Genomic DNA, 115,343 nt, shown 5'->3' on the forward strand with positions numbered 1-115,343 from the left:
ACCGGGATGATCCGGCCGTTGACGTTCAGGTCGACGGGGGCGGCGGCCTGCGCCGGTTGGCTGAACAACAGGGGCACGAGGATCAGGTAGCGAGCAATCATGGGAGGCTCCGAGGGGCTTAGAAGTAGGTGATTTCCAGGGTCGCCGAACCGTCGAGCCGCACTTCGCTGCGCAGGTCCAGGCTGTCGAGCGGCGCGATGAAGGCTTTCAGGCTGAGTAATGCGCTGAGGTTTTGCAGGGCATTCGGGCCTTCGGTGCTGCCGGCCGTGGCGGTAAACCCGAGGAGGCTGCGCGCGCCCAAGGGGATCGCGCTGGCGCTGGCGCTGCTCCAGGCGGCGCCGCCTGTGGTCGAGTCGGTGCGATACAGCTGGGGCAGGTTGTCGGCGCTGGCCTGGGCGGGGTCGACCAGCAGGTAATAACGGCCGACTTTCTGCCCGCGTGCATCCAGGCCCAGGCCGTAGGCGGTTTCATCGATGCCGCCGGTGGCTGAGCCGGCGCGGTTGTCGTGCATGACCAGGGCAAACGGAGTCGGGCCGTCACAGCTGACCGTGAGGCTCAGCGCGCGGGCGGGCAGGGCGGTGTCTTTGTCGCGGTGCAAGTCGCTGACCGACAACTTGTCGAAGTCCACCGTGCCGTTGTTGGCCAGGGTGGGCGTGCAGGCCGTCGGTGCGAAGCGCGCTTGCAGCTGCAATTCCCGTGAACGCCCGGAGGTGAGCGCGTCCACCTGCGCCGAGGCTTCCCAGGTTTCGGCATCGCGCACGCGGATCGCTTCGTCCCGCGCCCACGCACTCACCTGCAGTTGCGCGGCAAAACTGCGCCCGGTGGCGGGCTGGCCGTCGTGCAGCGGGACGATGCCGTGGTCGGCGCGCCAGGCCAGGCTCGTGCCGATTTGCGCGGGCGCCTGGCCTGGGCCGGCGAGCAAGCCGAGTTGCACCGCGTGGCCATCGAGCACCGCGTCATGCACTTGCACGCGGTAACTGCCGCCGTCGCCCAAGCGCAAGCGCTCGGTGCCGGCAGCCAGGGCGCGGTAGAACAGGCTCATGTCAGCCGGTTGCGGGCAGTTCAAGGTCAAGGACAGGCGCCGTTCGCCGAGCAGGTGTTCCGCTGCCGGTGCTGACGCGACGGCGCGGTTCATCAGGCCAAAATCCAGGCGCGATTCGCTCAGGTCCAGGCGGCAGTCGTCCTCGGCCAGGGCCGTGCCGGCGAACAGCAGCAGGGCTGCCAGGCTGTGTTGAAGCTTCATATTGGGGTCCTCAAGGTCGCTGGCAGCGGGCCGGTGCGGTTTCGAAATACACGTGGGGGTCGGCCTTGGCCGGCAGTTCAAAGCGCAAGTGGCAGCGCGGCTGGTCAGGGGCCTTGATCCATAGCGGGCGGGTGTCGAGCACGTCGGGCAAGAACACTTGGTTGCCTTCCTGGACCAGGGTGATGAACTCGCCGTCCTCCGTGGTCACGGTCGAGCCGCGTGGCATCGGGGTGTCCAGGGTCAACAGCGCACGCCGGGTGAGCGACACGCCGAACTCGATGCGGTCCACCGCGCCGCGGCCTGCCGATACCACCGCAAGCCCGTTGTGGATGTCGGCATTGCGCGGCAGCGAACGGGTGTGGACTTCCAGCGGGCTGCGCCCATAAGCGCTGAGCTGAGGCGCCACGGCCTGGCCTTGCCAGTCGGTCCACACCGGGCCGCTGGGGGTGTTGACCTTGATCCCGGGCATGTCGCCCACCGCCAGCACGGCAAAGGTGTCGCGCACCGGGTAGGGCGAGAACGTCAACCCGTCGGCGTGCAGCACCATCCCGCCGCGTGCGCCGCCCTGGTAGCTGGAGCGTTCGGCGTCAGCGCGCGTGTAGTTGAAGTCCAACTGGCTGTAGAACGGCAGGGCCGACACGCCCAGGGACGATTCGACTTCGCGGTCGCGGGTGTCATGTTCGACGCCGACGCGATACGCCAAGTGGTCGTTGATCTGCTCGTTGAGCCCCATCCCGGTGCGGTGCTCGCCGCCGGAATTGCGCACCCAGGCGCGGCCACGACGGCTTTCGCCGAGGGGCAGGCTGACCGTCAGGTACAGGCTGTCGTCGTTGTAACGACGCCCGCCCATGTGCCATTCGGCGGTGGTGGAAATCGACATACCGGCGACCTGCGTACCCCAGGAGGCGAGGGCGCGGCTGCTGCTGTCGCCCTGGAACGAGGACGAACGGGAAACCCCCGCGCTGAAGGCGCCCAGCCATGGGTGCGACCACGAGCTGGTGGCGCTCTGCTGGTCGCGGTAACGCGCGCGTTGCTGCTCGCGGGTGTCGGCGATGTAGGTCGATTCGGTGAGGTCGCGGTAGCCCTGGGTGCGCCAGGAATTGGCTGCCGTGAAGGCCCAGCGCTCACTGAGTTTGTGCGACCACGACAGGTCAGTCTGCACCCCGCGTTCCTGGGTGCGCCGCGAGGCTTCGGAGGCGACCACGGCCACTTGCACCTGACTGTCCGGCAGCGGCAACAGGCCCAGGCTCAGGCCCGCCGAGCGATAATCCGCGGCCGCCAACAGCCCGCTGCCGAAGCTGAGCTGCGGATGCGGCGCGGCGCTCCAGCCGGCGCTCAGCACCCAGGGTTCGGCGCCCGGGCCGTCGCCGATATTGCGCACCCGCCCGGCCGCCACCGAGTAGCCGGGCGCGGGCAGCCCCAGGCCGAGCATGGCGGCGGGCACGGTAAAGCGCCGTTCCTCGCCGGTGCTTTCCTTGACGGTGACTTCGACGTCGGAGCGCCCGTTGAGGCGCGGTACATTGCTCAAGCTGAACGGGCCGGCGGGCACCACTGTGGAGTGAATCAACGCGCCGTTCTGGCGCACTTCCACCTGCGCCGGGCCGTTGGCGATGCCGTTGATGGTCGCGCCCTGGTTCTGATCCTGCAGGGCCTGTTCGGTGAGCACCTGCACGCCGGTGATTGGCGCACCCGCGAGCACCGGGTTGTAGAGGTTGATCTGCCCGGCCTGCAACACCGCCTGGTGGCTGGCGAAGGTGCGCTGGGCGTAGGCGTCCAGATGGGTGGTGCTTGAGCGGCTGTCCTGCCAGGTCTGTACCTGGCGGCTGCGCACGATCCAGTCGCCGGCATTGAAGCCGACCTCGGTATTGGCCGAGCCAAAGCGGCTGGAATCGTTGCGGTAATGGTTGTACAGGCCGGTCACGTCGTAGTTGAGCAGCGCCGCGAAACCGCCGGTCTGATAGCCGGAAATGTCCTGGGTGAGCGGGCGCAGCGCCTGGGTGGGCACCACCAGGTTCAGGCTCAGGTTGGCTGGGTCGTGCTCGACCACGGTCTGTGGGTATTGCTCGAGAAAGGCATAACAACTGCTTTCTTCTGCCGGGCCCGAAGACGGTGTCACCAACTGCGCGGCGTCCAGCAGCGGCGGGTCGAAGCATGTGGCGCCGTGCTGATCCACGCTGACATCGACGCGCCCGCGCCGCTGGCCGTTGACCGTCAGGTTGAGCGCATGGCGCCCCTGGGTAAAACGCGGGGTCTGCATCAGCAGGCTGGCGAGTTCGGGATCGATGCCGCGCTGGAGCAGGGTCTGTGGATCAAACGAACCTGTCGACGACTGCTCTGCCCATGCCAGGTTCGTCAGCAACCCCTGACTGAGCGTCAGCACCAGTAATGCCAGGCGCGGTGAAACGCCGGGCACGGCTTTGCCGTCACGGTAATGGATGACTGTGTTCACACAAATGCACTCGGATGATGGAAGTACCCGGCGTGATTCCCTATCGCGTCAGGTCTTCCCGGTGGCCTTCAGTGGGTGGCCACTTCGTGATAGTGGCGCCGTCGTGTCCCTGGGCGCCGTTGCATCACAGGCTTATGGGCGCGTCGTGGGGCGCGACCGCAAAGCCATACACCGTGGCCGGTTGCAGGCGCACGCTGGTGGCGCCGGCGCCGGCGCCGCTGGCGGTGACGGTCAGCGTTTCACCGGGCAGCACATAGGTGCGCGGCAGCATCGCCGAAGCATTGCCGGGCAGCAGTTGCAGCTCCTGGGCCAGGCGCACCACATACGGGGACGGGTTGTGGACGCTGAGCTGGTCGGCTTTCAAGGTCCATTGCAGGCCCAGCCACGGCGTGCGATTCGGCGCCAGCCCCTTGGGATGAATGATCACCGGCAGGTTCTGCCGCACGGTCACGCCCACTTGCGCGCGCCCGAGCTGGGCCGGGTCGCGCTGGGCGGGCATGCCCTCGAAAATCACCCGTTTGAGGCGCTGGGTTTGCAGCGGCGCCTGGGTTTGCAGGATGAAGCGCACCAACTGGCTCTTGGACGCCTCGACGCGGGTCAGGGGTGGAGTCACGAACAGCAGCGTGTCGCTGTCCTCGGGGATGTTTTCGAGGGTGACGTGCAGCAAGGCCATTTTGGTGTCGGTGTTGGTGACCGAGACCGTGGCCTCGCCATCGGCCTCGTTGACGATCACCACCGAGGTGTCCGGGACCATGCCGTCGGCACGCGCGACGGTTGCACCGAGTACGGCCAGTGCCACGTAGCAGAGACGCGGCAGCCAGCGCCAAACGGAAAAAAACGAGTTCATAACAGGGCTCTTCTATACAGGGCGCTTCAAATGGGCCGACATGCGCGCGGTGGGTGACCGGGGCGCCGACGGCACGGTGTCAGAGGTAACGCAGGTCCAGCGTGATCGAGCCATCGAGGGGCACCTCTTCGTGGAGCGTCAAGGTGTTGGCCGGGCTGATCGAGGTGTCGACCCGCAGGGACGCCACCAATTGCCGGATCGGCGCGGGCAGCGTATCGCCGGCCCGGGCAAAGCCCATCAACAGACGCGGGTACATGTTAGGTTCGGGTTTCCAGCTAGCCCCCTGGTCGGATGAGGTCAGGGTTTGCATCGGCTGCGAATCGCCTACCGGGCCGCGCAACGACAGGCTGACCGACCCGAGGCGTTCGTCGGGGGCATGGGGGTTCATGCCCAGCCCATAAAAATAATCCGGCGCCAGCGATGACTCACGCTTGTTGTCGATGCCCACCAGGGCGAACAACACCAGGCCTTCGCAACTGATGCTCAAGCCCATCTGCTGGTTCGGCAGCACGGTGAACTCACTCGGATGCAACGTCGTCGCCAGGATCTTGTCGTGGTCGACAAGGCCGTTGTCCGACAGCGATACGCTGCACGCGCTGGGGGTGATTCGCCCGTTGACGTCCAACTCCACGCTCGAGAGCGCGAAGGCCAAGGGCGCCGCCGCCAACAGAAGGGTGAGGGCCGGCAAGCGAGTAAGCAGGTTCATGGCTTGAGTTACCTGGTGTTGAACGGGTGGTACGGGCATCGGGCAAGGCGGTGGCGTTACAGGTAGAGGACTTCGACCGTGACCGAACCGTCGATCACCGTGTCTTCGGTAATCGTCAGGCCCTGGGCCGGCAGGATGAATGGCTTGACCGAGAGCGCCACCTGCGTGTTCTGGGCCGGCACAGGCACCCGCGCCGCGCCGATCTCTTGGATCGAGATCAATTGATTGGTTTGCCAGCCCATGTCTGGCCGCATAGAGTTCCAGGTGGTGCCGTTGTCCGACGACCGGATCATCCCGACGGGCGTGTTATCGGCGACGCCCTGGTCGAGGAACATGAGGTAGCCGCCAATACGCTGACCGGCACTGGTCTTACCGATGCCATATTCGATGATGCTGTTTGCCGAGTCGGTGCGGTTGTCGGTGGCCGTCAGGGCAAACAGGGTCGAGGCTTCGCAGTCGATGCCCATTTGCAGGGTGACCGGGGTGAGTTGGGTCCGGGTGTCCAGGTTAAGGTCCTTGACCGAGACTCGGCCGACGTCGATGGTCTCGGCCGACAGGCTCGGCATGCACGCCGAGGGCACAATCAGGCCCTTGACGGTCAGGTCAACGGTGGAGGCGGCGAGCACCGGGAAAGCGCAGCCGATCAGTACGCCGGTAACGCTGGTACGCAGTAGCTTTTTCATGACGGGTGAAGCTCCAGGGATGGATAGGAATACAGGGGGTCCAGGGGGACAGGGGGTTACGCTGTTACAGGTACTTCATCTCAAGGGTCGCGTGCCCGTCGACGAGGACTTCGTCGGTGAGGGTCAGGCCATCGGCACGGGCAATTCGGGTGTAGAGCACAATGTCTGCTTCGAAGATCGTCACGGCCATTGGCTGAGTAGGGTTGTCCATTGCGGCAATCGCGAGCAGGTTGAGGTGGCCCAACTGCGTACCGGGGGTCCACGTGGTGCCGCCATCCAGCGACACGATGGTTCGCACGGCCATGGTGTCCGCCATGGGGTTGCTCAAACTCAGCGAAACGCTGCCCAGTTTCTCGTCGTTGGGGGTCGTGCCCAGGCCGTGGTGGTTGGGGATCACCGATGTGCCGTGGCGGTTGTCGATGGTGGTCATGGCGAAGAGCGTCGAGCCTTCGCACCGCACGTTCAGGTGCAGGGTGTTGCGCGGCAGCAACGTGTCTCGGTCTTGGTTGAGGTCGCGCACGGTCACCTTTCCGTGGTCGATGGTGCCGCCTTCAGCCAAGCCCGGCGTGCAGGCTTTGGGCGTAATTACGCCGCTCACGCTCAGCTCGGCCTGGCTGCTGGCTAAAGCGCTGGGCACGTTCGCCAGCAGCAGACTCGCCAACAATGCGGGGAAATATTTATCCATGAAATGAACAACCTCTCTGGGCAATGCCCTGCGTGGATGATGAGTTACAGGTACTTGACCTCGATCGTGGCGGAGCCGTCGATCAGCACTTCGTTGCTCAAGTCCAGGCTGTTGGCGGCGGCGATCTGGGTGTCGATCACCAGCTCGCTGATCACGTTCTTGATCGGGATCGGCTTGGGATCCTGACCGTTCGACCTGTCGCCAAACGCCGCCATGTACGGGTTTTGCCAAACCACATCGTCAATGGCTTGCCAGCTCACGCCATCCAATGACTCGATGGGCTCGACGGCGACGTTGTCGGCCACCGGATTTCTCAGGGAGAGCCAGAACGTGCCGATTTTCTGCAGGTTGTTGATCAGGCCCAGGCCGTAGCCGAAGCCGTAGATTGACGACCCGGCGCGGTTGTCGGTGGTGCGCAACGCAAACAGGGTTGCGGCCTCGCAGTCCACATTGAGTTGCAGCCTGGCGGTGGGCAGGCTGGTCGGGCTGTCGAGGTTGAGGTCTTTTACCGAGACCTTACCGTGATCCACCACACCACTGGCGGACAACGTCGGTGTACAGGCGCTTGGGGTAATCACGCCTTTGACGGTCAATTCCACGGTACTGGCGGCGAAGGTCATACCGCTGCCGACAAGGGCGATGACGGCGGTGAATGCGGCTAAGGGCTTTTTCATGTGATCGAGCTTCCGATGCAAAACTGATTGCCGAGGGGCAAAGGGGGACCCGTCGGTAACTAGGTGGCGACCGCCTGGAGTGGCCGGTCGCGTCCCGCTCTGGGGATGCCGGGCAATCTATCGGGGGGAGGGCGTCGGGCAAATACAACAAATACGACAATGGGCGGATGTCGCACACGCCCAATCGACTTGTCGGAACTCGTTTTTTTGTGTGTAGGAAATATAAGGGTTTCGTAGTTGTTGTATCGCGCAGGCGGCCTAATTCAAATAGCGTTCCGGCCGATACATCTTCACAGCACATTCGAACAGCCAGGCGTGTTGCGTGCCGTACCCGGTACCTATGTCGGCGGATGTTCTGTCGGCCATTGAGGTTGCCGATCCCCGCGCCGTGCGCTTATTGAATTTGAGGTAGTCATGTCATCAGGCCCTATCCCAGGCGACCGAGCAGGGGATGACCTGGCCGCACAGCCGGCGTCAACCCGGCATTGGCGTGAGCTCAAGGTGTTGTTGGTAGACGATCATCCCGCGTATTGCCTGCTGATGGGCGCGATGCTGGAGCGGTTGGGGCTGGCATTTGCAGTGTGCGCGCACGGCCAGGCTGCCCTGGCGATTCTGGACGTCAGCCGCGCCGACCTGATTTTCAGCGACTGCCAAATGCCGGTGATGGATGGCTATGCCATGACCCGCGAGCTGCGCCGCCGCGAACTGCGCGACGGCACGGAGCGCGTGCCGGTCATCGCGTTCACCGGCAAGCTGGGCGCGCGCGAAATCCAGCAGTGCCAGGCTGCGGGCATGGATGCCTGGCTGGCCAAACCGGTGACCTTTCAACAACTGCGCCAAGTCCTCGGCGACTGGCTGCCCGGCCCGCGTATCAGCGAGACCGCGCAGCCGGTCACGGCGGTGGAGGGGCGCTGGCCGAGTCGTGGCCGGCTGGGGCAACTGTTCGGCTGCAGCGAGGCGCTGCCCGGCATTCTGGCGAGCCTGGTGTATGAGGCCGAGCTCGATCTGCATGCACTGGCCCAGGCCACCGACGGCCTGCAAGCGCAGGCCACGGTCGAGCATTTGCACCGCTTGATCGGCAGCGTGGCGTTCTTCGGCGCCACACCGCTGGAAATGCGCGGTCATCAGTTGATCGAGGCGATCAACCGCGACGGCGTGGCCATGCACCTTCAGCGCTTGCTCGCCTTGCGCAGCGACTTGATGGGGTATCTGAAATATTTGTCGCTATTAGGAAAAGGATGACAGCTAAGACCGATGGCTTCTGTAGGTCTTCAGAGTGGGCAATTTCCTTTTTTTCTGTGGGGTAAAATTCTGCTCCCAGGGATTGCTGGGCTATCTGCCATTACGGCGTTTGGGGGCGGTTGTTGCCGATCCGATCCGGGAGTATTTTGCGCGGATTCAAGTTGCCATCATGGTAGTGCTCATGCTTCGCGTAATTATTGCTGACGATCATCCCATCGTGCGTATCGGGCAGAAAGTGGTGATAGAAGCCAATGGCCGGTGCAAAGTTGTCGCCGAGGCCGACGGCCCGGATCAGTTGCTGGCGCTGGTGGACAGCACCCCGTGCGATATCCTGGTGACGGACTTCGCCATGCCGGGTAACCAGCAAGCCGACGGCTATGGCTTGCTCGGCCTGATGCGGCGCCGGCACCCGGACTTGCCGGTGATTCTGGTGACCATGTTTGCCAACGTCGCCACGTTGCGCGAATCGTTTGCCCAGGGCGCGCGGGCGATCCTGGCCAAAAGCGCGTCGGCCCGCGAACTGCCCCTGGCGATTGCCGCCGTCAGTGAAGGGCGCACCTTCGTCAGCGAGTGTCTGCGCGCACAACTGGCGGAGGCCGGGACGGGCAATCAGCAAGCCGTGCCGCAGTTGTCCGGCAAAGAGCGCGAAGTGGTGCGGATGCTCGCCAGCGGCATGACCGTCAGCCAGATCGCGGCGCGGGTCAACCGCAGCATCTCGACCATCAGCAAGCAGAAAAGCACCGCGATGACCCGGCTGTGCATCTCCACCGATGTGGATTTGTTCGCTTATGCGCGTGCGGCGGGCATGGTGCCGTAGAAAATTGCAGTTTCATGACGGTGCTAGAGTGAGTCAGGCAGTGGCTGAGTATCGTATTACTTGTATTAAGTTTGAATGAGTTATCCCTTAACTTGTGATGGCTGTCCTGGCATTGTTTGGTCGGGGCATACACTTCATTCTAATAGTTTTGTCTTGCTGGCGAGTTAAAGTAAGCGCGTCTGTGCGCTTGCCTGGCTCATCAAGTAATGACCGAAAGTGAGCCTGTTATGCAACCGTCCCGTGTACTTGTTGCCGCCGCGTTTTTACTGGCCGGTGTTTCTAATGTAATGGCCGCATCCAGTGTGGATATCAGCGTGGTCGGTACTATCATTCCGTCGGCCTGTACGCCAACTTTATCTGATGCCGGTACGGTGGATTATGGGAAGATCTCGATCAACGATTTTCCTAGACTGGGGGAGATGGTACTGCCAGCGGCGACGATAAACTTGGAGGTTACTTGTGACGCGCCGACTTTGATGGCAGTCAGGAGTCTGGACAATCGAGCCGGAACTGCGGCTGTTCAATCACCGTCACATGACCCGCTCACCGTGTATGGTTTGGGCTTGGCAAGTGGTGGGCAAAAGATCGGCAGGTACGAACTTAAGATGAACGATGTGACAGCCGACGAACAACCGAGAGTCGTGATTGAGTCCATCGATAAAGAGACGTGGTTTGCTGCCGATAACGCAACGTGGCAACCACGTTGGCTGCGCACCGTGAGTAACGGTAATATAATTCCCGTGGCAGTGACGACCCTTAAGACAGACCTGATGTTGAGTACAGTCCTCGCGCCCAAAGACTCTCTGCCGGGTGAGGAAGAAATCCAGATAGACGGCAGCGCCACTTTGGACGTTATCTACCTTTAACCCCGCCAGGCATCACTTATTCTCGTGACGAATAACCATGGCTTTCCCGTGTTACGAGGATTATCGTTCAGCACCCCTGACCATCGTGCGAATGTTGCCCATGAGTGATGCCCACAACGTCCTGATCACCGAGTTCTATACGGCCTTCCAACATCTGGATGCCGAAGCCATGGCCGCCTGCTACACCGACGACGTGGTGTTCAGCGACCCGGCGTTCGGCGAGCTGCGCGGGCGCGATGCCGGGGATATGTGGCGCATGCTCACCACGCGGGCCAAGGACTTTTCCCTGACCTTCGACCACGTGCGCAGTGACGACAGTACTGGCAGCGCCCATTGGGTGGCGACGTACCTGTTCAGCGCGACCGGCAACACGGTGGTCAACGACATCGGCGCACGCTTCGTGTTTCGCGACGGCAAGATCTGCGAACACCACGACCACTTCGACCTGTGGCGCTGGTCGCGCCAGGCCCTGGGCCTCAAGGGGCTGCTGCTGGGCTGGTCGCCCGCGCTGAAAAACGCCGTGCGCGCCCAGGCGCTCAAAGGCCTGAGGGCATTTCAGGCCAGTCGTTGATAAGATTGGCGCTCTTCTGGCAGGCCGAATCGACCCGTGACTGATCTTCCTGAACCCAAGCCCTGGTTCGTGTACCTGGTGCGTGCCGCCAACGGCTCGCTGTATTGCGGCATCAGCAATGACCCGCTGCGCCGGTTTGCCTCCCATCAAAGCGGCAAGGGCGCGCGGTTTTTCCTCTCCAGCCCCGCCGTCGCGCTGGTGTACACCGAGCAGTGTGCAAGCAAGGGCGAGGCGCTGCGCCAGGAACGCTTGATCAAGAAATTGAAGAAGAGCGCCAAGGAATGCCTGGCGGCGAGTGGCTCATTGACCTGATTGATGGGGGCCTATTTCACCCACGCGTGATTTTGCAGGCTAAGCTGAATGCTCATTTAATTGAGCGGAGCCTGGCATGTCTGAGTTGATCCTGCACCACTACCCGCAATCCCCTTTCGCGGAAAAAGCCCGCCTGCTCCTGGGCTTCAAGGGCTTGTCCTGGCGCTCGGTGCTGATCTCGCCGGTGATGCCCAAGCCTGACCTGATCGCCCTCACCGGCGGCTATCGCAAGACTCCGGTGCTGCAGATCGGCGCCGACATCTACTGTGACACAGCACTGATCGCGCACCGCCTGGAACAGGAAAAAGCCGGGCCGGCGCTGTTTCCCCAAGGCCTGGAACTGGTCGCCCAGGGGTTCGCCGCCTGGGCCGATTCGGTGGTGTTTGCCCATGCCGTGGCCTTGGTATTCCAGCCCGAATCCCTGGCGGCCAAGTTCGCCAAAGTGCCGCCCGAAATGCTCAAAGTGCTGGTGGCCGATCGTGCCAAGCTGTTCAGCGGCGGCACCGCAGCCCGTCTGCATCTGGAGCAGGCCAAGCATCAATGGCCGGCGATCATCAGCCGCATCGACCAGCAATTGCAGCACCAAGAGGGAGATTTTCTGTTCGGTGAGCCTTCGATTGCCGACTTTGCCCTGGCCCATCCGCTGTGGTTCCTCAAAGGCTCGGTGGTGACCGCGCCGTTGGTTGACGCACATCCCGCCGTTGCCACCTGGCTCGACCGGGTGCTGAGCTTTGGCCATGGCACCGCCACCGAGATGAGCACCGAGCAAGCCCTTGACGTAGCGCGTCACGCCACCCCGGCGGCGTTGCCCGCTGAAGTGTTCGAGGACTTGAATGGCTTCACGGCCGGCCAGCAGGTGAGCATTGCGGCCACCGACTACGGTACCGACCCGGTGCTCGGTGAGTTGTTGTTTGCCGGCCGCGAAGAACTGATCCTGCGCCGTACCGACGAACGCGGCGGCACCGTGCATGTTCACTTCCCGCGCCTGGGTTTTTGCATTCAGGCGCAATAAAACCGGATTATTTTCAACCGGAGGTGAGGTAAACCCGACGCCCATCCGTGTAGTGCTTGAAACTGCGATCTATTCGCATTAACAGCGTTTTCTACACGGGTGCTCACAAGCATGAAATCGACGGCGGGCGGTTGGGTTAAACAGTGGCTGGGAGCCTCGGTCTTGACGGTATCGGGGCTGGCACTGCTGCCCCTGAGTGTGGCGCAGGCGCAGGAACAACAAAGTGCCCAGTTCAACTTTGCCCTGGCGGCCAAGCCGCTGCCCCAGGCGCTCAGTGATTTCAGCCGGGTCACCGGGCTCAGTGTGATCTACACCGACGAAGCCCCCTACGGCCTCAATGCCCCGGCCGTCAGCGGCCCGATGAGCGCGACCCAGGCCCTGCAACGCCTGTTGGGCGGCTCCGGTTTTACCTTCCGCCAGATCGACGCCCGCACCCTGGCCCTGGAGCCGGTGCCCAGCGACGGCGCGCTGAACCTGGGCGCCACCACTATCAGCGCGGTCGCCGAACCCGCCGACAGCACCAGCTACCAGCCGCCACCCACCAGCTCGGTCATGCGTTCCCGTGGCCTGCTGCTGGAGACCCCGCAAACCGTCAACGTAGTGCCCGCCCAAGTGCTGCGTGATCAACAACCGCGCAACCTGGATGACGTCCTGGCCAATATCAGCGGCATCACCCAGGCCAACACCCTCGGCAGCACCCAGGATGCGGTGATGCTGCGCGGCTTTGGCGACAACCGTAACGGTTCGATCATGCAGGACGGCATGCCCGTGGTGCAGGGCCGGGCGCTGAACGCTACGGCCGAACGGGTTGAAGTGCTCAAGGGCCCGTCGTCGCTGCTGTATGGCATCCAGGACCCGGGCGGCGTGGTCAATATCGTCAGCAAAAAGCCGCAGTTGCTGCAGTCCACCTCCTTGACTGTCCGTGGCTCCACCTTCGGCAACGGCAAGAACGGCAGCGGCGGCAACCTCGACACCACGGGGCCCATCGGCGACAGCGGGCTGGCGTATCGCCTGATCGTCGACCATGAGGACGAAGATTACTGGCGCAACTACGGCACTCACCGCGAGAGCCTGATCGCGCCATCCCTGGCCTGGTATGGCGACACCACCCAGGTGGTGTTCGCATACGAACACCGCGAGTTTCTCTCGCCGTTCGACCGGGGCACCGCCATCGACCCCAAGACCAATCACCCGTTGGACATCCCCGCCACCCGGCGCCTGGATGAGCCGTTCAACAACATGGAAGGCCGCTCCGACCTGTATCGCTTGGAGGCCGATCACGACCTGAACGACGATTGGAAGGCGCACGTCGGCTACAGCTGGAACCGCGAAACCTATGACGCCAGCCAGGTGCGCGTCGCCTCGGTGAATGCCGACGGCACTTTGACCCGCAGCATGGACGGTACGCGTGGCGCACTGACCACCGACCGCTTCGCCACGGCCAGCCTGGAAGGCAAGGTCAAGCTGGGCGGCATGCAGCATGACCTGGTGTTCGGCCTCGACGATGAGTACCGCAAGATCTATCGCGCCGAACTGATCCGCCAGGCGCAGCGCAGTGCCTTCAGCTACGTCAATCCGGTGTATGGCAACGATGTGCAAGGCACCACGGTGAGCGCCAAGGACAGCGCGCAGACCGACTTGCTGCGCAGTGACTCACTGTTCTTCCAGGATGCGATTCACCTGACCGACCAGTGGATTCTGGTGGGCGGCGCGCGCTATCAGATGTACGACCAATACGCCGGCAAAGGCGTGCCGTTCAAGGCCAATACCGACGGCAATGGCCAGAAATGGGTGCCGCGTGCCGGCCTGGTGTACCGCTACACCGACGAACTGTCGTTTTACGGCAGCTACACCGAGTCGTTCAAACCCAACTCGACCATTGCCGCGCTGAACGATGGCAGCGTGCTTCAGGGCGACCTGCAGCCGGAGCAATCCAAGGCCTGGGAGCTGGGGACCAAGCTCGACATACCGGGGCGCATCACCGCCAGCGCGGCGCTGTTCGATATCACCAAGCGCAACGTGCTGGTGTCCGTCGGCTCCGGTGTCGACACGGTCTACAGCGTGGCCGGCGAAGTGCGCTCCCGTGGCCTGGAGCTGGACGCCAGCGGCCAGCTCAGCGAGCGCTGGAGCCTGATCGGCAGCTATGCCTATACCGATGCCGAAGTCACCAAAGACCCGGCGCTGCAAGGCAAGCGCCTGCAGAACGTGGCCAAGCACACCGGTTCGTTGTCGGCGGTGTACGACGTCGGCAGCCTGATCGGCGGGGATGATCTGCGCGTCGGTGCTGGCGCGCGTTACGTCGGCCAGCGCGAAGGCGATGCGAATAACAGCTTCAATCTGCCGGGTTATACCGTGGCCGATGTGTTCGCCTCCTACAACACCAAAATCGACGGGCAGAAGGTCAAGTTCCAGCTCAACGTGAAGAACCTGTTCGATCGCACCTACTACACCTCGGCGGCCAGCCGGGTGTTTGTGTCGATGGGGGATGCGCGGCAGGTGTCGGTGTCCAGCACGCTGGAGTTTTGAGCCGGCGGCGAGGGCGGTGGTCGAGCCTGTCAGGGGCGCTTCGCCCCCCAGCGCGAGCACGCTCTCTCGCCACAAACGGCATGAGCTGTTAGCGTTGCCGCCACTGACGGCTTTGCGGAAAACGGTACTGATGCGGTTTGCACGAGGGTTACACACCAGCGCGATGCTGGTCGGCTTGAGCGTTTTATTGGGGGGCTGCGCCAGCGTTGCGCCGACCGCCGGCCCTTCAACCCTGGACCGCCTGTTGGCCGACCCGGCCCTCAATGGCGCCACGGTTTCACTCGTGGTGCGCGACGCCCGCAGCGGCAACACGCTCTATCAACACAACCCGCGCACGCGGCTGGTGCCGGCCTCCAACCTCAAGCTGCTGACCACCGCGGCGGCGATGGACGTGCTGGGCCCGCAGTATCGGTTTTCCACCCAACTGCTGAGCAACGGCGCGCAGCAAGGCGAGCGCCTGAACGGCAACCTGTACCTGCGCGGCCTGGGCGACCCGACCACGCAGTTCGCCGATTACCAGGCACTCGCCGCGCAACTGGCGAGCCAAGGCGTGCGTCAGGTGCAGGGCGACCTGGTGTTCGACGACAGCTGGTTCGATGCGCAGCGCCTCGGCGTGGATTGGGCTCAGGACGATGAAAGCACCTACTACGGCGCGCAGATTTCGGCGCTGACCGTGTCACCCAATTCTGATTTTGATGCGGGCACCTTGATGGTCACCGCCACCGCGCCCATGAGCCCCGGCCAGCCGGTCAGTGTGGCGATCAGCCCGGCCACCGATTACGTGCAACTGAGCAACCGCGCGGTGAGCGGCCCCGGCAACAGCTATGGGATCACGCGCCAGCACGGCACCAACCTGCTGCAACTCACGGGCGCGCTGGCGCCGGGTAAGCACAGTCGGCAATGGGTGAGTGTGTGGGAACCGACGCAACTGGTGGCCAATCTGTTTGAACAGGCATTGGCGCAGCAGGGCATCCAGGTGCTGGGCCGGCGAGTGATCGGGGGCAGCAGTCCGGCGACGGCGCGGCTGCTGGCGGAGCATCAATCGGCCCCGTTGCAGGAACTGATCACGCCGCTGCTCAAACTTTCGAACAACAACATGTCCGAAGCCTTGCTCAAGGCCATGGGCCGCCAGACCACGAACGCCGGAACCGCGCAGGCGGGCGTGGCGGCGGTGGCGGCCTTCATGCGGCGCCAGGGGTTGGACCCGGCGAGCCTGAATCAGGTGGACGGTTCGGGGTTGTCGCGGCGCAATCTGGTGTCGGCGCAGACGCTCACCGACCTGCTGCTGGCGACGTCCAGGCAACCCTGGTTCGACGCGTGGTACAACGCCTTGCCGATTGCCGGCAACCCCGCGCGCATGAGCGGCGGCAGCCTGCGTTATCGCCTGCGCGGCACGCCGGCGCAAGACAACCTGCATGCCAAGACCGGCTCCATGGGCGGCGTGTCGTCATTGAGCGGTTACCTCACCGACGCCCACGGGCGGCGCCTGGTGTTTTCGATGATCAGCAACAACTACCTGAGCGACGCCGCACCGGTCCGCGCTCTGGAGAACCGCCTGGCGGTCGCCCTGACGCAATGGCGCGACTGACTCAGGGCTGGTAGCCCATCCGCCAACTCACCGCCCGGGTCGCCGCCAGCAGGCGCTGCGCCGCCGGGCCGTCTTCATCGGCATGGAACAGCGAGGTGGGGCCGACCACGGTCATCACCGCCGCCACCTGGCCGACCGCGTTGAACACCGGCGCCGACAACGCATCCACACCCGGCATCAGCAGGCCATGCACAAAGTGCAAGCCACGCGCGCGGATCTGTTCGCAGGCGCTGGCGTAGGCCTGGTCGTCCGCCAGGGCGTGGGCGATGCCCGCCCGGATCTCGCGCTCGCGCAATTCGATGGTTTCCCGCGCTGGCAAAAAGGCGCTGAACACCAGTCCGGTGGATGAACTGAGCAGCGGCAACACCGAACCCAACTGCGTCACCACGGTGACCGCGCGCACCGCCGGTTCGATCTGCACCACGGTCGCACCCTGGTTGCCCCACACCGCCAGGAAGCAGGTTTCATTCAACTCGTCGCGCAGCTCGGCCAGGGGCAGGGCGCCGACTTTGAGCACGTCCATGCTGCCCAGTGCGGCGAGGCCCACGCGCAACGCTTCGCGACCCAGGCCGTAATGGTTGGTGGCGCTGTTCTGCTCGGCGAAGCCCGACGCGATCAGGGCCTGGAGATAGCGGTGAACCTTGCTCGCCGGCATCTGCACATGCTCGGCCAGGCGCGACAGCGAGGTGGAGGGCGACAGTTCGGCCAGGGCCTTGAGGATGTCGGTGCCCACTTCGGCCGAGCGGACTTTCTGTTTACCGGTGTCGCGGGGCTTTTCCATGGGGCAACGGGAATCCGAGAGATGAGTGGGCGTCTTTATAGCTTGACGGTCGACAGCGATCAAATTACGTTATGCGTAACTGGATTACGATAAAAACAACTTCCGTCAGAGGATGATCCATGAACCTCGAATACCTCTCGGGCTTCGGCAATGAATTCGCCAGCGAAGCCCTGCCCGGCGCGCTGCCGGTCGGCCAGAACTCCCCGCAAAAAGCGCCTTACGGCCTGTACACCGAACTCTTCTCCGGCACGGCCTTCACCATGGTGCGCAGTGAAGCGCGCCGTACCTGGTTGTATCGCATCCAGCCGTCGGCCCATCATCCGGCGTTCGTCAAACTGGAGCGACAACTGGCTGGTGGGCCGCTGGGCGCGGTGACGCCGAATCGGCTGCGTTGGGACCCGTTGGCGATACCGAGCGAGCCGACCGACTTCATCGATGGCCTGGTCGGCATGGCGGCCAATGCCGGGGCGGAGCAACCGTCGGGCATCAGTATTTACCATTACGGCGCCAACCGTTCGATGCAGCGCGTGTTCTTCAACGCCGATGGCGAGCTGTTGATCGTGCCCGAGCAGGGTCGCTTGCGTATCGCCAGCGAACTCGGGGTGCTGGAGGTCGAGCCGTTGGAAATTGTCGTGCTGCCACGCGGCCTGAAATTCCGCGTCGAACTGCTGGATGCGCAGGCGCGCGGTTATGTCGCCGAAAACCACGGCGCCCCGCTGCGCCTGCCGGACCTCGGCCCGATCGGCAGCAACGGCCTGGCCAACCCGCGTGATTTTCTGACCCCGGTTGCCCACTACGAAGACCGCCAGCAGCCGACGACCCTGGTGCAGAAATTCCTCGGCGAACTGTGGGCCTGCGAACTCGACCATTCGCCCCTCGACGTCGTGGCCTGGCATGGCAACAACGTGCCGTACAAATACGACCTGCGTCGGTTCAATACGATCGGCACGGTGAGTTTCGATCATCCCGACCCGTCGATCTTCACCGTATTGACCTCGCCCACCAGCGTGCATGGCCTGGCCAACCTCGATTTCGTGATCTTCCCGCCGCGCTGGATGGTGGCCGAGAACACCTTCCGGCCGCCGTGGTTCCACCGCAACCTGATGAACGAATACATGGGCCTGATCCAGGGGGCCTACGACGCCAAGGCCGAAGGCTTCCTGCCCGGTGGCGCGTCGTTGCACAGCTGCATGAGCGCCCACGGCCCGGATGGCGAGACCTGCACCAAGGCGATCAATGTCGAGCTGGCCCCGCACAAGATCGATGACACCATGGCGTTCATGTTCGAGACCAGCCAAGTGCTGCGCCCGACGCGCTTCGCCCTGGACTGCCCGCAACTACAATCTGCTTATGATGCGTGCTGGGCCTCGCTGCCCGTCACCTTCGACCCGAACCGGAGATAACCCATGACGCAATCAACGCTCGCCCGCAGTTGGGTCACCAGCGCCAACGGTCATCGTGATTTTCCCCTGCAAAACCTGCCGCTGGGGGTGTTCAGCATCAACGGCGCGGCGCCGCGCAGTGGCGTGGCGATCGGCGACTGCATTCTCGACCTGCTGGCCGCCCGCGATGCGTTTGACGGTGAAGCGCTGCGCGCCGTCGATGCCACTGCCGGCGGGCAGTTGAACGCGTTCTTCGAGCTGGGCCGTGGCCCGCGCGTGGCCATGCGCGAGCGCCTGTTGGCATTGCTCGGGGAGGGCAGCCCGCTGCAAGCACGCGGGGCCGAAGTGCTGCACCGCGCCGCCGATTGCCAGATGCACCTGCCCGCCAAGATCAATGACTACACCGATTTCTACGTTGGCATCGAACACGCGCAGAACGTCGGCAAACTGTTCCGCCCCGACAACCCGCTGCTGCCCAACTACAAGTACGTGCCGATCGGTTATCACGGCCGTGCATCGACCATTCGCCCGTCCGGCACCGAGGTGCGCCGCCCCAAAGGCCAGACCCTGCCGGCCGGCCAGACCGAGCCGAGCTTCGGCCCCTGCGCGCGGCTGGACTACGAGTTGGAGCTGGGCATCTGGATCGGCCAGGGCAATGCCATGGGCGACTCGATTGCCATTGGCGAGGCGGCCGAGCACATTGCCGGTTTCTGCCTGCTCAACGACTGGTCGGCGCGGGATATCCAGGCCTGGGAGTACCAGCCGTTGGGGCCGTTCCTGTCGAAGAGTTTTATCACCAGTATCTCGCCGTGGGTGCTGACGGCCGAAGCGCTGGCGCCGTTCCGCCAGGCACAACCGGCTCGTCCCGCAGGCGATCCGCAGCCGCTGCCGTACCTGCTGGATCAACGCGATCAGGCGGCGGGCGCGTTCAATATCGAGCTGGAGGTGCTGCTGACCACGGCGTCGATGCGTGAACAGAACCTGCCGGCCCAGCGCCTGACCCTGAGCAACACCCAGTACATGTACTGGACCGTGGCGCAAATGGTTGCGCATCACAGCGTCAATGGCTGCCAGTTGCAGGCCGGCGATCTGTTCGGTTCGGGCACCTTGTCCGGGCCGCAGCCGGGGCAGTTCGGCAGCCTGCTGGAGATCACCGAGGGCGGCAAGAAGCCGATTGAACTGGCGTCGGGCGAGGTGCGTAAATTCCTCGAAGACGGTGATGAAATCATCCTGCGCGGCCGTTGCAGCCGTGACGGTTTTGCCTCCATCGGCTTCGGCGAATGCCGTGGCACGGTGGTCGCGGCGCGCTGAGGGGCAGGGCGATGGAGCTTTACACTTACTATCGGTCCACTGCCTCGTACCGGGTACGGATCGCGCTGGCGCTCAAGGGCCTGGATTTCACCGCCGTGCCGGTCAACCTAGTGGCGCCGGCGGGCGGCGCCCATCGCCAGCCGGAGTACCTGGCGATCAACCCACAAGGTCGCGTCCCGGCGCTGCGCACCGATGACGGCGAACTGTTGATCCAGTCGTCGGCGATCGTCGAATACCTGGAGGAATGTTATCCACAGGTGCCGCTGCTGTCCCAGGACCTGGCAGCCCGCGCCCATGCGCGCGCGGTGGCGTCGATCATCGCCTGCGACATTCACCCGCTGCACAACTCCAGCACCCAGAACCTGCTGCGCCAGTGGGGCCGCGATGAAACCCAGGTGCTGGCCTGGATCGGTCATTGGATCAGCCAGGGCTTGGACGCGGTCGAGCAGTTGATTGGCGATCACGGGTTTTGCTTTGGCGAGCAGCCGGGGCTGGCGGATGCGTTTCTGATTCCGCAGCTGTATGCCGCCGAGCGCTTCAAGGTGGCGTTGGCGGGGTATCCGCGTATCGGGCGGGTGGCGGCTTTGGCGGCGCAGCATCCGGCGTTTATCCAGGCGCACCCTGCCAACCAGCCTGATACACCCTAAACGCGCTCGTTGTGTTCAGTGAATCACTGAGTTGGGCGGCAAGTGGCCCAGCCGCTGGGTCAGGCGCAGGCGCTGGATCGGGTCTTCGCTGAGCAGCAGCGCGTGCTCCAGGTCGAAACGCTCGGCGCTTGGGCAGTCCAGGCGTTGATACAGGCTGGCCCGCGCCAGGTAATCGGCGGCGCTGGCATGGCCCAGTTCCAGCACGCGCTCGGCGTCGACCAGGGCGGCCAGCGGGTCGTCATTGGAGAGGTACAACTGGCGCAGGTTGCGCGACAGTCGTTGCAGGATCGAGCGTGGGCTGGCGGTGCGCAGGTGGTCGGCCTGCAGCTTGAGGTCAGGGCCGTATTGGCGTTGCAACAGTTCGCGGCAATCGTTGGGGTACAGGCGTCGGCCGCCGCAAGGGTCGAGCAGGTGATCGGCGCCGGGTACCCGCAGCAGGAAGTGGCCGGGGAAGTTGACGCCGACCATCGGGATATTCAGGCGTTGCGCCAGTTCCATCGCGATCAGCCCCATGGCCAGGGGTTGTCCGCGCTTGCGCTGCAACACCTTGTCCAGCAGCGCGGCGGCGGGGCGCAGCGGGGTGAAGTCATCCTGGGCGAACCCGAGGTCATTCAGGCGTCGCAGCAACGGCTGGCCGAGCTCATCCGCCGGCAACAGGGGCATGCCCAGGCTGACCTGCTGTTGCAGCACGTTGAGCTCCTGCAGGATCAACAGCGGTTGCACCGTTGGGTCATGCTCGGCCGCAATCCACAGCGCAGCTTCAAACAGCGCAGGGGGCGAACGTTCCAGGCAGGCGAAAAAGGCGTGACGGGGGTTCATTGCATTCTCCGGCGGATGCTCCCGTTTTAGCCTTGCTGAGAATTTTCGTCCAGTAGCTTGAGAGATATCCTACTTGCTTATGTCGCAGGCCCCGCAAAACCGGGTGGCTTATTCCCGCGCACTTCGGCAGTTTTCTGCCGCAGGCCTATACTTGGCGACACCAGAAGTGATTCGGGAGCTTGACGATGTTTGCTCTCATGCACAGCACCCGCCTTGAATCGCTGCACCTAAGCATCGACCCGACGACCGGGTTGAAGGCGATCATAGCCATCCACAACAGCCGCCTGGGGCCTGCCCTGGGTGGTTGCCGTTACCTCGCATATCCCGACGACGAAAGCGCGGTGGCCGACGCCGCACGCCTGGCCCAAGGCATGAGCTACAAGGCCGCCCTGGCGGGTTTGCCGGTAGGCGGTGGTTGCGCCGTGATCCTGCGCCCCGCCCATGTGGAAAGCCGCGCAGCCCTGTTTGAAGCCTTCGGGCGATGTGTCGAGCAACTTGATGGCCGCTATATCACCGCCATCGACAGCGGCACCTCGGTGGCCGACATGGATTGCATTGCCCAGCAAACCCGCTTCGTCACCAGCACCACCGCCGCCGGCGACCCCGCGCCCCATGCCGCCATGGGCGTATTCGCCGGCATCCGCACCACCGCGATGGCGCGCCTGGGCAGCGACAATCTCGAAGGCTTGCGCGTGGCGATCCAGGGCCTGGGCAACGTCGGTTACGCCCTCGCCGAACAACTGCATGCCGCCGGCGCCGAACTGCTGGTCAGCGACATCGACCAAGGCAAAGTGCAACTGGCCATGGAGCAACTCGGCGCACACCCGATCGCCAATGACGCCTTGCTCAGCACCCCCTGCGACATCCTCGCGCCCTGCGGCCTCGGCGCCGTGTTCAATCGCAACAGCGTCGGCCAACTGCGTTGCGCCGCCGTGGCCGGTTCCGCCAGTGCGCAACTGACCAACCTGCAAGTCGCCGACCAGTTGGAAGGGCGCGGCATCCTCTACGCCCCGGACTATGTGATCAACTCCGGTGGCCTGATCTACGTCGCCCTCAAACACAGCGGCGCCGAACTGCCGACCATCACCGCGCACCTGTCGAACATCGGCACGCGCCTGACCGAAATCTTCGCCCACGCCCAGGCCGAAAAACGCTCCCCTGCACGGGTCGCCGATGAACTGGCCGAGCGCCTGCTTTACCGCTAGCCCACGCATTAAAAAGGCCCTGAATCATCGATTCAGGGCCTGTTCAATTCGGACTTTATTCCGCCGGCGGGTTCAGCAACTCGGACAGCGCGTCCGGTTGGCTCTTGAACGCCTTGGCAAAGACATCGCGGTTTTTCGCCATGTAGATCCCGGCCTCTTCAACCTGCTGCTCGCTCAACGACGGCACGGCTTTTTGCAACACTTCTGCGAGCAACTCAGCGAGTTCAAGCATCTTGTCATGACGGTCAGCTTCGGCTTTATCCATGATTTATCTGACCTCAAAGTGCCTAGATAGCGGGGGGATGAGAGCTCCGCAGCCCCGCGTCCCGTCAGACCTGCGACGTAAGGTCTTGATTAGTCCAGTCAACTGGTTTACGTTAAAAATGTGCCAATGTAGCACCGTAGGTTGTTAGATAGTTGGCAGACGACGGAGTTATCCGCGGCCCAGCATCTGTACCTTTAAGACATAAACTAATGTCAAGGTGCGGATATATGGGCGGCAAAAATATATTTATACGTTTTTTGTTTGAAATTCTCACCGGTTATCAATTGCTGTCCGTGCTAGTTGATTATAAGTCAACTAGCTGTCTTAAGTTAAGATCAAACTACTCGATTGGGGATGGCTTATTAAAGTCGCTTTGGTCGCAGGCTGATAAAATTCATTCGAAGACAACTTCTGCAACTGATGCTGAAGGAGATGTCTCATGCCTGGACTAACTAGAAGAACTAAATCAGTTAGGACTGTAGGGTTAGAGTACAAGGTTCTTAAGTTTTCACATCAACACGTAGCTAGGTACCAGTTGGTGGCAGTAGAAACGTTTGTACCTTGTCTTAGCGCTAGTCTGTACGAAGTAGCGTATTCAATGGGTAATCGTCGCTATAAGGCGAGTATTCGTACAGTGCTCTACCACGTTGCCTTTTTATTCACATGGGGAAACATAACTGGGCTCGATATCGAGCGCATGCTGCTTGAGGGGAAAGGACTAGATTTTAGATGTGTAAGAAAATTTGCCAATTGGCTTGAGAAGATTATATCGCCGCCGGTTGATGGGACCCAGATAAACAAATATGTTTGTAAGATCTTACAAAGCTGCAGCACTTTCTCAATTTGGTTTGTTGAGAACTATACACCTTTGTTTGCTACCGGTATTGACGTCAATGTTAGCTATATTCGTTTAATTGAAAGCCATAAGAAAGTTTGGTCTAGTGTAATGGTGAGCGGCAGAAAAGAGCTAATCGCGCATGACCTGACGGACGATGAATTGAAAAAAATAGAGGGGTTTTTAGTAGGGCAGCTTTCAAGTGCGAACGTGACTCGCGGCTTGAATCTAAGAAACTACATCATGTGGCGCTTAGTTAGAAGGTTTGGATTAAGGCTAGGCGAGTTGTTAGCATTACGCCTAGTGGATATTGATCTGACTGGTTTATATCCTTTTTTGGAAATTATCCGCATAGAGGATAGAGGGGCAGATTATTCTGATCCGCGAGCTCCCAATAATCCACTTGTTAAAACTTTTGGTAGGCGGCTTTATTTTAGTCCTGGTGATGAGGGGATGATTAGAGCCATTGAGGAGTATGTAGATACATATAGAGTTAAAAGAAAAATAAAAGGAGGGTTTACAGCTTATCTAGACCACGAATTCCTGTTGATCTCTCACGGTAACGCCTCGCTGGGTAATCCACTATCCTGTTCAGCGGCAAATAAAGTCGCTTGCATGATTAGCAATGAGTGTGTCAAAGCTTTTCATTGGCATCTCGTACGCCACGCTGTGTTCAATAGGCTTTACGAAGCTGCAAGTTTGCTAGAGAACAATTCTACGGAAATAGATCACGTAGTTTACATGGGAGGATGGAGTAGTCCTGACTCATTAAAAGGTTATGCTCGGCGCGCGATTCGGGATAAGGCAAGAAGGGAGTTGATGAGGTTAAATTTTGAGGGGTAAGCAATGGGTATTGAAGTCAATGATTCTGGTGAATTTGAAGATGAAGTCGGGCGGCTATATGTAAGATGTAATGCTGATCCGAGTAGTCCATTTTTCATTGATGTGACGACAGATTATGTTGAAGCGGTGTGGAGAAGGGCTAGATATTCTATTGATCTAAGCAGATACCAGCTCCCAGTAGTAATTATTGAGGTGGTCAAAAAGTACCTAGTGCACAAGCTTGAGTCGGTTTGCCCTAGAATCCTGAGCTCAGTGCACGCGGGGATCTCTTGCTTGGAAAGGCACTGGCAACCTTCATGGAAGGACTTTTCAGATATGTCTCTCGGGAAATTGTTGAGCGTTATGACATCATCCCATGCGGAGGCGACCGAGTTTCGAAGGTTCTACATTTACGCTGCTTTTCAGGGGTTGGCAGGTGCGGACGAGATTCATGCATTGGAGTTAGAGGCTATAAGGCTTAAAAAGCCTCACCCAACTTTAAGGATACTGGAATGGCACGAGACGCGCGGGGCGCTAACAAGCTCCGAAATTGAAGTGGTTCGAAAAGCAATGATCATTTCTGCAGAGGGGGAATCCACGGCGGATTTCACCTCAAGGCTGTTTACTTGGATCTCGTTCGAAACATTAAAGAGACCTATCCAGTTGCATGAAATGTTCCGTGATGCATTGTGGGTACCCGATTCGATGGCAGAAGGGGGCCAATATTTCCTTAGAATGCCTAAGGCAAAATATCAAACAGGACAGGCGTCAGAGCTTTGGCCCATAACTACTCAACTTGCTAATGCCATTCTCGAGTACTCCTCATCTCCTAAGGTTAAGGCGTTACAGGAAAGGACTGGGAGGTTGTTAGTGAGTTCAAGGGAGGGAGAATCATCAAATTTTGGACGGGCGATAACTGGCTGGTGTAGCAGATTAAAGCTGATCAGTCCGCGTACGAATAGGCCTCTAATCTTGACACCCTATAGAATCCGACATAGCGGAGCTACACAGATGGCCGCCCAAGGCGCGTCTAGGGACGAGATACAATATGTACTTGAGCATGACTCCGTGCATGCAGCTGATGCTTACATTGACTGTTTGGCTTCTGAGTTTTGCCCGTTGTTGGAGCGAGCAAACAGAAAATTAGGTGGGATATTCTCAGAGTTAAATGGTTTATTTTTCGCCGGTCAGCTTGGGCATAAGAGTTCGGGGATGCCTATATTGATACCGGTCGTAAATCAGCCAGCTATAGTAGGGGAATGTGGCAAGTCCGGATCTTGTGGGCATCATCCATTTTTTAATTGTTACAATGGTTGTAGGTATTTCATTGCCTGGCGCAACGCAGACCATAAAAAATCTTTAGATTACCTAGAGTCTGAATTAGAAAGATGGGGTAGAGCTGAGGGTGGAAAGGAAAGGAGTAAGATACTGAAAGAGCTGGAGCGCGTATACCAAGCGGTTAACGATGTTATGGCTAGGATCAATAGTGGGGAATGACGAAGATGGATATTCACTCAAAGTTGCGTGGTCATGGCCTCCCAGAGCCTTTGATAAATTTGGCAGCATCACTTGTTGAGGGGTTAAAGCCTTCAGTCGATTTTTTTTGTGATGAATGGAATATTCTCGACTGGGTTGAACGCCCTGGAAATCTGTCGCAATACAATTTGAGATTTTGCCGTATTAGAAATGACGAGCTTAGATTAGTTGCTAAAGTGTATATAGCAGCAAAGCGAGTCCAAGCGGGTGTAACCGCTGATGGTGCATTCACCTCCATCGAGGCATTAGTTAGGCTTGATTTGGAAATGGGTAGTAAAGAAATCTCACGATTGAATCTATTGGATTTTAAAGCGGTTGAAAGGACCTACGCAGAGCGCGGGGTGACCGGGAAGATTTCAACTTTAACAACACTTCAGGGCTTTGCTAAATGGATGCAGAAGCGAATTGGTTTAAGGGTAATCTATGATGCTCCAAAAGGCAGATGTAAGTATGGCCGGCATGGAAGTGAAGAGGGAAGAGAGCGAAAGTTCCTACCTACAGAGGTGATTAGAGATTTATTCGGATTGGCCACTCATCCAGAACTTTCTTTTCGGGATAGATTTTATATTAGTGCGCTAGTGATTAACGCAGCTGTGGGCGGTAGAATCAATGAGCTGGCATGTCTTCCTGTAGATTGCTTGATACAGCAAGAGGGGAAATGGGTTATAAAAATATTTCCCGAAAAGGGAGGGCGATTGTACTTCCGACCATTTCCGCAAGATTTATACCCAGCAGTACGCGCAGCGGTAGAATTTATCACTGAACATACTGCGGAAGGGCGTCGTATTGTTAAGAAAATGAGATTGAATCCAGGGGTGAATTGGAAGGAAGTAAAAAAAACGCCTATTAGTTTGAAATATTATGCGCGTAAGTTTGTCGCGAAATGGGTGAGCGAATTCGATTTGTATACGCCGCGAGGGGTTTATTATCAATCTACAGGGCAATTTGTAGATGTAATTCAGTTGGTTGGACGCCTCGGGCGTGTGTCTGAGGTCGCGGCATTTCTGGGTGCCTCTACACGAACAGTTGTCAAGTTGCTTCAATGTCAGAAAGCTATGAATTCTAAGATATTTATGTATGAGAAAGCTTGGAATGAATATTTGCCTTTGACTTCAAATGTATATAAGTGGCGAAGCAGGTTGAGGCGCCACCCTCATGCTATATCGTTGCAGCGTCTTGAGGCATTTTGTGAAGTTACCTTCAATCCATCATGGATGCGTGAGATTGTTGACGATATCCTTGATGAGGCTTTGTTGTGTCAGCTTGAGAATAAAACTTTTCCATTTCAGCCTGATTTTGAGTTCGAATTAAACTTTGCTCGAAAAATTCTGCCTACGATCCAAAAGAATGGTGTGGCAATTCTAGAGCCGGAAAATTCATTATTCATTATCCCGCGGAATTTGTTGACATTTTCTAATGCTAAGAGTGATAGGGAATTTAGGAAGGTTTCGGTTGGTATGTTTCAAGGGTGGCTTGATGGTACATCAAGAACTGAAGAGTCATTATTTAAGAAATTTAATGTCCTCGATCCTCGTACCGGTGAAGTGGCTGAGTTTTACTGGCATGATATTAGGCATTGGCTCAATACTGTCTATAAGCAGGGAGGTTTATCTGATGTTCAGGTGAACCTGATCCTAGGACGTTCAGACCTCACGCAGGCTCAGGTTTATGATCATACACCAGCTTTAAGCAGATCATTGATTCTGCAGGATATGATTGAAAGTGTTAGGCAAGATAGAGCTGTGGGGGTTATTCAAACAACTTTCAATAAACTTAGAATTGAAAATCGTCAAGCCGCAGAGGAATATCTTTCAGCAGCCATTCGTGTGGTTAATCCAATGCCACATGGAGCGTGCGCTCACAACCTTGCGTTGAAACCATGCCAGCACAGTCTGTCATGTTTGGCGAAGGGGACAAATGGCAAGCCTTGCGAGGATTTAATAGTGAACGTTCAAGATGATGCGCAGCGTCTGGAAATTGAAAGATTGAGCCGAGACGCTAACTTAATAAAGAATCATATCTTAACTGCTGGAGGGGAGTTGAGTCCGCAATACCAACATTTCAAAAATATTGAACTGTCGGCTGATTTTCTGTTGAATGAGATTTTTAAAAAGAATTAATATATCGGGGGGCTTATGCAGCTCAGAGGTGAGCGTCTAAAGGGGTATCTCAATTCTAAGATTTTGGAATTGATAAGTGTTCGCCAAAAAGAAATTGGAGGATATGTTTATAGCCAAAAAGAATTTTCTAAATACGCAGGAGTTTCTAGAGAGACAATCAGGAAATATCAATCTGAAATTGACGCTTGCTTGCGGTCTTGTCTAGTTTCAAAGATTAATCATGATGGCGATGCTAAATACAGGAATCTTCAAGAAAAGAATCATAAGCTTCAGCGTGAAGTTGTTATGGTGCGGACTATGTATGAAGCGATTCGAGTTCAATACATTGACCTTATCGAGGCAATGCTAAGTCACTCGATTGATATTAGTATCTTGATGGTAAAACCTGTTGGCCCCGGAGAGCTAGATCGTACTGGTGGGAATTGCGTTTTATGTGGTGGATCTCTAGATTCCACTGTCTGATTGGTAGTTTTCCAATCGGCAACCCAGAGCGATTTTTGCGATTAATGGCTGGATTGTTGGCTTTCGTTGCCCCGTTCCGCCACGACCGTCCTATCAGTACTCTGAGTGGATTGCGTATCACTAAATTTCTCGTGGTCTGGTCTCCTTGACTCCGGGTCAATGGGTGGTGCTTGTTGGTTTGACATGCTTATTGCGAAGATAAGTGCTGTTGGAATTAAAATTTAACTGTCAATGTAGTAGGCGCTGGATAATCAGTCGAGCTGTTTCCAAGGCTAGGCGGTTGGTCGCTTACCGCTTCTCAAGAACATAGCCCACGCCTCGGAGCGTGTGGATAAGCTTCGTCTCGAAAGGATCATCGATCTTGGCTCTGAGCCTTCGAATCGACACCTCTACAACGTTTGTATCGCAGTCAAAGTTCATGTCCCAAACCTGTGAGATGATCTGCGTACGGCTCAGTACCACCCCCGTGTTGCGCATCAGGTAGTGCAACAGTGCAAACTCTTTTGTAGTCAAATCGATGCGCTGGCCATCCCTGAAGGCTCTGTGACGGCTCTGGTCGAGTTCGAGGTCAGCTACACGAATTATCTCGACGGATGCAGGGTGGTCAGACCTGCGCATCAAGGCGCGGACCCGGGCCAGCAGTTCTGGGAACTCAAATGGCTTGATTAGGTAGTCATCTGCACCGTTCTCCAGGCCCCGAACCTTATCTGCTAGGCGACTTCTAGCCGTCAGCATCATGATACGAGAAGGGCAGTTTTTACGTCGCAACAGTTCAAGCACCTGCCACCCATCCATCTCCGGCAGATTGATATCAAGGATGATCAACTCATATTCGTGCTGCTTGGCCAGGAATAATCCATCTGAACCGGTATGGACGCAATCTACAACATAACCGCATTCAGTAAGGCCTTGACGCACATACTCCGCAGTTTTTACTTCATCCTCAATTACCAGAATTCGCATGGGATTTTGTCTCGACATCACTGAGCAATTAACCGCGCACGCGCGCCGACGTTATTGAAATGAATGGTAAATCAAAAAGAGTTGTCTGGGGGCTAAATTACGGATTTGTAATTTCTAGGTAATATATTTGATAGTCTGGCGTTATATCTTGTCGCGGTTTGGGTTTGACAGATGCGAGCCCTCTCTCCAATAGGTGATTTGACCTTATGAAGTGCTGGGTTATTCTATTCTTTGTTCTGGTTTCATTCCGTTCAGATGACGGCGAAGTTCCCCTCATTGAGGAAGCTGGACATTGGTGTAGCCATGAGCTGCATCGACATGCGATGCATGAACTCGAACAACTGCTCGAATTTTAGATAAAAAAAGGCGCCCAAAGGGCGCCAAATATTCACCTTTTACCAAAGGAGCACTTAAGCCACTCAAGGTGAATGCGTAATGCACGTTTTTCTGAGGGGCCAGTTCATGGAAAACTGATCCGATCAGAGAATTACAGAATAGAAAGCGGGTATTCAATGATCACGCGAGTTTCATCAAGGTCCGATTCGAAAGCAGTGGCACGCGTGGTAGCTTGGCGCAACCGGAAGGACAAGTCTTTAGCCGGGCCGGTTTGAACGACATATTTCACCTCGACGTCACGCTCCCAACGTTTTTGATCGGTGAGCGGATTGCCGTTGTCGTCGGTACGCATGTAGAACTGGTTGGCGTTCGAGTAGTCTGCGCCCGAACCCCTTGCGTAGCGGGTCATGAACGTCAGACCAGGAATACCGTAGCTGGTGAAGTTAAGGTCATAACGCATCATCCAGGAGCGTTCTTTCGGCGAGTTGAAGTCGCTGTACTGGATCGAGTTGTCTACGAAGATTGAGTCCGACTGACGCAGGTAATCAAAATCGTCATCGCCATTGTTGCGCTGGTGTGACAGGGCCAAGGTGTGGGCGCCGTAGCGAACACCGACCTTGGCACTCCAGATATTGTTGTCGAACTCGCCCAGTCGGCGTTTACCTTCATCCACGGCTTTGTAGTAGTTGAACCCACCAATCAGCGCGAGGTCATCGCTCAGTGGGTAGGCGAAGCTGGTACCGGCGTAGTACTGGTTCCAGACATCTTTCAACTGGCTGCCGTAGACACTCACGGTCCAATTGTCGTTGATCGAGTAGTCACCGCCGCCGTAGCCGATCCAAGGCGAGTTGACCGGGCCGCCATAGAAGGTAACGAAATTGTCGTTCAGGTTACTGGAAACCGGTTGGCTCATTGCATGCAGTCGACCACCTTGCAGGGTGAGGCCCTGGATGCTGCTGTTCTCAACGGTCACGCCGCGGAAGCTTTCTGGCAGGAGGCGCGAGTCGCCCGCTGCGACGACCGGCGTCGATGGGAATACATCACCCACTTTCACCACGGTATCGAACAAGCGGATTTTGGCCGCTCCGCCAACCTTGGTGTATTCATCACGCGCCTCACCCTTGTTATCAACGGGCAGCACGTCGAAGGAGCTACGGCCGCCGTTGCGACCGTCGCCGGTATCAAGCTTGAGGCCGATCATTGCAAAGGCATCAACACCAAAACCGACGGTACCCTGGGTAAAACCAGAGTTGAATTTGGAAATGAGCGCGTGCGCCCAGGCTTCGGAGTAGCCGTTGGTGTTGCCCTTACCACTGTTGTAAGTGGGAGCCGAACTGTCGCGATTATCACGATTGAAGTAGAAGTTGCGGTTGAGCACTGTAAGGCTGCTGCCCTCAATGAAACCTTCTGGTTTGTCTTCAGCTTGAGCAGAAATTGCATAGCTTCCAGACAGCGCAGAAACTGCCGCCAAATACAGTGGTACTTTGATTTTCATCTGATGCTCCTTTGATTTACGGCAGTTTTTATTATGTGTACCGACGCGGGTGTCTTTATATGTTCTGACCCGGCGGCGCGCCTATGAAGAGCACCGAGCTCATATTTGCAGGCCGAAGATAACGGGAGGGTGATAGGATAATTACAATTTCGTCATCTACAGGTTATCCGGGTGCCTAGCACCGTGTGTTAGCCATCTCTCTCGGTTGTAATCAAATCCTGGGTTCGACTGAATTTCTCAGTGTTTACGGGCATTACCCACTTTTCTTACGAAATTGTAATTTTCTAGCCACCCCTCTGATAGCTACCGCTCTTTAGAGTGCCATCACCTAATCCAGTGGGGCTTGGCAGCTGTTTCGGCGTTCTCGCCAAGCTTTATCGAAGTTTGTGCACGAGGACCATTAAAGTGCCCCGGTATATCCGCAATGTCTTTCCTAAGACCTCAATCTCACCCTGGAAGATAGCCGCACTCTGTGCGGTCATCTCCGGGCTGATGGCACCTGCTGCATTTGCCCAAAGCATCAGCTTGCCTCAAGCGCTTTCGACGGCGATGGATGCCAACCCTGACATGGCCGCCGCCCGTCAGGAGATTGGGATCGCAGATGGGGCACGCAAGCAGGCAGGGCTTATCCCCAACCCAACAATCTCGTACGACGTAGAAGACACCCGTCGCAGCACTAGCCAGACAACTGTGACGCTCAGCCAGACCCTGGAGCTGGGCGGAAAGCGCGGCGCACGTGTTGACGTCGCCACCTATGGCCAGACTGCTGCACAGCTGGAGTTGGACCGTCGAGTGAACGCTCTGCGCGCCGAGGTCGTTCAAGCCTTCTACGCAGCATTGCGAGCGCAGACTGGCCTAGATCTAGCCAAGCAATCTCTGGAGCTGACTGAGCGTGGTCTGCGCATTGTCGACGGCCGCGTTCGCGCAGGTAAATCCTCCCCAGTAGAGGCTACTCGTGCTCAAGTACAGTTGGCCGAAGCCAAGCTGCAGGTCAGACGCGCCGAAACGGAGAAAGCGACCGCTTACCAGCAGCTAGCTCAAATTACGGGGAGCTCGGTCACAGTATTCGATCGCCTGGATTCGCCGACCCTCTCCCCAGGTTTGCCTCCGGACGCTGAAGAGCTGTTGTCGAGGCTCGATCAAACTGCGGAAATGCGTCAGGCCGTGGTGCAGATCGACAAAAGCGATGCGTCCCTCGGCTCAGAGAAAGCTCAGCGAATCCCAGACCTCACTGTAAGCGTGGGTAGCCAGTACGACCGCTCCGTACGTGAACGGGTCAACACTGTAGGACTGTCCATGCCATTGCCGCTGTTTGATCGTAATCAGGGCAACATTCTTTCCGCTTCTCGACGCGCAGATCAAGCCCGAGACCAGCGCAACGCAGTTGAGCTGAGGCTGCGTAGCGAAACCCAAACCGCAGTAAACCAGTGGGCGACCGCCATGCAGGAGGTCGAGTCCTACGACAAGACCATTCTGCCGTCCGCACAGCAGGCTGTGGAGACCGCAACTCGCGGTTTCGAGATGGGCAAATTCGGCTTCATCGAAGTGCTGGATGCCCAGCGCACCTTGATCGTCGCTCGTGGCCAATACCTCGATTCGTTGGCAACAGCGACCAATGCGCGTGCGCAGGTGGAAAGGGTTTATGGCGATGTCGGTTCGACTGCCGGCGTTCGTTGAACGGGCCAGAAATTTTCTTCGGCGCTCGGCATAACACGTCGGTGCCTATGATCAGCAGGAGTAGCAATGGATAACAAACGCAAGATCGCCCTCGCGGTCGCCGCTGTGGCAGCCCTTGGATTTGGCAGCCTTGCCTGGAACAACAGTTCCGGAGAGCAGGCCGCCAGTACCGTCGAGCACGGCGCTAACGATGGCCATGGCGATGAGAAGACGACCGCATCAGCCGCCAAAGAGGAGGGTGATGAGGGTCATGGTGCAGAAGGCCATAGCGAAGAGGGTGGTGAGGAAGAGGGCAAGCTGACCCTGAGCGCTGAACAGATCAAGGCAGCTGGGGTAGTCCTGGAGTCTGCGGCCCCCCGTGACCTCGGCACCGTTGTGACTTTCCCGGGGGAGATTCGTTTCGACGAAGACCGGACTGCACATGTTGTCCCTCGGGTCCCTGGCGTTGTTGAAAGTGTCCAGGCCGACTTGGGCGAAGCCGTTAAGAAAGGCCAAGTCCTCGCAGTGATTGCCAGCCAACAGATTTCTGACCTGCGCAGCGAACAACAAGCCGCACAGCGACGCGTAGAGCTGGCCCGCGTTACCTTCGACCGTGAGAAGCAACTGTGGCAGGACAAGATCTCCGCCGAGCAGGATTACCTGCAGGCACGCCAAGCGCTGCAAGAAGCAGAGATATCTCTGGCCAATGCCAAGCAGAAGGTCGGTGCCATCGGCGCTTCGGTCAATTCCGTAGGCGGCAATCGTTACGAGCTTCGGGCACCCTTTGACGCCGTGGTGGTAGAGAAGCACCTGACCATGGGTGAAGTCGTCAGCGAGGCGACTAACGCTTTCATCTTGTCCGACCTGAATCAGGTGTGGGCCACCTTCGCTGTCCCTCCCACTGAACTGGGCAAGGTGGTGACGGGCCGTGCGGTAAAAGTTTCATCGCCCGACATGAACGTCGAGGTCGACGGCAAGGTGGGTTATGTAGGCAGCCTGCTGGGTGAGCAAAACCGTGCAGCGACCGTTCGCGTTACCTTGACCAACCCTGACGGCGCCTGGCGTCCAGGTCTGTTCGTGAACATCGCCGTCACTTCTCAGACCGATCGAGTGGCTGTGGCCGTTCCTGAAGGCGCCGTGCAGACCGTTGAAGACAAACCCTCGGTATTTGTGCGCACCAGGGAAGGCTTTGACACTCGGCCGGTAAAAACGGGCCGCCGTGACAATGGATACGTGGAAATCATCGACGGCATCCAAGCCGGCGCCCAAGTAGCAGCCAGTGGCAGCTTTACACTCAAGTCTGAGCTCGGCAAAGCGTCTGCCGAACACGGTCACTGATGCGAACTGACAGGATGATTTCTCATGTTTGAACGTATCATCAGATTCGCCATTGAGCAGCGCATCGTTGTAATGATCGCTGTTCTGATCATGGCCGGCATCGGTATCTACAGCTATCAGAAGCTGCCCATCGATGCGGTACCCGACATCACTAACGTCCAGGTGCAGATCAACGCTGCTGCGCCTGGCTATTCGCCATTGGAAACTGAACAGCGGATCACGTTTCCAGTTGAAACGGCCATGGCCGGTCTCCCGGGCCTTCAACAGACCCGTTCCTTGTCTCGCTCTGGCCTGTCTCAGGTCACCGTGATCTTCAAGGATGGCACTGACATCTTCTTTGCCCGCCAGTTGATCAACGAGCGGCTGCAAGTTGCGAAGGAGCAGTTGCCAGAGGGCGTTGAGGCTGTCATGGGTCCGGTATCCACTGGGCTTGGTGAAATTTTCTTGTGGACCGTTGAAGCTGAGGATGGTGCGGTCAAGGAAGACGGTACACCGTACACCCCAACCGACCTGCGTGTGATCCAGGACTGGATCATCAAGCCGCAGCTGCGGAACGTCCCAGGTGTGGCCGAGATCAACACCATCGGTGGTTACGCCAAGCAGTTCCTGGTCGCGCCGGATCCGAAGCGCCTAGCTACATACAAACTGACCCTCAATGATCTGGTCGCAGCGTTGGAAAGCAACAACGCCAACGTCGGCGCCGGTTACATCGAGCGTAATGGTGAGCAGCTCCTCATCCGTGCGCCAGGGCAGGTCGGTAACATCGAAGACATCGCCAACATTGTGATCACCAGTGTCGATGGCGCACCGATTCGAATCAGCAACGTCGCTGACGTTAGCATTGGCAAAGAGCTCCGGACGGGGGCTGCCACCGAGAACGGTCGCGAAGTCGTACTCGGCACCGTGTTCATGCTGATCGGTGAAAATAGCCGTACCGTGTCTCAGGCTGTTGCCGCCAAACTGGCTGACATCAACCGTACCCTTCCAGAAGGTGTGGTTGCCGTGACGGTCTACGACCGCACCAACCTGGTTGAAAAAGCTATTGCAACTGTGAAGAAGAACTTGGTGGAAGGCGCGATTCTAGTAATCGCCATTTTGTTCCTGTTCCTCGGTAACATCCGTGCTGCACTCATCACCGCGATGGTGATCCCGTTGTCCATGCTGTTCACCTTCACCGGTATGTTCAACAACAAGGTCAGCGCCAACCTAATGAGCTTAGGCGCACTCGACTTCGGAATCATCGTCGACGGTGCCGTGGTAATTGTAGAAAACGCGATCCGTCGACTGGCTCATGCGCAACACAAGCATGGCCGTATGCTCACCAAAGCTGAGCGCTTCCATGAGGTCTTCGCTGCTGCGGGTGAAGCTCGCCGGCCACTGATCTTCGGTCAGTTGATCATCATGGTGGTGTACCTGCCGATCTTCGCCCTGACCGGCGTCGAGGGCAAAATGTTCCACCCCATGGCCTTCACCGTTGTGATGGCGCTGCTGGGTGCAATGATCCTCTCCGTCACCTTCGTTCCGGCAGCCATCGCCATGTTCGTCACTGGCAAGGTCAAGGAAGAGGAAGGCGTGGTGATGCGCACTGCGCGGCTGCGTTATGAGCCGATTTTGAAGTGGGTCCTTGGGCATCGGAACATCGCGTTCTCGGCCGCTGTAGTCCTGGTCGTGCTCAGTGGTGTGCTTGCAAGTCGTATGGGTAGCGAGTTCATTCCAAGCCTCAGTGAAGGTGACTTTGCGATGCAGGCCATGCGCGTGCCAGGTACGAGCCTGACCCAATCCGTAGAAATGCAGCAACGCCTTGAAAAGGCTGTGATTGAGCAGGTCCCGGAAGTAGAGCGGATGTTTGCGCGCTCGGGTACAGCCGAAATCGCATCCGACCCGATGCCGCCTAACGCCTCCGACGCCTACATCATGCTCAAGCCTCAGGATCAGTGGCCCGACCCTAAGAAGCCTCGCGATGAGCTGATTGCTGAAGTGCAGAAAGCCGCAGCCGGTGTCCCAGGCAGCAACTATGAGCTGTCCCAGCCCATCCAGTTGCGTTTCAACGAGCTGATCTCGGGCGTACGGAGTGACGTCGCAGTGAAGGTGTTCGGCGATGACATGGACGTGCTCAACAACACGGCCAACAAGATCGCTGCAGCGCTCAAAGCGGTACCGGGCTCTTCGGAGGTCAAGGTTGAACAGACCACCGGCCTGCCGGTGCTGACCATCAACATCGACCGCGAGAAAGCCGCACGCTACGGCCTGAACATCGCGGATGTACAGAACTCGATCGCCATCGCTGTCGGCGGTCGTACGGCCGGCACGTTGTATGAAGGCGACCGTCGCTTCGACATGGTGGTGCGCCTGCCTGAGACCGTACGTACCGACGTAGCAGGTATGTCCAGCCTTCTGATCCCTGTACCGGCCAATGCATCTCAAGGTGCCAATCAGATCGGCTTCATCCCGCTGTCGCAGGTCGCTAACCTGGACCTGCAGCTGGGTCCGAACCAGATCAGCCGCGAGAACGGCAAGCGTCTGGTGATCGTCAGCGCCAACGTCCGGGGCCGCGACCTGGGGTCGTTCGTTCAAGAGGCAACCGCTTCGCTGGATGCCAAGGTGCAGATTCCTGCTGGTTACTGGACCACCTGGGGTGGCCAGTTCGAGCAGCTCCAATCGGCGGCCAAGCGTCTGCAGATCGTGGTTCCGGTGGCCTTGCTGCTGGTCATGACCCTGCTGTTCCTGATGTTCAACAACCTGAAAGACGGCATGCTGGTGTTCACCGGTATTCCATTCGCACTCACCGGTGGCGTCGTGGCGCTGTGGCTGCGGGACATCCCGCTGTCGATCTCGGCTGGGGTTGGCTTCATTGCACTGTCCGGCGTCGCGGTACTGAACGGCCTGGTGATGATTGCCTTCATCCGCGGATTGCGAGAGGAGGGACGAACGCTTAGGCAGGCCGTCGACGAAGGCGCGTTGACCCGACTGCGACCTGTGCTGATGACAGCCCTGGTGGCGTCCCTGGGCTTCATCCCGATGGCCTTGGCAACCGGTACCGGTGCAGAGGTTCAGCGGCCACTGGCGACAGTGGTGATTGGCGGGATCCTGTCCTCCACCGCGCTGACTTTGTTGGTGCTCCCTGCCCTGTATCAATGGGCACACCGCAAGGATGAAGACGGTGATGAGGCCGAAGTGGTTAGCTGATAGCCACTAAAGAGAAGCCCACAACACACGTTGTGGGCTTTTTTGTTTTATATGAGCCAGATGCACTTACCTTTCAAAATTGTAAGTTTCTCGTCATGCCAGTGATGCCTATGCGTTGCTAAAGTTACGCCCGAGAAGATTTGAATTTGAGAGGTTATTATGAAAAAGCTAATTATTGCTGCTGCACTTGTTGTTTTCTCGATGGCTTCGCAGGCCAACACTTTCTCAGAAAGCAAGCAGCTGCAATATATCAACGACCACCAGACCGCTGTGGCGAAGTATGCCGAGAAAAATGGCAAGCCGATGCCGGAAATTCAAGATTACAAATACGGCATGAAAATCGATGTGGCGAAATTCGTGCGCCAATCTCAAGACCCCCGCACCTGCCAGGTCTACCCACGGTTGATGAGCTTCGAGGACTCCCAGGGTACGCTCAAAACGGTTCGCTACTCCATGTACTCGCAATGCATCAACAATAAGTAGTGAGCGCTTTGAATAGAATAATTAATGAATTCATAAATGCCAGGCAGAGCCTGGCATTTTTTATTTCCCCTGCGTGCCTTGTTAAGAGCGTCACTCTTAAGGAAGGTCTGAAGTAAGCAGCCGTTTTTAACGGCCTCGCTGTCTGAGGTTCAAAAAACACCGACTTAATCGAAAATCAGACCTTTCCTCCTGTCAGTTCACTGTTTTTTGCGGAATAGCACCTTTTCAGGGCTCATTGTCCACATCACAGGCGCACCTCGCCTGCATTCAACAGTCGTTTTCGCATCATCCACAGGTTCGATAAGGCAAACAGTGTGGTCTGCTGCGCGGTGTTTTTCACCAAGCCTCGGAAGCGGACTTTCGTATAACCAAACTGGCGCTTGATCACCCTGAATGGATGCTCAACCTTGGCCCGGACTTGAGCTTTCGCGTATTCGATTTTGCGGCGCATGCGACCGATCAGGCTCTTTTTTGCATGCTTCTTATAGCTGCTGGGGCGCGCTGCGATCGACCAGATCATCTGGCGATGTTGATGCTCCGCACGCTTCTCCACGCCGGTGTAACCGGCATCGCCAGAGACGTAAGTTTCCTCGCCATGCAGCAACTGATCGACCTGAGTCACGTCCGCCACATTCGCCGCCGTGCCCACCACGCTATGTACCAGACCGGATTCAACATCGACACCGATGTGCGATTTCATCCCGAAATAGTACTGATTTCCTTTAATGAGATGGTCAGCCCGGCTCGAGAAACCCGGTGAGTCTAAACTTACCGGGCTTCTCTCTTTATCGAAGGAGGATCTCTCATGAGTACCGTGACGCTTCTGGGTATCGACATCGGCAAAAACACCTTCCACTTGCATGGCCAGGACGCCAGAGGAAATCAGCTCTTGCGCAAGAAGCTCAGTCGTAGCCAATTGCTACCGTATCTGGCGCAGTTGCCAAACTGCAAAATTGCCATGGAGTCCTGCGGCGGTTCACAGTGGCTGGCTAGGCAGATCGAAAGCTTAGGCCATCGAGTGCAATTAATCGCGGCGCAGCATGTAAAGGCCTACATCACCGGCAACAAGAATGACTTTATCGATGCGGAGGCCATCTGCGAAGCAGCGTCGCGACCCAGAACCCGCTCGGTTCCGGTAAAGACCCTTGAGCAGCAGATCCTGTCGACCGAGCACAAGCTGCGCAAGTCTTGGGTGGATAATCGCACGGGAATCATCAACCAAGTGCATGGTTTTCTGCTGGAGTTCGGCATCATCTTCCCCATTGGATACGCTGCTCTGGAGCAGGTGCCCGCTCTGATGGAAAACCATGAACTACCAATTCGACTACGCAACGCAGTTGAGCGGATGCTGCTTGATATCCAACGCCTGACTCGAGATATCAAAGCGATCGATGTCGAGATCAAGCAGCAATTGTCTGAGGACGATGCGGGCGTGCGCTTGTTGAGCATCCCCGGCATCGGCCCTCTCACCGCTAGCGCGCTCTTGGCCGACGTCGGAGACGCTTCGACTTACAAAAGCTCGCGCGATTTTGCCGCCTCACTTGGTTTGGTGCCTCGACAGTATTCCACTGGGGGCAAGACCAAGCTGCTCGGTATCAGCAAGCGCGGTGACAAGTATCTGCGCTGCCTGCTGGTGCAAGGCGCTCATGCACTAATGATCCGAATCGACAAACGAAACGATGCAATTGGAGCCTGGGTAAGAAAGCTTTTGGCTAGCAAACCCCCGAACAAGGTCGCCTGTGCGCTAGCCAACAAAATGGCAAGAATCGTCTGGGCTGTATTAGCCCGAGGCGGTAGCTACAACGTGCAACAAATGGTTTGACCTAATCGAGTTACTACCGGCTTTTGCGACGACAGTGATGATGACGATAAACGGCAGACATCCCGACTGAAAACCTGAAGACGAAGATAGCTTTTTTCGTAGCTGATCCTTTTATCAAGGACTGTTGGGAGCGACTTCTCATCAAGGGCCGAGCGCTAATGACTGTGCTCACCATGAGCCCGGATACATTAGCGCAAGCATGTTTTACCGTTCATCACGCTGGGTTGCGGGAGGTGGGCTGACCATACATTTGTCTGGTGCATTTCGGGGTCGCGTTTACCGTCCTTGTTCTTGGTCGAACTGGGCGCATGAATGATCGTCGCATCGACCACAGTTCCCTGACGCAGCAGCAAACCTCGGTCGCCCAAATAGCCGTTGATGACCTGCAAAATCCCACCGGCCAGCTCATGTTTTTCCAACAGCCGGCGGAAGTTGAGGATCGTGGTTTCATCCGGAATCCGATCCAAATGCAGCCCGGCAAACTGGCGCAGAATCGTGGTTTCGTAGAGGGACTCTTCCATCGCCGGATCGCTGTAGCCGAACCAGTTTTGCATCAGATGAACCCGCAGCATGGCCATCAACGGATACGCCGGACGACCGCCTTCACCCTTCGGATAATGCGGCTCGATCAACGCAATCAGGCCTTTCCAGGGCACGACCTGATCCATCTCAATCAGGAAACGCTCACGGCGGGTCTGCTTACGTTTGCCTGCGTACTCGGCATCAGCGAAAGACATTTGCTTCATCGGGGCTCAACCGTTCAGTTCGTGGGACAGCCGTATCTCACCAGATTTGGAAGTCTTTTTCAGAGTTTCCTTAATGATCAGCCCTCGGGCAAGCCGTGAAATAGATTTCAGCTAATCAATAGCGATACCCCAGAAGGTACGAGTTATGAAAAGTTTGCTTGAACGCCCCGACGACCAAGCGGGGCACGAAGGCCACAGCCATGAGCATGGGGGCATCTTCGGCATGAACACCGAGTTGGTCTTCGCACTGATCTGTGGTGCGCTGCTCGGTGCCGGAGTTCTGGCCGGAAAGCTCGGGCTGATCGACAGGCTGCCGCTAGTTCTGTACGTATCTGCCTACGTGTTCGGTGGATGGTTCACCACCAAGGAGGCGATCAGCAATATCCGCCAGAAGCGCTTCGAAATCGACACGCTGATGCTGCTCGCCGCAGCGGGGGCCGCGAGCATTGGCGCCTGGGCAGAAGGTGCACTGCTGTTGTTCCTGTTCAGCCTGGGGCATTCACTGGAAAGCTATGCGATGGGCAGAGCCAAGAAAGCCATCGAGGCACTTTCCAAGCTCGCCCCTGCCACCGCCATCGTGCGGAGCACAAACGGCACGAAGGAGTTGCCTGTAGAACTCCTCGTGCCTGGCGACATTGTCATCGTACGCCCCAATGACCGTTTGCCGGCCGATGGCTTTGTGGTCGTAGGCTCTTCAAGCATCAACCAGGCTCCCGTGACTGGTGAGAGCGTCCCGGTGGACAAGCAACCAGTCGCTGATGCCGCTCTTGCCCGCAGCAAGCCGGATGCCGTGGATGCTGTGTCGAAAGTCTTCGCCGGCACCATCAATGGCGAAACCCTGATTGAGGTCGAAGTAACGCGTCGCTCCACGGAAAGCACCCTGGCGCGGGTCATCAAAATGGTCAGTGAAGCCGAGGTCAGAAAGTCGCCGACTCAACGCTTCACAGACCGTTTCCAAAGGGTGTTCGTCCCCTTGGTCCTGCTTCTGGTGGTAGGGCTGATGTGTGCTGGCATTTTCATCGATGAGCCATTCCGTGATTCGTTCTACCGTGCCATGGCGGTCTTGGTCGCAGCCAGCCCGTGTGCGCTTGCGATTGCTACACCCAGCGCCATTCTTTCCGGCATCGCCAGGGCTGCCAGAGGCGGGGTACTGATCAAGGGCGGTGCTCCGCTCGAAGAACTCGGTTCTTTGAATGCCATGGCCTTCGACAAAACCGGCACCCTGACCGAGGGGCGTCCCCGCATCACCGATGTGATACCGCTAGCCGGTACCCAGGTTCCGGACCTGCTGGCCGTCGCTATCGCAGTGGAGTCTATGAGCGACCACCCACTCGCCGCAGCTATCGTGCGCGACGGCGAGGAGATGATTGGTAGCAGGGGCAAATACCAGGCCAGGAACCTGAAAAACCTGGTTGGCCGCGGCGTACGCGCTGAGCTGGATGATCAGTTCGTCTGGATTGGCAAAGTCGAGATGTTCGGTGCCGACGCCATTCCGGCCCTTAGCAAAGCCGCCCTAGAGGCAGCAGAGCGCCTGCGCCAGTCGGGCCGCACTACCATGGTGGTGCGCCGTGCTGACAAGGATCTGGGGGTGATCGGCTTGTTGGACACCCCCCGAGAAGGAGCGAAAGAGGCACTCCAGAAACTCAGGGAAATGGGCATCGACCGCATGATCATGATTTCCGGGGACCACAACCGCGTCGCCGAAGCAGTGGGCAGGCAAGTCGGCCTGGACGAAGCGTGGGGAGATCTGATGCCAGACGACAAGGTACAGGCGATCAAGAACCTTCGCCTCAGCTCCCAAGTCGCCATGGTGGGCGACGGCGTGAATGATGCGCCTGCCATGGCCCATTCGAGCGTAGGCATCGCAATGGGGGCGGCAGGCTCCGATGTCGCCTTGGAAACGGCCGATATCGCGCTGATGGCAGACGACATCCGGCAGCTTCCCTTTGCGGTCGGCCTCAGTCGTCACACCCGCTCGATCATTCGCCAGAACCTGTTCGTCAGCCTCGGAATCGTGGCCATCCTGGTTCCCTCCACCATCATGGGCTTGAGCATCGGCGCTGCCGTTGCCATTCATGAGGGTTCCACGCTCCTTGTCGTGTTCAATGCCCTTCGCCTGTTGGCTTATCGTAAAGACGCCTGATCATTGAACGAAGCGCACAAAAAAGCCGGGAGTGCACTGAGCGCTCCCGGCTTTTTTGTGTCACCTGATTGGGGAATCAGAACACGTATTGTAGGCGAGTGATGAAGGCGTTGCCTTTGTCGTCGCCGACAGTGTTTTCGTTGTTGTCTGTGCGCACGTTGATGTAGTTGGCACTGACTTTCACCGCCTCGTTGACGTACCAGTTCACGCCGACCGTGTGGCTCTTGGCCTTGCGTTCATCGGATTGGTCCGCGGTGGCAACCAGATTGCCATCCTCGACCTTGATATCGTCGAAGCGGTAGAAAACTTCCCAGGCGCCCAGATCTTTGTTCTGTGGCTTGATGGTGTCGAATTTCGCGCCGTCGAGCTTATAAATTCGCGGTTCGCCGGTCAGCGTGTACGCCATCTGTGCGTAGTAACCCGAAGCCTTCATGTCATTGGCGGACTGATCAGCCTTCAGCTTGCGGCGAAGGTACTCAGCTTGAACGGAGAATGGACCCGTGGCCCAGGCGCCTTCAACGCCCCAGACCGAATCGTTGTCCCAAAGGCCTTCTTGCGCAGCAGCACCACCGAACAGCATGCGATTGCCGTTGGTTCCCGCATCGCCGCCGCCGTTGGTGTCTACACCGCGAACGCCCAGGCGCGAGCGTATACGGGTGTCGACGGCGCTGTCCTTGAGGTCGCGATAGGCATACTGGGCACCGACATGCAGGACATTACCGTCAGAGTGCAGCGGTGCGAAAACACCACGCACGTTGTAGCGCTTGGTGCTGTCACCGTCGGAGTCGTTGTTGGTTTCGCTGAAAACGCTACCCGACAGGTAGGCCATGTCAGCGATGGTGCTGGTCGCCTGAACACCCATGCCGGCGTTGTCGTTGATCCAGTCGGCTACGTCGTAGGAGAGGTTTCGCTCCATGGCAGTTGTCCACTTCGAGCTGGTTGCCTTCTCAAGACCGAAATCGGTGTAGAAGCGGCCGAAACGCAGCTGGACTGGGGCGAAGCCGGTGTACGTCAGGCTGGCCTCATCAAAGTAGCCATCGGAGTCGTTACCAGTGTTGCGGGACAGGTCATAGTTGACCTGGTATTTCCAGTCTCGGTACAGAGTGCCGCCGAACTCGATGTAGGCGCGACGGAAGTAGGCCGCATCTGCGGTATCGCCGTTCTTGGTGAAGACACCGTCGAATCGGCCATAGTCGGCCTGAACGCGACCGCCCAATTTGAAGCTGAATTCCTTGTCGGTGGTAGAAAGTTCAAGACCGCCCTTGGTTTTTAGAACTAGGTCAGCTCCGTCGGTAGTGACTGTTCCGGAAAATGCTTGCGAGGAAAATGTGAATCGCCCCTAGTTTCGTAGACACCTCCAAGCCTTAAAATGAGGCCCATTAGGAGGTGCCATGAGCAACCAGCGTTATCCCGAAGAATTCAAAATCCAGGCGGTCAAGCAAGTGACCGAAAAGCAGCTTCCTGTCTCGGAGGTGGCTGCACGATTGGGTGTGTCTGTGCACAGCCTCTATGCCTGGGTTAAGCGCTACACCAAGCCTCAGGAACAGCGCGTTGAGGAGGATGATCAGAGCGCTGAGGTTCGTCGTCTACGTGCCGAGCTGAAACGGGTGACGGAGGAGCGAGACATCTTAAAAAAGGCCGCCGCGTACTTTGCCAAGGAGTGCGGCTGAAGTACGCCTTTATTAAGCAGCAAGCGGGTCATTACGCGATTCGACGGCTTTGCCTGACGCTCAAGGTTCATCCCAGCGGCTACTACGCGTGGCTATCAGAACCAAAATCTGCGCGAGCCAAGGACGATCAGCGACTGCTTGGATTGATCAAACACTCCTGGCTGGAAAGCGGTGGCGTTTATGGCTATCGAAAGATCCATGATGACCTGCGAGAGGTTGGTGAGAGCTGTGGCCGTCACCGGGTGGCTAGGTTGATGCGCCTTGAAGGTTTACGTTCTCAGACTGGGTATCGACGGAGGCCTGGAAAATACGGCGGTAAGCCAGCCGTTGCCTCACCGAACTTACTGAAGCGCCAATTCGATGTCAGAGAACCCAACAAAGTTTGGGTCACAGACATTACCTACATCCGAACATATGAAGGCTGGCTGTATTTGGCCGTGGTGCTCGATCTGTTTTCACGCCAGATCATTGGTTGGTCAATGAAGTCGCAGATGACCAGCGACGTAGCCATTGATGCACTGCTGATGGCGGTTTGGAGACGTAAGCCGAAGCAAGAGGTGATGATCCACTCGGATCAAGGCAGTCAGTACAGCAGCTCAGACTGGCGAAGCTTCTTGAAAGCTAACAACCTGGTAGCCAGCATGAGTCGTCGAGGTAATTGCCACGACAACGCTGTGGCGGAGAGCTTTTTCCAGTTGCTGAAGCGGGAACGGATCAAGCGTAAAATCTACACTACACGCCAGGATGCTCGAGATGATGTGTTCGATTACATCGAGATGTTTTACAACCCAAAACGACGCCACAGTTTCAACAATCAGCTGTCACCGGTAGAGTTTGAAAAGCGTTACGCAGCGAGCCTTGAGAGTGTCTAGAAAGCCCGGGGCGATTCAGGTTGGCTCGAATTGGCCGAAAGCAACGCCCATGGGAGGATCTCCACTCTCCAGCGACGAGTTGCCAACCAAAATCAATCCGCTATAAATCGAAAATCGCGCCATCTGATCGCCTATTGCTTGCCGTGGCATTGGATATTTATGGTGTTTATCACTTGATTAGCTTGAATGCGAGAGCGCCGTGGAGGTTCGGAAGATGACTTGGCCGAACGCTTACGGCCATCAGCAGAGCACTCGATTACAGCCTGAAACGCTGGGCAGCGCTATCGCACTAACTCAATGACGGGAGCGTTCCCATAGATAACAATTGGGCGGAAAACCAAATTAGGCCATGGCGCTTGGACGCAAAACTGGCTCTTCGCAGGGTCGTTGCGTAGCGGAAAAAGGGCTGCGGCAATCATGAGCCTGATTCAGTCTGCGCGCATGAACGGCACATGACCCGTATGGCTATCGCGGTTGTCGACGCAGAGGGCCAGTGAAATTGGACAGTTGTTGGCGCACCAGTGGGTAGCTCCATCGGATTGATCTAATGGGTGTCACCCACTGGATTTCCCATTTTTTTCCCTGTCGTTGGCTAGATTTTCTTAACCGCGCCAAGAATTTCTTAAAATGTGCGCCAAACACTCAGAAAATATTAACCGAAAATGGCCGCGTAACCACTATTTTCGGGTTTTCCGCTTATCGGCGGTAAGCGTCCCGCAATCACACCTTGCCGCACTGTGCTTTCTGGACGACCTGGACTTTGAACGGTTGGCATAAGAGCTACGTTGGCACATGGGCATCCTAGCTATAAGGGTGATCGCGTTCGCTTAAAAATACGCGGGCACCATCGCCCTTAATGCTGGAGTTCGGTAGGTGACTTGGCCGGACGGTTACCATTCCGTCAGGCATCTCAGTAGTCAGAACTCCTGCCTGCCTAGATTGTTGCCGTCAGAGTTTTCGCTTTGGGTGGGTTACCAACCGCTTACCACGCACGAGCCTGCTTGGGCGGATGGAACGGCAAGCTGGTCTGCGATGACTTTGCCGGCTACAAGGCAGGCTTTGAGCTGGGCGTTACGCAGATCGGCTGCATGGCCTATGCCCGCAAAGTTCTTCGACTTGCATGCGACCAACAAGAGCTAGATCGCCGAAAAAGCACTGCCCTACATCGCGGCCTTATACGAAGTTGAACGAGAAGTCTGTGAGCTGAAACCGGGTGATCGACAGCGAATACGGCAGGAAAAGCAACGCCAATCACCGACGCACTTCATACCTGGATGACCTCCCAAAGATAGCTTGTGCCTGAGGGTTCGGCCATCGCCAAGGCCCTGGATTACAGTTTCAAAAACTAGATAGCGCGGGCGGTACTGTGCCCATCGCTTACTCTGAGAATTTAATAGCAGCGTAACGCCCAGTCTTTATTTAAAGCACGTAGCGATTTATACCTAATCCTGGCTGGTAGCGTATGGGAGTCAGGAATATTCTGTGAGAGCCTAAAGTTTTCCGACAATTTTAGTGTAGCCACTCACTCATAACGACACGATGACCGCGTAATTACAATCCCGACAGAATCCCGCCTAGACCTTTTGATTTCGCCTGAGTCGCCTTATGATCAAAATCAGTAGCAATCTACCACTTGAAACGTAGCCACCGTTTAGCATGGCGCTTAAAACTCAGCATTCGTAAAGTCGTTATTTTATCCTATACCTGACCAAAATATGATTTTTTCTAAAAGTCGGCGAACAGAATACTTAATTAAGCTATATTTAGGAAACACGTAGCTCCATAGCAGGGCAAGTGTGCGTCCTCTACGTTACGGAAGGAGAAGTATGTGGCATCTAATCACTCTCATGGCGCTGCAGCGCTAAGTGAAGGTCACCAGAAAAAGCTAGTCATGGCACTGGCCTTGACAGGCAGCTTCATGATTGCTGAAGTGATCGGAGCATGGATTACTGGCAGCTTAGCATTGCTGTCCGACGCGTCGCATATGCTTACAGATACTGCCGCCCTGATGATTTCGTTGATTGCGCTTCAAATAGCCAAGCGGCCAGCAGATCAGAAACGAACTTTTGGCTATGCTCGCCTGGAAATTTTAGCATCCACATTCAACGCCCTATTGCTCTTCATGGTGGCTATTTACATTTTGTACGAAGCTTATCAACGCTTCCTAATACCTTCTGAGATCGCAACCGGCGCGATGATGTGGATCGCTATTGGGGGCCTTGTTGTAAATCTGATATCGATGCGCTTGCTCTCCTCAGCGAGTAATGAAAGTCTGAATGTCAAGGGAGCCTATCTCGAAGTTTGGAGCGACATGCTTGGGTCATTGGGCGTGATAATTGCCGCACTTATAATCCGGTTTACGGGTTGGAGTTGGATCGATACGGTCGTCGCCGTAGCGATCGGAGTATGGGTGCTGCCGCGCACTTGGCAGCTAATGCGCGAGAGTTTGGGAATCCTTATGGAAGGGGTTCCTGGCGGCCTCAACATTAAGGAGATCGAGTCGACGATTCTACGTGTCGATGGTGTCACAGACGTTCATGATCTACATGTTTGGGCTGTAAGTAGCGGTCGCAACGTACTGACGTCGCACGTTGTAGTTCGCGACTCAGTAGATCGAGATGCTGCGCTAGCAGATGTAATCAATGCGGTAAGTCATGCGTTCGACATTCACCATTGCACAATTCAAATGGAGAATACGGACTTCCATAAGGACACTCCAATTCCTCCACACTAGTCAACCTAGAAAAATTAAATCGTAGGATTAATATTGAAGGCGTCAGCACCAAAAATTTAGATTAATTTTGGCTCATTACTTAGCGTCGAGAGACAGGTCAATTAAAAATTATTTTATTGTCACGTTGCGTTAGCAACAATGCCACCAGCTGAAGGTTACAAAACTAAAATATTGGCACGTTAAGCAGGAATATAATTTTTACTCGGATCGATTGATGCCAAATCACAATGGAACTGACCAAAAAAATATCCAGCGGCTCTCGAGCAGAATAGTCTGGTGCATCCGCCAGTCGTGGCAGTGCTCAACTACCTGATTGATCAAAGCTATGCTGCACCAATAATTTAAATCGCCACAACTTTCAGTGGCCTTGCGATCAAATTAAAAATTTGTAATTTTTCGCCAAAACCCACTATTTCGCGTTAATATTTGAGCATCCTGAGTTGATCACGGCGTATTGATATAGGTAGAAATCACCACATGCCAAGCACGCAGAGAAACTTTAAACTGGCCTTAAATCACGATCAGGGAGAGCTCGGCCCACTCCTTACTCACACCTTGAGATAAGTTATGCGCGTACTAGTTGTGGAAGACGAGATTAAAACCGCGGAATATATTCAGCAGGGTCTATCCGAAAGCGGGTACGTCGTAGACATTGTACACAATGGTGTTGATGCTCTTCACTTGTTCAATACGATTGTTTATTCGCTCGTACTCCTAGATGTGAACCTCCCTGGCATCGATGGTTGGGACCTCTTGGAAACTATCAGAAAAACTAGCCGGGTTCGCATCATCATGCTGACTGCCCGCGGACGCATTAATGACAAGCTTAGGGGCTTGGATGGTGGTGCAGATGATTATCTCGTCAAGCCCTTTGAGTTCCCCGAATTGCTTGCTCGCATCCGGTCACTGCAAAGGCGTGGCGATGAGCTTGTCGAGAAGAGCACACTTATAGTTGCGGATTTGGAATTGGATTCCTTGCGCCACAGAGTATGCCGAGGAGCGACACGCATTGATCTCACCACAAAGGAATTTGCTCTCCTGCACCTACTAATGAGCAGAACAGGCGAAGCGCTTGCCCGTTCGCAAATAATCTCGTTGGTCTGGGACGTAAATTTTGACTGCGATACTAACGTCATTGATGTCGCCATCCGGAGATTGCGCTCAAAAATTGATGATCCATTTGAGACCAAGCTCATACACACACTTCGAGGCGTCGGATACGTGTTGGAGGAGCGTACATGAGGCCTTTCAGCCTCGCTGTGAAGGTGGGATTCAAAGTTGGAATGATGAGTGCGGCGTTGCTGCTTCTTTTCGCCACCTTCGGTTATCTGATGGTGAGCCAAGCTCTTGAGAGAAACGCCCGAACCGACCTCGAAGTGAAAATGGCAGGCATGGCTCACAACCTTTCCGCAATCACTGCTATTTCTGGTGTAAATGCAGACGCCCACCAGCTTGTTGACTTGGTCATGGGGCATAACAATCTTTACGTCAGCATCTTCGAATCGACACAAACTCTAACTCCATTGCTCTCGATAGGCTCGAAGCAAGTCAACATGGAAGTGCACAAATTCCAGCCTACCGAACAGGCGGAGCAGCGAGAGTGGCGCGACTCGACGGGCCGCCCGCTAATGAGCGCCTCACGAGTCATGCGCTTAGGCGATGGAACCGAAGTTAGTGTATTCATGACCATGGACCAGTCATCTAACCATGCCCTTCTTGATGCGTTGCTCACCTGGGCATTAATGGTGTCGCCTCTTATTCTCATGCTGATCTTGGCAATTGGGTGGTGGACTGTACGCAGAGGACTGCTCCCCCTCACCAAGTTCCTGAAGGTCGCCTCAAGGATTTCCACCGAGAGCCTTGAGCATCGCCTTCCAACAAAGGGGATGCCGGCAGAACTTAAGAATCTCGCCGATGGAATTAACATCATGCTGATGCGTTTAGACGACGGAGTTCAGCAGCTTTCGCAGTTCTCTGACGACCTTGCTCACGAACTGCGGGCACCACTGTCTAACCTGATGGGTAAAGCTCAGGTCGCGTTAACCCGGGAACGATCCCTCCCTGAGTATAGAGAGGTCCTAGAGTCGTGCACAGAAGAGCTACATCGCATGAGCCGGATGGTTTCCGACATGCTATTCCTAGCCCAAGTCAGCCACCCAGCGTCAATGGTAGAGTTCGGAAGCGTATCTCTAATCGACGAAACTCAGCGGGTCTGCGATCTGTTCAGCATTTCGGCCGAAGAAGGTGAGATACAGCTCCAGATCGCAGGAAGTGGAGACGTGGTGCATGGTAATCAGATAATGATTCAGCGAGCCGTCTCGAACCTGGTCTCGAACGCGATCCGCTACTGCCCTCGTGGTCGGACGGTTTACGTGAAGGTTCAACGTGGTGCTGACGGCGCCACATTGAGTGTTGGCAATCCGGGACGTGGGATCGCCAAGGAACACCACGCGCATTTGTTCGAGCGATTTTACCGGGTGGACAAAAGTCGAGCACGAAGCGAGGGTGGCACCGGTCTTGGCTTAGCTATCGTTCAGTCAATCATGATTTTGCATCAGGGTTCGGCAAGCGTGGAAGTTACGGATCAGAATTTCACTTGGTTTCACCTTAACTTCCCCGAAGTTCAAATGAAACAACAAGAAATGAAGCCAGCTTAGCTCCGTGTAACGAAGAAGGCCCGGTTATAGATGGGCCCCCTTCGCTCTAGGTGCAGGTGCGAATGCCTGAGACGTAGCCGACGCGTGGGTGCTCAAGGACTCACTGACGTTATGCGAGAAAAAAACTCTATCGCCAGAATCCTCACATGGCGCGTAGAAAACCGACGGTCTCTGAACTTCAGACCGAATAATTCGCAACCGTTGCTTTTGCCTAGCGCTCAACGATCAGAGACCCCGCTACACTCTGCAGAATTTGAAATGCTTCGAACTGTAAGTCGATCTCGACGGCATGAGGCCGCACCTTCTCTCTTGCACCTTCCCCCGGAATATGCGGCGGAGATCGTAAATTCATGGAAAAAAATCAATTGATCTCCCCCCGACCGCGTCGCGCGCCCTAATGTGAAATGAAAGCTCACTTAGCTGTAAATTGAGTCTTGATGCATGGGCGAAAATCAAAGACTTCTGCCACTCAGGGCTCTAAAACGAACATGATTAGCTCCTTGGCAAGCAAGAAAAGCCTACAGTGTTAATGCACCGGATATCAAAATTGAAAATTAATAAAAGCCCCAGCTCTTCATCGTCTTTTGTTATCGCCTGGAAGACTTAAACCTTCTCGCCAAGCGTAAAATTACGAAATTGTAATTATTAACTCACCTTGCCGTTAGCTTCGTAATCCTAGACTAGTAACCAACAAAGGATGCTATCAAGGCAGACCTAGTGAATATCGAGGCTTCAATGAAATTCGTAAAATACTTCTCTATTGGCAGCCTGCTAATTGGGCTTACAGGTTTCGCGTTTGCTGAAGATGGTTTCGAGCGAACTAAGCAGTTCAAGGAAAACTTCCGAGCCGAACAGGCTCGCTTGTGGGGCCCTGACTCCTCGGAGCAAGGTAAACAGAAAGTTGCTCAAGAAAAGCAGGAAGAGCGTCAGGATCGTCAGGAGCAAGCCGACAACTAATAGGCGGTTAGGAAACTCTGAAAAAGACTTCCAACTCTGGTGAAATACGCCTGTCCCACGAACTGAACGGTTGAGCCCCGATGAAGCAAATGTCTTTCGCTGATGCCGAGTACGCAGGCAAACGTAAGCAGACCCGCCGCGAGCGTTTCCTGATTGAGATGGATCAGGTTGTGCCCTGGAAAGGTCTGATTGCGTTGATCGAGCCGTACTATCCGAAGGGCGAAGGCGGTCGTCCGGCGTATCCGTTGATGGCCATGCTTCGGGTTCATCTGATGCAAAACTGGTTCGGCTACAGCGACCCGGCGATGGAAGAGTCCCTCTACGAAACCACGATTCTGCGCCAGTTTGCCGGGCTGCACTTGGATCGGATTCCGGATGAAACCACGATCCTCAACTTCCGCCGGCTGTTGGAAAAGCATGAGCTGGCCGGTGGTATTTTGCAGGTCATCAACGGCTATTTGTGTGATCGTGGTTTGCTGCTGCGCCAAGGTACAGTGGTCGATGCGACGATCATTCATGCACCCAGTTCGACCAAGAACGAGGACGGTAAACGCGACCCTGAAATGCACCAGACCAAGAAAGGAAATCAGTACTTTTTTGGGATGAAATCGCACATCGGTGTCGATGCGGAATCCGGTTTGGTGCATAGCGTAGTGGGCACGGCGGCGAATGTGGCGGACGTGACCCAGGTCGACCAGTTGCTGCATGGCGAGGAAACTTACGTCTCTGGCGATGCCGGTTACACCGGTGTAGAAAAGCGTCCCGAGCATCAGGATCGCGAGATGATCTGGTCGATTGCCGCGCGCCCAAGCAGCTATAAGAAGCATGCAAAAAAGAGCCTGATCGGTCGTGTGCGCCGCAAAATCGAATACGCGAAAGCACAAGTACGAGCCAAGGTTGAGCATCCATTCCGGGTAATCAAGCGCCAGTTTGGTTATACGAAAGTCCGCTTCCGAGGCTTGGTTAAAAACACTGCGCAGCAGACCACACTGTTTGCCTTGTCGAACCTGTGGATGATGCGAAAACGGCTGTTGAATGCAGGCGAGGTGCGCCTGTGATGCGGACAATGAGCCTTGAAAAGGTGCTATCTCGCAAAAAAACGCGAACTGAGAGGAGGAAAGGCCTGATTTCCGAGCAAGTCGGCGTTTTTTGAACCTAAAACAGCGAGGCCGTTAAAAACGGCTGCTTACTTCAGACCTTCCTTAGATGTAAAATGACGATTCGTATCGACGAAAAGCCAGATTAATATCTGGCTTTTTCTTACATTTAGTGTTAGCTATTCCAGCGGTGATAGACGGAACTACTCAGATACAGAGATTATCTCTAAGACTTATTGTTCTTTTAAATCTGAAATAACGTCACGCTTTGAGTATGTCCTTCATCGGATGATCATTTTCGATTAGAGCCCGCTACGCCATCTGCTGCAAAATCTTCACTATCTTGGCCCAGTATTCTCCCAACGACAAAGAAGCAGTAGGCTTGCGTTCGTTTCGGTAACTCTTACGCAACCTAGGCCTGTAGGCAGATCAGCATTGCTGTCGCGCAAACGCCTGGAAAGATAGAAAAAGCTGTTGCGAGGCCACTCATCAGGATCTTTGATGTTTTCGGACATTCCCCTACTATAAAACTCAGAAGAATACGAACGACGGCCAGGATAGATCAGGGCACCCGATTGAGCCGACTGTGCTTTGAACCAGGCGTCAACCACATCTCGCTGGTTTTGAGGGCGTTCGTCTAGTACTCCAGCGTAAATGATACCTGCGCCCACAATTGGCAGCAGGAAAGCGCTCGCTGCAGCAGCCCGGCTGGTATAAAGGCCGACTTCACTGATTCGCCCTGCAAGAAGCAGCGCCCAGGCGGGTAGAGCCGGGAGCAGATAGGTCCAGAGAATGTTGCCAGAGAACGTGAAGAAGAGAGGCGTGGCCAATGCCCAGAGCCACATATAAGCCTCGAAACGCCGCATCGATGCTCTTCTGCGAATCATTAGAGGCAGGAAAAATGCCCAAGGCAACAGCGACAGACCGAGCTGGATCCAGATGGTGCCATATGGCTTGGCATGTGCACTGCCATATAGGTCCCCAGCCCAATCACTAATTACATATCGGCTCCAGTGTTCACCAACAAAAAAATATTCCATGAACCCAGGCGTCTTTATTTCGGCCGCGACATACCAAGGCACAGAAATACCGAGCATGAGAATAATCCCGGTTACCCACGGAAGCATCATCATCCGATTCCATTCTTTGTGGATGACGATCCAGGCGAACGCCGGCATGCCCATCAACACCAGTGTCAGTGGTCCCTTAGCGAGTAAGCCCAAGCCAAGACCTAAGAACATCAGATAGGCATCCGCTTTGCCTGCACACTTCATCCAACGCCAAAAACCATAGCTAGCAAGCAGTATCGAGAACGACAGAACAGGGTCAGTCAGTACAACACCACTGGATACCAGGCCCAGTGTCGTGCTTGAGAAGATGATGGCTCCCCAGATGCCAGCCCTGCGCGACATCTCCTGGGTCGCGAGCTTAATGATGATAAAGCAGCTTGCTAGGTGAAGTAGCCAAGCTGGAAATCGGGCAGCGAATTCGTTGATACCGAATAACTTCATGCTCGCTGCCTGAGTCCAGAAAGACAGTGGCGGCTTACCCCAAAACGGTACTCCATAATCGAACATTGGGGTAATCCAGTCATTCAGTTCGACCATCTTGCGTGCCATTTCGGCATAGCGTGCTTCGGACGTATCCATCAGGGGATATGCTCCCAGCCCCAGAAGACGTAAAAGCAGAATCGAGATTAGGATCCACAGCAGTGTCCGCTCGTTTTTCAAGTTCAGCATTTCTTACTCTCGATCGAGGAAACCGGAGGGTGAATAGTCACGGGGGTTGCTTTGTTATTGCTCTTCAAAAAATAAAGCGGTCGGCGTTTGACTTCCGCGAGCGTCACACCCAAGTACTCGCCCACCATGGCAACCCCCAAGCACATAAATGAAGCCATTCCGAGCAGCAAGTGATGGATGTCGAAGGAGCCTGCCACGAGCGCTGCGAGCAGGAAACAGATACTGGAGACGAAGAAGCCGAAGCTAATGAGGCTGAATATACGCAGCGGCTTTCGAGAGAAACTGAGAACACTTTCAATGGCTAGATTGAACAGCCCAGCGGCGTTCCATTTGGTATTACCCGCATGACGAAAAGTGCGATTGTAGGGTAGCTCTATGGTACGAAAACCCACCCAGCCGATCAGGCTCTTAAGAATTCTGGAGCGTTCGTCTAGCGCTCTCAATGCAGCCAATGGCGCAGGGCCAATCAGACGGAAGTCACTGACATCCGCCGGGAGATCAACTTTCTCCACCAGTCGCTGCATGATCCAGTAGTAACTGCGCGCACTCATGCGCTTTAGCAAGGAATCGCCGGTTCGCAAGTCGCGTTGCATGTTCACAACGTCGTAACCCATCTGCCAGTGGTGCACCATGCTCGTAATGAGTTCAGGCGGGTCCTGCAGGTCCACGTCAATAAAGATCAATGCGCTACCGCGCGCGTGGTCGATGCCTGCACTTAACGCAGCCTCTTTGCCGAAGTTTCGGCTCAGGAACAGGCAGCGTACATCAGATCCATCCTGATAGTGGCGAAGTAAGTCTGCAGTACGGTCATTGCTTCCGTCGTCGATATAAAGAATCTCGCACGAGACAGGCAAACACCTTACGACGCGGGTGATGCGCTTGTGAAATTCGGGAATGGTTTGCTCTTCTTGAAAGCAGGGCACCACAATGGTTAACAAAGGATCAGGGCGTTCGGAAAGCCGATGTAATGTCTGCATGATTGAATGTCCAGAAACGGTGTGCGATGAATCCGAGCGCAGTTAGGATTAACGTCACCAATATCTGGGATATAAACGGTGACAGGTCAATTTTAATTAAGACCCACATGCCCATTCCATTACCGAGGTTTGTCGCCAACGAAATCAGCAAAAACCTAATGGGTTGAAGCTTACAATCTCCCTTCGCTATAAAGCAGAGCCTTTTATTACCAACATAGCTAACAAACGCGCCTAAGACGCCTCCGCTAACGCTGGCCAACACTGGATCAGCAAACCCGCTCGCGACCAGTGCAAGGAAAACAGAGTAATGCATTCCCGTTGCAATAGATCCGACCCCTAGATAACGAATAAATAACGCTACAATAGGCAAGTTTTTATTTTCCATCTGCGAAGCTTAAGGAGTTCAAAGTGAAAAAAAAGTGAAAATTACATGTGATTTCAGAGCTGAATAACTTCAACATGACTCGAAAATTACAATTTTGAAAAAAACAGATAATCCATATCACAAGTATAGATACCCCACATTACCCTGCTGCGAGTTGAATGGGTGACCACATAGTAAGTTTGTCTATCGCAGAGATTAGTTAGTGCAGAGAGACTGGAATCACAATTGTACGCTTCTAGGATTTCCCACATACCACAAGCTTCCAATTTACTCCACAGGTCGAAGTCTTAGAAATACACTGCCCCAATCATTCGGCCTCGCCAATTTTAGCCGTCTTAATATCAAAATATTCAAAAGGTTAAGTACCAAAAGCTCACTCTGAGCAAGCTGCGATCAGGTTAATCTAGGGAAAGTTACTATTGCTTAGCCATCAGGAGGGTCAACCAGATGTTATGAACTCGATCGTTCTGAATGCAGGTGTTCCAACCAAGTATATTAGCTATAACGTATTAAGGCTTGAGGGCGAGTAGCACCGTCGGTGCAACAATTTTTGCCTAGTACCACTCCAGGCGCCTTAAAAAACGCCAGGCATTGCCTGGCGCTTATTAAATGCCTAGCCATTCAAAAAATTCAGCTTTTGTTATTCGGGCATTGCGAGAATACAGAATAGCGAATCGTCTTGAGTTCACCCTGGGGGTCTTCGTAGCTCATCAATCGTGAATAAATCTGGCAAGTACGAGGGTCCTGGGATTGACGTACGAATTTCTCTACATCAATCTTCATGCCGTATTTATAGTCGACAATCTCTGGCATAGGCTTGTTATTTTTTTTCGCGTAGGCAGCCACGGCACTTTGGTGCTCCTGGATGTATTCCATCTGCTTCTTCTCCGAAAAAGTAGTGGCTTGCGAAGTCATAGAGCAAAAAACAAGTGCAGCTGCAACAATAAGCTTTTTCATAAGTTTCTCTCGATATCAATGTCACTGGATGCAACCTTATCAATTCATAGGCATCACCGGCATGACGGAAAACTTACAATTTTGAAAGGTGAAATATCGACCCTATAAAAACGAAAAAGCCCACAACTGTTGTTGTGGGCTTTTGTTTATCGGCTATCAGCTTTCTGCTTCATCGCCGTCATCATCCTTGCGATGTGCCCATTGATACAGAGCAGGCAACACCAGCAAGGTAAGTGCGGTGGAGGACAAGATACCGCCGATCACGACTGTAGCCAGCGGCCGCTGAACCTCTGCACCGGTACCGGTTGCCAGTGCCATAGGTATGAATCCCAGGGATGCAACAAGGGCAGTCATCAGCACTGGCCGTAATCGAGTCAATGCGCCTTCATCAACTGCGTGACGTAGGGTACGCCCTTCCTCACGTAGTCCGCGGATAAAGGAAATCATTACCAAACCGTTCAACACAGCTACACCGGAAAGCGCAATGAATCCGACCCCTGCCGAGATCGACAGCGGGATATCCCGCAGCCAAAGCGCGACTACGCCACCCGTGAGTGCGAATGGGATCCCGGTGAAGACCAGCATGCCATCCTTGAGGTTGTTGAACATCAAGAACAACAACGTCATGACCAACAGCAAAGCTACCGGAACAACTACCTGCAGACGTTTGGCTGCTGACTGCAGTTGCTCGAACTGACCACCCCACGTGGTCCAGTAGCCAGCGGGAATCTCCACGCCGGTTGCCAGAGCACTGCTCGCTTCTTCAACAAACGAACCAAGGTCACGCCCCCGAACGTTTGCGCTGACCACAACAACACGCTTACCGTTCTCTCGGCTTATCTGGTTCGGACCTAGCTGCAGATCCAGGCTAGCCACTTGGGACAGCGGAATGAAGCCGATTTGATTCGCCCCTTGTGCCGCATTCGGCGGCACGGGAATCAGCAAGCCGGACAACCCCGCTACATCTGTACGCAGTGTTTCAGATAGACGTACCACCATATCGAAGCGGCGATCGCCCTCATAAAGCGTGCCGGCCTGACGACCACCTACTGCGATTGCAATCGCATCTTGCACTGCGCCGATGTTCAGGCTGTAACGTGCTGCCTTCTCCCGATCAATATTGATGGTAAGTACAGGCAGGCCTGTAGTCTGCTCTACCTTCACCTCCGAAGACCCCTGGACACCCTTTAATGCAGTGGCTATCTTCGCTGCTGTTCGATTTAGAACGTCCATGTCATCGCCGAACACCTTGACGGCCACGTCACTGCGGACACCCGAAATGAGTTCGTTGAAGCGCAGTTGAATAGGTTGGGACAACTCATAGTTGCTGCCAGGCACACTTGCTGCAGCTTTCTGAACTTCAGCAATTAGCTCTTCACGCGATCGATTGGGATCTGGCCACTGGTCTTTCGGCTTCAGCATCACGTAAGCGTCTGAGATATTCGGCGGCATTGGATCGGAAGCAATTTCCGCTGTGCCGGTACGGGCAAACATTCGCTCGACCTCAGGCACCTGCTCAATGACGGCTTTTTCCAAGCGCTGCTGCATGTCTACGGACTGAGTCAAGCTAGTCCCCGGTACTCGTAAAGCCTGCAGCGCAAAATCCCCTTCACTCAGACTCGGAATGAACTCACTGCCCATTCGGCTCGCGAGCACACCACTTAGAACGACCAAGGCTATGGCGGCGGAAAATGCGATGCTTCTATGCTTAAGCACCCACTGCAGAACGGGAGCGTAACGCTGCCGTGCAATACGCATCACCATCCCCTCTTCTTCCTTGACCTTGCCTGTGACGAACATGGCAATTGCCGCAGGAACAAAGGTTACGGAGAGAATCATCGCGCCGACAAGTGCCATCACCACGGTAAATGCCATGGGGTGGAACATTTTTCCTTCGACACCGGTGAGTGCAAAGATCGGCAAATACACAACCATGATAATCAGCTGACCGAAGATCAAGGGGCGGCGAGCTTCCCGTGCAGCTGCAAAAACCTCGTGAAAGCGCTCGGCTTTGGTGAGCATCCGCCCATGCTTGTTTTGTGCATGAGCCAGGCGCCTGATTGCGTTCTCGACAATCACTACCGCCCCATCAACAATGATGCCAAAGTCGAGTGCGCCAAGGCTCATCAAGTTGGCACTGACCTTGTTGTTGAACATGCCTGTAAACGTGAACAACATGGACAACGGGATCACCATGGCAGTGATCAGTGCCGCACGGATGTTACCGAGGAACAGGAACAAGATAACGATTACAAGAATCGCCCCTTCAATCAGGTTCTTCTTCACTGTCGATATGGCTTTTTCAACCAAATTGGTACGGTCGTAGACGGTAACGGCAACAACGCCCTTGGGTAGGGTACGGTTAATGTCAGCCAGTTTGGCTGCAACAGCTTGAGATACTGTCCGGCTGTTTTCGCCGATCAGCATGAACACCGTACCCAATACAACCTCTCGACCGTTCTCAGTAGCAGCTCCAGAGCGGAGCTCTTTCCCGATGCTGACTTCAGCGACATTGCTGACTCGAATCGGCACGCCATCGACACTGGTAATCACAATATTGGCGATATCTTCGATACTGCCTACCTGGCCGGGTGCGCGGATGAGCAACTGCTCACCGCTGCGCTCGACGTAACCGGCGCCAACGTTGGCGTTGTTGCTTTCCAAGGCAGCGACCAGATCATTAAGAGTCAGCTTGTAAGTGGCCAGACGTTTCGGATCCGGAGCAATCAGGTACTGCTTGGCATAGCCACCAATGGTGTTGATCTCGGCCACACCCCGGACGTTGCGCAATTGTGGCTTGATTATCCAATCCTGGATCACGCGCAAATCAGTTGGTGTATAGGCCGTACCATCCTCTTTGACAGCGCCTTTCTCAGTCTCGACAGTCCACAGGAAGATCTCGCCGAGACCCGTTGATACAGGCCCCATCACTGCGTCTACGCCATCCGGCAACTGCTCCTTCGCTACCTGCAGTCGCTCGTTGACCTGTTGCCTAGCGAAGAAGATGTCGGTGCCGTCTTCAAAAATGACGGTGACCTGAGATAGTCCAGAGCGAGAAAGGGAACGAGTCTGCTGAAGGCCCGGCAAGCCAGCCATTGCCGTTTCAACTGGAAAGGTAATTCGCTGTTCGGTTTCCAACGGAGAGTAACCAGGAGCAGCAGTGTTGACCTGAACCTGTACGTTGGTAATATCTGGTACTGCATCAATAGGCAGCTTTTGATAGCTGTAGACACCGATACCGGCCATGATCAGCACGGCTATCATTACAACGATGCGCTGCTCAATGGCGAATCTTATGAGACGTTCAAACATGTGGAATGATCCTGTCAGTTCGCATCAGTGACTGTGCTCGGCACTAGCCTTGCCGAGCTCGGACTTGAGCGTGAAGCTGCCACTGGCTGCCACTTGGGCGCCGGATTGGAGGCCTTCGGTTATTTCCACATAGCCACCTGCACGGCGACCAAGCGTTACCGTGCGAGTGTCAAATCCCTCAGTGGTCCTGACGAATACCGCAGGCTTTTCCTCAACGGTCTGCACTGCGGATTCTGGAACGGCTACGGCCACCCGATCAGTCTGTGAAGTGACCGCGATGCTTACGAAAAGGCCTGGTCGCCAGGCTCCATTTGGATTGGTCAGCGTGACGCGAACGGTCGCTGCACGGTTCTGCTCACCCAGGAGGCTGCCTACATAACCAACCTTGCCGTCCACCTCAGCCTTCATGTCAGGCGAAGAAACCTTTACCGCACGGCCTGTCACAACCTTCCCCAAATCGCTCGGAGGAACTGCGAAGGTTGCCCACACCTGATTGAGGTCTGAAAGAATGAAAGCGTTGGTTGCCTCGCTGACAACCTCACCGACGGTCAGGTGCTTCTCCACGACAACTGCGTCGAAGGGCGCGCGAAGCTCGTAGCGGTTACCGCCGGCAGAATTGACCGATGCCCCGATAGCTCCGACCTTTTGCTTAGCATTGGCCAAGGATATATCTGCCTCTTGCAACCCTTGACGAGCCTGGAGGTAATCCTGTTCGGCGGAGATTTTGTCCTGCCACAACTGTTTCTCGCGGTCGAAGGTCAAACGTGCCAGTTCTACACGTCGTTGAGCGGCTTGTTGCTCACTGCGTAGATCGGAGATCTGTTGACTCGCAATCACCGCAAGGACTTGCCCCTTCTTAACCGACTCTCCGAGGTTGGCCTGAACGCTTTCTACAACGCCAGGTACGCGAGGCACGACATGCGCTGTATGGTCCTCGTCAAACCGTATCTCGCCAGGAAAAGTCACGACGGTGCTAAGTTCACGGGGAGCCGCAGCTTCGAGGACGACACCGGCAGCCTTGATCTGCTCAGCGCTAAGCGTCATCTTGCCTTCTTCCTCCTCTCCCTTTTCGCTGTCGCTGTGGCCCTCCTCACCGTGGCCATCATCCCCCCCCTCTTCAGCGGGTGCTGCGGCAATCTTCTTATGCTCATGGCCGTCCTCAGCGCCGTGTTCGGCATTACTGGCTGGCGGCTGCTCAGAACTAGAGTTCCAGGCGAAGCTGCCAAATCCAAGGGCTGCCACAGCGACTACCGCCAGTGCGATCTTACGTTTGTTGTCCATTGTTACTCCTGCTGATCGTAGGTAGCGGCTTATTCAAAGACGCGTACCGAGGAAAATGTCTAGGCGTTCAGCGAAAACTGGCATTCGATCCGACGTCGCCATAAACCCTTTCCACCTGCGCACGCGCATTGGTTGCAGCCGCCAACGAGTCGAGGTACTGGCCACGAGCGACTATCAAGGTGCGCTGCGCATCCAGCACTTCGATGAAGCCGAATTTGCCCATCTCAAATCCACGCGTTGCGGTATCCACGGCCAGTTGAGCTGAAGGCAGAATCGTCTTGTCGTAAGACTCGACCTCTTGCATGGCGGTAGCCCACTGGTTAACTGCGGTTTGGGTTTCGGAGCGTAGCCTTAGCTCTACAGCGTTTCGTTGGTCTCGGGCCTGATCTGCGCGGCGAGAAGCGGAAAGAATGTTGCCCTGATTACGATCAAAGAGCGGCAAAGGCATCGACAGCCCCACGAGGTTGACCCGCTCGCGAACAGACCGGTCATATTGGCTACCCACACTCACAGTGAGATTCGGGATACGTTGGGCCTTTTCCGACCCGAGTGAGGCATCGCTCTTGTCTATTTGAGCAAGCGCCTGTCGCATCTCTGCAGTTTGATCAAGCTTCGCCAATAATTCTGCGGCCTGCGGCGGAATGCCGGGAGATAGGTTTGGCGAGTCCAGACGATCAAATGCAGTAGCCGAGCTGCCTATTACCTGGGCCAATTGCTGGTAAGCCGTTGACTTCGCTGTTTCAGCGCGCCTTACCTGTAACTTGGCTTCAGCCAACTGCACCTGGGCGCGCGTAGCCTCCACCGGTGAGGACTTACCGGCGCGCACCCGACCATCGACTATGCGCAGACCGCGTTCGGTGAGCTCCAAAGATTGTTTTGCCAGGTTCAAGCCTGTCTGAGCCCTTAAGGCGGCGTAGAAAAACTGGACAACATCCGCACGAAGACCATTGACTCGTCGGTCCAGCTCTAGCTGCGCGACGGTTTGACCGTAGGTGGCAACTTCGATACGAGCACTTCGTTTGCCACCCAACTCTAAAGGCTGACTAAGGGTGACTGTGGTCGTGCTTGTATTACGACGGGTGTCTTCCACGTCATACGAAATTTCAGGATTAGGGATGAGTCCCGCTTGCTTGCGAACTCCTTCCGAGATGCCGATTTCCTGACGCGCAGCTGCAAGATCGGGGTTAGCATCCATTGCAGTGGAAAGCGCTTCGGCCAGGCTAATACTCTGAGCAAATGCGGCTGGCACGATCGCTCCTGAAAGGAGCGTACAGAATGCAATGGCTCTCAAGGGAAAGACAAAGACAGAGGTTTTAGATAAAACGTTGTGATTATACCAGGGCACTTTATGGTCCTCGTGCACAAACTTTGATAAAGCTTGGCGAGAACGTATTTACAGCCGCCAAGCTCCACTGGATCAGGTGATGGCACTCTAATCAGCGATCGCTATCAGTGGGGTGGCTGTAAAATTACAATTTCGTTAGAAAGTACGTTCGACATTAAAATTTCCCGCCCAGTTGCGCACGGGACAAGCTATTGAGTAAATCAGTCCGCAGCTACAAAACGTCCTTAAATACGACAGATAACAATTAGATTGCCAAATTGTAATTTTTCTATCACCAATCCGTTATCTTTGATCTGCAACTATCATGTCAGGTCCTACGCAGGTGCCCGGCCGGGCCACAAAAAAAATATAGCCGTGTCGGTAAATCAAAATAAAAGCTGCCGTAATCAAAGGGGCATCAAATGAAAATTAAAGTACCGTTGTGTGTGTTGGCAGCTTCTGCTTTTTCCATAAGCTATACAGCTATAGCAAACGCGGAAGATAAGTCATCAGAAGGTTTTATTGACGGTAGCAGCCTCACTGTTTTAAACCGAAACTTCTATTTCAATCGTGATAATCGCAGCTCTTCTGCGCCAACGTTCAATAGCGGCAAGGGAAACACCAACGGATATTCTGAAGCTTGGGCGCATGCGATAATTTCTAAATTCAACTCGGGCTTCACCCAAGGCACCGTCGGCTTTGGTTTAGATGCCTTCGCTATGATCGGCCTCAAGCTCGATACAGGCGATGGCCGTAACGGCGGCCGAAGCTCCTTCGATGTGTTGCCAGTTGATGGAAAGGGCCAGGCCCGTGATGAATACACGAAGGTTGGGGGGGCTGCCAAAGTCCGCCTGTTCGATACCGTAGTGAAATTGGGTGATGTCTTCCCAGCGACACCAGTCGTTGCATCAGGAGACGCACGTCTACTGCCAGAAAGCTTCCGCGGTGTAACGGTTGAAAACACCAGCATGCAAGGCCTCACCCTGCAGGGTGGTAGACTACACGCGATGAGCCAACCAGTATCCAGCGACCTGAACGATAACTTCGTGACCTTCTATGGCGGCCCAGTCAACTCGCCTTGGATCGGTTACGGTGGCGGCGATTACAAGGTCAACGACAGTGTTACTGTAAGTCTCTATGCCAGCCAGCTAAAAGATGTATGGAATCAATACTACGCCGGGACAAGCGTCTCCTACCCGCTTAGCAATGATTTGACCCTGATCAGCGGCTTTAATTACTATAAAGCTGTTGACGAAGGCAAGAAACGTTTGGGTGAGTTCGATAATAATATCTGGAGCGCCAAGCTCGGCGTCAGGTATGGTGCACACACCCTCGCACTGTCGCATCAGCGTAACAATGGCGATGACGATTTCGACTATTTACGTCAATCAGACTCGATATTCGTCGACAACTCAATTCAGTACAGCGATTTCAACTCGCCAAAAGAACGCTCTTGGATGCTGCGCTACGACCTAAACATGACCGACTACGGTATTCCAGGCCTTTCGTTCATGACTCGCTATGCCAAAGGCTCTGGCGCGGACTACTCTAATGCCAATCAGTTTTACATGCGTACCGATGACAATGGCAATCCGCTCACCAATCAGAAACGTTGGGAGCGTGACATTGAGGTTAAATACGTAGTGCAAACAGGAGCTGCCAAAGACCTTTCTTTGAGATTGCGCCAAGCAAATACACGAGCAACTGCTTTCGAATCGGATTTGGATGAAGTGCGCCTGATCGTTGAATACCCACTTTCGGTACTATAAGCCATTGCGTTGCTCTGCTACTCCTCCAGCCGGAACTTCTGAAAAGCAAATCGCTAGTTCAACGAATTCACCTTGAGTTGCTTAAATGCTCCTTTGGTAAAAGGTGAATATTTTACGCCCTTCGGGGCGTTTTTTTTTTACTAAAATTCCAATACCTGTTCAAGGATGTGCATGGCATCCCGATGGAGTTCATGGCTGCACCAGTGGCCCACGTCCTCAACGTGAGAGTCGACCCCATCATCTGAACGGAACAGAGCGCCCACGACAAATAGAACAACCCAATATTTCATAAGGTAAATTCACCTAATGGGGGAGGGTCCGCAATTGACAAACCCAGATGGCGACACATTAACCTGCGAGGTTATCAAGCGTATTGCTTAACAATTACAAGTCCGTTATTTAAGCCACGGACAGTTAGTTTTGATTTACCATTCCCCCCAATGATGACTGCGCACTTGCGTGGTTAAAACTGCTGAGTAATATCGAGACAAAATCCAATGCGAATTCTGGTAATTGAGGATGAAGTAAAAACTGCTGAATATGTACGCCAGGGCCTCACTGAGTGCGGATATGTAGTGGATTGCGTACATACCGGCTCTGACGGGCTATTTCTGGCCAAGCAGCACATGTACGAACTCATTATTCTAGATATCAATCTTCCAGAGATGGATGGTTGGCAAGTTCTAGAACTATTACGACGGAAAGATTGCTCTTCGCGTATTATGATGCTCACTGCCCGCAGCCGACTAATCGATAAAGTCAGAGGTTTGGAGAATGGAGCTGATGACTACCTAATTAAACCCTTCGAATTCCCCGAATTGCTTGCTCGAGTTCGCGCATTGATGCGTAGGTCGGATAGTGCTGCATCTGTAGAAATTATTCGCGTAGCTGACCTTGAGTTGGATCAAAGCCGCCACAGAGCGTTCAGAGATGGTCAGCGTATAGACTTAACAACAAAGGAGTTTGCTCTGCTGCACTATCTAATGCGGAATACGGGCATTGTTCTGAGCCGCACACAAATCATATCTCAAGTGTGGGATATGAATTTTGACTGCGACACTAATGTCGTTGAGGTTTCCATAAGAAGACTTAGAGCCAAGATGGACGACCCTTTTGAGAGTAAGTTAATTCACACACTTAGAGGCGTGGGATATGTTCTAGAAAAACGCTAGATTTACATTATTAAAAATAATGAACGTGCGAATAATATTTGATGCTTTCAAATAATGCCCCGTTCAAAATCCTTGGTAGCAATATAAAGCGCTCAAATTCAGACTATTAAAAGTGTTCGTTCAGGAGGGTGTTTTTAGCAGAGCAGTCAGGAAAGCCTTAAATTTTAATATGTCGCCAAATTCATGCTCCCAAGTGGCGCTCCGCAGATTCACTACTTTGAGATTGACATCATCGAAATGGCGCCGCCATAGGGCAATTACTTGTCGAATACTGCAGAGAAAATCTTACTGCCGCCTTGTTGTTGGTCTTGTAAAGACCTGTAAGCCTTCAGCCACTTCCCGGCCTCCCGCTCAGCTCTTGTTCTCTCGAACAGCATCTGGGTCTGAGACTCAAGTGCTAACTCAAAGCGCTTCTTAAGATCAATGTTTTCTTGTTTTATCTCTTCAATTTTTTTTGGCAGCCTCACCACGTTGAGGCAATTTTCTTTTTCCATTTTTTAAAACTATATCCCTCACTTAATAATATTTAGTATTTGATCAAGCTATGAGGGATCGAGACCTACCAGTCTCGTCGTCTACGGCGGACAACGTGAATTCTACCTTGGCTTTGCGCTGCATTTCTAAATTTTTATGATTACGGGGCACGTTGTTTACCAGCCTCTCAAAAGCATCGCTTATAATATCAAGCTCGTCAATAGAGCGTTTTCGAAAATTAGTCATTGATATTAAATTGCCGCCTATTCCGACTAATTACCCAAAGACAAAATCCTTATAGTTTTTCGCCTGTTCAGCCTGTTTACGGATAACAGCGAATGAAGATTCACTCTTAGGCATATCCGAAGTCAAGAAATTCGAATATTCTGAATATCGATATTTCCAGAATGATAAATGGCTTCTGTTAATAATAAAAAATTGACATCCTAAACATACGCTAAGCTGCTGAGTTTTATAATTAGGTGCTCTACCTATCGGGGCCTTCTTCCGCATACTCGATGTCACTGCAACTGCGAATCATCTAGAGGAAGACCAGTGGCGTGCGGTGCGAACCAGATAACCAATCCTTTTTCAAACAAAAAAGTGTCTAACATCAGCCCATCCTTGGGCCTTATTTTGACCCTTTTGCTATCGTGGATACCACATAAAGCGTTAACCAAAGTAGGAGAAAATCCTCTTCTAACAACAAACTTTGACTGACGGGAGGAGGCCACCATAACAACCACTGTCGAGTCCGCGACTAGACAATAGGCGCGTCCAGGAAAGTAAAATCCAACCTAATCTGTTGCCGCTGACCGAAAACTGACCCATTGGGTCAGTTTTCAATCGGCGCCAACATACGACAATTTCGCGGGCATCCGACAGAGCTTCGGCGGCACGTTTGAAATCTGACATCAGAAAGCTCCTCGGTAAGGAGCCAGGAGACTTAAGCGAACTTGGGACTGATCGTCGACTTGCGCCTCAGGTAGAGGGGAGCGTACATCTGGTGACTGGCTGATTTGGGAGCCGGCACTGATATCCTAGGGCGGTGATTTTCCAAGCGCTTTTTCGAGAACCACACCTGTGATGTCTTTTTTTTGCGAAGGTCCAGCTCTCCCATTTTGTAAACACCGCGAGAGGTGCGATATACAACAGCACTTTCTTGAGTTGCTATGCCTTGGAAGCAAATAATTTGGTCCAGGTCCTCCAAACTCCATCTGCCGGAACGGGTCAGGGCTGGTGGGCACAGCATCTGCACGTGACTGATGACAACGTCAGGAGCAGCATTCATATAGTACTGAAGTTCATACGCACAGCTGACCATCGCAGCGCGATCACTCATCCCTGTCTGGGCTGAGGTAATGGTGATAAGAAATCCCACCCCCTCTAGTTCACAGTGTGTCCTAGTGAAAACTTTACGTTCTGCAGGGTCAAGTATGTATATCAATTGCCAACCCATTCCCGATTCAGTCCGTGCCGCTCGTACACTCACAGTGGAAAAATATTCGGTATCGCAGGACTCATCTCGACTGCGTTGTGAGTGTTTGAGGATTTGTAGAACGTTCCTGGAAGGATGAGGATTCCAAGCTTACGCGCTATATATGCATTTTATACCCCCACGATGTGATGCGTCAAAGCGTGGCTTTATTCTCTCTTTTGTGAGTACACGGAAGAGAGATGGATTATTTGGAGGCTTTGGGGCAGGTCATAAGGGAAGTCCGGGTTGCTGCTGGGCTCAGTCGAGAGGGCTGTGCACAAGTCCTAAATCGAGATCATCTTGCCAAGGTCGAACAAGGACGCCTGGCCATTTCTGTTCTCAAACTCTATTCTTTATGCGAATGCCTAGGCATCTCCCTCAGCCTTGTGCTTATGGCTGTGGAGGCGCGCATGGTTGGTATCGACCTTGAAGCCTATCGGCATCAGCAAGAACGTGATTTAAACCGACTTGTCGGAGCTGGCCTGCTGAGTAGTGTTATCAATCATGGTGCGAGCCGCGGGGTACGTGGAAAGCGGGCAGAAGATAATCGTTTGGCCATCCAGACTTTGCAAACCGAAGGATTAGCAAAAATGGAGATCGTTCGTAGACTGGGTGTCAGTCGCGCCACAGTCGACCGTTATTGGCTGAAGCGATGAGCGACCAAACACTCCCGAGGGGGTTGTAATTTTAAAAATATTCCAAACATTCCCATTATGCTGGAGCTTAGTTTGCATAAGCTCCAAACGCTTACTAAACGGTCAATCACGTTCGAAGGCTCTGACCTATTTCATCCTTCAGTACCAGTAGCTTCAGAAAGCTCGCTCAAAGCGCCCACATTGTTTTTGAAAGCTGCTGCAAACACTGAGCGATTTTTAGCCATGTAGATGCTCACATCCTCTGCGTGTTTCTCAGATAGCCCCGGTACATGCTTCATCAGTGTGTCCGTCAGCAGCTCCGCCAGCTCAAGCATTTGATCATGCGCATCAGCGAGTTTGCGGTCCACAAAAGTAGTCTCCAGGTCTCGGGTACTGCGATAAAGAGTCTCAACTGCCATTTTGGCCTCGTCGTCTGTCTGTCCAGCGTGTATGAGGAAGCATTTGTTCAAATCAAATGCTGGCCGATGAATCTTGCGAACTGTTGCGCTAAAGCCCTACGAGCTAACTAGGCAGGGTGGCAAAAGCGAAAACTAGGCAGGATAATTGGTTTCGAAGGACAATATTTCTCCATCTGGATACGTAGGCTGCTGATACTACGGCAGTTTTAGATGCAGCTACCCCGACCAATGGCCTATCTAGGCAGTCCGCTAGTCCGCAAAACGATAAACAAACGCTCCAGATCTCGGCTGCTGCGGTATACCACTTCGACGGCCATTCACCACCTCACATGCCTTCACGATAGTTGTCTTTTGCGACTACTGTATTTATATACAGCTAAAAGGGTAAGCCAAACCGTGGGGTTTGGGTAGCAGTTTTTTAATGTAGCCCGGAAATACAGGTTTGGAGTGTCTCATGTCACCCCGCCATCATCTTACCCCTGCCGCTGGCCTTTTTTCTGCATGCAGAACAACCGTCACGTCCAAGCGGCACTATCCGGTCGAGCCGACCTAAGGAAGCATCATCGTGAAAATCAACCGGGTCGAAAAGCTGCGTCAGAATGTCCACGGGCTGGCCGAGTCGCTGGGTAATCTGTTTGTCGAGTCGTTCGACTACCTGGCGTTGTTCGCTATCGGTGCGGTGACCGCCTGGGCGGCGGTGATGGAATTTCTGGGGATGCTGGAGAACGGGCACATCAAGATCGATGACATCTTGCTGTTGTTCATCTACCTGGAATTGGGCGCCATGGTCGGGATTTACTTCAAAACGAACCTACCTGAATCTAACATTTTTTCTTATAGGCAAAAAAAGGGTGAAACCCCTATGATTTCTGGTCTTTGGCGCGCTTGAAGGCGGGCTAGGCTGTTTTTTTCTGTGATGGATGGTGTGAGCTATGAGTGAAATTCGTGGGATTGAGAAGCTGCGCAAAAGCTTGCACAGTGGCGCTGATTCGGTAGGAAATTTGGTGGTTGAGGCTTTCCACTACCTGGCTCTGTTCGGCATTGCGGCTATAACGGTATGGGCCGCTATCAGTGCCTTTATAGGTATGCTGGGGCAAGAGAAAATCAGCGTTGATGACATTCTATTGCTATTCATTTATTTAGAATTGTTAGCAATGAGCGGGATTTATTTTAAAACAAATCATATGCCCTTGCGATTTTTGCTGTACATCGGCGTGACTGCATTAATTCGGCTTTTGATTAGCGATGTTTCGCACCATAACGCGCCGGACCTTGGCATTATTTACGTGTGTGGCGGGGTGCTTCTTTTAGCCCTTTCGATTCTCGTTGTTAGGTTTTCGTCTTCTAAATTTCCATCAGTGAAAGAAAAAATAGAAAGCTGATGTGTGTGTTAGGGTTTGTAATTTTTTAGTAAGGACTTATGTCTTTTTTGTTGTTTGATTTGTTGATTTGTTGATTTGTTAAGGTTTTTAAGGTGAGTTAAGTTTTAGTTTTTGTAAAAAAGGATTTTTAAGTGAAAAACAACAAGAGAAATTTCTCAAATAAATACTCTGATGTTCGTAATAGTATTTTGAAATACTCGCGTGATTCCGTTTTCACTCTCGCTATGAACTATTTGGCTATGGAGAATAGTTCTGGCGGAAAATCGTTTATGATTCAGGATGCCCAGTGGTTGATTTTTATGATGATTAAAATCTCATCATCAAGCACAGGTGTTTTAAAAATGAATGATACTGATTTTGTTAGGCTCTGTAATAAGCTGTTTAGATTGCAAGACTATCTTATTGATGCTGACCCTGCAAATTTATTATTGAGATTCAGACCGTTGATTTATCAGCAGTCGCTGCTTCGCAAGGATGTACCGGAGTGTATGAGAAGTCTTGCAAGGCAATGCAAGATTCTAGGTGGTAACGAGTTTTACGAAAAAACTTTCCATGAGATTACTGGTGTCGGAGTCGCTAGCTATTTCACTATCTGGCTGAATATTTTAGTTCAGGCGACAGGCAAGAAAGGTAGTGGGTCTTTTGAACTAAATATCATAGACCTGTTATATCGTGTTCAAAAAGTCGTACCATTATATCAAGTGGTGAATTTTTTCGTTTTTTTCGGAGTTCGTTATAGTGATTTGCCAACTTTTTTCGCCAGATTTAGTGGTAGTGCTGGAACGGTTGACGATTATTATTATGATACGCCTTTAAAGAAAAAACCTTTTTTGGTGTCAGGTAAAAAAATCTATCTATTCTCGGAAAAGCTTTTGCTGTCATGCTTTCCATTACTTTTAATTCAGACAATCAAGGATGCAAGAGTTGAGGACGCAAAAGCCCAGCTAGGACTGGATGTCGAGGCATATATTGGCGGATTATTAAAAAAGACAGCTTTAAAGGTTTTTGATGAAAAGGCTTTGAAAACTATTTATCGAGAAAATAATATTCCCTCGCTGGGTTCTAAAGTCACTGATTTTGCAATAGATGGTGAGAGTGTTGTTTTGCTCGAAAGTAAGGCGATTGAGCAAACGGATTGGCTCAAAGTCAACACTGACCCGGTAGAGCTAAAAAAGAGGCTGGACCAAGACTTCATTAAGGCTGTTATACAAGCAGAAAAGTGCGCGATGTTTCTTTCTCAAACCGAAGAATTTCGGGGGCGAAACTTTAAGGCTGTTGTCGTGACTTATGATGATTTTGGGATTTCAACTGCTTCCAGTATCAAACAGCTAATAGGGGTGGATATAGAGGATGAAGTTAAGAAGCAGTGTAATGGTGAATGCCCTATATCTCTAGATGATATAGTTTTTATTGCTATCTCTGATTTCGAGGCGTTGACATTTGCTATAGAGAATGAAATGGTAAAACTAGACGAAATCATTGAGGAGTGTCTTGGTGAACAATCCTTTAATACTGGTATGTCTTTCCGGAAAGCCATAATGGATAGGTGTGAGTTTGATGTTTATAAACAGGCCGGTGATGTTCTTACGTCAGACGATAGTTTTATTCAGCAGCTTGTAAATTTTAGTAATAGTGGTCACGCATTAAATGTACAAAGGCCGCAGGAATTAATCGTTATGCACGACGAGGTGATGCGGTCTATAAATTTTAGTTTTTTATAGTTTGTTGTCGATGGTGCTTACGTGTTCGAGTATCGGCTTGCTTTGAATTAATGCAGGTATCCCCATTTTTGCATCGATGTGGCACAATGCTATGCGGTAGAGTCTAAAACTGTCATTTTCTGGAGTTGGTTATGAGTGATGGAATATCGAAGGAAGAGTTTGACGATCTGTTCAGTAAAGTTTACGAAGAGCGTAAGCCGAATTTTGATGAGCATGTCAATGTTGCTGTAGTTGGCAAGGTGAGCGCTGGTAAAAGTTCTTTGCTAAACGCTGTTCTTGGTTGCACTCGGAAAGACCCTCTCGCAAAAGTCGGTGCTAGCTCGGGCGTCACCACAAAAGTCACTGCTTATAAGCTTGATGAACAGGTTTTAATCATCGACTGTCCGGGACTCGATGATGTTCGTGAAGAGAATAGCGAAGAGACTGTAGAGTTCTTAAAAAATATTGATCTAGGTCTTTTTGTAGTCACTGGTTCGGCTGACGCCTCGCAGGCGGCGAATTTTGAGGATCTTAAGAAAAGCTCAAGTAAAGTATTCGTTGTTCTAAATAAAATTGATGAATGGGACGATCTGCAAGAGTCGGCTTATGAAGATGTTAAAGAACAGTGGTGTAAAATACTGGGCGTAGATAAGGTTTTCGGAACCTGCACCAAAGGGTTTGATCCGAAAATGCGTGAGTCAGCACCGATGGATATTCGAGGTGTTGATGAGTTAAGGACAGAAATTTTTGTCTTCTTGAACACCGAAGGCAAAGCTCTGCTCCTTGCGAGGCATCTTCGAAACAAGGAGAACTATGCAGTTGGAATTATTGGCGCTGCCATTGTTGCAGTTGCAGGCGAGGCGTTCATTCCTGGGAGTGCTGCATACATTACTGCTACGCAAGTGGTAGCTATTACCTCCCTCAATTATTTATACAAAGGCGAGGTTCTAAATAAATCTTCTGCGCTCGCCTTGTTGCCGACATTCGCTGGTGAAACGCTAGGTATGTCGGCATTCTTGATTGCTAAATCCTTCCTTCCTCCAACACTCATTCTTGATGCGGCGGCAGCCGCGATCGCAGTAGTTATTACGTTTGCTATGCTGGCTGCTGTCAAGTGGATGTTGGAGAATGATCACTCGTTGGATGAAAAGGATTTGCTGAAAAAAGTCTTTGGCGATTTCAAAGATATTGCCGGTGAGTTGAAAGCTACCAAGCCTAGTGATTTGAGAAACAAGGCTAATATTATTGCTTTGATAAGTAGATTGCTGAAAAAATCTATCTAATACTAGATTGGGGTTATTTTTATGGCCCCTTTTCTGATTGGTTATGCCTCCATCCGCTTAATAGTTTTTGAAAACTGATGTGAGCGAAAAATATTAAATCTTTTTTCAAAAATTTCCGGAAAATTCGTCAAGACCAACCACATGCCGGTGCGCTTCCTGATCTACGTGGCGATCACCGCGCTGACGCGTCTGCTGATCTCCAACGTGTCCCACCACAACCCGCCGGACATCGGCATCATCTACCTGTGCGGCGGGATTCTGTTGTTGGCGTTCTCGATTCTGGTGGTGCGCTACGCGTCGTCGGCGTTTCCCTCGGTGAAGGTGCAAGGCCCGCACCGCAAGGGCGAGAGCCTTGAAACAGAGAAAGGTGAGCTTTAAAGCCTGACGCTGAAGGGTTGGGGACGGGTGGGCGGTCGCTGCAACAGCTTGTGACTGTCCCCGTCCGTCATCACTGCCAGGATTTCCATGGCGCTGTGGCCCTGCTCGATGGCAATGCCGAACTGGATGCTTTGCACCAGGCGCTTGAGCCGTTGCGGGTCGTTGCGTTGTGCGGCGCTGATCATGCGCTTGACCACCACGCCCTGCTCATTCGAGAGGGTCAGCATGATGCTGCCATCCAGGCGCTGGATGCTCAGGTTGACCCGGTATTGTGGGGTGAAGGTGTCGGTGATGATCTGAAAAGGATTGTCCATGGTGCGTTACCGCCTGATAAGAACATGCAGTCATTGACGACCGAGGTCTGGATTAGTTCGCGTTGCCTGACCACCGGCCACTCCGTCGCTGAGGGTTCACAACATCCGTTTGCCTCATCAGCTGTACAGCAAGGGCCGTGCCGTACAGCGACCTGTCTGACGCTGGAACACACCTGTGGGAGAGGGCTGGCCCGCGATTGCGGGGGATCAGCTCATGAATCCTCGGCTGAGAGACGGCTATCGCGGGCGAGCCGGTTCCCACATGGGTTGGCGTCGTGCTTTGTTTCAGGGCAATAGCGAGAATGCGGTGCATGATTGGTCGGCGGCGCAAGCAGGCACGCGCGGGGCAACGATGAAGATTGCGGGGCATAGGAAGATGTAACTAACTCCCCACCCTACCAGCGTTTTTGCTTGTAGTCAGGGTTAATTTGTAATGTGGGATTTATCTTTGCAAAGGGGTTGAATTGTTTCTCTGACTGCTCAATTGTGTAATCAAGAGGTCATGGTTTCACCACCCCGGTGTTGCAGTTTGTGACCTCTCGCGAGCTAGCTGAAATAAGGGAAGAACTATGCAAATCCAAGTCAATAGCGATAACCATATTGAAAGCAGCATCCGACTGGAGGAGTGGGTACGTAATACCATTGAAAGCACGCTCGAACGTTATGAAGAAGACCTGACCCGCGTTGAGGTCTACCTGCGGGATGAGAACGGCGACAAGCCCGGTCCCCACGATTTAAGCTGCCGCCTGGAAGCACGGCCAAAGGGCCATCAACCGCTTTCGGTGCTGCATAAAGCCGATACGCTGGAACTGGCGATCGACGGTGCCGCGACCAAGCTGGACCATGCGTTGGAACACCTGTTCGGCAAACTGCAAGGCAAGCCACGCGCTGCCGCGAAAAATGTGCCGGCCAACAAAGTGAATGATGACGCGCTTGAAGAGGAATTCCTGGAAAACGAAAACGCTGCAATTAACAGCTGACAGTTTTTTCATTCCCCACTGAGAACGGGCCTGCAGATGCAGGCCCGTTTTTGTTTACCTGCTGCGTCGGAAAAAATACCCGCTCAACCACGCCAACCCACACGCCCCTACGCCCGCAAACAACATCGCCCAACCTGCGCCGTGGCGCAGCGCCGCTTGGGCATCCGCGCGCGCCAGCCCCATCGAGCTCAGCACTTCCAGCTTGCCCGCTGCAATGTGCTGACTGATCGCGGGCCAATCCAGTGCGCTGGTTTCGGGCAGCACTTCGGCCAGTTGATGGCTGATCCCCAGCAAGAGCACCAAACCCATCAGCGCAATATTCAGCGCCAGGGTGATCAGCCGCGCACTGAGGTCGATACCCGAGGCCATGCCGGCGCGATCCGCCGAGACCGAGCCGGTGGTGGTGTTGGTGGTCGGTGAGTTGGTCAGCGCCAAGCCCACGCCGGCCATCGCGCAACTGAACAGCACCAGCACGATGTTTGGATGCGCGGCGCCATTGGCGGCGGCCATGGCCAGAAAGCCGGTGCCCATCACCCCCAGGCCCAGCGGGATGATGCGTGCGGCGCCGTAGCGCAGGGCCAGGCGTTCGGCCAGCGGCGGTACCAGCAAGGTGGGCAGGGTATAGGCGAGCAGGGCGCTGCCGGTGGTCAGGGTGTCGTAGCCCAGGCCCGCCTGGAAGTACAACGGCAGGTAGATCATGAACGGCCAGAAGCTGAAGTTCATGCCGATCGACCCCATCAACGCGCCGTTGAAGCGTTGGATGCGAAACACCGAAAAATCGAACATCGGATGGGCGCTGCGCCGCTCAATCAAGCTGAACAGCAGCAGCGCGGCCAGCGACAGGCCGGCCCAGCCCAGCATGGCCGGTGCGCCAAAGCCATTCTCGGTGCCTTGGGTGATGAAATAAACCAACGCAAACACCGACAGCGTCAAGGTGAGCATGCCGGCGATATCGAGGCGATGGCTGGCCGGGTCGCGCGACTCCTGCACGCTGACATGCAGCAGCACCAGAGTCAGCAAGGTCAGCGGCACATGTACGAGAAACACCCAGCGCCAGTCCGCCACCGCCAGGATCAACGCCCCGACCATCGGCCCGAAGCCCAGGCCCAGGCCCGCGATCACGCCCCACACCGCAAAAGCCCGCGCCCGCGCCGCCGGTTCACGGAACTGGTGCGACAAAATCGCGAACTGGCAGATCATCATCGCCCCGGCGCCCACGCCCTGGACGAAACGCGCCGTGATCAGCTGGGACGCGTCTTCAGCCAGCCCGCAGGCCAGTGAGGCCAAGCCAAACAGCCACAGGCACAGCACCAGCATGCGTCGCCGGCCAAAGCGGTCGGCCAGCGTGCCGGCAGCCATCAGTACGCTGGTGCAGGCCAGGGTGTAGGCGTTCATGATCCATTGGGCATCCTGGAAACCCGTGCCCAATTGTTGTTCCAGCGTGGGCAGGATCACCGGCACGCTGGAGATTTCCAGGCCGAACATCAGCGCCACCAGGCACACGGCGGTGAGGGCGAGCGCGTTTCTGGCGGAGCTTGATGGGCTGACAGCCGATACAGCGACGGCGGGAGGCATGGGGTCTTCCTTTCGAGAGGTGGAGCGTGTCATTCTCGCGGGAAGTGGATTCTTTATTCGTGACAAGTTTTCCTTCAATCAGGGAATCAAAGGCGACAATTACAGCATGGCCACCCCACGTTTTGATGGCGTTGAACTCTTTCTGCAGATCGTCGAGAGCGGCAACCTGACCGAAGCCGCCGAACGGCTGAACCTCACCCGTTCGGCCGTGGGCAAAGGCTTGGCGCGCCTCGAGGCGCGCCTGGGCACGTGCCTGTTGCAGCGTTCCACCCGCCGCCAGCGGTTGACTGAGGACGGGCAGGCTTATTACGAGCATTGCCTGCGCGCGCTGGCCGAGCTGGAAGCGGCCGAATCCGTGCTCGAAAGCGGTCGGCAGCAGCCTCGCGGGCGCTTGAGGGCGAGCTTGCCGCTGGCTTTCGGGCATCACTATGCGGCGCCGGCGTTGTGGGGCTTGCTGGATCGTTTTGCGCAGTTGGAGATTGATATTTCGTTTTCTGACCGGCTGATCGACGTGGCCCAGGAAGGCTTCGACCTGGCGGTGCGAATCGGCGCGTTACCCGACACCGACCGCTTGAGCGCGCGGCGCCTGGGCGAACAGGCCATCGGCCTGGCGGCGGCGCCGGCGTATTTGCGCCGCGTCGGTCGAATCGAGTGTCTCGAAGATTTGGCCGGGCACCGCGGCATTGCCTACCGCTGCAATGCGCCGCGCCTGGAGTGGGAACTCAATGATGCCCAAGGCCGCCCGCACCGCGCGCGGGTCGCCTCGCCGCTGATGATGGACGACCTCCAGGCCGTGGCCGATGCCGCCATCGCTGGCGTGGGCCTGGCCTGGTTGCCGAGCTGGCTGATCGCGCACTATGTGCTGCGCGGGCAGCTGGAAGCGGTACTGCCGAGCTACCGCGAGCAACCCGCGCCGATCCATGTGATCTGGCCCACCGCGGCGCACATGCCGGCCAAGACGCGCTGCGACATCGACGCCCTGGTCGCGGGCACCCCGAGTTGCCTGGCGGGCAGCTAGATCTCACGCCTTCGAGCAGGTGATTCATCCGTTCTCTTTTGCTTATGAGAATATTTATCATTAATATTGCGCTCTGATGAACCTGGCGCTCCCCGCATGAAAAGCAAAACCTCGCTTCCCGCCGCTTACCGCCTCGCTGTCACGTCACGCGCATTGGCCGCTGTGGTCGGCGGCTATCTGATGGCGTCTCTGGCCGCCGTCTGCCTGGCGCTGTGGCTGCCCACGTCCCGCGCCGACGCAGTGATCACCGGGATGATGAGTTCGTTTGTGTTCTACCTGTTGGCGGTGCTGTGGTGCTTTGCCTGCCGCACGGCATGGCGTGCCTGGTGTGGCGTGATGCTGCCGAGCGCGTTGTTCGCGACCCTGGCAGGTGTGGGTGTATGGATGGCACGCACATGAAAGAAGGATTCCGCCAGGCCATGGCCTGGTTGCACACTTGGGCCGGACTGATCTTTGGCTGGCTGCTGTTTGCGATTTTCCTGACGGGCACCTTGTCGTATTTCAAGGATGAAATCAGCCATTGGACCCAGCCCGAAGTGCAGGCCAGGCCGTTGGACGATGGGCGCAGCCTCGCGGTGGCCCAAGCCTACCTGCAGCAGCAGGCGCCCACCGCCGCGCGCTGGATTATTACCTTGCCGAACAGCCGCGACCCTGGCCTGTCGGTGATGTGGCAAGACAAGGTCGACCCGGGCAAACGCGGCAACTTCATCCAGAAAGTCCTCGACCCGGTCAGCGGCCAAGCCGTGCAAGCCCGCGAAAGCATGGGCGGCGAGTTCTTCTATCGCTTCCACTTCCAGCTGCAAATGCCGTACCCCTGGGGCCGCTGGTTATCCACCTTCGCCGCGATGGTGATGTTGGTCGCGTTGATCACCGGCATCATCACCCACAAAAAAATCTTCAAGGACTTCTTCACCTTCCGCCCCCGCAAGGGCCAGCGCTCCTGGCTCGACGGGCATAACGCCGTGGGCGTGCTGGTGCTGCCGTTTCATTTGATGATCACCTACAGCAGCCTGGTGATCTTCATGAGCATGGTCATGCCGGCCCCGATCGTGGCCTCTTACGGCAACGACAGCCGGGCCTTCTTCAACGAGGTGTTCCCCGCCACCGACAACGCCCCGGCGCTGGGCCAGCCCGGCACATTGTTGCCGTTGCTGCCGATGTACGAACAGGCGCGGGCGCAGTGGGCGGGCGGGCATGTCGGGCGTTTGGTGGTGAATAACCCGAGTGATGCGAATGCCTCGGTCAATGTGGTCCGCGCCGGCGCCGACCGCGTGGTGCATGATTTCGGCAGCACCGTGTCGTTCAACGGCAGTACCGGCGAGCGGCTGCGGGTCAGCGCCGAGCAATCGCTGCCGGCGGCGATCGGTGGCAGTTTCTATGGCCTGCACATGGGCCGTTTCGCCGGCCCGGTGTTGCGCTGGCTGTATTTTATCTGTGGGCTGGCGGGCACCGCGATGATCGGCACCGGCCTGGTGATCTGGCTCGGCAAGCGCCAGCTCAAGCACGCCAAAACCGGCGGCATGCCGTTTGAGCTGCGCCTGGTCGAAGTGCTCAATATCGCCAGCATGTCCGGGTTGTTGATCGCCATCGCGGCGTTCTTCTGGGCCAACCGTTTGTTGCCGGTGAGCTTCGCCCAGCGCGCCGACTGGGAAGTGCAAATGTTCTTTATCGCGTGGGGCCTGAGCCTGTTGCACGCCATGCTGCGCCGAGGGCGCCAGGCCTGGGTCGAGCAACTGAGCGTTGGCGCGCTGTTGTTTGGCGCGATCCCTGCGCTCAACGCGCTGACCACCTCGCACCACTTGGGCGTGTCACTGGCGACGGGCGACTGGGCCATGGCCGGCTTCGACCTGACGTGCCTGGGCAGCGGGGTATTCCTCGCCTGGGCCGCCTGGAAGATGCACCACCGCACGGCGCCCCAGCCCAAGGCCGAACGGGCGCGCGCGCTCACTCTCAAACCGGAGGCGCATTGAATGCTGCTTGCATGGCTGATGTGCTACGTCGGGTTTACCGCACTGTGCCTGTCCACCGACCGTCACCATGGCGAACTGCTGCGCAGCAAGCCGTCGCCGCGCCGCCGCCTGGGGTTGCGCGCGGTCGGTGGGGGGGGCTTGACGCTATCGATCTGGCCAGCGGTGGCTGCCTCGGGGTGGGCCCAAGGCCTGGTGGAGTGGTGCGCGGTGTTGATGCTCAGCGCGCTGCTGCTGGTGCTGCTGTTGCCGTATTGGCCGAGGTTGGCCTTGAGCCTGGCGGGCGTCGGCCTGCTGGCCGGTCCCGTCGCAGCCTTTGCCACCCTGTGAGCCGCGCATGATGATCAGTACGCCACCGGAACCCCAGGACAGCCCGCACGCGGACGCGGCGGGTGGGCGCGCGCATTTCCTGCAGGTGTTTTTGTCCCAGCGTTCGCAGATGGAAGCGCTGGTCAGCCGGCGCGTGGGCTGTCGTGCCACTGCAGCCGACCTGGTGCAGGACTTGTTCCTGCGCTTCTGGCGCCGGCCGCTGGTGCAGGTCGAAGAACTCAGCACGTACCTGCTGCGCTGCGCCGGCAATATCGCCATCGACCACCTGCGCAGCGAAGGCGCGCGGGTGCGCAGCAACGAAGGCTGGTTGCCCGAGCAGCAGGACAATCAAGGCTCCGAACCCCAGGCTGCACTGGAGGCCGGCAACGACCTGCGCCACGTCGAGGCGGCCTTGCGCAGCTTGCCCGAGCGCACCCGCCAGATCTTCCTGCTCAACCGCATCCATGGCCGCAAATACGCGCAAATCGCCAAGGCCATGGGGCTGTCCCAAAGTGCCGTGGAAAAACATATGATGCGTGCCCTCGAAGCCTGCAAAGCCAGCCTTCGCGAGCCATCGCCTCCACGCACGCCAGGGAAAGCACCGTGAATGTCACTCCCACGCCCGACCAGCAACAGGCCGCACTGGCCTGGCTGAGCCTGTTGCACGACCAGCCCAGCAGCGGCGACCAGGCCACCTTCAGCCTTTGGCTGCGGGCTGATCCGGCACACGTCGAGGCCTATTCCCAGGCCCAGGTGCTATGGGAGTTGAGCGAAGTGCCGGCGCGTAAACTGGCGGACGAAGACGCGTTGGCCTTACACGGCTACCTGAATGCGATGCACACCTCGCAGCGCTCACGGGCCATGCGCGGGGTGGGCGCCCTGGCCATGGCCGCGTGCCTGGTGTTGATGGTGTGCATGGGCGGCGGCTGGCAACCGTCGCGCTGGGTCGATGACCTGGGGGCGGACTACGTGACGGCGCCGGGCGAGGTGAAAACCGTGACCCTGGCCGATCAATCCCGCGTCACCCTGGATGCCGACAGCGCCATCGCCGTGGATTTCAGCCAAGGTGAGCGGCATGTCCAACTGCGGCGCGGCGCGGGCTTTTTCAGCGTGACTCACACCGGCGCGGCATTTGTGGTGGGCGCGGGCAGTGGTGAAACACGGGTGCTGGGCACGCAGTTCGAAGTGCGTCTGCAACCGGCGGGCGCGCAGGTGACAGTGTTGTCGGGGCGGGTCGGCGTCACGCCGGCCAAGCAGGGTGCGCAGCAAATTCTTACGGCGGGCCAGCAAATGAGCTACGCCGAGAGCGTGGCCGAGCCCCTGCACGCGGTCGACAGCGAATCTCGCCTGGCCTGGCGCGACGGCTGGCTCAACTACTACAAGGCACCGCTGGCCGAGGTGATCGAGGATCTGCAGCGTTACTACCCTGGGCGCATCCTGCTGCTCAACGACGAAGTGGGCTCCCGGCGTGTCAGCGGCAGTTTCCCGAGCAACGATCCGCAAGCCGTGCTGAATGGCTTGCAAGCGGTGCTGGGGTTCGAGCAGCACACGCTGCTGGGGCGGCTGATCGTGGTGCGCTGATTACTTCAGCGCCGCCATGATCTTCTCGGGGCTGTAATCGCGAATCAACGTGCCGTTCACGTCCACGAACGGAATCCCGCCGCCGCCCAACGCTTCATAGGCCTTGCGCGCCTGGGCGTCTTTTTCGATATCGAGCGCCTGGTACGGAATGCCTTTCTGGTCGAGGAAGCGGCGGATCTGTTTGCAGTAGCCACACCACTCGGTGGAGTAGAGCACCACGCGCGCCGAAGCCCGCGTTTGCTCCGGGACCACCTGGGACGGGTTGAACAGCCGTTCGACCTTGCCCCAGTTCTGGATCGCCACCACCACCAGCAACACCAGCAGGACTTTTTTAAGGACCCCGCCGAGCATCAGTTGCGGCGCTTGAGCTGGTCGGTCAGTTGGGTCGGCAGGCCCTTGATGATCAAGGTGCCGGCGGCTTCGTCGTACTCGATCTTGTCGCCCAGCAGGTGCGCTTCAAAGCTGATCGACAGCCCTTCGGCGCGCCCGGTGAAGCGGCGGAACTGGTTGAGGGTGCGTTTGTCGGCCGGGATCTCCGGCGACAGCCCATAGTCCTTGTTGCGGATGTGGTCATAAAACGCCTTAGGCCGATCTTCATCGATCAGCCCCGACAGTTCTTCCAGGCCCATCGGCTCGCCGAGCTTGGCCTGGCTGCTGGCGTAGTCCACCAGGGTCTTGGTCTTTTCGCGGGCGGTTTCGTCCGGCAGGTCCTCGCTTTCAACGAAGTCGCTGAACGCCTTGAGCAGGGTACGCGTTTCTCCCGGGCCGTCGACGCCTTCCTGGCAGCCGATGAAGTCGCGGAAGTACTCCGAGACTTTCTTGCCGTTCTTGCCCTTGATGAACGAGATGTACTGCTTGGACTGCTTGTTGTTCTGCCACTCGGACACGTTGATCCGCGCCGCCAGGTGCAACTGGCCCAGGTCGAGGTGGCGCGATGGCGTCACGTCCAGTTCGTCGGTGACCGCCACGCCTTCGCTGTGGTGCAGCAGGGCGATGGCCAGGTAGTCGGTCATGCCTTGCTGGTAGTGGGCAAACAGCACGTGGCCGCCGGTGGACAGGTTGGACTCTTCCATCAGCTTCTGCAGGTGTTCGACGGCGGTGCGGCTGAACGTGGTGAAATCCTGGCCCCCGTCGAAATACTCCTTCAACCAGCCGCTGAACGGGTGCGCGCCCGACTCGGCATGGAAGAAACCCCAGGCCTTGCCTTGTTTGGCGTTGTAGCTCTCGTTGAGGTCGGCAAGCATGTTCTCGATCGCGGCCGACTCGGCAAGTTCGGAGTCGCGGGCGTGGAGAACTGCGGGTGTGCCGTCGGGTTTTTTGTCGATCAGGTGGACGATGCAATGACGGATCGGCATAGGCTTCTCGGCTGGTTGATAGGGGAGCGGTTGGCCTCCCCGAAAAGTCGCCCAGTGTACCGCACCCATTGGCCAAGACGTGCTTTGAAGGTGTTTTGGAAGGCCTCCGACGGGCCATATGCCTTTTTTTCACGGTTTAGAGCGATAAAGCTGACCAAATGGGTAGGTAGAAGCGGATATTTCCCCGTCTCTGTGCTAGTTTTGCCCGGTCTTACGCCCAAGACTCGGCGTTAAGCGTGCATTCAGTATTTGTCAGGTCGAACCAATCCTCGTTTCAAGCATCTATAACCCCGATCTCCGAGGTTATAGCCGGGGATGCCAGGCCTTGACGGTCGGGCTCGACGGCTGACACTGCACTCTGCAATCCATATGAATTTGATAGGGAAGGAACACCACAATGGCTATTACTAAAGACCAACTGATCGCTGACCTGGCTGAAGCAGTAGACGCACCGAAAACCACCGTGCGCGCTCTGCTGGACCAACTGAGCCAAGTTGTTGCTGATCAGCTGGAAAACGGCGGCGAAATCACTCTGCCAGGCGTTGGCAAACTGAAAGTGACCGAGCGTCCTGCCCGTACTGGCCGTAACCCTTCGACTGGCGCTGCCATCGAAATCGCTGCCAAGAAAGTTATCAAGCTGGTTGTGGCCAAAGGCCTGACCGACGCTGTTAACAAGTAAGACGCAGCAAAAAAAACCGTGCGCCGGAGCGATCCGGGCACGGTTTTTTGTTGCCCGGGATTTAGGCTCAGTCTTTGCGCGCCCAGCGCTGGCGCCATACCTGCTGCTCGGATGGGGTCTGGAAGGTCCAGGCGACAAAGCGGCTCTGTTTCTGGCCCTGGGACATTTCCACCACCTGGCTTTGCAGCACGCCGGCTTTTCTCAGCGCGGTCTCGATCGCGGGCAGGTTCGAGGCTTTCGACACCAGGGTGCTGAACCACAACACCTTGTGGGCAAAGTGCGCGCTCTCGGCGATCAATTGCGTCACGAAGCGCGCTTCACCGCCTTCACACCACAGTTCGGCCGATTGGCCGCCGAAGTTCAGCACCGGCAACTTGCGTTTTGGGTCAGCCTTGCCCAGGGCGCGCCATTTGCGTTCGCTGCCTTTGGTGGCCTCGTCCATGGACGCGTGGAACGGCGGGTTGCACATGGTCAGGTCAAAGCGCTCGCCCGGTTCCAGCAGGCCCAGCAGGATCTGTTTGGGGTTGCTTTGCTGGCGAAGCTGGATCGCCTTGTTCAGGCCGTTGGACTGCACGATGGCCTTGGCGGCGGCGACGGCGGTGGGGTCGACTTCCGAACCGAGGAAGTGCCAGCGGTATTCGCTGTAGCCGATCAGCGGGTAGACGCAGTTGGCGCCCATGCCGATGTCCAGCACCTTGACCGGCGCGCCGCGGGGGATTTCGCCGTCATTGACACTGGCCAGCAGGTCGGCGAGGAAGTGGACGTAGTCGGCACGCCCTGGCACCGGCGGGCACAGGTAATCCGCCGGGATGTCCCAATGCTGCACGCCATAGAAGGACTTCAACAGCGCCCGGTTGAATACGCGCACGGCGTCCGGGCTGGCGAAGTCGATGCTTTCCTTGCCGTAGGGGTTGATGATCACGAATTGCGCCAGTTCCGGCGTGGTCTTGATCAGCGCCGGGAAGTCGTAACGGCCCTGGTGGCGGTTGCGCGGGTGCAGGCTGGCCTCTTTGCGCGGCACGACGGGTTTGGCCGTGGCGGCGGTCTTGGGCTTCTTGCGCGGAGGTTTCGGTGTGCTGGGGGCGGTCATGATGATTCTGGTGTTGGCTCAAAGTGGTGGGCATTGTCACACATCCTGAGGTCAACTCGATCAAATGTGGGAGGGAGCAAGCCCCCTCCCACATTGATCGGGTTTGCAAAGGAAAAAAAAGAGACCCGCAGGTCTCTTTTTTCACACGGCTAGCCCTTACAGGCTGGAAATCCGCGCATGTTGCTCCGCCAGCTTGCCCAGGGCCTGTTCGGCCTCGGCCAGTTTGGCGCGTTCTTTGTCGATTACTTCAGCCGGTGCCTTGTCGACGAATGCCGCGTTGGACAGCTTGCCGCCGACCCGCTGCACTTCGCCTTGCAGGCGTGCAATTTCCTTGTCGAGACGGGCCAGTTCCGCGCCTTTGTCGATCAGGCCGGCCATCGGCACCAGCACTTCCATGTCGCCGACCAGTGCGGTCGCCGACAGTGGCGCTTCGGTGCCATCCGCCAATACGGTGATCGATTCGAGCTTGGCCAGCTTCTTGAGCAGCGCATCGTTCTCGCTGAGACGACGCTGGTCTTCGGCGCTGGCGTTCTTCACGAACACCGCCAGTGGCTTGCCCGGGCCGATGTTCATCTCGGCGCGGATGTTGCGCGTGCCGAGCATCAGGGTCTTGAGCCATTCGATATCGCTTTCGGCAGCCTCATCGATGCGGGCTTCGTTGGCCACCGGCCAAGGTTGCAGCATGATGGTCTTGCCTTGGATACCGGCCAGCGGCGCGAGGCGCTGCCAGATTTCTTCGGTGATGAACGGCATGAATGGGTGCGCCAGGCGCAGTGCCACTTCGAGGACGCGCACCAGGGTGCGACGGGTGCCGCGCTGGCGTTCGACCGGCGCATTTTCGTCCCACAGCACTGGCTTGGACAGTTCCAGGTACCAGTCGCAATACTGGTTCCAGATGAACTCGTACAAGACCTGCGCGGCCAGGTCGAAACGGAACTGGTCGAGTTGGCGGGTCACTTCGGCTTCGGTACGCTGCAGTTGCGAGATGATCCAGCGGTCGGCCAGGGTCAGTTCGACTTCTTCGCCGTTCTGCCCGCAGTCTTCGCCTTTATCCAGGACGTAGCGCGCCGCGTTCCAGATTTTGTTGCAGAAGTTGCGATAGCCTTCGACGCGGCCCATGTCGAACTTGATGTCGCGACCGGTGGACGCCAGCGAGCAGAAGGTGAAGCGCAGGGCGTCGGTGCCGTAGCTAGCGATGCCGTCGGCGAACTCGTCGCGGGTCTGCTTCTCGATCTTCTTCGCCAGTTTCGGCTGCATCATGCCCGAGGTGCGTTTCTGCACCAGGGTTTCCAGGTCGATACCGTCGATGATGTCCAGGGGGTCCAGAACGTTGCCCTTGGACTTGGACATCTTCTGGCCCTGGCCATCGCGCACCAGGCCGTGGACGTACACGGTCTTGAACGGTACTTGCGGCGTGCCGTCTTCGTTCTTCACCAGGTGCATGGTCAGCATGATCATCCGGGCAACCCAGAAGAAAATGATGTCGAAGCCGGTGACCAGCACGTCGGTGGAGTGGAATTTCTTCAGGAACTCGGTCTGCTGCGGCCAGCCCAGGGTGGAGAAGGTCCACAGGCCCGCGCTGAACCAGGTGTCCAGTACGTCGTTGTCCTGCTGCAGCGCCACGTCCGGGCCGAGGTTGTGCTTGGCGCGCACTTCGGCTTCGTCGCGGCCGACATAGACCTTGCCCGACTCGTCGTACCAGGCCGGAATGCGGTGGCCCCACCACAGCTGACGGCTGATGCACCAGTCCTGGATGTCGCGCATCCACGAGAAGTACATGTTTTCATACTGTTTAGGCACGAACTGGATGCGGCCATCTTCCACGGCTGCAATCGCAGGCTCAGCCAGCGGCTTGGTAGACACGTACCACTGGTCGGTCAGCCACGGTTCGATGATGGTGCCGGAGCGGTCGCCCTTCGGCACTTTCAGGTTGTGGTCGTCGACGCTGACCAACAGGCCGGCGGCGTCGAAGGCGGCAACGATCTGCTTGCGTGCTTCGAAACGGTCGAGGCCGACGTATTCGGCCGGGATCTTGCCATCGATGCTCTCGTTCAGCGTGCCGTCCAGATTGAAGACCTGGCAGGCCGGCAGTACGGCGGCATTCTTGTCGAAGATGTTCAGCAGCGGCAGGTTGTGGCGCTTGCCGACTTCGTAGTCGTTGAAGTCGTGGGCCGGGGTGATTTTCACGCAGCCGGTGCCGAATTCGGGGTCGCAGTAGTCGTCGGCGATGATCGGGATGCGGCGGCCGACAAGCGGCAGCTCGACGAACTTGCCGATCAGGGCCTGATAGCGCTCATCGTTCGGGTTCACGGCCACGGCGGCATCGCCGAGCATGGTTTCCGGACGGGTGGTGGCGACGATCAGGTAGTCGTGGCCTTCAGCGGTCTTGGCGCCGTCGGCCAGCGGGTACTTGAGGTTCCACAGGAAGCCTTTCTCGTCGTGGTTTTCCACTTCGAGGTCGGAAATCGCCGTGTGCAGCTTGGTGTCCCAGTTGACCAGGCGCTTGCCGCGGTAGATCAGGCCGTCTTCATGCAGGCGCACGAAGGCTTCTTTCACGGCTTCCGACAGGCCGTCGTCCATGGTGAAGCGCTCGCGGCTCCAGTCGACGGACGAACCCAGGCGACGGATCTGACGGCTGATGTTGCCGCCGGACTGGTCCTTCCATTCCCAGACTTTCTCCAGGAATTTCTCGCGGCCCAGGTCGTGACGGTTCTGGCCGGTGGCTTCGAGTTGGCGCTCCACCAGCATCTGCGTGGCGATACCGGCGTGGTCGGTGCCCGGTTGCCACAGGGTGTTGCGGCCCTGCATGCGGCGGAAACGGATCAACGCATCCATGATCGCATTGTTGAAGCCATGGCCCATGTGCAGGCTGCCAGTGACGTTCGGTGGCGGAATCATGATGGTGTAGGAATCGCCCGCACCTTGCGGAGCGAAATAATTCTCGGACTCCCAGGTCTTGTACCAGGAAGTTTCAATAGCGTGCGGCTGGTAGGTCTTATCCATGCGCGGCGGGACCCTAGTTGGCATTAATTCAGGAAAGCCGGCAAGTATAACGGGGGATAGGGGCGAGGGGTAGGAGCGAGCTTGCTCGCGAAAACCTGAAGGGCCGCGCGTTCATTCAGGATGTCCGCGGCATCATTGACGATTTTCGCGAGCAAGCTCGCTCCTACAGGGGCGCTAATTCTGGTACTGGCTGAGCAACCGCTCCATCCGCGCATCCATCCGGCGCTTGATCTCGGTTTCGATATGCGGGGCGAAGTCGTCGATCACGTCTTGCATGATCAGTTGCGCGGCGGCGCGCAGTTCGTTGTCCAGGTGCAGCAGCAAGGCATCCGGGGTTTTTTCGGCAGGCGCGGCAGCGGGTGCCGCTTCGACAACCGGTGGGGCCGGCGCAGGTTGCGGTTCGAGCGGTTCAACCGGCTTGGCGCCGACCATGTCGAACAACAAGGGGATCTGCACGTCGCCATTGACGGTTTCTGTCAATAACGGCGGTTGAAGGTTGTCATCACCCAGCAACTGACGGATCGACTCCAGGTCGTCCAACAGGTGGTCGTCTTTTTTTAGCGTGTTCGGGGTGTCCATCATGCACTCAAAGTCGTTGTAGCCGGTGATCCTGCAAAGGATAGCCCTGTTCGCGATAGAAACGGAAACTCTCCCGCGCGGCCTGACGAATAGCCGGATCTTCCACCACCACTTCCGCCACGCGGGCGAACGCCTTGGCAAAGGCCGGGACTTTCAGGTCGAGGTTGACCAGCAGGTCATGGTGATCGCCGCAGCTGTCGCCTACGCCCAGGACCACCTGGCCGTCGGGTTCACTTTCCGCAGGGCCGTGGGGCACGAAACTTTCGCCCTTGAAGCGCCACAGGCGTGCGTCGAGCTCGTCGCGTTGGGCGGCATCGCTGCAATGCAGGTAGATGCGGTGGCCCATGCGCCAGGCTTTTTCGGTGAGTTTGCAGGCAAAGTCCAGGCGCGCGAGCGGATCGGCGCTGGGCAGTATATAGAAGTCAACTTGGGTCATTGCGGTTCCTGGAGCCCGAGGCGGCGGTAACGCCGCCCCGGAGTCACGGTTTTCAGGCCTTGGCGCGATCCAGCAGGTACTGGGTCAGCAGAGGCACCGGACGGCCGGTAGCGCCCTTGTCCTTGCCGCCGCTGGTCCAGGCGGTGCCGGCGATGTCCAGGTGCGCCCAGTTGAAGTTCTTGGCGAACCGCGACAGGAAGCAGGCTGCAGTGATGGTGCCGGCTTTCGGGCCGCCGATGTTGGCGATGTCGGCGAACGGGCTGTCCAGCTGTTCCTGATACTCATCGAACAGCGGCAGTTGCCAGGCGCGGTCGTCGGCGGCCTTGCCGGCGCTGAGCAGTTGCTCGATCAACTCGTCGTTGTTGCCCAGCAGACCCGAAGTGTGGGAGCCGAGAGCAACGATGCAGGCACCGGTCAAGGTGGCGATGTCGATCACCGCCTGTGGCTTGAAGCGTTCGGCGTAGGTCAGCGCATCGCACAGCACCAGGCGGCCTTCGGCGTCGGTGTTGAGGATTTCGACGGTCTGGCCGCTCAGGGTGGTGACGATATCGCCCGGACGGGCCGCGCCGCCGCTCGGCATGTTCTCGGCGCAGGCCAGGATGCACACCAGGTTGATCGGCAGCTTGAGCTCCAGCACCGCGCGCAGGGTGCCGAACACGCTGGCGGCGCCGCCCATGTCGTACTTCATCTCATCCATGCCCAGGCCCGGCTTGAGGCTGATGCCGCCGGTGTCGAAGGTGATGCCTTTACCGACCAGGGCGTAAGGCTTCTCGGCCTTCTTGCCGCCGTTGTATTGCATCACGATCAGGCGTGGCGGCTGGTCGCTGCCCTGGCCGACCGCATAGAACGAGCCCATGCCCAGTTCCTTGATCTTCTTCTCATCCAGCACTTCGACTTTCAGGCTTTTGAATTCCTTGCCCAGCGCCTTGGCCTGCTCGCCCAGGTAGGTCGGGTGGCAGATGTTCGGCGGCAGGTTGCCGAGGTCGCGGGTGAACGACATGCCGGCGGCGATGGCCTGGGCGTGGCTCACGGCGCGTTCGACTTCGGCCTGGGCGGCCTTGATGGTCAGCAGGGTGACTTTCTTCAAGGCACGCGGTTCGGCTTTCTGGCTCTTGAACTGGTCGAAGATGTAGCCGCCGTCGAGCAGGCTTTCGGCCAGCAGGCGGGTCTTGCCGTAGCTGTCACGGCCCTTGACCACGATTTCATCGAGTGCCAGCGTCGCGTCGCTGCCGCCCAGGCCCTTGAGGGTGGTGAGAATGCCGCTGATGATCTTGCGGAACGGGCGGTCGCCGAGTTCGGCGTCCTTGCCCACGCCCACCAGCAATACGCGCTCGGCCTTCAGGTTCGGCAGGCTTTGCAGCAGCAGGCTCTGGCCGACCTTGCCGGCCAGGTCGCCGCGCTTGAGGACCGCGCTGATGGCGCCGCCGCTCAGTTCGTCGAGTTGTTTGGCCGCAACGCCGAGCTTGCGGCCTTCGCCGACAGCGACCACGAGGGTGGCGGTTTTCAACGTTTCGGGGCTAACGCTTTTTACAACCAATTCCATGTTCGGGTCCCTTATAAAGGTCTGTGAGCCTGGAGTCTGTGTGCTCCGGCTTTTAAAGCCTGGCAGCCGTGTAAACCGCCAGCGACAAAGGCCGCAGTTTGAACCTCGGCGGCGGAGCCTGACAACCCTTGCCGCAGGCTTTGTGTACGCGCATGAGTAAGCTCCGTGACAGGCGCGGTCAATCACAGGATAATGCGCAATCTTTTTAGCCGGCCTGTTTAAACGGGCCGACTCGTTATGCTTGCTTGTTTGGCCGCCTTAGCCTGACAACCCTGGAGTGTCTGGTTTGATTGTCTTCCGTTATCTGTCCCGCGAAGTCCTGTTGACCCTGAGTGCCGTGAGCGCGGTATTGCTGGTCATCATCATGAGTGGTCGTTTCGTCAAGTTCCTTGCCCAGGCGGCTTCTGGCGCCCTGGATCCGGGCTCGCTGTTCTTGATCATGGGCTTTCGCCTGCCAGGCTTTCTGCAGCTGATTCTGCCGCTCGGCCTGTTCCTCGGCATTCTTCTGGCCTACGGCCGGTTGTACCTTGAAAGTGAAATGACTGTGCTTTCGGCCACCGGCATGAGCCAGCAGCGTCTGCTGGCCATGACCATGGTGCCGGCCGCCGGTGTTGCCCTGCTGGTGGCCTGGTTGAGCATGAGCCTGGCGCCGCAAGGTGCCATGCAGTTCCAGTTGCTGCTGAACAAGCAGGACGCGATGACTGAGTTCGACACCCTCGAGCCCGGGCGCTTTCAGGCACTCAACGACGGCACGCGGGTGACCTACACCGAAACCATGACCGATGACCGCGCCAACCTCGGCGGCGTGTTCATTTCCCAGAAAAACCTTGGGCAGAACCAGAAAGACCGTGGCATTTCGATTCTGGTGGCCGACAGCGGCCGGCAGGAAGTTCGCCCCGACGGCAGCCGTTACCTGATCCTGGAAAATGGCTATCGCTATGACGGCAGCCCGGGCCTGGCGGATTATCGGGCAATCAAATACGACACTTATGGCGTAATGCTGGCTCGTCCTGATATCAGCGAAGAAGTCACCGACCGCGATGCACTCCCGACGTCGTCGCTTTTCGGCAGCCCGGAACTGCGTTCCATCGCCGAGCTGCAATGGCGTATTTCCCTGCCGTTGCTGGTGTTCATCGTGACGCTGATGGCCGTGCCGCTGTCCCGCGTCAACCCGCGCCAGGGCCGCTTCCTCAAGCTGCTGCCGGCGATCCTGCTGTACATGGCCTACCTGACCATCCTGATCTCCGCCCGTGGTTCCCTGGAAAAGGGCAAGCTGTCGCCGACCCTGGGCCTGTGGTGGGTACACGGGGTCTTCCTGATGATCGGCCTCGGGCTGCTCTACTGGGAACCTATACGTCTGAAAATGAAGAGCCGTCGTGGCCAGAAGGAGTTGGCTCGTGGCTAAGCTCGATCGCTACATCGGTAGCAGCGTACTGATCGCCATCCTGGCGGTGTTGGGCATCATTCTCGGGCTGGCGTCGTTGTTCGCCTTCATTGATGAAGTGGGCAACGTCACCGACACCTATACCGTGACGGACGTATTGAGCTTCGTGGCGCTGACCGCCCCGCGTCGTCTCTACGAAATGATGCCGATGGCCGGGTTGATCGGCTGCCTGATCGGCTTGGGCGGCCTGGCCAGCAACAGCGAGCTGACGATCATGCGTGCGGCCGGGGTTTCCATCGGCCGTATCGTCTGGGCCGTCATGAAACCGATGCTGTTGCTGATGGCGTGCAGCGTGCTGATCGGCGAGTACGTGGCGCCACCGTCCGAAGCCACTGCCCAGGCCAATCGTGCCTTGGCCCAGGGTTCGGGCGATGCGCAAAGCGCCAGGCACGGCCTGTGGCACCGTCAGGGTGATGAATTCATCCACATCAACGCCGTGCAGCCCGACGGCCTGCTGATTGGTGTGACGCGCTACACGTTCGACAAAGAGCGGCACATGCTGACCTCCAGTTTCGCCAAGCGCGCGCAGTACAGTGCTGAGAAATGGACGCTGAGTGATGTCACCACCACTTACTTCCGCAATGTGGGCCAAGGCATCAAGGCCAGCACGGAAGTGATCAGTGTGCCGACCGAGCAATGGGACATCGCCCTGAAGCCGGAACTGCTCAATACCGTGGTCATGATCCCGGAAGCCCTGCCGATCTCCGGTTTGTGGAGTTATATCCACTACCTCAAGGATCAGGGCCTGAATAACGGCCGTTACTGGCTGGCGTTCTGGGTCAAGGTGCTGCAACCCGTGGTCACCGCCGCGCTGGTGCTGATGGCGATCTCGTTCATCTTCGGCCCGTTGCGCTCCGTGACCCTCGGTCAGCGGGTCTTCACCGGCGTTCTGGTGGGCTTCGCGTTCCGGATCGCCCAGGATTTGCTTGGCCCGTCGAGCCTGGTGTTCGGCTTCTCGCCGCTGTTTGCGGTGCTGGTGCCGACCGCGATCTGCGCCCTGGCCGGGTTCTGGCTGCTGCGCCGCGCCGGGTGAGCCTGCGCTTATGAGCAAAAAATGCCCCGTTCGAGAGATCGGGGCATTTTTGTTCTGGTCAGCAAAGATGACGTCCTGCCCGAGCATCAGGTACAATTCCCGGCTATTTTTCAGCGGGCAGTCTGCCTGCAGCCTTTTTGAGTGTTGATCCGTGAGTGATTTGAGTCATATCCGCAATTTCTCCATCATCGCCCACATTGACCATGGCAAGTCGACGCTGGCCGATCGATTCATCCAGATGTGCGGCGGCCTTGCCGAGCGTGAAATGGAAGCCCAGGTACTGGACTCCATGGACCTCGAGCGCGAGCGCGGGATCACCATCAAGGCCCACAGCGTGACTCTGTACTACACCGCCAAAGACGGTATCAAGTACCAGCTGAACTTCATCGACACCCCCGGCCACGTCGACTTCACCTATGAAGTCAGCCGTTCCCTGGCGGCCTGCGAAGGCGCGCTGCTGGTGGTGGACGCGGGGCAGGGCGTCGAAGCCCAGTCCGTGGCCAACTGCTACACCGCCATCGAGCAAGGCCTGGAAGTCATGCCGGTGCTGAACAAGATCGACCTGCCGCAGGCCGATCCGGACCGCGTGAAGGAAGAAATCGAAAAAATCATCGGCATTGACGCCACCGACGCCGTCGAGTGCAGCGCCAAGACCGGCCTGGGCGTCGACGAAGTGCTCGAGCGCCTGGTCAAGACCATCCCCGCGCCTACCGGCAACATCGAAGATCCGCTGCAGGCGTTGATCATCGACTCCTGGTTCGACAACTACCTGGGGGTTGTCTCCCTGGTACGCGTGCGCCATGGCCGTGTGAAGAAAGGCGACAAGATCCTGGTCAAATCCACCGGCAAGATCCACCTGGTGGACAGCGTCGGTGTGTTCAACCCGAAGCATACTGCCACCGTTGATCTGAAAGCCGGTGAAGTCGGCTTCATCATCGCCGGCATCAAGGACATCCACGGCGCGCCGGTGGGTGACACCCTGACCTTGAGCAGCACCCCTGACGTCGACGTGCTGCCGGGCTTCAAACGCATCCAGCCGCAGGTCTACGCCGGCCTGTTCCCGGTCAGCTCCGACGACTTCGAAGACTTCCGCGAAGCCCTGCAGAAGCTGACCCTCAACGACTCGTCGTTGCAGTACACCCCGGAAAGCTCCGACGCCCTGGGCTTCGGCTTCCGTTGCGGCTTCCTCGGCATGCTGCACATGGAGATCATCCAGGAGCGCCTTGAGCGCGAATACGACCTGGACCTGATCACCACCGCGCCAACCGTTATTTTTGAGCTGTTGCTGAAAAACGGTGAAACGATTTACGTCGACAACCCGTCCAAGCTCCCGGACCTGTCTTCCATCGAAGACATGCGTGAGCCGATCGTGCGCGCCAATATTCTTGTGCCGCAGGAGCACCTGGGCAACGTCATTACCCTGTGTATCGAGAAGCGCGGCATCCAGCACGACATGCTGTTCCTCGGGACCCAGGTACAAGTGACTTACGATTTGCCGATGAACGAAGTGGTCCTGGACTTCTTCGACCGTCTCAAATCCACCAGTCGCGGCTATGCTTCGCTGGATTACCATTTCGATCGTTACCAATCGGCTAATCTGGTGAAACTGGATGTGTTGATCAACGGCGACAAGGTCGATGCCCTGGCACTGATCGTGCACAAGGACAACGCGCACTACAAAGGTCGACAGTTGACCGAGAAGATGAAAGAACTGATTCCGCGCCAGATGTTCGACGTCGCGATCCAGGCCGCCATCGGCGGGCAGATCATTGCGCGGACTTCCGTCAAGGCACTCAGAAAGAACGTACTGGCCAAATGCTACGGTGGCGACGTCAGCCGTAAGCGCAAGCTGCTTGAGAAGCAAAAGGCCGGTAAAAAACGCATGAAGCAAGTGGGCAACGTGGAAATTCCACAAGAAGCCTTCCTTGCGGTGCTCAGGTTGGATAGTTAGGTCCTATGTCGCTAAATTTCCCGCTGTTGCTGGTCATCGCCGTTGCCGTTTGCGGACTCCTGGCGTTGCTCGATCTGGTGTTCTTCGCCCCGCGTCGGCGGGCGGCTATCGCGTCCTATCAGGGCAGCGTCAGCCAGCCCGATGTCGTGGTGATCGAGAAGCTGAACAAAGAGCCTTTGCTGGTTGAATACGGCAAATCGTTCTTTCCGGTGCTGTTCATCGTGCTGGTACTGCGTTCGTTCCTGGTGGAGCCGTTCCAGATTCCGTCGGGGTCGATGAAACCGACCCTGGACGTGGGCGACTTCATCCTGGTGAACAAGTTTTCCTACGGGATCCGCTTGCCGGTGATCGACAAGAAAGTCATCGAGATCGGTGACCCGCAGCGCGGCGATGTGATGGTGTTCCGCTACCCGAGCGATCCGAACGTCAACTACATCAAGCGTGTGGTCGGCCTGCCAGGTGACGTGATTCGCTATACCAGCGACAAGCGCCTGTTCATCAACGGCGAGTCGGTGGCCGAGAAGCTGCTGGGCGCCGAGCCGAACACCCTGGGCAGCGCCGAGCTGTATCAGGAAAAACTCGGTGCGGTGGAGCACGAAATCCGCAAGGAAATGAGCCGCTACCGCGCAATGCCCGATGGCGAATGGAAAGTGCCGGCCGGGCACTATTTCATGATGGGCGACAACCGCGACAACTCCAACGACAGCCGCTATTGGGATGATCCCACCATTCCCAAGGACCTGCTGGGCATGGTTCCCGACCAGAATATCGTCGGCAAGGCCTTCGCGGTCTGGATGAGCTGGCCGGAACCCAAGCTCAGCCACCTGCCGAACTTCTCGCGGGTCGGGCTGATCAAGTAATACAGACGGCGCTGTGATCACAGCGCCGAATGCTTTTCTGGGGCTGGGACAATTTCCGGCCTCATGCAGCACCAATCAGGATTTGAATTTGAACACTGCGTCAATCGTCGATGGCCGCCGGTGCCACCAAACAGATATGGGTAAACCGTGAGCGTTTCTCTAAGCCGTCTCGAGCACCTGCTCGGCTACACCTTCAAGGACCAGGAACTGATGGTCCTTGCCCTCACACACCGCAGTTTTGCTGGGCGTAACAACGAACGCCTGGAATTCCTCGGTGACGCCATCCTCAATTTCGTTGCCGGTGAAGCGCTCTTCGAACGCTTCCCGCAAGCCCGTGAAGGCCAGTTGTCGCGCTTGCGTGCGCGGCTGGTGAAGGGCGAGACCCTGGCCGTGCTGGCCCGTGGTTTTGGCCTGGGCGAGTACCTGCGCCTGGGCTCCGGTGAGTTGAAAAGCGGCGGTTTCCGTCGCGAGTCGATCCTGGCCGACGCCCTTGAAGCGCTGATCGGCGCCATCTATCTGGATGCGGGCATGGAAGCGGCCAAGGCGCGCGTCACCGCCTGGCTGACGTCCGAGATCGAAAGCCTGACCCTGGTCGACACCAACAAAGATCCCAAGACCCGCCTGCAGGAATTCCTGCAGTCCCGCGGGTGCGAACTGCCACGCTACGAAGTGGTGGATATCCAGGGTGAGCCCCATTGCCGCGTCTTTTTCGTGGAATGTGAAATCACCTTATTGAATGAAAAAAGCCGAGGTCAGGGTGTGAGCCGTCGTATTGCCGAACAGGTAGCGGCCGCTGCAGCACTGATTGCCCTGGGCGTGGAGAATGGCCATGACTGATTCAACCGCAACACGCTGTGGCTATGTCGCCATCGTCGGCCGTCCCAACGTGGGCAAGTCCACGCTGCTCAACCACATCCTCGGCCAGAAGCTTGCGATCACCTCGCGCAAGCCGCAGACCACCCGCCACAACATGCTGGGCATCAAGACCGAAGGCGCCGTACAAGCGGTCTACGTCGACACCCCGGGCATGCACAAAGGCGGCGAGAAAGCCCTGAACCGCTACATGAACAAGACCGCCTCGGCCGCGTTGAAAGACGTCGACGTGGTAATCTTCGTGGTCGACCGCACCAAGTGGACCGACGAAGACCAGATGGTTCTCGAACGTGTGCAATATGTCACCGGCCCGTTGATCGTCGCGCTGAACAAGACCGACCGCATCGAAGACAAAGCCGAGCTGATGCCGCACCTGAGCTGGCTGCAGGAACAACTGCCGAATGCCCAGATCATGCCGATCTCGGCCCAGCACGGGCACAACCTCGAAGCCCTGGAGCGTGTGATCGCCGGCTACCTGCCGGAGAACGAGCACTTCTTCCCGGAAGACCAGATCACCGACCGCAGCAGCCGTTTCCTCGCCGCCGAACTGGTACGCGAGAAAATCATGCGCCAGATGGGCGCGGAGCTGCCGTACCAGATCACCGTCGAAATCGAAGAGTTCAAGCAGCAGGGCAAAACCCTGCATATCCATGCGCTGATCCTCGTCGAACGTGACGGCCAGAAGAAAATCATCATTGGCGACAAGGGCGAGCGCATCAAGCGCATCGGCACCGAAGCGCGCAAGGACATGGAATTGCTGTTTGATTCCAAGATCATGCTGAACCTGTGGGTGAAGGTGAAGGGTGGCTGGTCCGATGATGAGCGCGCATTGCGCTCCCTGGGTTACGGCGACCTGTAAGAACACCGCAGGGCAAAAAATGTGGGAGGGGGCTTGCCCCCGATAGCAGAGTGTCAGTCACTAAATATTTTGACTGAGCCACCGCCATCGGGGGCAAGCCCCCTCCCACATTAGGTTTGTGTCGTTTTCACTAGTGCATTCCAGCAACGAGAACCCATGTCCTCAACCCCGCCTCCCAGCCAGCCCGCCTACGTGCTGCACAGCCGCGCCTACCGCGAGACCAGCGCCTTGGTGGACTTCCTCACGCCCCAAGGTCGCCTGCGCGCGGTGTTGCGCAGTGCGCGGGGCAAGGCGGGCACGTTGGCGCGGCCATTCGTGGCGCTGGACGTGGAGTTTCGTGGCAAGGGCGAGCTGAAAAACGTCGGCCGCCTGGAAAGCGTCGGCAACTCTGCCTGGCTCAATGGCGAAGCGCTGTTCAGTGGCCTCTATCTCAATGAATTACTGATCCGTCTGCTGCCGGCCGAAGACCCGCACCCGGCGGTCTTCGATCACTACGCCGCGACGCTGCTGGCCCTGGCCGAAGGCCGTCCGCTGGAGCCGCTGTTGCGCGCGTTCGAATGGCGCCTGCTCGACGACCTCGGCTATGGCTTCGAACTGAGTAACGACCTGCATGGCGAACCCATTGCCGCCGACGGCATGTATCGTCTGCAGGTCGACGCCGGCCTGGAGCGCGTTTACCTGCTGCAACCCGGCCTGTTCCAGGGCACCGAGCTGCTGGCCATGAGCGAAGCCGACTGGAGCGCCCCCGGCGCCTTGTCCGCCGCCAAGCGCCTGATGCGCCAGGCCCTGGCCGTGCATCTGGGCGGGCGGCCGCTGGTCAGTCGCGAGTTGTTTCGAAAGCCCTGACAACCCCGTGTATGCTGTGCAGCGTTTCTTTCCCCTTTTCAGGAGCGCTTCCGTGACCACCAGCAATCGCATTCTTCTCGGCGTCAATATCGACCACGTCGCCACGCTGCGCCAGGCCCGGGGCACCCGTTACCCAGACCCGGTCAAAGCCGCGCTGGACGCCGAAGAAGCGGGCGCCGACGGCATCACCGTACACCTGCGCGAAGACCGCCGTCACATCCAGGAGCGCGACGTGCTGCTGCTCAAGGACGTGCTGCAAACCCGCATGAACTTCGAAATGGGCGTCACCGAAGAAATGATGGCGTTCGCCGAGCGCATCCGCCCGGCGCATATCTGCCTGGTGCCGGAGACCCGTCAGGAACTGACCACCGAAGGCGGCCTCGACGTGGCCGGCCAGGAAGCGCGGATCAAGGCTGCGGTGGAGCGTCTGTCGCAGATCGGCAGCGAAGTCTCGCTGTTCATCGACGCCGACGAGCGCCAGATCGAAGCCGCGCACCGGGTCGGTGCGCCGGCCATCGAATTGCACACCGGGCGTTATGCCGATGCGACCACGCCGAGCGAAGTCGCTGCCGAGTTGCAGCGCATTATCGACGGCGTGGCCCAAGGTCTGCGTGAAGGCCTGATCGTCAACGCCGGCCATGGCCTGCATTACCACAACGTCGAAGCCGTGGCGGCGATCAAGGGCATCAACGAGCTGAACATCGGCCACGCGCTGGTGGCGCATGCGCTGTTCGTCGGTTTCAAAGGTGCGGTCGCCGAGATGAAGGCCCTGATCCTGGCCGCTGCCAAACACTAAAAGCAATGAAGATCCAATGTGGGAGGGGGCTTGCCCCCGATAGCGGTGTGTCAGTCAACTCATCTATAGCTGACCCACCGCAATCGGGAGCAAGCCCCCTCCCACATCAGTCCTCGGTGTTTTTGGCATGCGGCAATGCGAAGTCTTACTGTTTAGCCGTCGCAGGTGTATCGTATCTGCCCTTTGCAGGCCCTCGGCCCGCAGCAGATACGTGAGGTTGTTGTGTCCCGATCCTTTTCCCGTCGACAAATCCTGGGTGGTCTTGCCGGCCTGGCCGTAGTGGGCGTCGGTGCCGGTGGCGGCTACCGCTACTGGCTGGGGAAAGTCGCCGAGGCCGAGGCGGGACACGACTACGAACTGATCGCCGCGCCCCTCGATGTGGAACTGGTACCGGGGCACAAGACCCAAGCCTGGGCGTTCGGCCCGTCGGCCCCCGGCACCGAGCTGCGCGTGCGCCAGGGCGAATGGCTGCGGGTGCGTTTCATCAACCACCTGCCGGTCGCCACCACCATCCATTGGCATGGCATCCGCCTGCCGCTGGAAATGGACGGCGTGCCCTACGTCTCGCAATTGCCGGTGTTGCCCGGCGAATACTTCGACTACAAGTTCCGCGTGCCCGACGCCGGCAGCTACTGGTATCACCCCCATGTGAACAGCAGCGAAGAACTCGGCCGTGGCCTGGTCGGCCCGCTGATCGTGGAAGAGCGCGAACCCACCGGTTTCAAGCACGAACGCACCCTCAGCCTGAAAAGCTGGCACGTCGACGAAGAGGGCGCCTTTGTCGCCTTCAGCGTGCCCCGTGAAGCGGCGCGTGGCGGTACGGCCGGGCGCCTGTCGACCATCAATGGCGTGGCCCAGGCGGTGATCGATTTGCCGGCCGGGCAGATCACCCGCGTGCGCTTGCTCAACCTCGACAACACGCTGACCTATCGCCTCAATATTCCCGACGCCGACGCGCAGATCTATGCGCTGGACGGCAACCCCATCGAGCCGCGCCCCTTGGGCAAGGAATACTGGCTCGGCCCGGGCATGCGCCTCTGCCTAGCGATCAAGGCCCCGCCGGCGGGCGAAGAATTGTCGATCCGCAACGGCCCGGTGCGCCTGGGCACGTTCCGTTCGGTGGCCAACGCCGACGCGCCGAGCGCATGGCCGCCGGCGCTGCCCGCCAATCCGATCAGCGAGCCGGACCTGGCCAACGCCGAGAAACTCAACTTCAATTTCGAATGGGTCGGTTCGGTGTCGGTCAACGTCGACAACGGCAAACCGCCGAGCCTGTGGCAGATCAACGGCCAGGCCTGGGACATCACCGACAAGGCCTGCGCCGACCGCCCGATTGCCAGGCTGGAGAAGGGCAAGAGCTACATCTTCGAACTGAAAAACATGACCCAATACCAGCACCCGATCCACCTGCACGGCATGAGCTTCAAGGTGATCGCTTCGAACCGCCACACGGTGATTCCGTACTTCACCGACACCTACCTGCTGGGCAAGAACGAACGTGCCCGCGTCGCGCTGGTGGCGGATAACCCGGGCGTGTGGATGTTCCACTGCCATGTGATCGACCACATGGAAACCGGCCTGATGGCCGCCATCGAGGTAGCGTGATGCGCCAGTTTCGCCCCACGGCGATCATCGACCGCAGCCGCGACCAGGACTTCATGCGCGAAGCCCTGGCCCTGGCGGCACAGGGCGCGGCGTTGGGCGAAGTGCCGGTGGGCGCGGTGCTGGTGCAGGACGGTGTGATCATCGGCCGTGGCTTCAATTGCCCGATCAGCGGCAACGACCCCAGCGCCCATGCCGAAATGGTCGCCATCCGCGCCGCCGCCCAGGCGCTGAGCAACTATCGCCTGCCCGGCAGCACGCTGTATGTGACGCTGGAACCGTGCAGCATGTGCGCGGGCCTGATCGTGCATTCGCGCATTGCGCGGGTGGTCTACGGCGCACTGGAGCCGAAGGCGGGGATTGTGCAAAGCCAAGGGCAGTTTTTTACCCAGGGCTTTCTCAACCATCGGGTGCTGTTTGAAGGCGGGGTACTGGCCGAGGAATGCGGGGCGGTGTTGAGCGAGTTCTTCAAGGCCCGCAGAGCCAAACCAGCCCTCTAAAGAACACTGATGACCAAATGTGGGAGGGGGCTTGCCCCCGATAGCAGTGTGTCAGTCAGCTTATCTATAGCTGACCCACCGCCATCGGGGGCAAGCCCCCTCCCACATTTTTGATCTCCATTTTTTCAGGGAGATTGGGGTCACTTCCTGGCGATGATCACCGCCCGCATCGGCGCCGGCAGCCCTTCGATGGTCTTGCTGTGATCGTCCGGGTCGAGGAAGTCACTCAGCGACTGATACTTCATCCACTCCGTCCCCCGCTGTTCCTCCACCGTGGTCACACTCACATCCACACAGCGCACCTCACTGAACCCGGCCCGGCGCAGCCACAGCATCAACGCTGGCACCGATGGCAGGAACCATACGTTGCGCATCTGCGCGTAGCGGTCTTCCGGCACCAGCACCTGTTGCTGATCGCCTTCGATCACCAGCGTTTCCAGCACCAGTTCACCGCCTTTGACCAGGCAGTCTTTCAGCGCCAGCAAATGCTCGATCGGTGAGCGACGGTGGTAGAACACGCCCATGGAAAACACAGTGTCGAAGCCTTCCAGGTTCGCCGGCAAGTCCTCGAACGGGAACGGCAGGTGCCAGGCGTTCGGCGCCGACAGGTAACGTTGCACCGCCTGGAACTGGCAGAAGAACAGCCAGTTCGGGTCCACGCCGATCACACTGTCGGCACCGGCGCCGAGCATGCGCCACATGTAATACCCATTGCCGCAGCCTACATCGAGAATGCGCTTGCCCTTCAGGTCCAGGTGCGGCGCGACCCGCGACCACTTCCAGTCCGAACGCCATTCGGTGTCCACATGCACGCCGAACAAGTGGAACGGGCCCTTGCGCCACGGGCACAGGCCCATCAATGCGCTGTGCATCTGCGCGCGCGTGGCGTCGTCGCAATCGCTGTCGAGGGTCAGGCCATTGAGCAAATCGACTTCGCTGGGCTGGATCTTCGGCAATGCATCCAGCGCGCTCTGCCAGCGCTCCAGGTCGCCATGCCCCTTTTCCATCTTGCTATCGAGTTGCGCTTGCAGGCCCTGGGCCCACACGGCCAGGGGAGTGCCGACCAGATGGCGGGCGAGGGGGGACAGATCAATCATGGCAAGGCAATCAACGAGGCAAAGTTAAGACACTGGAACCACGGCACGACTTTCGAGAACCCGGCCGCCAGCAGGCGTTCGCGGTGTTCTTCGAGGCTGTCGGGCTTCATGACGTTTTCGATGGCGCTGCGCTTCTGGGCGATTTCCAGCTCGCTGTAGCCGTTGGCGCGTTTGAACGCGATGTGCAGGTCAGTGAGCAGCGCGTGTTCTTCAAGGTCATTGAAGCGCAGCTTTTCCGAGAGGATCAGCGCACCGCCGGGCAACAACGCCTGGCGGATGCGCCCGAGCAACGCCAGGCGCTGATCGGGGGCGATGAATTGCAGGGTGAAGTTCAGCGCCACCACCGAGGCCGGCTGGAACTGCAGCGCGAGGATATCGCCCTCGATCACCTGGACCGGCAGCAACTCCTGGAACATCGAGTCCTGGCCATTGAGGTACTCGCGGCAGCGCTCGACCATCGCCGTCGAATTATCCACCGCGATGACGTGGCAGCCGTCGGTACGCACGTGGCGGCGCAACGCCTGGGTGACCGCGCCGAGGGAGGACCCCAGGTCGTACAGCACACTGTTGGGCTGGGCGAACTGCGCGGCGAGCACGCCGAGGTTTTCGACGATGGTCGGATAACCGGGCACCGAGCGCTTGATCATGTCCGGGAACACCCGCACCACGTCTTCGTTAAAGGCGAAGTCCGGCACCTGGGGCAGGGGCTGGGCGAATAGGCGATCGGGTTCTTTGCTCACGGTTGTTCCGGCGACGAGGGGGGAAAGGCGGGCATTTTAGCCAAGTTGCTCCTTGGATGCGCGGGTTGTCTGATGGAACGCCGAGGCGGTGATGCCCCATTGGCCGAGCCAGTAAGTGGCGATCAGCAGATACGGCGCCGCGTCGAAGCTCAGCACAAAGCGATTGATACCGATCAGCGTGTCGGAAACCACAAACGATACGGCCCCCGCCGCCGCCAGTAGCGCCGAACGCTTGGGCACCGCGCTGCCCAGTCGCGCCAGCGCCCGCCAGAGCATCGCGCTGATCACCAAGGCGTAGACCACCACTGGAATCAGCAAGTCGCCGAGGCCATGGGCGATCAGGATGCTCAGCAGCATCGCGCCGACGCCCAGCGCCAGCACCAACGGCAGCCATGCCAAGCGTCGGCAGTCGCTGAAATAGGCTTTGAGGTACGCCAGGTGCGCGCACAGAAACGCGCCCAGGCCAAAGATAAACAAGTCGCCCGGCCACGCCAGCAACACATCGCCGACCAGGGAGAAAATCAGCCCCAGGCTGATCCAGCGTCGATAGTCGCTCGGCGGCGCATCATGCAGCCAGCCCAGCAGCGCCAGCACCGGCAACGGTTTGACCAGCAGGCACAGTAACGCCGCGTGGACGGTCAGGCCGTAGATAAAGGTGCCGGCGCCCATCAACGCAAGAATCAGCCATGGCATATCAGTTCACCGTGATGGCGCAGTCGAAGGTCTCGGCCGGTTCGGCTTCAGGTTCCCAGGGTTGCTGGGAGGTCAGGCGCAAACGGCCCTGGCCGGCCGCAAAGGCCTGGAAGCGCCAGGTGGACTGGCCGCCGCCGCCGATCACGCCGGATTCTGTGCTGCTGTAGACCTCGGGCCCCAGGGCGCGCAGCACGCCGCCGGCGGAATCCTGGATGGCCCAGCGGTAGCCGGTGGTGGGGTTGCTTGGCAGGGTCAGGATCAGGTTTTGTCCGTTTTTGAGCTGGAGCGGGCAGGCGCTCTGTTTTTCCACGCTGACGTTTTGCTGCGGGGCACTGGCGCACGCGGCCAGCAGGGCAAGGCTCAAGGGGAGAAGCAGGCGGGCAGCGGTCATGAAGACTCCGTTGATGTGCGACGAAGGGCGAGCATAACCGAAGATGCGACAGGGTGTGACAAGAGGGCGGCGACGGACGCCATCGCGCGCAAGCCCGCTCCCACATCTTGGCCGCCTTCCAAAGGATGTACTCGGTCAAGTGTGGGAGCGGGCTTGCGCGCGATGACGCCCGCCCAAGCGCTAAAGGACGATCAGAACAGCACCTTGGCCACGTCCGCAAAGCGCTTGGCGAAGTGCACGGTCATCCCTTCCTTCAGATACTCCGGCAATTCCTCAAAGCTGCCGCGATTCGGCTCCGGCAAGATCAGCTCGTGAATCTTCTGGCGCCGCGCCGCGATCACCTTCTCACGCACCCCGCCAATCGGCAGGACATGCCCGGTCAGCGTCAGCTCGCCGGTCATGGCCACGCCTTTCTTCGGTGGCTGGTTGCGTGCCAGCGACAACAGCGCACTGGCCATGGTCACGCCGGCGCTGGGGCCGTCCTTCGGTGTGGCGCCTTCGGGGACGTGCAGGTGGACGAAGGCTTCATCGAAGAACTTCGGATCACCGCCAAACGATTTCAGGTTGGAGCTGACGTAGCTGTAGGCGATTTCAGCGGATTCTTTCATCACCTCACCCAACTGCCCGGTGAGCTTGAAGCCGCGGTTGAGCGTGTGGATGCGGGTCGCCTCGATCGGCAGGGTCGCGCCGCCCATGCTGGTCCAGGCCAGGCCGGTGATCACGCCGACGCCAGACAGCACTTGTTCGTTGCGGAACACCGGGATGCCCAGGGAGCTCTCCAGGTCCTTGGTGCCGATCTTGATCACCGCGTCCGGCTCATCCAGCAGCTTGACCACCGCCTTGCGTACCAGCTTGCCCAGTTGTTTCTCCAACTGGCGCACCCCGGCTTCGCGGGCGTAGCCGTCGATCAATGCGCGCAGGGCGCCGTCGCTGATGGTCAGGCTGTTTTTCGACACGCCGGCTTTTTCCAACTGCTTAGGCCACAGGTGGCGCTTGGCGATGGCGACTTTCTCTTCGGTGATATAGCCCGACAGGCGAATCACTTCCATGCGGTCCAGCAGGGGGCCGGGGATCGAGTCGAGGGTGTTGGCGGTACACACGAACAGCACTTTCGACAGGTCCAGGCGCAGGTCCAGGTAGTGGTCGAGGAATTCGACGTTCTGTTCCGGGTCGAGGGTTTCCAGCAGCGCCGAAGCCGGGTCGCCCTGGAAGCTCTGGCCCATCTTGTCGATCTCGTCGAGCATGATCACCGGGTTCATCACTTCCACATCTTTGAGCGCCTGCACCAGCTTGCCGGGCAGGGCGCCGATGTAGGTGCGGCGATGGCCCTTGATCTCGGCCTCGTCGCGCATGCCGCCGACGCTGAAGCGATAGAACGGCCGCCCGAGGGATTCGGCAATCGATTTACCCACGCTGGTCTTGCCCACGCCCGGCGGGCCGACCAGCAGCACGATGGAACCGGCGACTTCGCCTTTATAAGCGCCCACCGCGAGGAATTCGAGGATACGACTCTTGATGTCGTCCAGCCCGGCATGGTGTTTGTCCAGGACCTTGCGCGCATGTTTCAGGTCGAGCTTGTCCTTGCCGTACACGCCCCACGGCACCGAGGTTGCCCAGTCCAGGTAGTTGCGCGTCACCGCGTATTCCGGCGAACCGGTTTCGAGGATCGACAGTTTGTTCAGTTCTTCATCGATGCGTTTCTGCGCCTGGGCTGGCAGCACTTTGCCTTCCAGGCGCTGTTCGAACTGTTCGACGTCGGCGCTGCGGTCGTCCTTGGTCAGGCCCAGCTCCTGCTGGATGACCTTGAGCTGTTCCTTGAGGAAGAATTCGCGCTGGTGCTCGCCGATCTTGCGGTTCACCTCGGCGGAGAGTTCTTTTTGCAGGCGCGCGACTTCAACTTCCTTGCGCAGCATCGGCAGGACTTTTTCCATGCGTTTGAGCATGGGCACGCAGTCCAGCACTTCCTGCAACTCATTGCCGGTGGCGGAGGTGAGGGCGGCGGCGAAGTCGGTCAGCGGCGACGGGTCGTTGGGGCTGAAGCGGTTGAGGTAGTTCTTCAACTCTTCGCTGTACAGCGGGTTGAGCGGCAGCAGTTCCTTGATCGCATTGATCAGCGCCATGCCGTAGGCCTTGACCTCATCGGTCGGCTCGGTCGGCTGGTGCGGGTATTCGACTTCCACCAGGTACGGTGGGCGATGGTGCTTGAGCCAGGTGCGAATCCGCACGCGGGTCAGGCCCTGGGCGACGAATTGCAGTTTGCCGTTTTCGCGGCTGGCGTGGTGGACCTTGACCAGGGTGCCGTACAGCGGCAGCGCGGAGGTGTCGAAATGCCGCGGGTCTTCGGGCGGCGTGTCCATGAAGAACAGGGCCAGGGAGTGATGGTCGGATTTGCTCACCAACTCCAGGGTTTCGGCCCACGGCTCTTCATTGACGATCACCGGCAACACTTGCGCCGGGAAGAACGGTCGATTGTGAATCGGGATGATGTAGACCTTGTCCGGCAGGTTCTGCCCAGGCAGGGCCAGGCCGGTATTGGACGAGTGAACCTCGGCGTTTTCAGGGTCGGCGTATTCGTTGGCGTCGTAATCGGGGGTATCTTGCTGGTCGCTCATGGGGCACCTGCATCAGGAAGTATGCAAGTTAGATGGGGCGGGCCAGCGGCGGTTTCAATGGCGGGGGCTAGATAGCAACATATTGCATGAAATTACTGCAGAGACTCGGTCAAGGTGGGAGGGGGCTTGCTCCCACAAGGTTAACCGCATGCCGTCAGCTGATTTTGTGCAGGTAGGCGGGCAGGGGCTGTTCCGGCAACACCGACAACACCTTCAACCGCTGCAACATCCGCTGCCGCGCCCGTTGCAGGTGCTCGCGCAGGTTCAACGCCGCCGCATCGAACGCGCCGTGCAGCAACAATTCAAGGATCAAGCGGTGTTCGGCGAGCATCGCCGGGTCGGCGCCGATCCCCAGCAAGCGATAGAAAATCCGACTGATGATCATCGGGCTCTGGCCCTGGCGGATCAGCGCGGCGATCTTGCGGTTCTGCAGGCCGGCGAGGCAGCGTTGGTGCAAGTCTTCTTCGATCTGCTCGATGGCTTCCAGGCTGCATTGCGGGCTGTCCTGGGCGTCGAGCACGCGTTGCAACATGGCTTCGAGCAGCGCGCGGTCAAGGTTCGGCGCGCTCTGGCGCAGCGCTTCGGGCTCCAGGCAGGCGCGCAGTTCGTAGTCTTCGGTGACTTCCCGCGCCGTCAACGGCCCGGCCAGCCATTGGGAGTAGGGCTCTTTTTCCACCAGGCCACGGTCGCGCAGGCGCATCAGCGCTTCACGCACCACTGCGCGGCTGACGCCATAGTGGTCGGCGGCGGCTTGCTCATCCAGGCGATAATGGCCAAAGGCTATGCAGGTGGACAGCGCCGCGCCGATTTCCTCGACGATCCGCTCGCCCAACGGCCGTGTATCCACCAACTCGTCCTCGTCGTTCAGGCCCAGGTGCGCAGCGCTCAGCGGCAGGCGCAGCGGTTCCATGGCCACGCCCTCGGGGTTGATCAGGTAACCGCGCCCGTTGAAACGGCAGATCAACCCTTCGGCATGCAGCAGGTCCAGTGCCTTGCGCACCGGCACGCGGCTGGTGCCGAACAATTCGGCCAGCGGCGCTTCGAGCAGGACCAAGCCGTGGCGGGCGGTGCCGTTGACGATCGCGTCACGCAAAAGCTGGTGAATCATCGCGTAACGGGAGGCCGAGGCGGACACTGCTTTCATCGTGTTCTCTGAGGTAAAGAGGTCTGGTGTATGTAGGACGAAGCCGGGGATTCTCTCATAGATGCGCCTGTCACTCCGCGCCACGTCGGTGGCACTTTTTTGGGGCCTTGAATCTAGGACTGTTACTTTTCTGCACTAAAATGTACTTATTAATAAAAGATACATTATTGGCTTGGGTGTGCGTTGCAGAGTCCGCGCCAGGTTTTTTTGCTTCCTACAAAACCATCTAGCCCGGCGCTCTGGTCGATAAAGCGCAACCGCGGGAAAAGTCATCGACACAGACTGGCACGAAAGCTGCCTTTATTAAATGTACATTTTATTAATATGTACGTTTTATGAGGGTCAACCTGATGTCAGACGCCACTTCAATGGCCGAGGATTTCGCCAGCGGTCGTAGCGACCCGGTGCAAGCCCTCGAACAGGCGCTCGACCACGCGAGCCGCGCGGCCGCGGTGTTTATCACCCTGACCGCCGACCGCGCCCGCCGCGAAGCCGAAGCCGCCGCCGCCCGGTGGCGCGCCGGCCAGCCCTTGAGTGTGTTCGACGGCGTGCCCCTGGCCTGGAAAGACCTGTTCGACGTGGCCGGCAGCATCACCACCGCCGGCGCCGCCTACCGCCGCGACGCGCCCGCCGCCTTGCTCGATGCGCCGAGCGTGGGCCTGTTGTGCCGCGCCGGGATGGTCAGCGTGGGCAAGACCAACCTCAGCGAGCTGGCCTATTCCGGCCTTGGCCTGAACCCGCATTTCGGCACGCCGCACAACCCCCATGGGCGTGACCAGCCGCGGATTCCCGGCGGTTCGTCGTCCGGTTCGGCGGTGGCCGTCGCCGCTGGCATCGTGCCCATCGCCATGGGCACCGACACCGCTGGTTCGATCCGCATCCCCGCTGCCTTCAACGGCCTGGTCGGTTACCGCAGCAGCAGTCGGCGCTACAGCCGCGACGGTGTGTTCCCGCTGGCCCGCACCCTCGACAGCCTCGGCCCGCTGACCCGCAGCGTGCGTGATGTGCTGGCCATCGACGACCTGCTCAACGGCCGCCGGCAAACCCATCGCGCCCGCAGCCTCAAGGGCCTGCGCCTGGTGCTTGAGCAACGCCTGCTGGATGACGTGCAACCGGCGGTGCGCAACAACCTGCTGCGCGCCGTCGAGCAACTCAACGCCGCCGGCGCGCTGATCGACGTGCGCCCGTGCGCCACCTTCCAGGCCACCCTGGAACTGATCCAGCAGCAAGGCTGGCTCGGCGCGTTCGAAGCCTTCGCCCTGCACGAAGCGCTGCTCGACAGCCCCGACGCCGCTCGGCTCGATCCGCGTGTCCGGCGCCGCCTCGAAGCGGCGCGGTCGCTGCCGGCCAGCCGCCTGATCCAACTGATCGACGCGCGTCGCCGTCTGCAACAGCAACTGGTCGACGAACTCGACGGCGCCCTGTTGATCACCCCGACCGTCGCCCATGTCGCCCCGGCGCTGGCAGCGCTGGAAGTCGACGACGAACGCTTTGCAAGCACCAACCTCGCCACCCTGCGCCTGACCATGCCCGGCAGTTTTCTCGACATGCCCGGCGTCACCTTGCCCAGCGGCTGCGACGCCCTGGGCTTGCCCACCGGGCTGCTGCTCAGCGCCCCGACGGGGGAAGACGCACGCCTGTTGCGGGCGGCGCTGTCCGTCGAATCCCAACTGACTATCTAAGGAGACACCCCCATGGCTAAAGACATCCTCTGTGCATTCGGCGTCGACGTTGACGCCGTCGCCGGCTGGCTCGGTTCCTACGGCGGCGAAGACTCGCCCGACGACATTTCCCGCGGCCTGTTCGCCGGTGAAATCGGCGCGCCGCGCCTGCTCAAACTGTTCGAGCGCTACGGCCTGCGCACCACCTGGTTCATCCCCGGCCACTCGATGGAAACTTTTCCCGCGCAGATGAAGGCGGTGGCCGACGCCGGTCACGAAATCGGCGTACACGGCTACAGCCACGAAAACCCGATCGCGATGACCGCCGAGCAAGAAGAAATCGTGCTCGACAAGTCCATCGAACTGATCACCCAAGTGACGGGCAAACGTCCGACTGGCTACGTCGCACCGTGGTGGGAATTCAGCAAGGTCACCAACGAGCTGCTGCTGAAAAAAGGCATCAAGTACGACCACAGCCTGATGCACAACGACTTCCACCCCTACTACGTGCGCAAGGGCGACAGCTGGACCAAGATCGACTACAGCCAGCACCCCGACACCTGGATGAAACCCCTGGTACGCGGCGAAGAAACCGACCTGGTGGAGATCCCGGCCAACTGGTACCTCGACGACCTGCCGCCGATGATGTTCATCAAAAAGGCGCCCAACAGCCACGGCTTCGTCAACCCGCGTCACCTCGAAGAAATGTGGCGCGACCAGTTCGACTGGGTCTACCGCGAACACGAACACGCGGTGTTCACCATGACCATCCACCCCGACGTGTCCGGCCGCCCGCAAGTGCTGCTGATGCTCGAACGCTTGATCGAACACATCCAGAGCCATGCCGGCGTGCGCTTCGTCACCTTCGACGAAATCGCCGATGACTTTATCCGTCGGCAACCGCGTACCTGATCCCCAGCCCTTGTAGGAGCGAGCTTGCTCGCGAAAAACCTGAGAACGCCGTGTGCATCCAGGATGCCCGCGTCATCGTTGATGATTTTCGCGAGCAAGCTCGCTCCTACAAGATGGGTTCAAACCGCGTAGCTGATCCCCCACCTTTGAGGCGCGATTCATGTCCATCTACAACAAGCTTGACCTGACTGGCTGGAAACCCCGGCAACTGACGTCCCAGGAAGTGCGCTTCGCCACCTGGATCGCGTTTTTCGCCTGGGTGTTTGCGGTGTACGACTTCATCCTGTTCGGCACGTTGCTGCCGGAGATCGGCCGGCACTTCGGCTGGGGCGAGGTGGAGCAAGCTGAAATCGCGACCTGGGTGGCGGTGGGCACGGCGGTGGTGGCGTTTGCCATTGGCCCCGTTGTCGACAAGTTGGGGCGACGCAAAGGGATCATCTTCACCGTGGCCGGTTCCGCAGTGTGCTCGGCGCTGACCGCGATCGGTGGGGCGTGGGGCAAGTCGCCGCTGATTCTGATCCGTTCGTTGGGCGGTCTGGGCTATGCCGAGGAAACCGTCAACGCCACGTATTTGAGCGAGCTGTATGGCGCCTCGGAAGACCCCCGACTGACCAAGCGTCGCGGGTTTATCTACAGCCTGGTGCAGGGCGGCTGGCCGGTCGGGGCGCTGATTGCCGCCGGTTTGACCGCGCTGTTGCTGCCGATCATCGGCTGGCAGGGGTGCTTCATTTTTGCTGCGATCCCGGCCATCGTGATTGCGATCATGGCGCGCAAGCTCAAGGAGAGCCCGCAGTTCCAGATCCACCAGCGCATCAGCGAGCTGCGTAAAAGCGGCGCGGTGAGTGAAGCGCAAAACGTTGCCGTGACCTATGGCGTGGACTACGACGAGCACAGCAAAGCCGGCCTCAAAGCCGCCTTCCGAGGCCCGGCCCGCCGCGCCACCCTGGTGATCGGCGCCGCGCTGTTGCTCAACTGGGCGGCGATCCAGGTGTTCAGCGTGCTCGGCACGTCGGTGATCGTCAGCGTTCACCACATCTCGTTCGAGAACTCACTGATCATCCTCGTGCTGTCGAACCTGGTGGGTTACTGCGGTTACCTCAGCCACGGCTGGATGGGCGACAAGATCGGCCGCCGCAATGTCATCGGCCTGGGCTGGATGCTCGGCGGGCTGTCGTTCGCCGGGATGCTGTTCGGCCCGAGCAACATGGCGATGGTGGTCGGGCTGTACAGCCTGGGCCTGTTCTTCCTGATCGGGCCGTATTCGGCGGCGTTGTTTTTTATCAGCGAAAGTTTCCCCACCAGCATCCGCGCCACCGGCGGCGCGATCATCCATGCCATGGGCCCGATCGGTGCGGTGGTCGCGGGGTTCGGCGCGACGCAAGTGTTGTCCGCCGGCAGCGACTGGCAGACCGCTGCCCTGTGGTTCGGCGCCGTGCCGTGCTTTTTGTCCGGCGTGCTGATGTTCGCCGCACGCCATGTGCGCCCGGAAACCGTGCAGTAAGGAGTGTTCGATGAACCGTAAAGTTGCCTTGATTACCGGTGCCGCCAGCGGCATCGGCCAAGCCCTCGCCGTGGCCTATGCGCGTTGCGGCGTGGCCGTGGTGGGCGGGTATTACCCGGCCGATCCCCATGACCCGCGCACCACCGTGTCCTTGGTGGAGCAAGCGGGCGGCGAGTGCCTGATGCTGCCGCTGGACGTCGGCGACAGCGCCTCGGTGGACGCCTTGGCGGCCCAGGCCGTGCAGCATTTTGGCCGCCTCGATTACGCGGTGGCCAATGCCGGTCTGCTGCGTCGGGCGCCCCTGCTGGAAATGACCGATCAGGTGTGGGACGAAATGCTCAATGTCGACCTGACCGGGGTGATGCGTACCTTCCGCGCAGCGACCCGGCATATGCCCGCAGGCGGTGCGCTGGTGGCGATTTCGTCGATTGCCGGCGGCGTATATGGCTGGCAGGAACACAGCCATTACGCGGCGGCCAAGGCCGGTGTGCCGGGGTTGTGCCGCTCGCTGGCGGTGGAACTGGCGCCGTTGGGGATTCGCTGCAATGCGGTGATCCCGGGCTTGATCGAGACGCCGCAATCGCTGGATGCGCAGAACTCCCTCGGGCCGCAAGGCCTGGCCAAGGCGGCGCGGGCGATTCCGCTGGGCCGGGTGGGCAGGGCGGATGAAGTGGCGTCGCTGGTGCAGTTTTTGACCAGTGACGCGTCGAGCTATTTGACCGGGCAAAGCATCGTCATCGACGGTGGCCTGACCGTGCGCTGGCCCGACTGACCCCACCTGGGTTCTGTGTTTTTTCAGGAGTTTGTGTATGCCCCAACTGACTAACCGCCGCGCCGTGATCACCGGCGCCGGCAGCGGCATCGGTGCCGCCATCGCCCGTGCCTATGCCGCTGAAGGCGCGCGCCTGCTGCTGGCCGACCGCAATGCCGTCAGCCTCGCCGAAACCGCCGTCACCTGCCGCAACCTCGGCGCGCAAGTGTTCGAGTGCCTGGCCGATGTCGGCACCGTCGAAGGCGCCCAGGCCAGTGTCGACCGTTGCGTCGAACATTTCGGCGGCATCGATATCCTGGTCAACAACGCCGGCATGCTCACCCAGGCGCGCTGCGTCGACCTTACGATCGAAATGTGGAACGACATGCTGCGCGTCGACCTCACCAGCGTCTTCGTCGCCAGCCAGCGCGCCTTGCCGCACATGCTGGCGCAGGGCTGGGGACGGATCATCAACGTCGCCTCGCAACTGGGGATCAAGGGCGGCGCCGAGCTGACCCACTACGCTGCGGCCAAGGCCGGGGTGATTGGCTTCACCAAATCCCTGGCGCTGGAAGTCGCCAAGGACAACGTGCTGGTCAACGCCATCGCGCCGGGGCCCATCGAAACGCCGCTGGTGGGCGGCATCAGCGACACCTGGAAGCGCGCCAAGGCCGCCGAACTGCCCCTGGGCCGCTTCGGCCTGGCCGACGAAGTGGCGCCGACCGCCGTGCTGCTGGCCAGCGAGCCGGGCGGCAACCTGTTCGTCGGCCAGACCCTGGGCCCGAACTCCGGCGATGTCATGCCATGAGCGGGGTATAGCCATGTGCGGACTCTGCGGGCTGCTCGGCGAAGACCTGCACTGGAGCGACCCCCTGGGCGACGAGTTGCCCCGGCGCCGCGAACGCCTGCGCCGGATCGCCGCGATCAACCAGGTGCTGGCGGTGTTCCGGCTCAAGGTCGAAGACTTCCAGGGCGCGTCGTACCTGCTGCTCGGCGCGACCGGCAAGCAGGCGTTGGCCAGCGGCCTGGATCAACTCTGGCAAGCGGCCGAAACCATGCTCGGGCGCCAGCTGGATCCCCTCGACCCGCAACTACTCGATCACTTGGAATGCCCCCTGTAGGAGCGAGCTTGCTCGCGAAAAGCCCGAGAACGCCGCGTGCATCCAGGATGCCCGCGTCATCGTTGACGATTTTCGCGAGCAAGCTCGCTCCTACAAGGGGCGGAGGTAACATATGAGTATTGCCCTCAACGTCATCACCGGCTTCCTCGGCAGTGGCAAGACCAGCTTGCTCACGCGCCTGCTGCAGGGCGAGAGCCTTGGCGACACGGCGCTGCTGATCAATGAGTTCGGCGACGTCGGCATCGACCACCTGCTGGTGGAAGAGGTGGCCTTCAAGCGGGTGATCCTGGAAACCACCGGCCTGGCCGACCCGGCGCCGATCCTCGCGACCCTCAACAACGACGTGCAACTGCGCGGGCGTGTTCATATCGGCCTGGATCAACTCTGGCAAGCGGCCGAAACCATGCTCGGGCGCCAGTTGGATCCCCTCGACCGCAACTACTCGATCACTTGGAATGCCCCTTGTAGGAGCGAGCTTGCTCGCGAAAAGCCCGAGAGCGCCGCGTGCATCCAGGATGCCCGCGTCATCGTTGATGATTTTCGCGAGCAAGCTCGCTCCTACAAGGGGCGGAGGTAACATATGAGTATTGCCCTCAACGTCATCACCGGCTTCCTCGGCAGTGGCAAGACCAGCTTGCTCACGCGCCTGCTGCAGGGCGAGAGCCTTGGCGACACGGCGCTGCTGATCAATGAGTTCGGCGACGTCGGCATCGACCACCTGCTGGTGGAAGAGGTGGCGCCGGACACGGTGCTGCTGCCCGGCGGCTGCGTGTGCTGCTCGATTCGCGGCGAACTCAAAGACGCATTGCTCAGCCTGTTGCAACGCCGCGAGCGCGGCGAGATCCCGGCCTTCAAGCGGGTGATCCTGGAAACCACCGGCCTGGCCGACCCGGCGCCGATCCTCGCGACCCTCAACAACGACGTGCAACTGCGCGGGCGTGTTCATATCGGCCTGGTCATCACCTTGGTCGACGCCAGCCACGCGGCCCTGCAGGAACGCCTGCACCCGGAATGGCTGGCCCAGGTGGCGGCGGCGGATCGCTTGCTGCTGAGCAAGACCGACCTTGTGGACGACTGCACGCCGCTGCGCCTGCACCTGCAGGCGCTGAACGCGGGCACGCCGATCCTTGATAGCCGCGACATCCACAGCGGCGATCAACTGCTGCTCGGCGCAGGTCTGCGCAGCGCCGAACCGGCCGCCGAAGTCAGGCGCTGGCAACTGCACCGGACCACCACCGCCCGCCACGGCGCCGCGCAAGTCTGCTGCCTGAGCTTCGACCGGCCGCTGGATTGGGTCGGTTTCGGAGTGTGGTTGTCGATGCTGTTAAGATGCCATGGCGAACGAATCCTTCGCGTCAAAGGACTGCTCAACGTGAACGCAAGCTCGGCCCCCATCGTCATTCATGGTGTGCAGCACTGCCTGCATGCGCCGGTCCACCTGCCAGCGTGGCCGGGCAGCGACCGCCAATCGCGCCTGGTGTTTATCCTGCGCGGCCTCGACCCGGTGCTGCTGCGCCGCTCGTTTGAGGCGTTTTCACGGCGGTTCGCGGCATGATCACCTTAAGAGTCCTCGGTACGTCGGTGACCTTGCTCGAATGCTTGCGCGTGCGGGCCGAACAGGAACTGGGCATTCGCCTGGTGTACCAGGTGCATGACGTCGAACAGGCCCAGCGCATCGCCGTGATGCAGCCCGACAGCTACGACCTGTACGACCAGTGGTTCCACAACGTCGACTTCGTATGGCCCGCCCGCGCGATCCAACCCATCGACACGCGGCGCATCGCCTTGTGGCACGAGATCAACGACCTGCCCAAGCGCGGTCGCCTGTCGCCCAGCGACCGCCTGGGCAGTGGCAGCGTGCCCAGCGAGCGGCTGTTTGTGCAGCACGATGGTAGCCTCGGCAGCACGGTCACCGAACGCATCAGCATGTTGCCGCTGACCCACAACGCCGACAGCTTCGCCTACCGCCCCGAGCGCCTGCCCGAGGCGTTCAGCCGCAGCAACGAAAGCTGGGGCTGGCTGCTCGACCCGCTGTTGCGCGCGCGCACCGCGTTGCAAAGTGACGCGGCCATCGGCGCGCTCGATGCCGCGTTGGCGGTGCAGGGCGCCGGGCTGGCGAGGTTCAGGGACATCGGCAACATGAGCATCGAAGAGATCGACGTGCTCGCCGATATCCTGGTGCGCAAGCAGAAGGAAGGGCACTTCGCGGCGTTCTGGTCCGACGATGAAGAAGCCGCGCAATTGATGCTCAGCCCGAACATCGATATCCAGAGCCTGTGGTCGCCGACCCTGATGCGCCTGC

The 115,343-nt window shown here is 57.6% G+C and carries 101 protein-coding genes and 5 pseudogenes (2 of these 106 running past the window's edge); 65 read left to right on the forward strand and 41 right to left on the reverse strand.

Annotation, left to right across the window (positions count from 1 at the left end; all coding sequences use genetic code 11):
- The 8 genes from JN756_RS05675 to JN756_RS05710 all read right to left on the reverse strand — a co-directional run.
- On the reverse strand, positions 1 to 101 hold the 5' end (the start) of the coding sequence (locus tag JN756_RS05675; protein WP_201021913.1) for a DUF1120 domain-containing protein. 541 nt of this gene lie to the left of the window's left edge; 101 of the gene's 642 nt are visible here — the first part of the coding sequence; the start codon lies at positions 99 to 101; its stop codon lies off the left edge, out of view.
- 17 nt (positions 102 to 118) lie between these two features.
- Positions 119 to 1,243 carry a DUF1120 domain-containing protein gene (locus JN756_RS05680; RefSeq protein WP_126587579.1) on the reverse strand — a complete coding sequence of 375 codons (1,125 nt, stop codon included), beginning with the start codon at positions 1,241 to 1,243 and terminating at the stop codon, positions 119 to 121.
- A gap of 10 nt (positions 1,244 to 1,253) precedes the next feature.
- Positions 1,254 to 3,692: a fimbria/pilus outer membrane usher protein gene (locus tag JN756_RS05685; RefSeq protein WP_046384614.1), complete on the reverse strand. Its 2,439-nt coding sequence runs from the start codon at positions 3,690 to 3,692 to the stop codon at positions 1,254 to 1,256.
- 124 nt (positions 3,693 to 3,816) lie between these two features.
- Positions 3,817 to 4,539, reverse strand: a complete 723-nt coding sequence (locus JN756_RS05690) for a fimbria/pilus chaperone family protein (protein WP_201021914.1) — start codon at positions 4,537 to 4,539, stop codon at positions 3,817 to 3,819.
- 79 nt (positions 4,540 to 4,618) lie between these two features.
- Positions 4,619 to 5,245, reverse strand: a complete 627-nt coding sequence (locus JN756_RS05695) for a DUF1120 domain-containing protein (protein ID WP_017848661.1) — start codon at positions 5,243 to 5,245, stop codon at positions 4,619 to 4,621.
- A 56-nt stretch (positions 5,246 to 5,301) separates the two neighbouring features.
- Positions 5,302 to 5,928, reverse strand: coding sequence for a DUF1120 domain-containing protein (locus tag JN756_RS05700; RefSeq protein WP_046384612.1), 627 nt, complete (start codon positions 5,926 to 5,928; stop codon positions 5,302 to 5,304).
- Between the two features lie 64 nt (positions 5,929 to 5,992).
- The gene (locus JN756_RS05705; RefSeq protein WP_046384611.1) at positions 5,993 to 6,613 is read right to left on the reverse strand and encodes a DUF1120 domain-containing protein; all 621 of its coding nucleotides are present in this window, start codon (positions 6,611 to 6,613) and stop codon (positions 5,993 to 5,995) included.
- A gap of 44 nt (positions 6,614 to 6,657) precedes the next feature.
- Complete coding sequence (locus tag JN756_RS05710; RefSeq protein WP_017848664.1) at positions 6,658 to 7,287, reverse strand: DUF1120 domain-containing protein; 630 nt, start codon at positions 7,285 to 7,287, stop codon at positions 6,658 to 6,660.
- Positions 7,288 to 7,701: 414 nt separating this feature from the next.
- On the opposite strand from JN756_RS05710, the gene JN756_RS05715 reads away from it, so the two are divergent.
- The 8 genes from JN756_RS05715 (at position 7,702) to dacB (ending at position 16,221) form a co-directional block, all read left to right on the forward strand.
- Complete coding sequence (locus tag JN756_RS05715; protein WP_186351966.1) at positions 7,702 to 8,529, forward strand: response regulator; 828 nt, start codon at positions 7,702 to 7,704, stop codon at positions 8,527 to 8,529.
- 181 nt (positions 8,530 to 8,710) lie between these two features.
- A complete protein-coding gene (locus JN756_RS05720; protein WP_026140231.1) occupies positions 8,711 to 9,346 on the forward strand; it encodes a response regulator in 636 nt (211 codons plus the stop codon).
- 227 nt (positions 9,347 to 9,573) lie between these two features.
- Positions 9,574 to 10,212 (forward strand): DUF1120 domain-containing protein, encoded by a 639-nt coding sequence (locus tag JN756_RS05725; protein WP_046384610.1) that lies wholly within the window; start codon positions 9,574 to 9,576, stop codon positions 10,210 to 10,212.
- Positions 10,213 to 10,312: 100 nt separating this feature from the next.
- On the forward strand, positions 10,313 to 10,783 hold the full coding sequence (locus JN756_RS05730; protein ID WP_046385353.1) for a nuclear transport factor 2 family protein: 471 nt from the start codon (positions 10,313 to 10,315) through the stop codon (positions 10,781 to 10,783).
- A gap of 36 nt (positions 10,784 to 10,819) precedes the next feature.
- The gene (locus JN756_RS05735) at positions 10,820 to 11,095 is read left to right on the forward strand and encodes a GIY-YIG nuclease family protein (RefSeq protein WP_026140234.1); all 276 of its coding nucleotides are present in this window, start codon (positions 10,820 to 10,822) and stop codon (positions 11,093 to 11,095) included.
- A gap of 76 nt (positions 11,096 to 11,171) precedes the next feature.
- Positions 11,172 to 12,107 carry a glutathione S-transferase family protein gene (locus JN756_RS05740; RefSeq protein ID WP_017848670.1) on the forward strand — a complete coding sequence of 312 codons (936 nt, stop codon included), beginning with the start codon at positions 11,172 to 11,174 and terminating at the stop codon, positions 12,105 to 12,107.
- Between the two features lie 111 nt (positions 12,108 to 12,218).
- Positions 12,219 to 14,633 (forward strand): TonB-dependent siderophore receptor, encoded by a 2,415-nt coding sequence (locus JN756_RS05745; RefSeq protein WP_201021915.1) that lies wholly within the window; start codon positions 12,219 to 12,221, stop codon positions 14,631 to 14,633.
- 130 nt (positions 14,634 to 14,763) lie between these two features.
- On the forward strand, positions 14,764 to 16,221 hold the full coding sequence (dacB, locus tag JN756_RS05750) for a D-alanyl-D-alanine carboxypeptidase/D-alanyl-D-alanine endopeptidase (protein WP_057004349.1): 1,458 nt from the start codon (positions 14,764 to 14,766) through the stop codon (positions 16,219 to 16,221).
- Between the two features lies 1 nt (position 16,222).
- Here the strand turns inward: dacB and JN756_RS05755 are convergent, their stop codons facing one another.
- Positions 16,223 to 17,002: an IclR family transcriptional regulator gene (locus tag JN756_RS05755; RefSeq protein WP_134939528.1), complete on the reverse strand. Its 780-nt coding sequence runs from the start codon at positions 17,000 to 17,002 to the stop codon at positions 16,223 to 16,225.
- Between the two features lie 119 nt (positions 17,003 to 17,121).
- Between JN756_RS05755 and hmgA the strand changes: the two genes are divergently transcribed.
- The 3 genes from hmgA to maiA are packed head-to-tail and all read left to right on the forward strand — an operon-like array spanning position 17,122 to position 20,342.
- Entirely contained in the window at positions 17,122 to 18,405 is a 1,284-nt protein-coding gene (hmgA, locus tag JN756_RS05760) for a homogentisate 1,2-dioxygenase (protein WP_017848674.1), read from the forward strand.
- A gap of 3 nt (positions 18,406 to 18,408) precedes the next feature.
- Positions 18,409 to 19,695 (forward strand): fumarylacetoacetase, encoded by a 1,287-nt coding sequence (fahA, locus tag JN756_RS05765; protein ID WP_201021916.1) that lies wholly within the window; start codon positions 18,409 to 18,411, stop codon positions 19,693 to 19,695.
- An 11-nt stretch (positions 19,696 to 19,706) separates the two neighbouring features.
- Positions 19,707 to 20,342 carry a maleylacetoacetate isomerase gene (maiA, locus tag JN756_RS05770; protein WP_201021917.1) on the forward strand — a complete coding sequence of 212 codons (636 nt, stop codon included), beginning with the start codon at positions 19,707 to 19,709 and terminating at the stop codon, positions 20,340 to 20,342.
- Between the two features lie 15 nt (positions 20,343 to 20,357).
- On the opposite strand, the gene JN756_RS05775 is transcribed toward maiA, so the two are convergent.
- A complete protein-coding gene (locus JN756_RS05775) occupies positions 20,358 to 21,161 on the reverse strand; it encodes a SirB1 family protein (protein ID WP_046488617.1) in 804 nt (267 codons plus the stop codon).
- A 185-nt stretch (positions 21,162 to 21,346) separates the two neighbouring features.
- Between JN756_RS05775 and JN756_RS05780 the strand changes: the two genes are divergently transcribed.
- Entirely contained in the window at positions 21,347 to 22,366 is a 1,020-nt protein-coding gene (locus JN756_RS05780; protein WP_017848678.1) for a Leu/Phe/Val dehydrogenase, read from the forward strand.
- A gap of 55 nt (positions 22,367 to 22,421) precedes the next feature.
- Here the strand turns inward: JN756_RS05780 and JN756_RS05785 are convergent, their stop codons facing one another.
- Positions 22,422 to 22,631, reverse strand: a complete 210-nt coding sequence (locus JN756_RS05785; RefSeq protein WP_017734297.1) for a YebG family protein — start codon at positions 22,629 to 22,631, stop codon at positions 22,422 to 22,424.
- Between the two features lie 439 nt (positions 22,632 to 23,070).
- Here JN756_RS05785 and JN756_RS05790 point away from each other — a divergent pair, with 439 nt between their 5' ends.
- The 4 genes from JN756_RS05790 to JN756_RS05805 are packed head-to-tail and all read left to right on the forward strand — an operon-like array spanning position 23,071 to position 28,406.
- Positions 23,071 to 24,309: a site-specific integrase gene (locus tag JN756_RS05790; RefSeq protein ID WP_069553525.1), complete on the forward strand. Its 1,239-nt coding sequence runs from the start codon at positions 23,071 to 23,073 to the stop codon at positions 24,307 to 24,309.
- A 3-nt stretch (positions 24,310 to 24,312) separates the two neighbouring features.
- The gene (locus JN756_RS05795) at positions 24,313 to 25,785 is read left to right on the forward strand and encodes a site-specific integrase (protein WP_080761392.1); all 1,473 of its coding nucleotides are present in this window, start codon (positions 24,313 to 24,315) and stop codon (positions 25,783 to 25,785) included.
- Between the two features lie 5 nt (positions 25,786 to 25,790).
- Positions 25,791 to 27,944 (forward strand): hypothetical protein, encoded by a 2,154-nt coding sequence (locus JN756_RS05800; protein WP_201021918.1) that lies wholly within the window; start codon positions 25,791 to 25,793, stop codon positions 27,942 to 27,944.
- A 15-nt stretch (positions 27,945 to 27,959) separates the two neighbouring features.
- Complete coding sequence (locus JN756_RS05805) at positions 27,960 to 28,406, forward strand: hypothetical protein (RefSeq protein ID WP_125923840.1); 447 nt, start codon at positions 27,960 to 27,962, stop codon at positions 28,404 to 28,406.
- A 288-nt stretch (positions 28,407 to 28,694) separates the two neighbouring features.
- Here JN756_RS05805 and JN756_RS05810 read toward each other — a convergent pair whose 3' ends face one another.
- Complete coding sequence (locus JN756_RS05810; protein ID WP_034137066.1) at positions 28,695 to 29,369, reverse strand: heavy metal response regulator transcription factor; 675 nt, start codon at positions 29,367 to 29,369, stop codon at positions 28,695 to 28,697.
- Positions 29,370 to 29,856: 487 nt separating this feature from the next.
- Positions 29,857 to 31,200 (reverse strand): OprD family porin, encoded by a 1,344-nt coding sequence (locus JN756_RS05815; RefSeq protein ID WP_034137067.1) that lies wholly within the window; start codon positions 31,198 to 31,200, stop codon positions 29,857 to 29,859.
- Between the two features lie 405 nt (positions 31,201 to 31,605).
- Between JN756_RS05815 and JN756_RS05820 the strand changes: the two genes are divergently transcribed.
- The 4 genes from JN756_RS05820 to JN756_RS05835 all read left to right on the forward strand — a co-directional run bounded on the left by JN756_RS05820 (position 31,606) and on the right by JN756_RS05835 (position 37,863).
- Positions 31,606 to 32,877, forward strand: coding sequence for a TolC family protein (locus tag JN756_RS05820; protein WP_139273552.1), 1,272 nt, complete (start codon positions 31,606 to 31,608; stop codon positions 32,875 to 32,877).
- Between the two features lie 66 nt (positions 32,878 to 32,943).
- The gene (locus JN756_RS05825) at positions 32,944 to 34,194 is read left to right on the forward strand and encodes an efflux RND transporter periplasmic adaptor subunit (RefSeq protein ID WP_034137069.1); all 1,251 of its coding nucleotides are present in this window, start codon (positions 32,944 to 32,946) and stop codon (positions 34,192 to 34,194) included.
- A gap of 24 nt (positions 34,195 to 34,218) precedes the next feature.
- A complete protein-coding gene (locus JN756_RS05830; protein ID WP_034137070.1) occupies positions 34,219 to 37,380 on the forward strand; it encodes a CusA/CzcA family heavy metal efflux RND transporter in 3,162 nt (1,053 codons plus the stop codon).
- Between the two features lie 159 nt (positions 37,381 to 37,539).
- The gene (locus tag JN756_RS05835) at positions 37,540 to 37,863 is read left to right on the forward strand and encodes a DUF2790 domain-containing protein (protein ID WP_034137071.1); all 324 of its coding nucleotides are present in this window, start codon (positions 37,540 to 37,542) and stop codon (positions 37,861 to 37,863) included.
- A gap of 244 nt (positions 37,864 to 38,107) precedes the next feature.
- On the opposite strand, the gene JN756_RS05840 is transcribed toward JN756_RS05835, so the two are convergent.
- Complete coding sequence (locus JN756_RS05840) at positions 38,108 to 38,725, reverse strand: IS5 family transposase (protein ID WP_502941113.1); 618 nt, start codon at positions 38,723 to 38,725, stop codon at positions 38,108 to 38,110.
- Here JN756_RS05840 and JN756_RS05845 point away from each other — a divergent pair.
- A complete protein-coding gene (locus JN756_RS05845; protein WP_201021294.1) occupies positions 38,669 to 39,685 on the forward strand; it encodes an IS110 family RNA-guided transposase in 1,017 nt (338 codons plus the stop codon). The two genes, JN756_RS05840 and JN756_RS05845, sit on opposite strands and share 57 nt — an antisense overlap.
- Before the next feature lie 251 nt (positions 39,686 to 39,936).
- Here JN756_RS05845 and JN756_RS05850 read toward each other — a convergent pair.
- Positions 39,937 to 40,431 (reverse strand): annotated as a pseudogene (locus tag JN756_RS05850) (IS5 family transposase); the annotation flags it as partial.
- A gap of 145 nt (positions 40,432 to 40,576) precedes the next feature.
- On the opposite strand from JN756_RS05850, the gene JN756_RS05855 reads away from it, so the two are divergent.
- Complete coding sequence (locus JN756_RS05855) at positions 40,577 to 42,574, forward strand: heavy metal translocating P-type ATPase (RefSeq protein WP_034137072.1); 1,998 nt, start codon at positions 40,577 to 40,579, stop codon at positions 42,572 to 42,574.
- A gap of 76 nt (positions 42,575 to 42,650) precedes the next feature.
- Here the strand turns inward: JN756_RS05855 and JN756_RS05860 are convergent.
- Positions 42,651 to 43,904 (reverse strand): annotated as a pseudogene (locus JN756_RS05860) (OprO/OprP family phosphate-selective porin); the annotation flags it as partial.
- A gap of 61 nt (positions 43,905 to 43,965) precedes the next feature.
- Here JN756_RS05860 and JN756_RS05865 point away from each other — a divergent pair.
- The 8 genes and pseudogenes from JN756_RS05865 to JN756_RS05900 all read left to right on the forward strand — a co-directional run bounded on the left by JN756_RS05865 (position 43,966) and on the right by JN756_RS05900 (position 52,522).
- Positions 43,966 to 45,116 (forward strand): IS3 family transposase gene (locus tag JN756_RS05865; RefSeq protein WP_104502081.1). Its coding sequence is split into 2 segments (ribosomal slippage): positions 43,966 to 44,200 and positions 44,200 to 45,116, totalling 1,152 coding nucleotides; the frame shifts between segments, so codons are not numbered across the junction.
- 233 nt (positions 45,117 to 45,349) lie between these two features.
- A pseudogene (locus tag JN756_RS05870) lies at positions 45,350 to 45,659 on the forward strand (IS66 family transposase); the annotation flags it as partial.
- Between the two features lie 419 nt (positions 45,660 to 46,078).
- A complete protein-coding gene (locus JN756_RS05875) occupies positions 46,079 to 46,303 on the forward strand; it encodes an IS66 family transposase (RefSeq protein ID WP_153326449.1) in 225 nt (74 codons plus the stop codon).
- 641 nt (positions 46,304 to 46,944) lie between these two features.
- A complete protein-coding gene (locus tag JN756_RS05880; RefSeq protein WP_026136732.1) occupies positions 46,945 to 47,850 on the forward strand; it encodes a cation diffusion facilitator family transporter in 906 nt (301 codons plus the stop codon).
- Between the two features lie 567 nt (positions 47,851 to 48,417).
- A complete protein-coding gene (locus tag JN756_RS05885) occupies positions 48,418 to 49,092 on the forward strand; it encodes a heavy metal response regulator transcription factor (RefSeq protein WP_017736210.1) in 675 nt (224 codons plus the stop codon).
- Positions 49,089 to 50,507 carry a heavy metal sensor histidine kinase gene (locus tag JN756_RS05890; protein ID WP_017736209.1) on the forward strand — a complete coding sequence of 473 codons (1,419 nt, stop codon included), beginning with the start codon at positions 49,089 to 49,091 and terminating at the stop codon, positions 50,505 to 50,507. Before JN756_RS05885 ends, JN756_RS05890 begins: the two co-directional genes overlap by 4 nt.
- Before the next feature lie 735 nt (positions 50,508 to 51,242).
- Complete coding sequence (locus tag JN756_RS05895) at positions 51,243 to 51,464, forward strand: hypothetical protein (RefSeq protein WP_026136731.1); 222 nt, start codon at positions 51,243 to 51,245, stop codon at positions 51,462 to 51,464.
- 80 nt (positions 51,465 to 51,544) lie between these two features.
- The gene (locus JN756_RS05900; RefSeq protein ID WP_250690870.1) at positions 51,545 to 52,522 is read left to right on the forward strand and encodes an IS5 family transposase; all 978 of its coding nucleotides are present in this window, start codon (positions 51,545 to 51,547) and stop codon (positions 52,520 to 52,522) included.
- Positions 52,523 to 52,899: 377 nt separating this feature from the next.
- On the opposite strand, the gene JN756_RS05905 is transcribed toward JN756_RS05900, so the two are convergent.
- The 7 genes from JN756_RS05905 to JN756_RS05935 form a co-directional block, all read right to left on the reverse strand.
- The gene (locus tag JN756_RS05905; RefSeq protein WP_017736207.1) at positions 52,900 to 54,300 is read right to left on the reverse strand and encodes an ArnT family glycosyltransferase; all 1,401 of its coding nucleotides are present in this window, start codon (positions 54,298 to 54,300) and stop codon (positions 52,900 to 52,902) included.
- Positions 54,294 to 55,277: a glycosyltransferase family 2 protein gene (locus JN756_RS05910; RefSeq protein WP_026136730.1), complete on the reverse strand. Its 984-nt coding sequence runs from the start codon at positions 55,275 to 55,277 to the stop codon at positions 54,294 to 54,296. Before JN756_RS05910 ends, JN756_RS05905 begins: the two co-directional genes overlap by 7 nt.
- On the reverse strand, positions 55,243 to 55,662 hold the full coding sequence (locus JN756_RS05915; RefSeq protein ID WP_081609224.1) for a GtrA family protein: 420 nt from the start codon (positions 55,660 to 55,662) through the stop codon (positions 55,243 to 55,245). Before JN756_RS05915 ends, JN756_RS05910 begins: the two co-directional genes overlap by 35 nt.
- A gap of 630 nt (positions 55,663 to 56,292) precedes the next feature.
- Complete coding sequence (locus JN756_RS05920; RefSeq protein WP_017736204.1) at positions 56,293 to 56,619, reverse strand: DUF2790 domain-containing protein; 327 nt, start codon at positions 56,617 to 56,619, stop codon at positions 56,293 to 56,295.
- Positions 56,620 to 56,775: 156 nt separating this feature from the next.
- The gene (locus JN756_RS05925) at positions 56,776 to 59,931 is read right to left on the reverse strand and encodes a CusA/CzcA family heavy metal efflux RND transporter (protein ID WP_017736203.1); all 3,156 of its coding nucleotides are present in this window, start codon (positions 59,929 to 59,931) and stop codon (positions 56,776 to 56,778) included.
- A 24-nt stretch (positions 59,932 to 59,955) separates the two neighbouring features.
- Positions 59,956 to 61,212 (reverse strand): efflux RND transporter periplasmic adaptor subunit, encoded by a 1,257-nt coding sequence (locus JN756_RS05930; protein ID WP_017736202.1) that lies wholly within the window; start codon positions 61,210 to 61,212, stop codon positions 59,956 to 59,958.
- A gap of 67 nt (positions 61,213 to 61,279) precedes the next feature.
- Positions 61,280 to 62,557, reverse strand: a complete 1,278-nt coding sequence (locus tag JN756_RS05935; protein ID WP_081609223.1) for a TolC family protein — start codon at positions 62,555 to 62,557, stop codon at positions 61,280 to 61,282.
- Between the two features lie 401 nt (positions 62,558 to 62,958).
- On the opposite strand from JN756_RS05935, the gene JN756_RS05940 reads away from it, so the two are divergent.
- Positions 62,959 to 64,305 carry an OprD family porin gene (locus tag JN756_RS05940; RefSeq protein ID WP_026136728.1) on the forward strand — a complete coding sequence of 449 codons (1,347 nt, stop codon included), beginning with the start codon at positions 62,959 to 62,961 and terminating at the stop codon, positions 64,303 to 64,305.
- A 497-nt stretch (positions 64,306 to 64,802) separates the two neighbouring features.
- A complete protein-coding gene (locus JN756_RS05945; protein WP_017736199.1) occupies positions 64,803 to 65,477 on the forward strand; it encodes a heavy metal response regulator transcription factor in 675 nt (224 codons plus the stop codon).
- Between the two features lie 257 nt (positions 65,478 to 65,734).
- Here JN756_RS05945 and JN756_RS05950 read toward each other — a convergent pair whose 3' ends face one another.
- Positions 65,735 to 65,971 carry a hypothetical protein gene (locus JN756_RS05950; protein ID WP_017736198.1) on the reverse strand — a complete coding sequence of 79 codons (237 nt, stop codon included), beginning with the start codon at positions 65,969 to 65,971 and terminating at the stop codon, positions 65,735 to 65,737.
- Positions 65,972 to 66,897: 926 nt separating this feature from the next.
- Positions 66,898 to 67,332, reverse strand: coding sequence for a hypothetical protein (locus JN756_RS32190; protein WP_026136727.1), 435 nt, complete (start codon positions 67,330 to 67,332; stop codon positions 66,898 to 66,900).
- Between the two features lie 296 nt (positions 67,333 to 67,628).
- Between JN756_RS32190 and JN756_RS05955 the strand changes: the two genes are divergently transcribed.
- Positions 67,629 to 68,084 carry a helix-turn-helix domain-containing protein gene (locus JN756_RS05955; protein WP_017736196.1) on the forward strand — a complete coding sequence of 152 codons (456 nt, stop codon included), beginning with the start codon at positions 67,629 to 67,631 and terminating at the stop codon, positions 68,082 to 68,084.
- A 131-nt stretch (positions 68,085 to 68,215) separates the two neighbouring features.
- Here JN756_RS05955 and JN756_RS05960 read toward each other — a convergent pair whose 3' ends face one another.
- A complete protein-coding gene (locus JN756_RS05960) occupies positions 68,216 to 68,482 on the reverse strand; it encodes a YebG family protein (protein WP_026136726.1) in 267 nt (88 codons plus the stop codon).
- A 565-nt stretch (positions 68,483 to 69,047) separates the two neighbouring features.
- On the opposite strand from JN756_RS05960, the pseudogene JN756_RS05965 reads away from it, so the two are divergent.
- The 5 genes and pseudogenes from JN756_RS05965 to JN756_RS05985 all read left to right on the forward strand — a co-directional run.
- Positions 69,048 to 69,293, forward strand: a pseudogene (locus JN756_RS05965) (phosphate-starvation-inducible PsiE family protein); the annotation flags it as partial.
- Between the two features lie 121 nt (positions 69,294 to 69,414).
- Positions 69,415 to 69,864, forward strand: a complete 450-nt coding sequence (locus JN756_RS05970) for a phosphate-starvation-inducible protein PsiE (protein ID WP_102618919.1) — start codon at positions 69,415 to 69,417, stop codon at positions 69,862 to 69,864.
- 131 nt (positions 69,865 to 69,995) lie between these two features.
- Positions 69,996 to 71,585: a hypothetical protein gene (locus JN756_RS05975; RefSeq protein ID WP_201021921.1), complete on the forward strand. Its 1,590-nt coding sequence runs from the start codon at positions 69,996 to 69,998 to the stop codon at positions 71,583 to 71,585.
- 131 nt (positions 71,586 to 71,716) lie between these two features.
- The gene (locus JN756_RS05980) at positions 71,717 to 72,847 is read left to right on the forward strand and encodes a GTPase (protein WP_102617540.1); all 1,131 of its coding nucleotides are present in this window, start codon (positions 71,717 to 71,719) and stop codon (positions 72,845 to 72,847) included.
- A 90-nt stretch (positions 72,848 to 72,937) separates the two neighbouring features.
- Positions 72,938 to 73,225 (forward strand): phosphate-starvation-inducible PsiE family protein, encoded by a 288-nt coding sequence (locus JN756_RS05985; protein ID WP_260476654.1) that lies wholly within the window; start codon positions 72,938 to 72,940, stop codon positions 73,223 to 73,225.
- On the opposite strand, the gene JN756_RS05990 is transcribed toward JN756_RS05985, so the two are convergent.
- Complete coding sequence (locus JN756_RS05990) at positions 73,222 to 73,539, reverse strand: DUF3509 domain-containing protein (RefSeq protein ID WP_126587595.1); 318 nt, start codon at positions 73,537 to 73,539, stop codon at positions 73,222 to 73,224. The two genes, JN756_RS05985 and JN756_RS05990, sit on opposite strands and share 4 nt — an antisense overlap.
- Positions 73,540 to 74,108: 569 nt before the next feature.
- On the opposite strand from JN756_RS05990, the gene JN756_RS05995 reads away from it, so the two are divergent.
- Entirely contained in the window at positions 74,109 to 74,519 is a 411-nt protein-coding gene (locus tag JN756_RS05995; RefSeq protein WP_046384600.1) for an HPF/RaiA family ribosome-associated protein, read from the forward strand.
- Between the two features lie 54 nt (positions 74,520 to 74,573).
- On the opposite strand, the gene JN756_RS06000 is transcribed toward JN756_RS05995, so the two are convergent.
- On the reverse strand, positions 74,574 to 76,094 hold the full coding sequence (locus tag JN756_RS06000; RefSeq protein ID WP_057004301.1) for an MFS transporter: 1,521 nt from the start codon (positions 76,092 to 76,094) through the stop codon (positions 74,574 to 74,576).
- Between the two features lie 106 nt (positions 76,095 to 76,200).
- Between JN756_RS06000 and JN756_RS06005 the strand changes: the two genes are divergently transcribed.
- The 6 genes from JN756_RS06005 to JN756_RS06030 all read left to right on the forward strand — a co-directional run bounded on the left by JN756_RS06005 (position 76,201) and on the right by JN756_RS06030 (position 80,969).
- Positions 76,201 to 77,112: a LysR family transcriptional regulator gene (locus JN756_RS06005; protein ID WP_201021922.1), complete on the forward strand. Its 912-nt coding sequence runs from the start codon at positions 76,201 to 76,203 to the stop codon at positions 77,110 to 77,112.
- Between the two features lie 96 nt (positions 77,113 to 77,208).
- Complete coding sequence (locus tag JN756_RS06010; RefSeq protein ID WP_046384598.1) at positions 77,209 to 77,511, forward strand: DUF3649 domain-containing protein; 303 nt, start codon at positions 77,209 to 77,211, stop codon at positions 77,509 to 77,511.
- Positions 77,508 to 79,082 (forward strand): PepSY domain-containing protein, encoded by a 1,575-nt coding sequence (locus JN756_RS06015; RefSeq protein ID WP_128191562.1) that lies wholly within the window; start codon positions 77,508 to 77,510, stop codon positions 79,080 to 79,082. Before JN756_RS06010 ends, JN756_RS06015 begins: the two co-directional genes overlap by 4 nt.
- Positions 79,083 to 79,409: a DUF3325 domain-containing protein gene (locus JN756_RS06020; protein WP_108525912.1), complete on the forward strand. Its 327-nt coding sequence runs from the start codon at positions 79,083 to 79,085 to the stop codon at positions 79,407 to 79,409.
- Between the two features lie 7 nt (positions 79,410 to 79,416).
- The gene (locus tag JN756_RS06025) at positions 79,417 to 79,995 is read left to right on the forward strand and encodes an RNA polymerase sigma factor (protein WP_017844530.1); all 579 of its coding nucleotides are present in this window, start codon (positions 79,417 to 79,419) and stop codon (positions 79,993 to 79,995) included.
- On the forward strand, positions 79,992 to 80,969 hold the full coding sequence (locus JN756_RS06030) for a FecR family protein (RefSeq protein WP_201021923.1): 978 nt from the start codon (positions 79,992 to 79,994) through the stop codon (positions 80,967 to 80,969). The genes JN756_RS06025 and JN756_RS06030 overlap by 4 nt, the downstream gene beginning before the upstream one ends.
- Here JN756_RS06030 and JN756_RS06035 read toward each other — a convergent pair whose 3' ends face one another.
- Both JN756_RS06035 and yejK read right to left on the reverse strand, forming a co-directional pair.
- On the reverse strand, positions 80,970 to 81,320 hold the full coding sequence (locus JN756_RS06035) for a glutaredoxin family protein (RefSeq protein WP_017844532.1): 351 nt from the start codon (positions 81,318 to 81,320) through the stop codon (positions 80,970 to 80,972).
- Positions 81,320 to 82,324 carry a nucleoid-associated protein YejK gene (gene yejK, locus JN756_RS06040; RefSeq protein WP_017844533.1) on the reverse strand — a complete coding sequence of 335 codons (1,005 nt, stop codon included), beginning with the start codon at positions 82,322 to 82,324 and terminating at the stop codon, positions 81,320 to 81,322. The genes JN756_RS06035 and yejK overlap by 1 nt, the downstream gene beginning before the upstream one ends.
- Positions 82,325 to 82,721: 397 nt before the next feature.
- Here yejK and JN756_RS06045 point away from each other — a divergent pair, with 397 nt between their 5' ends.
- Complete coding sequence (locus JN756_RS06045; protein WP_003188840.1) at positions 82,722 to 83,003, forward strand: HU family DNA-binding protein; 282 nt, start codon at positions 82,722 to 82,724, stop codon at positions 83,001 to 83,003.
- Between the two features lie 67 nt (positions 83,004 to 83,070).
- Here the strand turns inward: JN756_RS06045 and rlmF are convergent, their stop codons facing one another.
- The 5 genes from rlmF to JN756_RS06070 form a co-directional block, all read right to left on the reverse strand.
- The gene (rlmF, locus tag JN756_RS06050; protein ID WP_046384592.1) at positions 83,071 to 84,093 is read right to left on the reverse strand and encodes a 23S rRNA (adenine(1618)-N(6))-methyltransferase RlmF; all 1,023 of its coding nucleotides are present in this window, start codon (positions 84,091 to 84,093) and stop codon (positions 83,071 to 83,073) included.
- Between the two features lie 156 nt (positions 84,094 to 84,249).
- Positions 84,250 to 87,096: a valine--tRNA ligase gene (locus tag JN756_RS06055; protein ID WP_201021924.1), complete on the reverse strand. Its 2,847-nt coding sequence runs from the start codon at positions 87,094 to 87,096 to the stop codon at positions 84,250 to 84,252.
- Positions 87,097 to 87,270: 174 nt separating this feature from the next.
- Positions 87,271 to 87,675, reverse strand: a complete 405-nt coding sequence (locus JN756_RS06060) for a hypothetical protein (protein WP_057004308.1) — start codon at positions 87,673 to 87,675, stop codon at positions 87,271 to 87,273.
- Between the two features lie 7 nt (positions 87,676 to 87,682).
- The gene (locus tag JN756_RS06065; protein ID WP_057004309.1) at positions 87,683 to 88,111 is read right to left on the reverse strand and encodes a DNA polymerase III subunit chi; all 429 of its coding nucleotides are present in this window, start codon (positions 88,109 to 88,111) and stop codon (positions 87,683 to 87,685) included.
- 52 nt (positions 88,112 to 88,163) lie between these two features.
- Positions 88,164 to 89,654, reverse strand: a complete 1,491-nt coding sequence (locus JN756_RS06070; RefSeq protein ID WP_017844539.1) for a leucyl aminopeptidase — start codon at positions 89,652 to 89,654, stop codon at positions 88,164 to 88,166.
- 286 nt (positions 89,655 to 89,940) lie between these two features.
- On the opposite strand from JN756_RS06070, the gene lptF reads away from it, so the two are divergent.
- From lptF to tadA, 10 genes are all read left to right on the forward strand, one after another.
- Positions 89,941 to 91,059 (forward strand): LPS export ABC transporter permease LptF, encoded by a 1,119-nt coding sequence (lptF, locus tag JN756_RS06075; RefSeq protein ID WP_046384588.1) that lies wholly within the window; start codon positions 89,941 to 89,943, stop codon positions 91,057 to 91,059.
- The gene (gene lptG / locus JN756_RS06080) at positions 91,052 to 92,131 is read left to right on the forward strand and encodes an LPS export ABC transporter permease LptG (protein WP_046384587.1); all 1,080 of its coding nucleotides are present in this window, start codon (positions 91,052 to 91,054) and stop codon (positions 92,129 to 92,131) included. The genes lptF and lptG overlap by 8 nt, the downstream gene beginning before the upstream one ends.
- 151 nt (positions 92,132 to 92,282) lie before the next feature.
- Positions 92,283 to 94,082, forward strand: a complete 1,800-nt coding sequence (lepA, locus tag JN756_RS06085; protein WP_017844542.1) for a translation elongation factor 4 — start codon at positions 92,283 to 92,285, stop codon at positions 94,080 to 94,082.
- Positions 94,083 to 94,087: 5 nt separating this feature from the next.
- On the forward strand, positions 94,088 to 94,942 hold the full coding sequence (lepB, locus tag JN756_RS06090; protein ID WP_046384586.1) for a signal peptidase I: 855 nt from the start codon (positions 94,088 to 94,090) through the stop codon (positions 94,940 to 94,942).
- Between the two features lie 147 nt (positions 94,943 to 95,089).
- The gene (rnc, locus tag JN756_RS06095; RefSeq protein ID WP_046384585.1) at positions 95,090 to 95,779 is read left to right on the forward strand and encodes a ribonuclease III; all 690 of its coding nucleotides are present in this window, start codon (positions 95,090 to 95,092) and stop codon (positions 95,777 to 95,779) included.
- Complete coding sequence (gene era / locus JN756_RS06100) at positions 95,772 to 96,674, forward strand: GTPase Era (protein WP_003210432.1); 903 nt, start codon at positions 95,772 to 95,774, stop codon at positions 96,672 to 96,674. The genes rnc and era overlap by 8 nt, the downstream gene beginning before the upstream one ends.
- A gap of 156 nt (positions 96,675 to 96,830) precedes the next feature.
- The gene (gene recO, locus JN756_RS06105; RefSeq protein ID WP_017844545.1) at positions 96,831 to 97,520 is read left to right on the forward strand and encodes a DNA repair protein RecO; all 690 of its coding nucleotides are present in this window, start codon (positions 96,831 to 96,833) and stop codon (positions 97,518 to 97,520) included.
- A 52-nt stretch (positions 97,521 to 97,572) separates the two neighbouring features.
- Complete coding sequence (gene pdxJ, locus JN756_RS06110) at positions 97,573 to 98,316, forward strand: pyridoxine 5'-phosphate synthase (protein ID WP_017844546.1); 744 nt, start codon at positions 97,573 to 97,575, stop codon at positions 98,314 to 98,316.
- A gap of 222 nt (positions 98,317 to 98,538) precedes the next feature.
- Entirely contained in the window at positions 98,539 to 99,921 is a 1,383-nt protein-coding gene (locus tag JN756_RS06115; RefSeq protein ID WP_102617542.1) for a multicopper oxidase family protein, read from the forward strand.
- Positions 99,921 to 100,418: a tRNA adenosine(34) deaminase TadA gene (gene tadA / locus JN756_RS06120; protein WP_046488595.1), complete on the forward strand. Its 498-nt coding sequence runs from the start codon at positions 99,921 to 99,923 to the stop codon at positions 100,416 to 100,418. Before JN756_RS06115 ends, tadA begins: the two co-directional genes overlap by 1 nt.
- A 140-nt stretch (positions 100,419 to 100,558) precedes the next feature.
- Here tadA and cmoB read toward each other — a convergent pair whose 3' ends face one another.
- The 6 genes from cmoB to JN756_RS06150 form a co-directional block, all read right to left on the reverse strand.
- Positions 100,559 to 101,515 (reverse strand): tRNA 5-methoxyuridine(34)/uridine 5-oxyacetic acid(34) synthase CmoB, encoded by a 957-nt coding sequence (cmoB, locus tag JN756_RS06125; RefSeq protein ID WP_046384583.1) that lies wholly within the window; start codon positions 101,513 to 101,515, stop codon positions 100,559 to 100,561.
- Positions 101,512 to 102,255: a carboxy-S-adenosyl-L-methionine synthase CmoA gene (gene cmoA, locus JN756_RS06130; RefSeq protein ID WP_017844550.1), complete on the reverse strand. Its 744-nt coding sequence runs from the start codon at positions 102,253 to 102,255 to the stop codon at positions 101,512 to 101,514. The genes cmoB and cmoA overlap by 4 nt, the downstream gene beginning before the upstream one ends.
- Before the next feature lie 36 nt (positions 102,256 to 102,291).
- Positions 102,292 to 102,948 carry a lysoplasmalogenase gene (locus JN756_RS06135; RefSeq protein ID WP_046384582.1) on the reverse strand — a complete coding sequence of 219 codons (657 nt, stop codon included), beginning with the start codon at positions 102,946 to 102,948 and terminating at the stop codon, positions 102,292 to 102,294.
- 1 nt (position 102,949) lies between these two features.
- Positions 102,950 to 103,339, reverse strand: coding sequence for a protease inhibitor I42 family protein (locus tag JN756_RS06140; protein ID WP_017844552.1), 390 nt, complete (start codon positions 103,337 to 103,339; stop codon positions 102,950 to 102,952).
- A 191-nt stretch (positions 103,340 to 103,530) separates the two neighbouring features.
- Positions 103,531 to 105,951 (reverse strand): endopeptidase La, encoded by a 2,421-nt coding sequence (gene lon, locus JN756_RS06145; protein ID WP_017844553.1) that lies wholly within the window; start codon positions 105,949 to 105,951, stop codon positions 103,531 to 103,533.
- Positions 105,952 to 106,105: 154 nt separating this feature from the next.
- On the reverse strand, positions 106,106 to 107,095 hold the full coding sequence (locus JN756_RS06150; protein ID WP_046384581.1) for a GntR family transcriptional regulator: 990 nt from the start codon (positions 107,093 to 107,095) through the stop codon (positions 106,106 to 106,108).
- 350 nt (positions 107,096 to 107,445) lie between these two features.
- On the opposite strand from JN756_RS06150, the gene JN756_RS06155 reads away from it, so the two are divergent.
- From JN756_RS06155 to JN756_RS06210, 9 genes and pseudogenes are all read left to right on the forward strand, one after another.
- Positions 107,446 to 108,777 (forward strand): amidase, encoded by a 1,332-nt coding sequence (locus JN756_RS06155; protein WP_201021925.1) that lies wholly within the window; start codon positions 107,446 to 107,448, stop codon positions 108,775 to 108,777.
- 12 nt (positions 108,778 to 108,789) lie between these two features.
- A complete protein-coding gene (locus JN756_RS06160) occupies positions 108,790 to 109,668 on the forward strand; it encodes a polysaccharide deacetylase family protein (RefSeq protein ID WP_046384579.1) in 879 nt (292 codons plus the stop codon).
- A 160-nt stretch (positions 109,669 to 109,828) separates the two neighbouring features.
- Positions 109,829 to 111,169, forward strand: coding sequence for an MFS transporter (locus JN756_RS06170; RefSeq protein WP_017844557.1), 1,341 nt, complete (start codon positions 109,829 to 109,831; stop codon positions 111,167 to 111,169).
- A gap of 10 nt (positions 111,170 to 111,179) precedes the next feature.
- The gene (locus JN756_RS06175; RefSeq protein WP_017844558.1) at positions 111,180 to 111,941 is read left to right on the forward strand and encodes an SDR family NAD(P)-dependent oxidoreductase; all 762 of its coding nucleotides are present in this window, start codon (positions 111,180 to 111,182) and stop codon (positions 111,939 to 111,941) included.
- A 37-nt stretch (positions 111,942 to 111,978) separates the two neighbouring features.
- Complete coding sequence (locus tag JN756_RS06180) at positions 111,979 to 112,728, forward strand: SDR family NAD(P)-dependent oxidoreductase (RefSeq protein ID WP_017844559.1); 750 nt, start codon at positions 111,979 to 111,981, stop codon at positions 112,726 to 112,728.
- Between the two features lie 13 nt (positions 112,729 to 112,741).
- Complete coding sequence (locus tag JN756_RS06185) at positions 112,742 to 113,041, forward strand: hypothetical protein (protein ID WP_017844560.1); 300 nt, start codon at positions 112,742 to 112,744, stop codon at positions 113,039 to 113,041.
- A 112-nt stretch (positions 113,042 to 113,153) separates the two neighbouring features.
- Positions 113,154 to 113,468, forward strand: a pseudogene (locus JN756_RS06195) (GTP-binding protein); the annotation flags it as partial.
- Between the two features lie 153 nt (positions 113,469 to 113,621).
- The gene (locus JN756_RS06205) at positions 113,622 to 114,596 is read left to right on the forward strand and encodes a CobW family GTP-binding protein (protein WP_046384577.1); all 975 of its coding nucleotides are present in this window, start codon (positions 113,622 to 113,624) and stop codon (positions 114,594 to 114,596) included.
- Positions 114,593 to 115,343: the 5' portion of an ABC transporter substrate-binding protein gene (locus JN756_RS06210; RefSeq protein WP_026139746.1), read on the forward strand. It continues 422 nt past the right edge of the window; 751 of the gene's 1,173 nt are visible here — the first part of the coding sequence; it begins with the start codon at positions 114,593 to 114,595; its stop codon lies off the right edge, out of view. Before JN756_RS06205 ends, JN756_RS06210 begins: the two co-directional genes overlap by 4 nt.

It is taken from the genome of Pseudomonas sp. Y39-6 (genome assembly GCF_023651955.1).
In the GTDB taxonomy this organism is placed as follows: Bacteria; Pseudomonadota; Gammaproteobacteria; order Pseudomonadales; family Pseudomonadaceae; genus Aquipseudomonas; species Aquipseudomonas veronii.

Excerpts from the sequence above, each read along its gene's own strand:
- JN756_RS06020 (WP_108525912.1), top strand. The coding sequence starts at position 79,083 with ATGCTGCTTGCATGGCTGATGTGCTACGTCGGGTTTACCGCACTGTGC.
- JN756_RS05780 (WP_017848678.1), top strand. The coding sequence starts at position 21,347 with ATGTTTGCTCTCATGCACAGCACCCGCCTTGAATCGCTGCACCTAAGC.
- JN756_RS06070 (WP_017844539.1), bottom strand. The coding sequence starts at position 89,654 with ATGGAATTGGTTGTAAAAAGCGTTAGCCCCGAAACGTTGAAAACCGCC.
- yejK (WP_017844533.1), bottom strand. The coding sequence starts at position 82,324 with ATGCCGATCCGTCATTGCATCGTCCACCTGATCGACAAAAAACCCGAC.
- JN756_RS05980 (WP_102617540.1), top strand. The coding sequence starts at position 71,717 with ATGAGTGATGGAATATCGAAGGAAGAGTTTGACGATCTGTTCAGTAAA.
- JN756_RS06180 (WP_017844559.1), top strand. The coding sequence starts at position 111,979 with ATGCCCCAACTGACTAACCGCCGCGCCGTGATCACCGGCGCCGGCAGC.
- JN756_RS06205 (WP_046384577.1), top strand. The coding sequence starts at position 113,622 with ATGAGTATTGCCCTCAACGTCATCACCGGCTTCCTCGGCAGTGGCAAG.
- JN756_RS05890 (WP_017736209.1), top strand. The coding sequence starts at position 49,089 with ATGAGGCCTTTCAGCCTCGCTGTGAAGGTGGGATTCAAAGTTGGAATG.
- JN756_RS05705 (WP_046384611.1), bottom strand. The coding sequence starts at position 6,613 with ATGGATAAATATTTCCCCGCATTGTTGGCGAGTCTGCTGCTGGCGAAC.
- hmgA (WP_017848674.1), top strand. The coding sequence starts at position 17,122 with ATGAACCTCGAATACCTCTCGGGCTTCGGCAATGAATTCGCCAGCGAA.
- JN756_RS05995 (WP_046384600.1), top strand. The coding sequence starts at position 74,109 with ATGCAAATCCAAGTCAATAGCGATAACCATATTGAAAGCAGCATCCGA.
- JN756_RS06155 (WP_201021925.1), top strand. The coding sequence starts at position 107,446 with ATGTCAGACGCCACTTCAATGGCCGAGGATTTCGCCAGCGGTCGTAGC.
- JN756_RS06065 (WP_057004309.1), bottom strand. The coding sequence starts at position 88,111 with ATGACCCAAGTTGACTTCTATATACTGCCCAGCGCCGATCCGCTCGCG.
- JN756_RS06060 (WP_057004308.1), bottom strand. The coding sequence starts at position 87,675 with ATGGACACCCCGAACACGCTAAAAAAAGACGACCACCTGTTGGACGAC.
- JN756_RS05800 (WP_201021918.1), top strand. The coding sequence starts at position 25,791 with ATGGATATTCACTCAAAGTTGCGTGGTCATGGCCTCCCAGAGCCTTTG.
- JN756_RS05730 (WP_046385353.1), top strand. The coding sequence starts at position 10,313 with ATGAGTGATGCCCACAACGTCCTGATCACCGAGTTCTATACGGCCTTC.
- JN756_RS05885 (WP_017736210.1), top strand. The coding sequence starts at position 48,418 with ATGCGCGTACTAGTTGTGGAAGACGAGATTAAAACCGCGGAATATATT.
- JN756_RS05830 (WP_034137070.1), top strand. The coding sequence starts at position 34,219 with ATGTTTGAACGTATCATCAGATTCGCCATTGAGCAGCGCATCGTTGTA.
- JN756_RS05950 (WP_017736198.1), bottom strand. The coding sequence starts at position 65,971 with ATGGAAAAAGAAAATTGCCTCAACGTGGTGAGGCTGCCAAAAAAAATT.
- JN756_RS05955 (WP_017736196.1), top strand. The coding sequence starts at position 67,629 with ATGGATTATTTGGAGGCTTTGGGGCAGGTCATAAGGGAAGTCCGGGTT.
- JN756_RS05845 (WP_201021294.1), top strand. The coding sequence starts at position 38,669 with ATGAGTACCGTGACGCTTCTGGGTATCGACATCGGCAAAAACACCTTC.
- JN756_RS06135 (WP_046384582.1), bottom strand. The coding sequence starts at position 102,948 with ATGCCATGGCTGATTCTTGCGTTGATGGGCGCCGGCACCTTTATCTAC.
- JN756_RS05700 (WP_046384612.1), bottom strand. The coding sequence starts at position 5,928 with ATGAAAAAGCTACTGCGTACCAGCGTTACCGGCGTACTGATCGGCTGC.
- JN756_RS05930 (WP_017736202.1), bottom strand. The coding sequence starts at position 61,212 with ATGGACAACAAACGTAAGATCGCACTGGCGGTAGTCGCTGTGGCAGCC.
- JN756_RS05945 (WP_017736199.1), top strand. The coding sequence starts at position 64,803 with ATGCGAATTCTGGTAATTGAGGATGAAGTAAAAACTGCTGAATATGTA.
- JN756_RS06170 (WP_017844557.1), top strand. The coding sequence starts at position 109,829 with ATGTCCATCTACAACAAGCTTGACCTGACTGGCTGGAAACCCCGGCAA.
- JN756_RS05680 (WP_126587579.1), bottom strand. The coding sequence starts at position 1,243 with ATGAAGCTTCAACACAGCCTGGCAGCCCTGCTGCTGTTCGCCGGCACG.
- JN756_RS05940 (WP_026136728.1), top strand. The coding sequence starts at position 62,959 with ATGAAAATTAAAGTACCGTTGTGTGTGTTGGCAGCTTCTGCTTTTTCC.
- JN756_RS05925 (WP_017736203.1), bottom strand. The coding sequence starts at position 59,931 with ATGTTTGAACGTCTCATAAGATTCGCCATTGAGCAGCGCATCGTTGTA.
- recO (WP_017844545.1), top strand. The coding sequence starts at position 96,831 with ATGTCCTCAACCCCGCCTCCCAGCCAGCCCGCCTACGTGCTGCACAGC.
- JN756_RS05990 (WP_126587595.1), bottom strand. The coding sequence starts at position 73,539 with ATGGACAATCCTTTTCAGATCATCACCGACACCTTCACCCCACAATAC.
- JN756_RS06055 (WP_201021924.1), bottom strand. The coding sequence starts at position 87,096 with ATGGATAAGACCTACCAGCCGCACGCTATTGAAACTTCCTGGTACAAG.
- era (WP_003210432.1), top strand. The coding sequence starts at position 95,772 with ATGACTGATTCAACCGCAACACGCTGTGGCTATGTCGCCATCGTCGGC.
- JN756_RS05775 (WP_046488617.1), bottom strand. The coding sequence starts at position 21,161 with ATGAACCCCCGTCACGCCTTTTTCGCCTGCCTGGAACGTTCGCCCCCT.
- JN756_RS06045 (WP_003188840.1), top strand. The coding sequence starts at position 82,722 with ATGGCTATTACTAAAGACCAACTGATCGCTGACCTGGCTGAAGCAGTA.
- JN756_RS06010 (WP_046384598.1), top strand. The coding sequence starts at position 77,209 with ATGAAAAGCAAAACCTCGCTTCCCGCCGCTTACCGCCTCGCTGTCACG.
- JN756_RS05720 (WP_026140231.1), top strand. The coding sequence starts at position 8,711 with ATGCTTCGCGTAATTATTGCTGACGATCATCCCATCGTGCGTATCGGG.
- JN756_RS05825 (WP_034137069.1), top strand. The coding sequence starts at position 32,944 with ATGGATAACAAACGCAAGATCGCCCTCGCGGTCGCCGCTGTGGCAGCC.
- JN756_RS05805 (WP_125923840.1), top strand. The coding sequence starts at position 27,960 with ATGCAGCTCAGAGGTGAGCGTCTAAAGGGGTATCTCAATTCTAAGATT.
- JN756_RS05810 (WP_034137066.1), bottom strand. The coding sequence starts at position 29,369 with ATGCGAATTCTGGTAATTGAGGATGAAGTAAAAACTGCGGAGTATGTG.
- JN756_RS06160 (WP_046384579.1), top strand. The coding sequence starts at position 108,790 with ATGGCTAAAGACATCCTCTGTGCATTCGGCGTCGACGTTGACGCCGTC.
- JN756_RS05895 (WP_026136731.1), top strand. The coding sequence starts at position 51,243 with ATGAAATTCGTAAAATACTTCTCTATTGGCAGCCTGCTAATTGGGCTT.
- rlmF (WP_046384592.1), bottom strand. The coding sequence starts at position 84,093 with ATGACCGCCCCCAGCACACCGAAACCTCCGCGCAAGAAGCCCAAGACC.
- JN756_RS06015 (WP_128191562.1), top strand. The coding sequence starts at position 77,508 with ATGAAAGAAGGATTCCGCCAGGCCATGGCCTGGTTGCACACTTGGGCC.
- JN756_RS05795 (WP_080761392.1), top strand. The coding sequence starts at position 24,313 with ATGGGTATTGAAGTCAATGATTCTGGTGAATTTGAAGATGAAGTCGGG.
- JN756_RS05755 (WP_134939528.1), bottom strand. The coding sequence starts at position 17,002 with ATGGAAAAGCCCCGCGACACCGGTAAACAGAAAGTCCGCTCGGCCGAA.
- JN756_RS05695 (WP_017848661.1), bottom strand. The coding sequence starts at position 5,245 with ATGAACCTGCTTACTCGCTTGCCGGCCCTCACCCTTCTGTTGGCGGCG.
- JN756_RS05905 (WP_017736207.1), bottom strand. The coding sequence starts at position 54,300 with ATGCTGAACTTGAAAAACGAGCGGACACTGCTGTGGATCCTAATCTCG.
- JN756_RS05970 (WP_102618919.1), top strand. The coding sequence starts at position 69,415 with ATGAGTGAAATTCGTGGGATTGAGAAGCTGCGCAAAAGCTTGCACAGT.
- JN756_RS05690 (WP_201021914.1), bottom strand. The coding sequence starts at position 4,539 with ATGAACTCGTTTTTTTCCGTTTGGCGCTGGCTGCCGCGTCTCTGCTAC.
- JN756_RS05855 (WP_034137072.1), top strand. The coding sequence starts at position 40,577 with ATGAAAAGTTTGCTTGAACGCCCCGACGACCAAGCGGGGCACGAAGGC.
- maiA (WP_201021917.1), top strand. The coding sequence starts at position 19,707 with ATGGAGCTTTACACTTACTATCGGTCCACTGCCTCGTACCGGGTACGG.
- JN756_RS06175 (WP_017844558.1), top strand. The coding sequence starts at position 111,180 with ATGAACCGTAAAGTTGCCTTGATTACCGGTGCCGCCAGCGGCATCGGC.
- JN756_RS06000 (WP_057004301.1), bottom strand. The coding sequence starts at position 76,094 with ATGCCTCCCGCCGTCGCTGTATCGGCTGTCAGCCCATCAAGCTCCGCC.
- JN756_RS05910 (WP_026136730.1), bottom strand. The coding sequence starts at position 55,277 with ATGCAGACATTACATCGGCTTTCCGAACGCCCTGATCCTTTGTTAACC.
- JN756_RS05710 (WP_017848664.1), bottom strand. The coding sequence starts at position 7,287 with ATGAAAAAGCCCTTAGCCGCATTCACCGCCGTCATCGCCCTTGTCGGC.
- JN756_RS05960 (WP_026136726.1), bottom strand. The coding sequence starts at position 68,482 with ATGGCAGTTGAGACTCTTTATCGCAGTACCCGAGACCTGGAGACTACT.
- JN756_RS05785 (WP_017734297.1), bottom strand. The coding sequence starts at position 22,631 with ATGGATAAAGCCGAAGCTGACCGTCATGACAAGATGCTTGAACTCGCT.
- JN756_RS05815 (WP_034137067.1), bottom strand. The coding sequence starts at position 31,200 with ATGAAAATCAAAGTACCACTGTATTTGGCGGCAGTTTCTGCGCTGTCT.
- fahA (WP_201021916.1), top strand. The coding sequence starts at position 18,409 with ATGACGCAATCAACGCTCGCCCGCAGTTGGGTCACCAGCGCCAACGGT.
- JN756_RS05745 (WP_201021915.1), top strand. The coding sequence starts at position 12,219 with ATGAAATCGACGGCGGGCGGTTGGGTTAAACAGTGGCTGGGAGCCTCG.
- cmoB (WP_046384583.1), bottom strand. The coding sequence starts at position 101,515 with ATGATTGATCTGTCCCCCCTCGCCCGCCATCTGGTCGGCACTCCCCTG.
- JN756_RS05900 (WP_250690870.1), top strand. The coding sequence starts at position 51,545 with ATGAAGCAAATGTCTTTCGCTGATGCCGAGTACGCAGGCAAACGTAAG.
- JN756_RS06185 (WP_017844560.1), top strand. The coding sequence starts at position 112,742 with ATGTGCGGACTCTGCGGGCTGCTCGGCGAAGACCTGCACTGGAGCGAC.
- JN756_RS06025 (WP_017844530.1), top strand. The coding sequence starts at position 79,417 with ATGATGATCAGTACGCCACCGGAACCCCAGGACAGCCCGCACGCGGAC.
- JN756_RS05715 (WP_186351966.1), top strand. The coding sequence starts at position 7,702 with ATGTCATCAGGCCCTATCCCAGGCGACCGAGCAGGGGATGACCTGGCC.
- JN756_RS05790 (WP_069553525.1), top strand. The coding sequence starts at position 23,071 with ATGCCTGGACTAACTAGAAGAACTAAATCAGTTAGGACTGTAGGGTTA.
- JN756_RS06035 (WP_017844532.1), bottom strand. The coding sequence starts at position 81,320 with ATGCTCGGCGGGGTCCTTAAAAAAGTCCTGCTGGTGTTGCTGGTGGTG.
- lon (WP_017844553.1), bottom strand. The coding sequence starts at position 105,951 with ATGAGCGACCAGCAAGATACCCCCGATTACGACGCCAACGAATACGCC.
- JN756_RS05835 (WP_034137071.1), top strand. The coding sequence starts at position 37,540 with ATGAAAAAGCTAATTATTGCTGCTGCACTTGTTGTTTTCTCGATGGCT.
- JN756_RS06005 (WP_201021922.1), top strand. The coding sequence starts at position 76,201 with ATGGCCACCCCACGTTTTGATGGCGTTGAACTCTTTCTGCAGATCGTC.
- JN756_RS05725 (WP_046384610.1), top strand. The coding sequence starts at position 9,574 with ATGCAACCGTCCCGTGTACTTGTTGCCGCCGCGTTTTTACTGGCCGGT.
- JN756_RS05840 (WP_502941113.1), bottom strand. The coding sequence starts at position 38,725 with ATGCAAGTGGAAGGTGTTTTTGCCGATGTCGATACCCAGAAGCGTCAC.
- JN756_RS05915 (WP_081609224.1), bottom strand. The coding sequence starts at position 55,662 with ATGGAAAATAAAAACTTGCCTATTGTAGCGTTATTTATTCGTTATCTA.
- dacB (WP_057004349.1), top strand. The coding sequence starts at position 14,764 with ATGCGGTTTGCACGAGGGTTACACACCAGCGCGATGCTGGTCGGCTTG.
- JN756_RS06140 (WP_017844552.1), bottom strand. The coding sequence starts at position 103,339 with ATGACCGCTGCCCGCCTGCTTCTCCCCTTGAGCCTTGCCCTGCTGGCC.
- JN756_RS05740 (WP_017848670.1), top strand. The coding sequence starts at position 11,172 with ATGTCTGAGTTGATCCTGCACCACTACCCGCAATCCCCTTTCGCGGAA.
- tadA (WP_046488595.1), top strand. The coding sequence starts at position 99,921 with ATGCGCCAGTTTCGCCCCACGGCGATCATCGACCGCAGCCGCGACCAG.
- JN756_RS06150 (WP_046384581.1), bottom strand. The coding sequence starts at position 107,095 with ATGAAAGCAGTGTCCGCCTCGGCCTCCCGTTACGCGATGATTCACCAG.
- lepB (WP_046384586.1), top strand. The coding sequence starts at position 94,088 with ATGTCGCTAAATTTCCCGCTGTTGCTGGTCATCGCCGTTGCCGTTTGC.
- JN756_RS05920 (WP_017736204.1), bottom strand. The coding sequence starts at position 56,619 with ATGAAAAAGCTTATTGTTGCAGCTGCACTTGTTTTTTGCTCTATGACT.